This is a genomic window from Fervidobacterium nodosum Rt17-B1 (assembly GCF_000017545.1).
In the GTDB taxonomy this organism is placed as follows: Bacteria; Thermotogota; Thermotogae; order Thermotogales; family Fervidobacteriaceae; genus Fervidobacterium; species Fervidobacterium nodosum.
In genome coordinates, this window is record NC_009718.1 from 1095757 (window position 1) to 1211099 (window position 115343).

Genomic DNA, 115343 nt, shown 5'->3' on the forward strand with positions numbered 1-115343 from the left:
AGTTCTTTATATTCTATTATTTTTTCTTCGTGCTGTGCAATATTATCGAGTATCTCTAATATAAACGATTTTTCAAGTAATTTCATATGAGAATTTTGCTTATGTATAGTAATTATATTCGATACGATGTTTTGAACAATATCTTTTGGCACAAGTTTACCATCTATCTTGTAAAAAACCTTTTTCCCCTTTTTCTCAACACTGAATATATGTTGCCCACTGCTTATTCCATATTCTTCGTTAGGATGATCAATATTTAAAACGATGTCAGCAGAGAAAACATCACTTCTCACGTTTCCATAATCAACAAACGCACCAATTATATCTAATAGCAAACTTTTCCCAGTGCCTGTTTCGCCTGTGATAACATTTAAACCTTCGGAAAAATAAATATCAATATCTTTAAGATAAACATATTCGTTTATATGCAGTAGTTCAATCAATCGTGACACCTCTCAATTTTTGTATTTATAGAATTTCAAAAATTTATTTTTCAAGGTCACTCTTATCGAATCCATACGGCAACAATTCTTGTACTGTTGTTTCAATCCAATCTCCTTTTGTATTTGCAAGTATAACCTTAAAATTCCCAAATTCCGCCATCACTTGTCTGCACGCACCACAAGGGGCTACAGGTTTATCTGTATTGGCTATAACAACGAGTGTATCAAAATCTCTTTCTCCTTCAGATACCGCTTTGAAAATAGCTGTTCTTTCAGCACAGTTTGTTAAGCCGTAAGAAGCATTTTCAACATTCACTCCAGTGAAAACTTTCCCGTTTTTAGTAACAAGCACAGCTCCAACTTTGAAATTCGAATATGGCGCATAAGCTTGCTCACGCACTTCTTTTGCAATTTCTATAAGTTCATTAATTTTCCTCTCTTTGTCTGTTTTCTCCATCATCATTTTTTTCCTCCTTATCGATATCGACATTTATCTTCATAAGTACTTTTTCAATCCTATTTCTTGAAGCCGCGACAACTTTGTAAGTTATATTACTATCTTCATATTGCTCACCAACTTTTGGAATATGATGGAATTTATCTAGAAGGTATCCCGCAAGCGTTTCAAATTCGCCTTCCGGAAACTCTATTCTGAGTTCTCTTTCTATGTCATTTAACGAAAGCGTTGCGTCGACCAAATATGTAAAATCATCTAGCTTTTTAATTCCTGTGCTTTCATGCTCATCGTATTCGTCCATTATCTCGCCAAATATCTCTTCAAGTATATCTTCCATAGTGACAATTCCTGCGGTACCACCATACTCGTCAACCACTATCGCCATGTGGACTTTTTTGCTTTTAAACTCTTTAAGCAACTCAGAAACAGGCATAACCTCTGGGACAAAAAGTGGCGGCCGCATGAGTTCTTTCACTCTCACTTTATTCATAACATCAGAACCACGCTGAGCAATAAAAGAAAGTATATCCTTCGCGTAACATATACCTACAACGTTGTCTATTGTATCTCTATAAACTGGAATTCTTGAATATTCCTCTTCTATGATAACATTAATTACCTCTCCAAGTGTCTGAGTTTCCTCAACTGCAACAACATCTATCCTTGGTATCATTATCTCTTTAACTAATGTTTCATCCATCGCAATCGTTCTTTCTACCATAAGGCCTTCTTCGTGGTCAATAGTGCCTTCTTCCCGTCCCATTTCAAGATAAGAGGCAATATCATCCATTGTTATAAAAGGTGCTTCTGCTACTTTTTGACCACCGAAAAGTTTTACAAAATAATTAGATACGGTGACAAAGAATGAAACGAGTGGAGAAAGAAGTTTTGAAATTGGTACAACTAATTTCATACTTATCTCGAAAAATTTTTCACTATTCTGCCTTGATAAAATTTTTGGAGTAATCTCACCAAAAATAAGAAGGAGAAAAGTCATAACAAATGTCGAAACTATTGTTGAGAGCGATTCATAAACTATGATTTTCGAGAACATAACAGCCGCTATAGAAGAAGCTAATATATTAACTATGTTATTTGAAATCAAAAGCGCAGTTAGCAATTTATTAAACAAATGAATTTCTGTTTTTTCCTCCTCATCTTCCTTTTTCCTTGCAAGTGTTCTTAACTTATGTTTACTTACAGAAGTCAATGCTGTCTCAGAAGCTGAAAAAAATGCCGATAATATTATTAGAAAAGCTATAATCAAGATGCTCCACATATAACTCAATGGATCATCCACAAACAACACACCTCCACAATATGATATTGTTATTTACACTTTTTATTATACCATAATGACTTAAACTAATAACTATTATCTAAAAATTTTGAAAAATAATAGGATTTTGATATAATAAACTAGAAATTTATAATGGTCTAAAACTTTTGAGGATGGTGGTATTTATAAATACAAGAGAAATTTTCAACGAAGAATTATTTCAGCTTTTTATTAGTTTGTCTAAGTCTTCCATTTTTCTAATATTATGCGATAGCAACGGCAATATATTAAATTATTCCGATAATGCTCCAGAATTCATAGTTAAAAATAGGAATATCTTCGATGTTGTTGATGGACTAAAAGAGTTTATAGAAAATATTAAATATGAATCCAGCGTATCGCTGGATAATTTTTTTAGCACAAAAAAATCAAAAGAATTGCCTATCGTAGAAAAACTTAGATTAATACCAATAATCAAAAAAGATAATTATCTCATACTTGGCGAAGTTGTAACTCAAAAGGTACTTATAGATGAATATATTTCAGAAAGATTAAACACATTAAACATGTACCTTGAGTTTGCCCCTGTATTTTTTGTCGTTCTCAACAAAGAGGGAAACATCGATTACATAAATTCTTGGGCTCTTAGGAAAACAGGGTATAACTTTGAAGAAATTATAGGGAAAAATTGGTTTGAAATATTCATACCTGAAGATATTAGAAATAAAGTTTTTGACGTTTTCAAACTTATTTTAGATAAAAAAATTGAACTTGCTCAAACTTATGAAAATGAAATATTGACCAAAGATGGAAAATTTATAACAGTGCTATGGGAAAACAAACTATTAGTAAAAAATAACGAGCCTTTTGGAACGATAAGTGTTGGAGTTGATGTTACAGACAAAAAAATAAAAGATTTTGAGGGGAGTGTATTGTTTGAACTTCTCAATACATTTTCAGAGAGCGATTATCAAAGAGCGCTGAAAAGAATTTCAGCAGTTTTAAGAAAAGATTGCAATTTTTCATTCATAAAAGTGGAAATTATAACGTCAGAGGAGATTCACGAGTCCCTAATATTAGATAATACTGAATATAATAAGGGCGCGCAAGAAAATTTGGAAGGATTAAATATATACGAGAAAAAAACAGAAGATAAAACTATAAGAATATATACAAAATGTGAAAAGCTACCAAAATATGCAACTGAAAATTGTATTAAAAACGTAGTGAATTTCCTCTTTTCATTCGCTGATAAATTTTATTATGTACAAAAACTTGAAGAGGCATCATTTAAAGACCCACTAACAGGATTGTATAACCGCAGGTATTTTATGATAATGCTAAAAAATGAAATAAGAAGGGCAAAAAGATACGGAACAAAATCATCTGTAATGATGATAGATTTGGATGGCTTAAAGCAGATAAACGATACTTTTGGACATGACAAAGGCGATTTGGCAATTAAAACTTTAGCGCAGGCCATGATTTCAAGCACGCGAGTTACAGATGTGTGTGCTCGTTTTGGTGGAGATGAATTTGCAATTCTTTTGCCCCAAACACCTGTAGATAAAGCCCAGGTAATTGTTTACAGATTAAAAGAAACACTGGAAAAGTTTAATTCTGAAAGCACTGAAAAGTTTAAAATTCATTTCAGCGCTGGAATAACTAGCATAATTAAAGCAGACGATGATGAAGGAATAAATACGCTCAAACGTGCAGATGAATTGTTATATAAGGCAAAAAGCCTTGGAAAAAATTTAATTATTATAGATAATTTATATAATGAATGATATTATCGACCTGGGATATAAAGCGAAAATTTCGCCGCGATGTTTTCATATGTCATATCAGTTAACTGAACAACTTTGGTTGGATGAAACCTTAAGCCAACACCGTAAAAAAGTAAATAAACCTTTCCTGTTTTACCAACCGTAATAGTCGATTCAGGTGGAATAATTATATCGTAATTTGTTCTTATCTTCGGTTCCTTAAAGTAGAAGAATCTGTAGTTTGATAATCCTGGTTGTACTTCTTTTGAAAAATATGTATTATCCTTATCTTTTACTGTGACCCAAACTGACTCGTTTCCAACAACGAACATCATAAAATAGCCTGTTGTTGGATCATCGTTTATTGCCGTTAGTATTTTTTCAAAATCATAGCCAAATTCTTTGAGGTGTGTTGATGCCGATATATATTTATCAATAACTGAATTTGGGCCAATGAGTGTCTTGGTTTGTTCAAGTTGTTCATTCATCTCCAAAACTTTGTTATCAACATACTTTTTCAACTGATCGTATTTCTGGAGAATCTCTCTGTACCTAATGAAATTTCCAAGAGATAATACAACTGATACTATAACTATTAATAAAAAAAGTATCCCAAAGAACGAGGAGAAATCACGTGTTTTTTTCTTACGAACCACTGGCATTAATCTACCACCTCATATTGAGAAAGATTTTTATTTTATCAAAATTCTAATAAATTGGACGTGGAATCTTTGATACAAGCCTTGCTTTGATTAATAAACCAATTAGAGCACCAAATATTACAGTTGATGTTCCACCATAGCTTATAAATGGAAGAGGTATCCCCGTAACTGGAAGAATTCCAAGGTTCATACCTATGTTCTCAATAACATGAAAAGTAAAAATAGAAGAAACACCAATTGACACATATTCCCAAAAACTATCCTTATATCTTCCTATTCTTAATAGACCACCAAATATTATTGTACCATAAATTAAAATTAAAACCAAAGAACCTATCATTCCAAATTGCTCGGCGTAAGCTGAAAATATAAAATCGGTGTATTGCATAGGAACTATATGCATATTTGTACCCGTTCCAAGACCATAGCCTGTACCAAATAAACCACCGTTCGCAATTACAACTTTAGACATTATTACGTTGTAGGCACCGTACTGGAAGTGTTCTTCTGGATTGAAAAGTGAAATTATGCGCGCCCTTTGATAATCCTTCAATACAAAAAAGAAACTAATCGGAGCTAGCAAAATACCAATAAGTAAGATCAGAAAAATGTATCTTCTATCAACATCACTTGCTAGTAACATCACAAACCAAACAAATAAAACTAATAATGTCATGCCAAGATCTGGCTCAAGAAATACCAAAAAAGCTGGAAAAACTGCAAATATAGAGTATAAAAACGCTTTGTTGTTTTTTTGCTTTGAAAAAATATTTGATAATAAAAGCACAATAGAAAATTTAAAAAGTTCAGATGGTTGAAGATCGAAAGGTCCTATGTCGATCCACCTCTTAGCCCCGTAAACCGTCTTACCAATTAAAAGCACAAGTATAAGAAGTAAAACTGATAACGCATATAAATATTTTCCATATGTTTTCAATCTAGACTCTTTTTCAAAAATTATGTAGAACATCACCCCTAAAGCAACGATATCCCAAAAAATTTGTCTTTGGAATCTGTAAGATTGTGATGTATCCCTTACAACACTCTTAAGAGTCACTAAACCAATTAAAATTAGTAAAATCACAAGGGATATAAGTAAATAATCAAAGAAAGAGAACTCGTTTTCTTTCATATTTTCCAAACCAACCTTATGCTTCTTTTTTGCTTTCATCGTCTTTTGCTCCCGCTATACCTCCATTTTCAGAATTATCAAAACCGATTTTAAAACTATTTTCTACTCTTTCTTCGAGTCTGCAATATTGACATTTTTCCTCAGTCGTTGGAAATCCACATACTGAACATTCTTTAAGCTCAATTTTTTGTTCTTTATAAACGATATCTCTTAAATTATCAAAATAACCAAACAACAATCTGTGCTTTGCACCTGGCTGTTCACTCTCTATTAAATTTAAATATTTTTTATAATTAGAACTAGTCGCTCCTTTTGCAAATGGACATTTTTGTTCCATAAAAGGTATATTGTTTAAGAACACGTACGCATATGTCTCACGCTCTGTCACGTAAATAAGTGGCTTGGCTTTTCTGACAAATTTCTCGTGAGTCTTTTCGAGTACGGGCCATTGCCTTGCAAAATATTCAACTTGCCAGTTTAGTATATTCCCGAAGAGAAAAGTCGCCTCATCATCCAAATTATGCCCTGTCACAAGTACGCTAAAACCATTCTCAACGGCAAATCTATTCATCCAGTACCTTCTTACAATTCCACATATACTGCACACGGGACGGCGAACTATACTTGCTATTTCAGAAGTGCCGAGTCCGTGAAAATGTTGCGTTGTGTCGTAAATGTTGATGGGAACTCCTATAGATTCCTGCAAACTCTTGACAACTCTCTCAGCAGCGTTCGTATGTCTTCCCATCTTTAAAAATAATCCTTCTACGTTGTAACCAAGTTTCTTTAAAGCGTAAAGTACCGCGCTACTATCTTTACCACTTGAAACAGCGACAAGTACTTTATCTTCTTTTTGAAACATTTTGAAGTCGTTTATAGCCTTTTGCACTCTTTTTTCAAAAAATTCAATAAAATGTTCTTTACAAAATGCTACATTATGAGCCCTCAAATGTATCACAGCTTGATTTGAACATTTTTTACATTTCAAGCTCCCACCTCCGAAATAAATCTCATTTTCTATTTTTTCTTGTGTAATTGTACCAAAAATCCCCGCTTTTGAATAGCGGGGATTTTTATCTAAACGAAAAGTATTAAAATTTTAATTAATAATACTATATTAATATCTCAGTGAAAAGACGGACCTAACACCATTATAGTAGTAGAATATACCAACGTAGTCACCTTTTTTGATGTTTTCTACAACTTTATTCCACGAATTAATATCTTTTATGTCGTAAGAATAACCGTTCACAGAAATTCTCCATATTACTGAGCCAACTTTTATGTACGAATTTTGAGATTCCTTAACAATAACACCTTCGACACCTGCAGGTACTTTGTATTTATTTCTATCATCAGATGTTATATTTGAAACTTTCAAATTTAAAAATTCTTTAGCTGCGGTGCTCCCTGTTTTTTGTGTTGGGAAAGTTCCAAGTGTCACCTCAACTGTGATTTCTTTACCCGCTCTGTTAAGAGTAACTTTTACCTTTGTACCTGGGGTGTAGTTTCTAACAAGCGATGTTAGTTCTTCAGCTAATTCCACATAGCTACCATTTAGCTTTGTTATTACGTCTCCTTCTTTTATTCCTGCTTTTTCTGCTGGTGAACCTTTTTCAACTTGGGCAACGTAAACTCCCTTATTTACTTTTAAACCCAAACTCTTTGCCAAGGATTCTGTGACAGTTTGAACATATACACCAAGGTATGCCTTTTCAACTTTTCCAGTAGCTATTATTTGATTTATAAATCTCTTGGCTGTGTTTATTGGTATCGCAAATCCAATATTCATAGCTTGAGATGGATTAATTATTGCTGTATTTATACCTATTACCTGTCCATATATGTTTAGCAAAGGCCCTCCACTATTTCCTGGGTTAATTGCCGCGTCTGTCTGTATCAAATTTGTGTAATAACCGCTTCCATCTGGTTTTGGTATTTTTCTACCTACGGCCGAAATAACACCAACAGTTACAGCGTGCTGGAATCCTAAAGGATTACCTATAGCTATCGCCCACTCACCAATTTGAAGCTTATCTGAATCGCCAAGCTCGATAACTGGTAAATCTTTTTTTGGTGAAATTTTTATGACTGCAATATCCAACTCTTCATCTCCGCCAATGTATTGAGCGTCGTATGTATCACCGTTAAGAAGGGTAACTGTTATCTTCTTCGCGCCTTCCACAACATGGTAATTTGTAACTATATAACCTTCCTTACTTATTATGAATCCAGAACCGACACTATCCGATTCTTCAAATTGTCTTGGAATGTCACCAAAAAACTGCTTGTAGAATTCTCTTATAAATGGGTCAATATAAACTTCAGTTTGAACGACAACGTCTATCTTGACAACTGCTGGAGCTGCAGCCTTAACTACGTTCACAATAGGACTTTGGTAATCTGCATTTACTATACCAAAAGATAAAACAAATAATGTTGTTAAAATGCCAAAAACTAAAATCTTAACTTTTTTCATAAACTAGCACCTCCTTTAGATATGTTTTCATATGTCTTTAAATATACTTTCAAAGATTCAATTCCGAAGTTATTATATCATACCGTACCTTAAAGAAACCTTAAATACAATAGCTTTTATTTGGTTTTTTAGAGAATTTACCCACATTTTATAATAAAAAGCATGCTTTAATTCTAATCTAAATATCCCTAACTATTGCTCTTTTTTATAAAGTATTTACTTTTATGAAGAAATATGATAAAATGTAAATACAACGTTACAAAACAGGAGGTGTTGTTAATGATTATAAGACTTATCTTGGGCTTAGAAAGCAAATTTATTTTTGATATTGATGAAGAAACGCCCATTCTTGTTATTTTACGAGATCTTTTCTATTCTGGTGATTGGAGAAATTTAAAGAAAGATATCGAAGAGCTTAAAGAGTTATATGAAAGTGTAGAAATTCTTGAAAAGATAGAAGAAAAAATCGTATTGTTGAATGAACTCGTTTACGAACCTATCGTTTGGACAGAAGTTAAGGAATTTCTTGAAAAATATGGTTTGACCCCAGAAAATATGTTACATGCCACAGCCGATGGGCTTTACGAATTAGCAATAGAATATGCAGACAAGAATCAAATCGAAGTTGCAAAAGATATTTTAAAATTCGCAATGAGGCTAGACAAAAATTACGCTCCTGCCTATGAATTTTTCGGTTCATTGTTACTAGAAGAAGGAGACATCGAAGGAGCGATAAAGTATTTAAATAGATCTATCGAACTTGACCCTTGGCTTATTCAATCTTACTCAATGATAGGCGAGGCATATTACAACATTGGTAACTATGAAAAAGCTGTAGAATACTGGGAAAAAGAAATCGCAATTTCGCCATCTAATACATTTACCTATTTCATGATTTCGGATGCTTACACGAAAATAGGAAAACTCGAAAAAGCGATAGAGATTTTGGAAAAGTACAGAGAAGAGTCAGAAAATAGTATTATAGCCCTTTACGAGCTCGCAGAATTATACAGAAAGAAAGGTAATGAAGAGAAGGCAAAAGAGTACGAATCCTTAATTATGGAAATAGACCCACAAAAAGATCCAAATGGCATCGAAATCTGGGCGAAAGTACATTTGAAAAAAGGGAATTACGACAAGGTAATATCGGTAATAGAAAATGCAATAAAAGCTAATCCAGAAGCCAAACATCTGAATTTAGTATTGGCGGTAGCGTACGTAAAAACAAATCAGATAGAAAAAGCAAGACGGGTTGTTGAAGAATTGAAAGACGATAATTTCTGGTACTTGTATGGTAAACGTGAATTCTTCGATGAGCTTTTGACAAATAGTGAAAAGGAATTGTGTGGTATAAAATGAAGTATGTTATCTCATTCATACTAGGTGCTATATTTGGTAGTTTTGCTAATGTTTTAATATATAGACCTATTGCGGGGCTCAAATTAAATGAGCCTCGCTTTTCAGTCTGTCCAAATTGCAAAAATAGAATAAGATGGTATGATAACATACCTATATTAAGTTATATTATTCTTGGCGGGAAATGTAGATATTGTAAAAGTAAGATAAGCATAAGGTATCCAATTATAGAGATTTTATACGCCATAGTGTTTACACTAAATGCTATATTTTTCCCTCTTGATATCTCCATAGTGCTAAACATTATTTTCACTGTTTCCGTTCCGGCCGTATTCATTGATTTTAAAAAAATGCTCTTGCCAGATTACACATGGATAGTGATTTTAATATCATCTTTCTACTCAAATGTTGCTCATTTTAAAGAAAATATTTTGCTAGACACTTTCGGTGCTCTAATTACTTTAGTAATTCTTTTGCTTCTTAAAATAAGATACAAAGACGGCATAGGTGAAGGTGACATATTTCTCTTTCCAGTAGTTGCTTTTTCAACAGGATTTATTTTCATGCCTCTGCTCCTTCTAATTTCTTCTGTTTCAGGTATAATTTTTTCTTTTCTAAAGAAAAACAAACTCATTCCTTTCGGTCCATTTATACTTATAAGTGGTTATATTTTAACAATATTTAGATATTCAATATTCTTATAGCTTTTTCCATTCAATACAATACAGGTTGTAAATTTAAGTTATTGTGTGTTATAATTTTATGAGATTAAAAAATATGAAAGAGGGAAAAGTAAAGATGCGACATATGGCTTTGCTTGCTTTTCTAAGCATTATAGTTTTTCTTTTTTTACTAACACAGTATTTTCCATTAAAATATTATGACATAATTGTTCAAAATTGTAAGTCTTTAGATCCTTTACTTGTTATAAGTGTGATAAAAACTGAAAGTAGTTTTAGGGAAAATGCCGAATCAAGTTTAGGGGCTTATGGTTTGATGCAACTAATGCCTGAAACAGCGGAATGGCTAAATAAAAAGTTTAAAACAAATTATGATTATAAAATTCCAGAAGATAATATCGCTCTTGGCTGTTTGTATCTTAATTATCTTATGGAAAAAGACGGTGATATTTACAAAGCTCTCGTTCATTACAACACAGGACCGTACGCATCAGATGAAATTAAAAACGACGCTGGTGAAAGATATATAAAAAAAGTTATGAGAAACTATAAGCTTTATAAATTCTTATACAGGAGATGACCTGTATGGTTGTTGTAACTTCCCAAGAAATGCGTGAATTAGAGAAATGTGCTATAGAAAAGTTTGAGATGACAGAAGAAATTCTCATGGAAAGAGCTGGTATTTCAACTGTCCAAGCAATTTGGAACGAGTATGGTAGTCTATCAGAAAAAAACTTCGTTGTGATATGTGGCCCAGGTAACAATGGTGGCGATGGTTATGTAATAGCTCGTGATATACTGAATTATACAGAGGCAGTAAGGGTTATAACCTTAGGTGAACCCAAAACAGAAGTTTCAAAAATTAATAGAAATAGATTTCTCAAACACGGTGGCATAATTTATAAATACGAAGAACTCGGATTAGAAAAAACTATTGAGATGATTTCAAGCGCAGACATCGTTATTGATGCAATATTTGGAACAGGATTAAAAAGGGAAATAACGGATGAAAGTATAGCTAACTTGATTGAAGCGATAAACATTTATTCAAATTGCGTAGTATCTGTTGACATACCTTCAGGAATAGACACTGATACAGGAGAAATTTTAGGTTCGGCCGTTCAAGCAACTATGACTGTCACTTTTGGATTTCCAAAGCCCGGTCATCTTCTCTTCCCGGGGAGAGACCTAATAGGTAAGCTTAAAATTGCGAAAATAGGTATACCTTCCCAGACTTTTTTATCTGAATCATTCAAAAGATTTCTAATAACAGGTGAAAATTTAAAGAAACCTCTTCGACCAAGGTGGGCTCATAAAAAAAGCTTTGGTGAAGTGATAATAATAGGTGGTTCAAAACAGTATATCGGTGCTCCCGTGTTATCTGCGTTAGCGGCTCAGAAGACTGGCGCTGGGATGGTTAAAATTATAGGTCCTTCTGAAGTATGTGATATTGCCCTTAGCTATGATCCTTCTTTAATTTGCTACAGAATGGATTCGGTAAGTAAAGATTTCGTAAGCTCCGTTGTTAAGAACTGCTCGGAAAATTCTGTTATCGTTGTGGGTCCTGGATGGGGTCAAGATAATTTTGATGAAAAAATCAATATATTATCTTTTATTATAACTGAAATTCAAAATCCAGTTATTATTGATGCGGATGCGTTAAACATCCTATCATCAAATGTTGATATATTAAAACAAAAAGAAATCACAAAAAGTATTTTACTAACTCCTCATCCCGGTGAGTTTTCCAGAATAACTAAACTTAGTACAAAGGAAGTTAAGGGAAATTACACGCTCGCAGAGAGATTTTCTGAGGAATATCAAGTAATTACTGTACTAAAAGATGCAACAACAATTGTAACTGACGGCAACACAACATTCTTCAACATATCAGGTAACACATCTCTCGCCAAAGCCGGGAGTGGAGATATTCTTTCTGGAATTATTGGATCTTTAATATCTCAACATCTTGATCCACTTGAAGCGGTAAAGACAAGTGTGTACATTTTTGGGATAGCTGGTGAGATGATACAAGCGGAAGGCTTTAATAGTAGTTACGATGTCATTTCTAAATTACCAGAAGCATTTTCAAAAATTTAGAAAGCAAAGAAGAGGTTTTTGGGAGGGGTTTTAAGTGGCTATCGAAACGAATGATTTTAATAAGCCAACTGATGAATCTAGAGCTGTTGAGAAATTTATAAGGTTATTAATCGCAAATAATGAATTATCACTAGCCCGAAATATATTAGAAGCATTGGGTGAAAAATATATTTATTTACTATTCGAATTGGAAGTCCAGGCGGGAAATTACAAAAGGGCTGTCGAAATATATAACTATCTTCCGAAAGATAAGCAACAAAATTATTTACATATTATACAACGTATCGAAAACGATGCCGAAAATGTTGCTGAGTCTATAGAAAAAATAATCAAAGAGTATGATCAGGAAAACTACGCAGTTTTTATCGCGGAAGTACAAAAATTGAAACGAACTTATCCTCAAGTTGTTGAAGCAGTTGCTTTCGAATTACTTGCTGCAATAAGAAAAAATGACAAGAAAAGAATTAAATTACTTTCAGAATTACTTTATCAAATAGACAAATCTCACCCATTACTATCTCGAGTTAAGTCTGGAAAAAACTTAACACCTATTATTGGATCTGCTTTCTTGATTGTTCTTTTTGTAATAGTACTCGCGAATTTATTAGTATCTGTCTTTTCGTTGACTAAATCTGGAAGCTTAGAACTATCCTCGTTGGATAATAAAATAACAAACATTTCAAAGTCAATTGAAAGTTTTTCTAATAAATCCAACCAAGAAATGAGGAATATATCTCAAACAATTGAAATTATAAAAACAAGCATCGAATATCTTGATAACAAAATCTCACAAATTCAACCTCAAACTTCTGAATCAAACAATGTAAGTTTAAAATCGATTAATGAACAATTCCAATTTATCTCTGAAAAAATCAATTCGCTTGAAAAAAGCATAAATAGTATAAAAATTTATTCAACCAATCAAACAAGCAACCAAAAAAATCAAGGTACTCAAACAAAAGAATATGTATACGATGAACAATTTATCTTGGAAGTATCAAAGTCGCTAGTTGGAATCAAAAACGAAATGACTAAAATATACGAAAAAATACAAAATCAAACAAGCTCAAAAGATTATAGCCAAGACTTCCAAATACTTAGAGAAAATATAAAGAATCTTTCAAGCAAAATCGATTCAATGAACCAAGTTGTACAAAATATGCAAAACACGCAAGAAAAAGCAGATTTATCATCTAAAATAGATGAGTTGAAGGCTGCTATCAACGAAATAAGAACAAATCAGCCTGAAGTTAAAAATATACAGGAGCAACTCAATATATTGATAGACAGAATAAACAAACTTCAAGTAAACTCCTCGCAAAATGTACAATCAGCCTCACCTTCGATGAACATTGAGGATAAAATTAGTTCAATCGAATCACAGTTGCTGAAAATCATAGAATCATTAAATAACATAAAGGATTCTAAAACTACTGAGAGTGTAAAAATTGAAGATGTAACCCAAATAAAAAATTCAGTCGCTTCACTAGGAGACACTGTATCAAAAATTGAAAAAGAGATATCGGAAATAAAAGAACAAATGAATAGAATCGAAAAAAGTCTTAGTGATTCCTCTAACGTTTCAAAACCAACGAATCAAAGTACGCAAGTTCAAGTACAAAACAACAGTGTAAATATACAGGATATATTAAAAGAAACTAAAGACTTAAGAGAGATATTCCTAATTGGTTTGAGATATTACAACAATTCGCAATATGAAATCTCAAATGAAATAATGGCATATCTTAGAGATCAACTTGAGGGAATCGATATTTACTTTAAAGAAGATGTTTTCTATTATGAGATTATGAGCAAATTAAAACTTGGAGATAAAAGCGCCGCATCAAAAATATATCAAAATTACAAAAAAGAGTATCCGTCGGGACAGTATATAAAAGAATTAGAACAATTTTTCTAATTTTGACAATTCAAATCTAAAAGACTTGAGATTTTTTGTGAGGTGTTAATTTTGATAGAGCTTTTTAACAAAGAGGTAAAACCCGCTTTTTCTGAATATTTCCCATTAAATTGGCAAGAGATATTTGGTAATAAAAATGGAATTATCGTTGAAATAGGCTTCGGTGGTGGCGAATATTTGCAAAGTTACGCCTCACATTATCCAGAAAAAAACTTTGTAGGTTTTGAAGTTTCCATAACCTCAATGAAAAAAGCAAATAACAGACTTAAAGAGTTTCCAAATGTTAGATTAATCATAGCCGATGCAAGATTTGGAATGCGTGAGTTTTTTGGTCCAAAATCTGTCGAGAAGGTCATTATGAATTTCCCAATTCCTTGGGATAAAAAGTCCCATGAAAGAAGAAGAGTCATAATTCCTGAGTTTTTTGATACGCTTGCCAACATTCTCGATGATGGAGGAATATTCGAATTAGCAACAGATGTTGAGTGGTACGCTAAACAAACAATTGAAATTGCTACCGAAAAAGGATATTTCGAGTTAGAAAGTTTTGTGGAAAATTCTGACAGAGAAATTAAAACGCGCTACGAACAAAAATGGATAAAATACGGAAGGAATATTTATTTGCTAAGACTGAAAAAAATAAAGCACATAGAAGTTGAAAGATTGATTGGAGGTATTCATGAAATGCCCCACGAAAAAGTTAGAATAAATGAAGAAAAATTTAAGGAATTACATGGAAAAATTTTTAAGGAAAATGCATCTGTCGTGGTTGTTAAAGGTATTTACAAATCGACATCAAACGATGCCTATTTGATAAAAGTAATATCATCGGATAAAGATTTTCAACAACATTATTACTTAGTCGCTTACCCAGAAGAAGATAGAAATTCAAACTGGATAATAAAGTTAGATAGCTCATCAAATCCTTATCGAACACCAGCTGTAAAATTCTCTGTCAAGGCAATAGCCGAATTTTTGGAAGGAAATTAAACAATAAATTAAACGTTTTAACAAACAGAGGTGACTCCATGCGATATTTTATTTTAGGTGCTGGAAGCTGGGGTTGTACAATCGCACAATTACTTAAAGAAAATGGTCATGACGTTCTTTTATGGGCACATACCAACGAGCTTGCCCAAAAGTTAAATACATCGAAAACTATGCCACACATAGACGCTAATTTAGATGTATATGTAACCAGTGATATCTCCATTGGCAAAGAGTTCGATGTCATTGTAATAGCAACACCGACGCAGTTTATAAGAAATGTACTAAAGATGATTGATTATAAACCAAGTATTGTACTGAATCTTTCTAAAGGAATAGAGATAGCAACCGGAAAAAGAATATCTGAAATTGTGCATGAAATTTTAGGTTGTGAATATGCTATTTTATCGGGTCCATCACATGCTGAAGAAGTTGCGAAAAAGCTTCCAACAGCTGTTGTTGTTGCTGGAAGTAACGCAGAAGTTTTCCAAAAAGAATTTTCAAATGAATATTTTAGAGTCTACACCCACGATGATGTAACTGGCATTGAACTCGCCGGTGCTTTAAAGAACGTTATAGCCATCGCTGCCGGTATAGTAGATGGACTTGGAGGATGGGATAACGCAAAAGCTGCGCTTATTACACGCGGTTTGTACGAAATGATAAAATTTGGTATGCATTTTGATGCGAATCCATTAACGTTCATGGGACTTGCTGGATTAGGCGACTTGGTTGTTACATGTAATAGCAAACATAGTCGAAATAGACGCTATGGTGAAATGCTAACAAAAGAGTTTGACCCTATAAATTTACTACAAGCAAGTAAGGAAGTTGTTGAAGGAGCGTACACTTGCAAAGCAATAATCGAAAATTACGGTCACAAATTCGACCTTCCTATAATGAAGGAAGTCTATGAGGTAATTTACAATAAAAAGTCACCACTTGAATCTATAAAATCTTTGATGAATCGTACATTAAAAGTGGAGATGGAGGAAGTAAAAAAATGGCTGGAGAAAAATTTGAAAGATTAGTCGAAATAATGGCTACACTTAGAGGAGAAAATGGCTGCGATTGGGATAAAGCTCAGACACATGAATCTTTAAAGCCATACCTTATCGAAGAAGCTTACGAAGTATTAAACGCAATAGATTTGAAAGATGATGAAGAGTTAAAAGAAGAATTAGGTGATGTACTGTTACAGGTTGTTTTTCACTCACAAATCGCGAAAGAACGTGGGGTTTTTAACATAGATGATGTTATAGACACCTTGAACGATAAGTTAGTAAGAAGACATCCGCACGTTTTTGGTGATGCTCAAGGTTATTCATATGCACGTTGGGAAGAAATAAAGGCAAAAGAAAAAGGTGAAAAGAAAAGAACAAGTATTGGAGATGTGAATCACGCGCTACCTGGATTATCACTTGCAAGAAGAGTCCAAGAAAACGCTGCTGGTGTTGGTTTTGACTGGACAAAAATTGAAGACGTATGGAACAAGGTTCATGAAGAAATCGATGAACTTAAAAACGCAAAATCACCAGAAGAAGTTGAAGAAGAAGTCGGCGATTTGTTATTTGCCATAGTTAACTTATCAAGATTCTTAAATGTTGACCCCGAAACAGCCATTCGAAAGGCCACAGAGAAATTCATTAGCAGATTTGAAAAGATGGAAAAGTTAATCGAAATGGATAATAAAAAAGTAGAAGAATTAAACCTCGAAGAACTTGACGAATATTGGAATAAAGTAAAAGAAAATAGATAAAAAATCATCTAACCAGAGGTGGAATAGGTGATAGTATACGGTAGGAATGTACTAAAAGAAATATTGACAAGCAACCACCCAGTAAAGTTAATTTACTTTTCGGATTCACACGATAAGGAACTAGATAAGTTAATTGAACAAGTAAAAGAAAGAAAATTACCGTACACCATAGCACCAAAAAATGTCTTAAAAAAACTCTGTGGTGAGGAAAAAAATCAAGGGGTTGTTATAGATATTGGCGATTTCCAATATGCTGACGAAAGCTACTTACCAGAAAACCCATTTATAGTTTTATTAGACCAAGTTCAAGATCCGCAAAATCTTGGAGCCATTGTTCGAACAGCTGTAGCCGCAGGTGTCAATATGGTTGTACTGACGAAAGATAATAGCGCACATGTTACGCCGGGTTCAATTAAAGCATCGGCTGGTACTATTTTTAGAATACCGATAGTTATAACCGTTAATCTCGCAAGATACATTGAGAAATTGAAAGATAAAGGTGTATGGATATACGGTGCCGACATGCGTGGTAAACCACTTTGGGAAGTAAAACTTGAAAGACCTTTAGGCATTGTGTTTGGTAACGAGGGAAGTGGAATTAGACAACTTGTGAAAGAGTCCTGTGATGAACTTGTTTCAATACCGATGAAGACCCCTATAGATTCACTGAATGTCTCTGTAAGTGCTGGTATATTAATATACGAAGTACTTAGAAGAGAGATGGGTGGATGATAATTTTATCAGCAGAACCTTCATTTATCGATGAATACGAACCGGAAATTTTTATAACAACAACAATAAAAGGACACCATTTTGCTGTTCCTTACACTCTTTATTTCGACGGTTTGAAGCTCCATATATACCATTTCAAGGAATTGAAATACACAATCGATAAAAAGATAGATATAAAATATGATAAATATATATTCAGAATATTGATTGGTAATGAGATAGGCATCGCAGAAAATTACGTAAAATTACCGCCTGACATTTTCATCTGCTTTGACAAAACATCATATCCTTCAAAATATTTTTACAGAAAAGCCCAAATGTGGATTGGCGCACAAATTTCAAAAACAAATGTTTTTGGTCAAGTGATTTACACCAATGCGGTAAATAGAGTCTTGTTTTCCCCGAAAGCAGAAATTAACGAAGGAATAATTTTTGAAGGGACAACGCACGTTGTAATAGATGACTCATACTTCACTAAGCAAGAAAGCAAAAACAAACATACTATATGGCATGTGAAAAAATCGAAAGGAGAAAACAACAACGATAATGAAAAAGAAAAATGAATATATTCAAAACATACTTTCTAACAATAGTAAAATGGGTGATACGACTTTTGTTGCGTTCTGTACATCAGGATTAGAAGGTGCTTTAGCTAATGAACTAAGAAAAAACAATTACAAAATAACATATTCCTCCTCCGGGAGGATATTTTTTACCGCCGATTTGAAAGATACCCCTTCCATAAATACTAAACTCAAAGCTGCAGATAGAATCGCTATACTCATTTCTCAATTTTTCGCTGAAACATTCGATGAACTTTACGATAATATTCTGAAAAGTGGTGTAAAAGATTACGTTGAACCAAACGCGAAAATCACTATAGAGAAAATAAAGGTCACTAATTCAAAACTTAGTGCAACCGGGGCTATAGCGTCGGTTGTGAAAAAAGCTATCTTAGATAACATAAAGGGAAGTAACGAAACAGGTCCAGAATATCCATTTATAATTATCCTAAAGGATGATACGGTTTATCTATTACTCGATACGACTGGAAATATCGGTCTTCACAAAAGAGGGTACAGAATAAAAGCGAGTAAAGCTCCAATAAGAGAAACGATAGCGACTGGAGTAATAATCTTATCGCATTGGAATAGTGAAATTCCATTATTTGACCCATTCTGTGGCAGTGGGACGATACCAATCGAAGCCGCAATATTAGAAGTCCCAAATATTTCAAGAAAGTACGTTTCAGAAAATTGGAAAATATTAAAGAAAGAATGGGAAATAATAAAAAAGAATAATGGAAAAAACATTAAGACTGAAAATAAAAAAATATACGCATCAGACGTAGATTGTCAAGTGATAAATATCGCAAAAGAAAACTACAATAGAGCAAAAAAATTATTTAACATCAACACAAATATAGATTTCAAATGTACCGACTTCAGAAAACTTCCTGTCTTTAATGAACCTGCTTATGTGATTTCAAACCTACCATACGGTCAAAGAATAGAGGTGGATATTCTTAAAGAAATAAAAATATTAAGAGAAAAATTTCCAAAAGGAAAATTTTATTTAATCCATCCATCTGAAGATTTTGAAAAATACTTTGGCAAAGCAACAAAAAAATTTAAATTCCAAAATAGTGGAATATGGACATATCTGTATATGTACTATTGAAACTTTTAATCATAGAGAGGTGAAATATGCTTCTCATAGAAGAATTCCTAGACAATTGTTATCAAATAGCAAAAAAAATTGAGGAAACTAGTTTAAACGAACTTATCGAATATATCGAAGATAACTTCGATAAAATAGATGATCCCTTACTGTTGGATAACGAAATAAAACAAAAATTAAGCGAATTTACGGAATATATTCTCTCTTCAAAAAAATTACCTATCGAAAGAGCCCTAAAAAGGCTACAACAAGTCAGTGGAATGGTAGAAAGATTCAAGTACAATTACCTAACTTCAACTTTAGAATGTTCAGACGTTCCAAAGCCACTTGATACACCAATTAAATACGCAAAAGGTGTTGGACCTTCAAGAGAAAAATTGTTGAAAAAATTAGGTATTGAAACTATAGGAGATCTAATAAACTACTTCCCAAGAGATTACGAAGATAGGAGAAAAATAATTCCTATTGTGTTTATAAGGGAAAATGAGAAAGTAACTACCAAGGGGATAATTAAAAGTGTTGAAAAAATTAAAAAAGGGGATTTAGTCATTATCAGTGCACTACTACAGGATGGAATAAGTCAGGTTGTTTTGAAGTGGTTCAACCAAGAATTCAAAGAACTTGAATTAAAGCAACTCATTAATAAAGAGGTTTATGTCTCAGGCACACCAAAGCGAGGATTTTTCGGAGCGATTGAAATACAAAATCCTGAAATAAGTCTTAGCAACTCTCCTGAACGCGAAATAATACCGATATATCCACTTACAGAAAACTTAACGCAAAAAACTCTGAGGAAAATTATAGAAGACAACATATCGGCAGTGTGTAATTATCAAGACGTTATTCCAAATGAAATAGTAGAAATCAGAAAACTATTAGACATCAAAAGAGCGTACATTGGAATGCACTTTCCAAGAAGTTCGTTCCATCAGAAATTGAGTCGAAAAAGACTTGCTTATGAAGAATTGTTGTTATTCCAGTTGGCACTCTTCATTTCAAGAAAAAATGTTGAAAAGATCGGTGGTATTGCTAAACAACTTTCCGGTCAATTAGCCGAAAAATTTGTAAATTCACTGCCATTCAAACTCACAAACGCACAAATCAGAGCCCATAACGAAATTCGACAAGATTTGATGAGTCCAAATCCTATGAACAGACTTTTGCAAGGTGATGTTGGTAGTGGTAAAACATTAGTCGCGGAACTTGCGATAATAGATAATTACGAGGCAGGTTTCCAAAGTGCATTAATGGTTCCAACATCAATACTTGCGATTCAACACTATCAAAAAATATTTAACCACTTAACGAATTTGGGAATACGTGTAGCGTTGCTAATTGGCTCCACGAGTCAAAAGGAAAAAGACAAGATTAAATTCGCGCTCAAAAATGGTGACCTTGATGTAATCATAGGTACGCATGCGCTAATTCAAGAAGATGTACACTTTGCCAACCTTGGACTTGTAATTATCGATGAACAGCACAGATTTGGCGTTAAACAAAGAGAAGAATTGATATCAAAAGGTAAGGTTGTTGACACGCTAATAATGACGGCAACTCCTATCCCCCGCACACTTTCACTGACTTTATACGGTGACCTTGACGTGTCCATTATCGACGAAATGCCACCTGGAAGAAAAGAAATAAAAACATTTACGTTAAAACATACACGCGCGAAAGAAGTATACAAATTTGTCAAAGACCAAATCATCGAAAACGGCGATCAAGCTTACATAGTATATCCACTAATCGAACAATCCGACCAAATAAACGCAAAGGCAGCTGAAGATATGTATGAAAAACTAAGCAAAGAAGCTTTTGCGGATATACCTATGGGGCTTTTGCATGGAAGGATGTCAGATTTTGAAAAAAACGAAGTTATGAGTAAATTTGTTAAGGGTGAAATAAAGATATTGGTCTCAACATCCGTTATAGAAGTCGGGGTTGATGTGCCTAATGCAACAATAATGGTTATAGAAAATGCCGAAAGATTTGGACTCGCGCAATTACATCAACTTCGTGGACGAGTTGGAAGAGGAAGCAAACAGAGCTATTGTTTCTTAATTGTAAGCGAAGCAGGTGAAGAAGCATGGGATAGATTACAGTTTTTTGCCAGTACAACAGATGGATTCAAAGTTGCGGAATACGACATGAGGCTTAGAGGACCTGGTGAATTCTTTGGAACACGTCAACATGGAATGATGGACTTTAAAGTAGCTGATCTGATTTCTGATTCAGAGTTAATAATGCTAGCAAGAGAAGACGCGAAATGGATAATTGAAAATCGAGCTGAAAGCAGTATAATAAAAAAGGTATTTGAATTATACGGTGATAGAATCAAACTTTTAGATGTTGGATAAAGTTTTTCATTATGTTATAATAAGAAAAGAACTTCATTAAATTTATCAAGGAGGTATCGGGGTATGAAAAAGTACGCAAAAACTCACGAATGGTTCGATACAGAAACAGGTTTGGTAGGAATTTCTAATCATGCTCAAGAACAACTTGGCGATATCGTCTTTGTTGACCTCCCACAGGTGGGGAAAGAAGTTAAAAAAGGGGAAGTAATACTTTCATTGGAAAGCGTTAAAGCAGCAGGCGATGTGTACGCACCAGTTAGTGGAAAAATCGTTGAGGTAAACGAAAAAGTCAGCGCAACACCGGAGCTTGTTAACCAAGATCCAGAAGGTGAAGGTTGGCTTGTAAAAATCGAACCAACTAACCCATCAGAAATTGAAGAACTTCTTACAGAAGAAGAGTACAAAAAAATATTAGAGGGGGAATAATTTAAAGATGACGAATATAAACGCTTACTCCGTATTAATGTTCATAGCAAATATTGTACTTGCTGTTCCTTTGATATTAGCCGTTATCCAACAGTCTAAAGCTTCTATGAACATAGCAAACGTGGTATCAGTAGTTTACATACTTATTTCAGTTGGATTTTTCTCTGGTGATTTTAAATCTTTCTTCTCAAAATTAGGGCTCTCAATATCACCTGTTGCCTACGTAATAATAGCCATTTTAACCTTTATAATAGCTAGAGATTTTAGCGAGTTGAGAGTTAGAAATGGCATGAGAAAAGCTTTTGTATTAGGAATTATCATGGTGTTAATTAACGTAATTGACTTTTTCACAGTTAAAAGTGCTGCGCTTATTCCTCTTTTATCACTAACCTGGGCATTTGTAATTTGCATTATAGTTGGTTTAATGAAGTGGAACATCGAATAAACTTTACAAATTAGAGATTAATAGCTAAAAATATCCGGATTGGTTTAAAAACAAGAGGTATCTTAAATAAGATGCCTCTTGTTTTTTATTTTTAAAATTTATGGTATAATTTTCAGGAAAAACAGAGATTAAATTTAATCAATGGAGGTGTATAAGATGCGCAAAACAAAAATCGTTGCTACCATAGGTCCCGCCTGTGAACAAGAGGATAATATTGTTAAGCTCATTGAGTGTGGGGTTAACGTATTTCGCTTAAATTCTTCGCATGAAACCATAGAAATCCACAGAGAAAGGATACATAGACTCAAAAAAATTAGAGAGAAAGGATACAATTTTGCTATACTTTTAGACTTGGCTGGTCCGAAAATTAGAACAGGAAAATTTGATAAAGAATACGTAACACTTGAAAATGGTAGCAATGTTGAAATCGTCTGTGGTGAGGAATTCGTCGGAAATGAGCAAAAATTTTGGATAAACTACGACAAACTATACGAAGAAATAAAACCTTCTGAAAAAATCCTTATAAACGATGGTGCAATTGCGCTTACGGTGGAGGAAGTTATAAAAGATAAAAAAAGGCTCTTTGTCAAGTAGTGGGGTGGGTATTCTGAATGCCCACCTTTTTAGCTTTTTCAAGCATACATTAAATGTTATTAATGTATATTATAGGCAATCAAATCTAAAAAAACTAATACCACTTTTGCCCACTCATATAGTGGGTTTTTAAATATTCAACTTTTTCAACTTATCTACCACAACTGTACAAAATCCTCTTCCTGAATCTTTCAAAATTCCTGTATCCAAATCCATTCCTCTTTAATACTTTTATCTTGTTGTTAAAACCCTCTGTCGTACTATTCGTATATGGAACATCAAATGCATTTACTATCTCAGAAAACCAGCTCCTAAAAACCTTTACACATCTCATAAATTCAGAAAGTCCACTTTGCTCTGCTCTCTCTATCCACTTTTTTAATACGAGTCTTGCTTCTTCAGAATTACTGCTCTTTAACACTCTCTTAAATTCTTCTTTGAGTTGATGGGCTTTCCTCAAATCTTGACTATACCAAAACATTACTTCTAATTCTTCTCTTTGCTCAGGCTCAAGTTCTTCATAATTCTTCAATAACAACTTCCTACTCCTCTTAAAATATCTCCTCAAATTACTTCCTAATTCCTTTTGTACCCTTTTCCTCACATTTTCTAAAGCCCAATAAACGTATCGGGTAAAATGAAATTTGTCTATCACTATTTTAGCGTTTTTAAAATATGTTTTTGCTACCTCTACAAATGGTCTCCACATATCACAGATAAAATATTTTACTTTATCTCTACCTTTCAGCCTCTTAAAATACTCAATTAAAATATTTTGCTTTCTATCTTTCAAAATCTCGATTATTTGCCCTTTTACAGGATCTACAAATATACATTGATATTTTGCTCCACCTGCATTGCCTTTAAACTCGTCTACACATATTGCTTCAGAAGAAAACTCATCTACAGTTTGACCTGGATTTACTTTATCAAACAATCTCATAACTGTTGTCACTGAAACATTTGTGTATTTTGCTACCTCCTTCATACTTGTTAAACTTCCAAGTTGACTTATAATATATGCTGCAAGTCTATTTGTCATCCTTTGAGATTTGCCTAAAAAACTTATGTGTTCAAAAAACTTCTTCCCACATGCTTTGCAGACATATCTTCTCTTTCTTATAATCAAATATGTTTTCTTGCCCATTATAGGTACGTCTTTTACCTTCTGTGTGTGATAATCATGTACCTTACTTGTAATATTACCACATTTAGGACATTTGTGGGGCTTTTGTACCTGACTTATGTGAAGTTCTATTTCACTTTCATTCTCATTCATTTGGTGAAGAATAATATCTTTCGATTTTAAAAGTTCAGTGATATAATTAGATTTGAGCACTTATTCTGGATGCCTCCTTTCTTTTTGAGTGTTTTTTTTGTCATAAAACAGTTTTTATTATAGCAGGCATTCAGAATAAGTGCTATATTTTTTCCTTTTTACCCACCCCAATATTTATTATAGAGCCTAAAAAAACAATTATCTGCAAAGTAGACCGTGGTGGGACAATTACACACAAGCGTGGAGTGAATTTACCAGGCGTAGATGTTTCTATACCATCGATAACAGATAAAGATAAAGAATTCATTAGACTTGGTAACGAAGAAGCAATTGACTACTTCGCTCTCTCATTTGTCAGAAAAGCGAAAGATGTTAAAATGGCAAAGGAACTTACAGATATCCCTATCATAGCAAAAATTGAAACAGCTCAAGCATTAGACAATTTAGAGGAAATTGTCAGTGTCGCAGATGCTGTTATGGTTGCGCGGGGCGACTTGGGAGTAGAAATTCCAGTTTCTCAAGTACCGATTGCGCAAAAAAGGATAATTGAGATAGCAAGCCTCTACAAGAAACCGGTCATAACCGCAACCCAGATGCTTGAAAGCATGATAAACAAACCAACCCCAACAAGAGCGGAAGTAACGGACATTTCAAATGCTATATTAGATGGTACCGATGCTATAATGCTTTCTGGAGAAACATCAATTGGAAAATACCCATGCGAAGCGGTAAGAGTTATGGACGAAGTTGCTAAGAATACTGAACAATATATGGAAGAATACGAAACATATAAATTCGACTGGTTAAAAGAATACTCTTCAAGTTTTGACTTAACAAGCGCAATTTCATATGCTGCCACAAATCTTGCAAAAAATGTAGAGGCAAAACTTATAATAATAGCTACAAATACAGGGACAACAGCTATAAGCATTTCAAAGTACAAACCATCCATTCCTGTTATGGCAGCTACGAACAATTCAAAAACATTCCATAGACTATGCCTTACTTGGGGTGTAATACCTGTCATGTTAGAAGAAAAACTAACAACAGATGAGATGATTGAAAGTGTCGTAAACAAAGCCAAATCGCTTGGATTAGCAAAGAAAGATGACAAAGTTATAATAGTAGCTGGTATACCGTGGGGTAAACCAGGAACAACAAATACAGTCCAAGTACAAACAATACTCTAAAACTCTATTTTAAAAATTTAATATGAAATATACAATTACCCTCTTGAATTTAACAAGATAATTGGTATAATATACGAGTGATGTTTTATCATCACACTATTTTTTCTTTAAGCATAAAATAAAATATTAGAAACGGAAAATAAATAAAGGGAGGAATCAAAGATGGCAAAATGTGAAATATGCGGAAAAGAACCAAGAGCTGGTAAAAACGTTAGCCACTCAAACAGACATACAAACAGATGGTTTAAGCCAAATGTTCAAAAAGTAAGGGTTCTTCTCGACGATGGAACAGTTAAAAGAATGAATGTCTGTACCAGCTGTTTAAAAGCAGGAAAAGTTAGAAGATACGTAAGCAAATCACAATCCGTAGCATTGGAGGCATAAAAAGCGGGGTTTTCCCCGCTTTTTTTGAAGTATGATATATAAAGTGAGAAAAACTTACAAATATTTCACTTTCGTTGTGTTATTAATTAGTTCACCTTTTGTGTTTTATCTTTTTTCCTTGCAACTTTCAACAATAGCAAATACTATAGTTACGATAAGTTACCTATGCCTTCTGCTGTTAACAGCAGAAGCTTTTTTCTTAAATATAAAAATTAATGGCGAATTCCTTGAATCTATGTTTTTTAAAGTAAAGCTGAGTGATATAATAGATATAGAAAATGGCATTTTTTCCACAAAGATTAGGACTATGTGGAAAATGTATTATTTACCACCTATGGAAAAGATAAATTTAAATCACAAGTCTCCTAAAATTAGAACTTTAAAAAGTGATAATCATTTTTAAGACGGAAGAATTACTCAAAATTGGAAAGATTGGATAGGGGTGTTCTCATGGAAAGCAGGAGGACTTATGCAGTTATAAATGTTAGAAATTATTTAGACAATCTAAGATTTTTTCAAACACACTGCGCGCCCGCAAAGGTGATGCCCGTCGTTAAAGCTAACGCGTACGGTCATGGGGCAGTTCAACTTGCAAAAGCTGCGCAAAAAATTGGCATTGATTACTTTGCCGTCGCATTTTTAGAAGAAGCTATCGAGTTAAGAAAACACGGTATATCTAAAGATATACTCGTTTTCAATTACATTGAACCTGATTTACTTCACATCGCCATGGAAAACAATATAACAATTACACTATATTCTTGGGAACAATTGTGGAAGTACACTAAATACGTATGGCGCCCAAAAGCACATATTAAAATAGATACCGGAATGAGAAGGTTAGGTGTTTATCCGGAAGAAGCCAAAGACTTCATTGAATCCGCGCGTAACGTCGGATTCGAAGTTGAGGGAGCCTATACACACTTTGCAGTAGCAGATAGCTTAGATGATGAGGATGTAAAATTTACACAGCAACAGGTAGAAAAATTCGCAAATTTGAATCTTGATGTTAAGATAAAGCATCTTTGCAACAGTGGAGCGTCTGTTTCAAAAATCGTTAACTGCTTTGATTATGTAAGAGTTGGAATTGCCAGTTATGGTCTTCAACCAAGTGATAGTGTTTACAGTGAGCAATTAAAACCTGTTCTCTCATGGAAAACGACAGTCTCACATGTGAAGACAATTCAACCTGGCGATTCCGTAAGTTACGGTAGGACTTTCAAAGCGTTCACTGAGATGAGAATAGCAACAATTCCAGTAGGTTACGCCGATGGATATTGGCGTCATTTATCAAATAAAGGATATGTACTTATCCATGGTGAAAAATGTCCCATTATTGGTAGGGTTTGCATGGACCAATTTATGGTTGACGTTACACATTTAGAAGACGTAAAAATTGGTGATGAGGTTATATTAATTGGTAAACAAGGCGATAACATCATCACCGCTGAAGAGATTGCAAAACTTGTTGGAACAATAAATTACGAGGTTACATGCCGAATATCAGAGCGTGTACCACGAAAATATGAGGGGTTGGAATTGTGAATATACCAAAAGAGATTCTTGAAAAATTGAAAGCTCCGTACATCGAGGAGTTAGAAAATTTTGTTGAAAGGGAAATAGATGGGATATTCAAAGTACGTAGTAAAAAATTGCAAGAAACAAAGGATGGAAAAAAATTCCTGCTTTTAACATTAGAAGATAGAACTGGAAGCATCAGGGCGGTAGATTGGTATAACGCAGAAAAAAATGACCAAATAATCCAAAATGGAACGATAGTTGGAGTAACTGGTCGCGTAGTATATTTTGAAGAAAGGTTGCAAATAAATATATCAAACTCTGATAATGCCTTGAGAAAACTAAATGAATCAGAATACGACATTGAGCGATTTGTTTCAAAAGCAAGTAATCCTGAGGAAATGTACAAACAACTCGTTGAACTTATAGACTCTGTAAAAGATAAAGACTATAAAAGAGTACTTGAAATATTCTTCGTTGAGGATAAAAGCTTTGCGGAAGCATTTAAGACAACACCTGCTGGAATGAGAATACACCATGCATACATCGGTGGTTTACTTGAACATTCATTAAACGTTGCAAAGATAATAGATAAAGTTTGCGTAATTTACGATAAATTAGACAGGGATTTACTCATTGCTGGTGCACTTTTGCACGATATTGGAAAAGTCAAAGAGTACACCATCAATCAAAAAGGTATCGAAATCACAACAGAGGGTGAGTTAATCGGTCATATCATAATGGGGGTAGAATATTTAGATAGAAAAGTTAAAGGTATTCCTTATGATAAGCTGATAAAACTGAAGCACCTTATCGCTTCACACCACGGTGAATTTGAATGGGGCTCTCCTGTGGTACCCAAAACGCCGGAGGCATTAGTATTACACTTCATTGAAAATATGGATTCGAAGTTAAATAGAGTCTTTCAGATAATGGACAAAGAAAACGACGGAAAAGAATGGAGCGAATACGATACTAATTTGAGCAGAAGATTCCTGCTCAAATGATTTGAAACTATATAAACTATATAAACTATATAAATTTAAACATGAGGGTGATAATTCATGGCAAAATCCGAGACAAAGAAAACAACAAAGTCTTCATCTTCTAATGAAAAAGCTGATAAAACTAAAAAGAAACAATCTCAATCTTCATCTCAAATTATCGATAATTCAAACGTTTCAAAAGTTATTATAGTTGAATCCCCTGCAAAGGCAAAAACAATAGAAAACATTCTCGGAAAGGAATACAAGGTTATATCATCTAAAGGCCACATCCGTGACCTTCCGCAAAGGGATTTCGGAGTAGACTTAAAATCCTTAGATGTTGTTTTTGAAATAATTCCGGGAAAAGAAGGAGTCGTTGAGCAGATTAAAAATACAGTTAAAGGTAAAGAAGTGCTTCTCGCTTCCGACCCTGATAGGGAAGGAGAAGCTATCGCGTGGCATCTTGCAACTATTTTAAACATAAATGGAAAAAATAGAATAACATTTTCCGAAATCACGCCAAAGGCAATTCAAGAAGCGGTTAAATCACCACGTGAGATAGATATGAAGAAAGTAAATGCCCAACTCGCAAGAAGAGTGCTTGACAGAATCGTTGGTTACAAAATCAGTCCGCTTCTTTGGAAGATAATAAAAGATGCCAAAAGCGCTGGACGCGTTCAATCGGCTGCTCTAAAAATTCTCTGTGAACGTGAAAGGGAAAGAATAAAATTTGTACCTCAAAAATACTACAAAGTTTGGATTGAAATCGCAGGACTTAAAGCCAATCTCACAAAAATTGGCAACAAAAAATTAAAACCAACCGATATCACAAAAGAGATAGCCGATGATGTTTTAAAAAACGTTAAGAGCGTCAATTTAATAGACATAGACGTAAAAGAAGTAAAGAAAAATCCACCCTTACCTTTTATAACGAGTACACTGCAACAAGATGCTTCAAGCAAACTTGGATTTCCAGTTGCGAAAACGATGAAAATCGCTCAAGAACTTTACGAAGGTATAGACACGCCGGAAGGTCACATAGCGTTTATAACCTACATGCGTACAGATTCAACAAGAATTTCCGACGAGGCAAAAGAAGCTGCAAAAGAACTAATATCAAAAAAGTTTGGCGAAGACTATCTCGGAGATGAGATAAGAAAAACTTCAAAAGAAAAAAGTAAAGCCAAAGTTCAAGACGCACATGAATGTATAAGACCTGTTAACGTAAATCTTCTTCCTGAAGAAGCGCAAAAACTTTTAGATAAAGACCATTACAGATTGTACGAATTGATTTGGAAAAGGTTTATCGCATCTCAAATGAGCAGTGCCATTTATAAGCAATACAGTTACGATTTTAAATCAGGAGATTACATATTTGAAGCTTCTATACGCGAGAGAATATTCGATGGTTTTGAATCTGTATACAGCACAGATAACGAAATAAGTGAGGAACACAAAGAGTTAAAAATCGGCGAGAGTTACGATGTTTTACCAAAAACAGCGGAAGCGGAAACAACACCACCTGATAGATACAGCGAGGCATCTCTTGTAAAAATTTTAGAAAGTGAAGGTATAGGACGACCAAGCACTTATGCAACGATAATCCAAACATTATTAAATAGAAAGTACATTATAAGGAATAGAAAAACACTTATTCCTACTGTACTTGGATTTGTAGTAAATGACTATCTTGAAAAGAAATTTCCCGATATAGTTGACAAAGGTTTCACGGCTGAGATGGAAAAACAACTTGATGAAATTGAAAATGGTACAGCACAATGGAAAGATGTAATAAAGAATTTTATGAAAGAATTCGGTAGAGACTTGGAAAACGCAGGGAAAGAATTCTTCACAATAAACTTTGAAACTAATAAAATCTGTGAAACGTGTAAAGAACCATACCATCTAAGAGTTGGAAAATATGGCTTGTATCTTAATTGTCAAAAATGCAATACAAATAAGTCTGTAAAAATCGATGAACTTGGTGTCCTACTTGAAGGTAAAATGTACTTCATCGAAGAAAAAGATGAAAAAACAGAAGATGAAAGCGACACAACTCAAGACGAAGCTAATGAAAAAAAATCGGGATACTCTAGCAAAAAGAATTACTACAGATACAAAACTTCTTCGCGAAAATCGGCTAAAAATCAATCTAAACAAACTAATAAAAGCAAAAAAAGTAAGTGATGCATAACTCGGTGGAGGCATTGTAATGTTATGGGCGATAGGCGATATACATGGTTGTCTCAATGCGTTGGAAACATTGATTAACGAAATATCACCAACGCCAAATGATAAACTTGTCTTCTTAGGCGATTATATAGACAGAGGCCCTGATTCGAAAGGTGTTGTAGATTTTCTTATAGAATTATCAAAAAGAACAGATTGTATTTTTTTAAGAGGTAACCATGAACAAATGCTCTTGGATGTTATTGATAATGGTGATGATACGTATCTTTGGGTTATAAACGGTGCCACAGCAACTTGGAGAAGTTACGGCAACCTTCAAAATTTATTGTACAACGACGAACATCTTGAATTCTTTAGAAATACACAATACTATTTTATAGAAGATAAATACTTATTTGTTCATGGTGGTGTAAGACCAAACATTCCTATTGAAAAACAAGACAAAAGAGACTTAATTTGGATTAGAGAAGAGTTTATAAGTAAAAAGCACAATACAGGTTACATAGTCATTTTTGGACATACACCTTTTGAAGATGTTTTTATAGGAGAAGATAAAATAGGTATAGACACGGGGTGTGTCTACGGTGGCAAACTCACAGCATACAATCTAACGTTATCTAAGAAAGTGGAGGTGGAATGCTTAAATGGATAGCATAATTAAACCTATTTTTGCAGGCTTTTTGATGGGATTAGCAAATGTCATACCGGGAGTTAGCGGTGGCACAATAGCTGTAATCACAGGTGTCTTTGAAAGATTGATAGATATAATAAATAAAATAACTAAAATATCATTAAAAAAGAAAGATTTCATATTTATACTTATCTTAGGAATAGGGCAAATTATCGGTCTTTTAAGCGGAAGTAAGGTATTATCTTGGGCATTTAACAACTATTCATTTTACACATACAGCTTCTTCTTTGGCTTAATCCTTTTTTCACTTTTTAATTTGAAGAAAGACATAATGAAATTTAAAATACTTGAATTCGCCATAGGTGCGGCAATTGTAATAATCCCATATATATTATCTCACTCAAATGGTTCAATTAGTGTAACAAAGCCCACTAATATTAACTATTTTTACCTATTCGTCTCTGGTGCCCTTGCAGGTGCCTCGATGATTTTACCGGGTTTAAGTGGCTCTTTAGTATTGATGCTCCTTGGATTTTACGAAAGAGCTATAGATACGGTCTCGAAGATAACAAATATAAAATCTGGGAATTTCAATTCAAGTGATTTGCTATTTCTAGTTATCCTTGGATTTGGCGTACTTTTTGGTATAGGAATAATCGCAAAAGCCCTCAAAGTCTGGTTTGAAAAAGCAAGAGAATCAATTTTGAACTTCATTCTTGGACTCGTTGCAGGCTCTCTTTACCCAATAACTCCTTCGTTCCACGGTAGAGGTAGCACATTATGGATGCTTACATGGATAGCAATAGGTAGTTTATCTGTATTATTAATAGAAAAAGTTAACAAAAACCAATAAAAGTAAAACAAAGGGGGATTTTCAATGTCTTACCGTGAAGAAGCGAAATCTATACTCGAACAGGCAAAAAATGAAATTACAAATGCTGAAAATAGTAAAGTATTAAACGACTTAAGAGTTAAATACTTAGGTAAATCCGGTATCGTTACAAGTTTAATGAAACAACTCAAAGACCTTCCAAATGAAGAAAAGCCTATTTTCGGTAAAGTTGTCAATGAGTTGAAAGAAAGCATAGAAAAACTCTTAGATGAACAAAAGGAAAAGATAACCGAATATGAAAAAGAAGAAGCTTACAAAAAGCTTTGGGTAGATCCAACAATGCCAGGTGCGATTAGGTCAGTTGGACATCTACACATACTCACAAAAGTAAGGAATGAGCTTGAAGATATATTCATTTCAATGGGCTTTTCTGTTGTTGAAGGTCCAGAGGTAGAAACCCCTTGGTTCAATTTCGACGCGCTTAACACCCCAGAGTGGCACCCTGCAAGAGATGAGCACGATTCATTCTATATAGATAATGAACATCTCTTAAGAACCCACACATCACCGGTTCAAATTAGAACAATGTTATCAAGAAAACCCCCGCTCGCAATAGTCTCACCAGGTAGGGTGTACAGAAGAGACTATGATGCAACGCACCTTCCAATGTTCACACAAATGGAAGGACTTTACGTTGACCACGATGTCACAGTAAAACATTTAAAATACTTCTTAGAAGAATTCGCAAGAAGACTACTTGGTGAAAACACAAAAATACGTTTGAGACCAAGCTTTTTCCCATTCACAGAACCGAGCTTTGAAGTTGACATATATTTCAACAACCGATGGTTCGAAGTCCTCGGTTCCGGAATGGTCCATCCAAACGTATTTAAAAATGTTGGTTACGATCCAGAAGAATGGAGAGGACTTGCATTCGGTTTCGGTATCGAAAGAATCGCAATGGTCAAATACGGAATTAAAGACATAAGAGATCTTGTCAGGAACGATGTGAGGTTCCTTGAAAATTGGTAAAATTCGCTAAAATGGAGGAACACAATGGAACAGAAAATAATTTCAGGACTCTTACTCGTTGATAAAGATAAAGGGCCAACATCACATGATATAGTTAACAAAGTCAGAAATATTTTCAATGTAAAACAAGTAGGACACGCTGGAACGTTAGACCCATTCGCAACGGGCTTATTGCTTGTAGGAATTGGTAAAGCAACTAGACTTCTTGAATACCTACAAGGCGAAACAAAAGTATACAAAGTAAAAATGCAATTAGGAATTATCACAGACACATTCGATATAACCGGTACAGTAATGGAAGAAAATAACATTAACAACTCGGAAAGGGAAATCATAGAAGCGATTAATTCATTTATCGGCACTTACAAGCAGGTTCCACCTGCCTATTCTGCGAAAAAATACCAGGGTAAAAAGTTGTACGAACTTGCAAGAGAAGGCAAGATAATAAATCTTCCACCAAGAGAAGTAACGATATATGAAATATCTGATATAAAAATCGAATTACCATACGTTGAATTCACAACAAAAGTCTCCGCGGGAACATACATAAGAAGCCTTTGTATGGATATAGGCTACAAACTAGGCTGCGGAGCAACCACAGTTGAATTGAGAAGAACAAAAGTAGGAAAATTTGATGTTGGAAATGCGGTAAGAATAGATGAAAACATTGAAAAGGTAAAAGGACATGTAATCCCTATGGAAGAAATCTTAGACTTACCAAAAATTGTCATCTTAGATAAAACAAAAGTATACAACGGAATTCACCCAAAAGTGGAAGATTTAATATCATACGATAATTTCAAAAAAGATGACTTAGTTCAAATATTTGCCGATGGAAAATTAATAGCCATCGCAATGGCTGAACGTAACTCAAGCTTTATAGAAACACTAAAAAAACAATCGAGAAACGAGCGCATATTAACTTTGGAAAAAGTATTTAGACTTGATTAGGAAACCAATTAATGTAAGTAGACGGGAGGCATGGCTATGAAAGTTGGCATCGTCGGATTATCACAAGTTGGAAAGACAACAATATTCTCACTTTTAACTGGTATAGAAGTTGACCTTTTCTCTCAAGAACACCAAAGAGGAACGGCAAAGGTACACGATAAAAGAGTAGATATATTAACTAAAATGTACGAACCAAAAAAAGTTACTTACGCAACATTAGAATTTTTCGATACACCAGCTTTAAAGATAAATGACAAAAAAGAACGAACAGCGGTATTTAACTTACTACAAAATGTTGAGGCAATGCTTATTGTAGTTAGAGCTTTTAAAAACGATTCCGTACCGTACCCTGAAGTAGAAAAACCTATAGACCAACTCAAAGCAACATTAGATGAATTTTTATTCAGAGACCTTGATGTTGTGATGGGACGTATAGAAAGACTGGAAAACGCCAAAAGAAAGTTGGAACCAAAAGAAGAAATTGAATTGAAACTGCTTAAAAGAATACAAGAAGCTCTTGAAAATGAACAGCTACTTTCACAAATTGAAATCAGCGAAGAAGAGAAAAAAATGTTAGGTGGGTTTTCTTTAGCAACACTTAAACCTATCGCCATAGTCGTAAACTTAGATGAGGAGCAATTCACAGATAAAAACTATGAAACAAAAGATGAAATCGTGAAATTATGCGAGAAAAATGGATTTGCGTACGTAGAACTCTGCGGAAAACTTGAGATGGAATTAAACGCTTTAAGCGAAGAGGAAAAAATGGAATTACTAAAAGACTTAGGTGTTGAAGAAACCGGTATCCAAAGACTTTCAAATGCACTTTACAGACAATTTGGTCTAATCTCATTCTTTACAGTAGGAAAAGACGAAGTCCGGGCATGGACATTGAGAAAAGGTTCAACAGCTGTCGATGCGGCCGGAGTAATTCATACAGACCTTGCAAGAGGGTTCATAAAAGCAGAAATTATAAAATACGAAGATTTAATAAAACTAGGCTCTGAAAAGGCTGTAAAAGATGCTGGATTAATGAAACTGGTTGGAAAAGAGCACATCATAGAAGATGGTGATATAATTACTATTAGGTTTAACATTTAAAATTTAATGAGAGGAGGGCTAACATGTCAGACCCTATTGTCAAAATAAACGACAATGTATACGTTGTTAGAGACAGGGTAGTTGCAATTGTTCCTATAAGTTCAACTATCTCAAGAAGAATTAGAGCGAGCAACCAGCTTGGAGGAAAAATGCTTAACGTTTCGTATGGTAAAGAATGTCGAACTGTTATATTTCTAAACAGTGGTCACAGTTTACTTTTAGCTGAAAGTGCAAAAGAAGTTAGGAAAAAAGTATGGGGTGATTAAATAATTAGATGGAATTCCAAAGAATATTATTTAGAACAAACAAACATAATCGTTACAGTATAACCGCGTTAGTTGGCGCGATATTATCGCGGATTGATATAGATGTAATTGAATCAAAAAGCATAAGCGATATACTACAGTACCCTGTTGAGGGTACTGTAGTTGCTTATTCATTTATGAGTTTTGACATAGATATCGTTAAGGTTGAAGTGCAAGAATTGAAAAAACACGGATATATAATCATAGCAGGTGGACCGCACGCAACAGCGTTGCCTCAAGAAACGCTAAAAATTGGTTTCGATTATGTCTTTACCGGTGATGGTGAGGAAAATATCGTAAGATTTCTCTTAGGCGAGAGACCAGAAAATCGAATTTTTGATGGAATATCGAAGCGTATTAACCTTGATGAGTATCCTGCCATTTGCGAAAAGAAAAAACTATTTATGCCATTAGAAATATCAAGAGGATGCCCATTTAACTGTGGCTATTGTCAAACTCCGCGCTTGGCAGGAAAAATTGTAAGACACAGAAGTATAGAACAGATTGTAGAATACGAGAAAATTTCTGTCAAATATGGCAAAACAATCGCGAGATTCATCACTCCGAACGCGTTTGGATACGGGAGTAAGAACGGTGTTACACCTAATCTTGAAGCAATAGACGAGTTACTCTATAAAGTAAAAGCCACCGGTGTGACTGAGATATATTTTGGTACATTCCCATCAGATGTAAGACCAGAGAGTGTTACTGACGAAGTCTTAAAAATAATAAAAAAGTACGTAAACCACGATTACATAGTAATAGGTGCACAGAGTGGGAGCAACAGGATACTTGAGAAAATCCAACGTGGTCATACTGTAGAAAAAGTAGAAGAGGCGTTAGAAATATTGGCTCAGAATGGCTTTTACGCAAAAGTTGATTTCATATTCGGCTTCCCATTCGAAACAAAAGAAGATGTCGAAGAAACATTTAAATTCATAGAAAAAATAGTAAAAAAATACAACGCAAAAATCCACGCCCATACATTTATGCCTCTTCCGGGCACACCCCTTTGGAATGTTGGACCGGGAATACTAAAAAACTATCATTACAAATTCTTAGGTACACTTGCATCGCAAGGAATATTAGATGGGTATTGGACCAAACAAGAAGAACTTGCAAGAAAAGTTGTTTCACAAAAAATTGAATAATCCAGTAATAAAACAAAAAGGCTGGTTTTGAAACCAGCCTTTTAATTATAATTTTTTTACTCTCTTGGGAAAATAATAAACTTTAAAGCTGTTCTTGTTTCATTTTCAACGTTGACGTCCGTGAAAGCTGGGACACAAACCAAGTCATAACCACTTGGTGCAAGGTAACCTCTTGCAATTGCAACAGCCTTAATTGCTTGGTTAACAGCTCCTGCACCGATCGCTTGAATTTCAGCTTTTCCTTTTTCTCTAATAACACCTGCTAAAGCGCCTGCAACCTTGTTTGGGTTAGATTTTGAAGAAACCTTTAGTACTTCCATGGTAATACCTCCTTTTTTCTGACGTCTGAAAATCACAATCTTTGTAGTCTAATCAGAGTGTTTGAACGGCAAAAATTAAAAAATTATCTAAATTTCTTACCTTACTGGCGCGCCCGGCAGGACTTGAACCCGCAACCATCGGATCCGAAGTCCGACGCTCTATCCAGTTGAGCTACGAGCGCGCACAAACATAGATACCATCTATAAAAAAACTGGGGTGGCTAGAGGGATTTGAACCCTCGACCACCTGATCCACAGTCAGGCGCTCTGCCAGCTGAGCTATAGCCACCACAAATAATCTTACTATTAATTTTTTGAATCTTCTGGCGCGGCCGGCGGGACTCGAACCCACAACCCTCGGATTAGAAGTCCGATGCTCTATCCTGTTGAGCTACGGCCGCTGCCTGAAATCTAAAAATTAAAAAAATTGGAGCGGGCGACGGGACTCGAACCCGCAACCCTCGGCTTGGAAGGCCGATGCTCTACCAATTGAGCTACACCCGCAACTGGTCGGGGCGACTGGGCTTGAACCAGCGACCTCCGGTTCCCAAGACCGGCGCGCTCGCCAACTGCGCTACGCCCCGATTACCAAGACCGTGAGTTATTATAACATGTGCTTATTAGCATGTCAAGTATCAGAGTGTGAAACATTAAAGTTAAAATTGTATTTATTCCATTTTTAGTTATTTCGATTATTCTCCGCCTTCTTTTGGAATGACACATATAAATGATGCTTCTGTATTTCCATTATTTTGAAATTGATGTTCTTCGTTTGGTTCAACAAAAACATATGAACCTTTTGTGACTCTTTGCTTACCGTCTTTTCTTATAACATCTATTTCCCCTTCAACTATAAATACTTCATGTTCCCATGGATGTGTATGATAAGGTGTTGCTGCACCGGGTTTTAACGTAAACAATCTCATAACAAAATTTGGTGCACCATCCCTTGGACCTATCAAAACACGTTTTAATATCTGGCCACCATTAATTTCTTGTGGTTGCATTTCGTTGATGTTTCCTATCTTCATTCCTGTGCGCCCCCTTTCTCTTTTCTATAACAACGTACCTGTAAGGTTCTAAACCTTCAGAATATGTGTGTATATCAGAATACTTCTTGGCTATCTCATGGACAATCTTTCTCTCAAAAGCAAACATTGGGTCAAGTTTGACCTTTCCAATCTTCCTTACTTTCTCAATTGCATGTTCAACTATCTGCTTAAGTTGCTCTCTTCTTTTTTCTCTGTAGTTACCAGCGTCGATAATTACCGTAACCTTTGTATCTGTTATTCTATTTAAGAATATATTCGCCAAATGTTGAAGAGCACCCAAACCTTTACCGTGCTTACCGATAATTTTTCCAATCTCTTCGCTGTGACATGAAGCAAGAAATGTTTTTCCCCTACTTGTGACTTCAATAAAATAATCAATACCGAAGTATTTAAATATATTCTCCAAAAAGTCTTTTAATTTTCTCTCGTAATACTTATTTGTAATAGTTATTTCCGCAACAGCGTCACGTGCAAACAAACCAAATATACCGTGTGTTCCCTTATCAATAACGTTTACCTCGTACTCACCTTCCAAAACATCATAGTCAATCTTAAACTGCTCAAGAATATCATCCACTGTCTTTCCAATGTAGTTTAATCTCTTCAAGTCTATCACCTCACACTTTCTCCATTCACACTTTCTCCATCCAGTTCAACTAACCACATCATATTTTACAAGAAAATAAATTTATTATTTTTTCTTCGGCCTTATTCCCCAAAGTTCGTGTTGTGTTAAACCTTGTATTTTGTATCGCTTGTAAATGTAGAATGTTATAACAAGTTGAATGATAGAGTTCATCGTCCAGTACAAGAATATACCACTTGGCAAGTTAATAAAGAAGAATGGGAATATGGCACCCATTATTATCTGCTGCCATGCCGTTCTTGAATCTTGGCTTGTTATAAGCGCGAGGTAATAGGATGTTAGAATAGTGATAATAAGGAACAACCAGTTTGCTCCCCAACCACCTGCTGAGAGGTCCTTCCAAATCAAAAATCCACCCGAAACAGAGAAAAGTTCTTGATAACTTTGGATAACACCGTAAAGGAGCATAAAAATTGGTAATTGTATGAGCAACATCAAACAACCACTCGATGGATTTATCTTATTCTCTTTGTAAAGCTTCATGAGCTCTTCTTGCTGTTTCTGAGGATCCTTATATTTTTTCTTTATAGCTTCAACAGCTGGTTGGAGTTTCCTCATTTGAATCATCTGTTTTGTCTGCGCATGGTAGAATGGATACAATATTAACCTTACAATTATCGTAAAGACTATAATCGTCAATCCAAAATTTCTTGTAAATGTGTTTATCCAATTGAAAAACTCGGTAAGTCCATCGGCAATGAAACTGTACCATGTACCAACACCAGGAATTGTTTTGATAAGTTCTATAAGCCTTCCACTATCTTCTCCAAAAACATGCTTTAAAACTGTCTTCTTGTAAGGTCCCATATAAACAAAGAACTCTAAGCTATTCCCTACAACCTTTGTACCATCTAACTTACCGGAAAATTTTACAATCGAAGCGTAATCTTTATCAGGTCTAAAAGAAACAAAGAAGTTCATAGCGGATCTAACCGTATCATTTGACCATATCAATGGAAGCGCAATTTTTACTGAATCTGGTGATTCAATCTTTACCTTATAAGAATACGTTATAAGTTTATCATCAAATATATAGGTTTTTTTCAGCCGATTTGGATAATCAAAAGTTATCTGTAATGATTTATAACTATCTTTCTCTGCCTTTTCACCATAATTTATAGTATATGTAGGTGTGCCTTCTGAAATCTCAATATTATTCTCATTATAAATATCAAAACCATCGTTATCGTTAACATAAAACAAAAACGCTCTACCAAGAAGGTGAGAAACTTTAGAAAGATTACCATCTTTTCCTATTTCAATTTGTAAATACTTACTTGTAACAACAATAGAGTCAACACGTTCTTCCACAAAAATACTAGAAAATCCAACGCCCCCGATTAATATCCCCAACAGTACAAATAACAAAAAAACGACGGTTGATTTTTTCAATTTTACCGCCTCCTTAGACTATTATTTGATTTTTTAAAAAGGTAAAATTCAGTAGGAACTGGATCATGTCCACCTTTTGAAATGGGGTTACAACGAAGAACACGCCAGAAACCCAGGAGCAAACCCTTAAGAATACCAAAACGTTCCACTGCCTGATAAGTGTAAGTGGAACATGTTGGTTCAAATCTGCATGTTGGTGGTTTAAGTGGTGAAATATACTTTTGGTAAAATCTAATCAACTTAAGTATTACTTTCCGCATCAATTATCCTCTCAAAAACGTTCAATAGTGAACTGCAAATACTCCGGTAATCTGCTTTATCAAACTTTTCCGACAAATTCTTCCTTGCAATAATGAGAAAGTCAAAACCTTTGGAAATATTATACTTATTTGTCCTGAAACATTCTCTTACCCATCTTCGCAATTTATTTCTCCGGTTCGCTTTCCCAAACTTCTTCTTTACAGAAATAGCTATCCTACTGTAATCAAGTCCATTTTTTCTGTAAATAATAACAAAATACTCATTCTGTACGGACTTACCTTCTTTAAATAAAAGGGTTATATCTCTCCTGAGTTTCAGGCGTTCTTTTTTCCTGAAAGTATATCTTCTTACTTCTTTAGGTTCTATCAAACTGTGAGTCTCCATCTACCTGTTCTTCTTCTGTTTCTAAGAACTTTTCTTCCGCCTGGTGTAGACTTTCTCGCCAAAAATCCGTGTGTTCTTTTTCTCTTTCTTTGTGAAGGTTGGTATGTTCTCTTCATAACTCTTTCCTCCTTTTCTTTTCCAAAATCTGATGTAGTATTATTTCTTTGGATTTTAAAAATCGGACTATAAGAAATTATATCAAAAAATTCAATAACTGCAATATACAAGTTGAAATAATTATGTTATATATTAAAAAAACAACTGGTGGCCAGGGACGGAATCGAACCGTCGACACGTGGATTTTCAGTCCACTGCTCTACCAACTGAGCTACCTGGCCACCTGTAATATGCTTTATATGTTTTTATCCTTTAATCGCTTCAATTTATTTTCTTTCATTTGGTGGGTGCGGCAGGACTTGAACCTACGACCTTCTGCTCGTAAGGCAGACGCTCTCCCTCTGAGCTACGCACCCACTCTGCTTTCATAACTTTCTTTTTAGAAAAATCTGGCGCCCCCAACGGGATTCGAACCCGTGCCGCTGGCTTGAAAGGCCAGTGTCCTAGACCGCTAGACGATGGGGGCGTTACTATTTTCTTCATGTTCCCATGAAGTGAGTAACCGTTACCTATGATACCAAAGAAAAATTTTTTGTCAAGTAGTTTATATAAATTATGTATGAAAAAAGATAGTTAACTTTGAGTTACAGCTAATCGCAAAAGCTCTTAAATTATTGAATTAATCGATATTTCGGATCATATGCCTATATATCCCGGGTTCGGAGTTCTCAATTTCTATCGCATCTACAGTTTTCTTGTAGTAATCAACTGGTCCAGCATCTCCGATAACTGCATAGGCGTATCCAACATTGAACATGTCATATAAACAAGCAAGTAGTAATGCTGTACCGATACCTTTTCCTCGATAATCTGGGTCAACCCCTGTGGGGCCAAAAAATCCACGCATGGTTGCATCATAGCAAGCAAAACCAATAATTTTGTTTTCTTTATTTGTATCGATAGCTATAAACGATGATATGGGTTTGTTGGAAAACGTCATATCCGTTTCGCTTGCCCAATGATTTCCAAACTTTTTCCTTACCCACTCTACCACGAAATACTTTTCTGGTCCTATGGGGCGTTTGATTTCTATTCCTTGAGCTTTTAGTTTTTCTATTATGGGCGCCAATTTTGGTAATTCGTACAACTTTACGAGTAAATCCGGCATAACATCACCTCGCTTGGTTTAAAAATAAATATCAAATCATATCAGCGATAATTCTTACGAATAAAATTACCAGTACTGCCAACATTATCGGTTTTATAACCTTCGAACCTTTCTTAAGCGCAAGACCAGAACCAAGCCAATTACCAACTATACCAAATAAAGCAGCCGGAAGTCCAAGTGAATAAATCACTTTACCGCCAAAAATAAATGTTACAAGAGCCCCTATATTTGAAGCCAGATTTACAATCTTTGCCGTTCCAGAAGCAGATACATGGTCTATTGACAATATTGAAACGTACAAAATTATAAGAAAAGTACCCGTCCCAGGTCCAAAAAAACCATCGTATGTTCCAATTGATAAGCCTATTAGAAAAGACATTATATAAGTTCTAACACTTTTGAAATTGATTTGTTTTTCAACTGATTGTTCATTTTTTCGCCCAAAAAATACAAATAAAGCCGCCAAAGGTATTAAAATAGTCAATATTATTTTCAACCTATCTGGAGATAAAAGTAACGCGAGTTTTGCACCAATATACGAACCAATCAGAGAACCGACAACGGATGGTAACCCTACAGAGTAAATTATCGCCCTACCTTTTGCATACCTTAGTGTACTAAATATTGTACCAATAGTAGAAGAAAGTTTGTTGGTGCCTAAAGCATAATGACTTGGAACACCAATGAAAAGATAAGCTGGCAGGGAGATTAAACCTCCACCACCAGCTATTGAATCTACAAATCCAGCCAAAAAAATCAGTGGAAAAAGTATAAATTTATCAATTAAAGTAAATTGCAAAATAATTCACCTTCTTTTGTATAACATCAAGAAATCAAACTACAATATTAAAAACAGCTTTTAGAATCCACCCAATCAAATATGCAACAGTAGCAGATAGGCCGCCTATCATAAGCATCTCAAATCCACCGATAAACCACTTAACACCTGTAACTATCTGCCTAAGGGCACCAACCGCGAATAACGTTATACCTGTAATTATACACGATATCAAAAATTGATTGTTTGCAAGAAAATTCCATTGTGAAGCAAATACATAGGCTATAAGTGGCATAAATCCGGCAATTATGAATGCGAAAAATGTAACTAAAGCACTTTTTAGAGGCGAAGAATCATCTTCAAACAACCCAAGTTCTTCGTGTAACATCGTTTCTACCCATAAATCTTTGTCGCTTGTAATCGCATCGACAAGTTTATCTAATTTTTCGCCAGAAAGCCCTTTTCTTTTGTATATTTCTCTTATTTCATGCTTTTCGGCCTCAGGCATATGTTCAACTTCCCATCTTTCCCTTTCCCTTTCAGCTGCTAAGTAATCTTTCTCCGATTTTTCTGACAAGTAATCTCCAATTGCCATAGAAATACCATCAGCAAATAAATTAGCCAAACCAACGATAAGAGCGACCTTTGGACTTAAATTCGCACCGGCAACACCAGAGATAGCTGCAAAGGTTGTTACAATACCATCACTTGCACCATAAACTGCTTGACCTATGTACTTACCCTGCTCTGTTTTATGCCAAGGTTCTTTGCCTATTTCATCAGGTGAATGTAATTTTTTATGTGTTTCCAAATCACCTTTAAAAAAGGCTTCTCTTGCCTTTTCAACACGTGTTTTACGTCTTGAAAAAAACCCAAACAATGTTCTTCCCCCTTTCACAGATAAATTTCAATAACCGGATAAATTAATCAGGCCAATTAAATTATAACATATTATATTCGTGAATTAAGCTGTTCTTACGATAATATGTTTAACGTTACCACATTTTTTTGAGATATTCGGCAAAATTCAAAAGATTATATAATTCTTTACTCGTTATTGAGTTCATAAATCAAAAAATAACAATAAAATAATTTCGTTTTTTCTACGCTAATGTGGTTAAATTGTGATAACGTTACCACATATGTGGTAACAAAAACTTTTTCAAGGGTGGAACATGAATATGAAGAGAACGGTTTTTCTGCTTGTCGCTGCCCTTATGGCGATTTTGGTTTTTGGTGCGCCGTACAATACAACCATCAAAGTTCTTGCTTGGGATGACGCACTGACACAAGCACTTAAAGAGGGATTGCCTGAGTTCGAGAAAGCCACAGGTATAAAGGTTGTACTTGAATTAATTCCATCCGGAAATTTGCTCCAAAAAATTGGTGTGAGTGTAGCGCCAGATAAGACAGACTATGACTTAGTAACTGTTGATGAGCCTTTTATAGAAAGAGAAAGTGTGGCAAAACGCTAATAAGTCGTCTAGTCTCTTGCCCATATTTGTGTTATCTTTGTAGTATCACACCATTCCCACACAATATTTGTAATTGTGTGGTTTTTTTATTATAATTGAATAAGTAAGCGAAAAATATAAATTAAAACCAAAAACATAGACTAATGATTTTAAAAATCATTTTGTTTTAAATTGATTTAAGATTTATAATAATACTTGTGTAAAACCGTGTAAAATCTATAAGGCACATACATGAAAAGGAGGGCTAATAAATGGAAAACATCGATGGAAAAATCAAAGAATTAGTAGATAAGCACTTTGATAGTATTTTAAAGGCACTTGATAGGGTTATCGCTATTAGGTCTGTAATGGGAGAGCCGAAGGAAGGAATGCCATTTGGCGAAGGACCGGCAAAAGCTTTGGAAGAGACATTAGAGATTGCGAAAGAACTTGGTTTTGAACCGGTAAATGTAGACAACTACGCAGGACACGTTGAATATGGTTCGAAAGATGGAAAATACTACGCCGTGCTTGGTCATTTAGATGTTGTACCTGAAGGAGATTTAGAAAGATGGGAAACAGATCCATACAAATTATCAATTAGAGATGGGAAGATGTACGCAAGGGGAGTTTCAGACGACAAAGGGCCAAGTATAGGTGCACTATTTGCTTTGAAGATAGCTTCTGAATTGGTTGATAAACCAAAAAATAGAGTAAGAATAATATTCGGGACAAACGAAGAAAATGGTTCCAAATGTTTGAAATACTACTTTACGAAAGAACCTTATCCTGATGCCGCAGTAACTCCTGATGGTGATTTCCCGCTTGTTTTTGCAGAAAAAGGTATAGTGACTTATAAAATAAGCAAAAACATGTCTCAGAATTACAGCACAAAAATCGTTGAACTTAAAGCTGGAACAGCGGCAAATGTTGTACCAGAAGAATGCATTGCCGTTATCGAAAGTGACAAAGTTAAGGAAATAGCATATGTTGTGGAAAATTACAAAAGCGCCTGCAGATATGAATATTCAATTGATGGAAATAAAATAACCATAAAATCGCTTGGGAAATCTGCGCACGGTGCACACCCAGAAGCTGGATTAAACGCTGCAGGTGGTATGTTGGAATTACTGTCGAGGCTGGATTTAGGTCCTGAGACAGAGACAATAAGGATGCTTTACGAAAAGCTTGGAAAAGATTATTACGGAATAGGACTTGGTATCTCAGGTCAGGATGACGTAAGTAGAAAACTAACGTGCAACCTCGGAGTACTGAAATTAGAAAATGGAAAAATCGAAGCAATAATAAATATAAGGCATCCAATATTCTTTAACGTAGACATGATAACACTCCAAATCAAAGAAGCAATGAAAGGATTTGAAGTTGAACAGATGAGTTACAGCAAACCGCTTTACGTATCAAAAGACAGCGACTTAGTTAAAACACTTATGGAAATATACTATTCAGAAACCAAAGACGAAACACAACCACTTGCTATAGGCGGTGGCACATACGCAAGAAGTGTACCTTACGGAGTAGCCTATGGTGCTGTTTTCCCAGGCGAAGAAACACACATGCATGAACCAAATGAAAATTGGTCATTAGAATCTTTCAAAAAATTCATTAGAATATACACCAAATTAATATACAGATGGCTCACAGAATAAGATAAAACATCGACATATCGAAAAACAAACAGGGGATTATGGATTTATCCCCTGTTTTTCTTCTAAAAATTGTGCTATTTTAGTGTTTATTTATGTAAAAAACTTCAATTTGAATTTGGCGGAAGTGTTGACTTTGGTTGGCCCGGATATTAGTATTTCTTTTATTTCTTTTCTTCAAGCTCTATCTTCCTTAAAATTTCCATTTGCTTCTTGAATTCCCTAATGCCCATATTCATAAGTATAAACCTTGCGATGAAGAATTGAAGAGGTAACCACGTTACGTGCCCGCTTGGAATTATGTACCTTTTTGGTTTACCAAGCGCATACCATAGTAACTTCCTGCTTCTCAGCGGTAAGGCTTTATCAAAAAGAGCTTCAACAAATATAATTTTTTTAGTATCAACAAACTGAGCATACGCAATTGGATCTAATTTTAAATATGGATGTATATCGCTATTTTGCATTTCTTGAACGCTTTTAAAACTCTTTAAACTTTTCAATTGTTCTTCGAAGATTTCCTTCATTTTCTTTTGGTCTTCAATGAAGTGTTTTATCTTTCCCGTTTCTTTCAATTTTTCAACACTTCTTCTAAAAAACGCAAGCGTAGGTGAATGCCACATTAAAGTCGACATCTCACCACCAACGGTCATAAGTATCGTCTTTTTGAATTCATCTCTGATAGCGTTAATCATAACAGAAATCATTCCGCCCAAACAAAAACCAAATAGATAAGCGTTATCAATCCATAGACGTTGACTTTTGACATGGTCGATTATCGTTAAAACATCAACGACAGATTGTTCCCAGAATTTAGTCGCCCTTTCCACATCTGAATCGAAGAAATCTTTTCCACTTACTGAACCGTGTGCAACTCGCGTAAAATTGCCAGGTAGTATAGGTACAACCACCCTAACTCCAGCATTTGCCAAATGCGTTGCCATCCAAAGCAAGAATGGTATATTCGAAGTTCCAAGTCCATGGAGTATAAATAATATCCCAACAGGTTCGTCCTTTGGATCAAATAAGTAATATTCAACTATTTCAGTACCTTTTATCGGTTCTGGGTAAAGTGTCTTAAATCTTACGTATGAACCTCTGAATTTTTTAGCTTTTAATATATATCCTTGGGTAAATTCTTCTACTTTACCCGCATATTCAAAACTTACCATACATCTCCCTCCAAAAACATAGCAGTTTTTTCAATCATATCTAACGTCTTTTCATCTCTCAAAACAAATTCGAATCCATGACTACCATATGGATGGAGCAAAAGTTTGGAAGGTATCTTTTTTTCTCTTAGCTTTTTAAACATTTTAACTGAGGAAACATAAGGTACAACAGTATCTCTTAATCCATGGACTAAGAGTGTTTTTGGAAAATTATCAGGAATATTATTTACAGGCGAATATTTTTCATATACCTCTTTCGATTTTCTCGGTAATCGCTTCAACGTTGTCGCAGAAGCAAACCTTGCGAATAAAGAAGGTGATTCCCAAATATCTAACAAATCACATGGCGCATAGTAAGATACTACCCTTTCTATTTTTTCCGGAATGCGTGACGCTGTGAGAAGCGCGAGATGACCTCCAGCCGAAAGTCCCATAAGAGCTATCTTATGCTGATTTTCAAACTTTTTCATGACAAAATCAACCGCTTCTATAAGTTCATCTATAAGTTTTTCAATACCAGCCTTATAACCGCGCGTATAATCTATTGTAGCCACAATAAATCCCTTGCTAACAAGATACCTGTACCATGAAAGATTATTGGGCTGTCTGCGATATCCACTAATCCACCCACCACCGTGGGCAAAGACTACTATACCTTTAAACTTTGTCAAATTGAGTCTCTCAAGGTCTGGATAAAATATATCAAGCGAGTTTTTTTCTGTATACCTTACAGATTCTGCATACTTCCAAGTAGGCGTTTTTGGATCATTAGGTAACCTGCCGAAAATAGATTTTCTAAGGATTGGAATATTCACCAAAAAGATTATGAAAACAAAAATAGAAAAATTCCAAAAAGCCAAAAATATAGAAAATATGTAAAATAACATCTTAAAGAATAAAATCAACTTGCTTTTTACACTCCACAATATGTTCTTTTTATTCATCTAATACCCTCCAAAAATCTATTTCTATCTATTTCTCATCCAATTATATCATTTAAAATGTGGTAAAATATATTGAAATTCATAACAATGCTTAAGGAGGCTTAAGACAATGTACGGAATCGTAAAGTATCCTGTCTCCGATATGCGTTCCGAACCGAAATTCAGAAGTGAACGAATTCATCAATTGGTGTTTGGTGAAGTAGTTTTAATAAAAGATGAAAACGACAATATCAAACAAAACGACTATATCTACGCCTGCGACATTAGACTAAATTACTGCGGATACGTAAACAAACATACATTATTCATATTGGATGAAAAAGAATACAAAGATTTCTCAAAATTAAACGAGGTAAAAATCTCCGTGCCATTTTGTAAAAGCTATGGAGCCATAGAGTACCTCTTGCCATTCGGTAGCAGATTGTACACTAACAGTTCTTCAGAATATACTGAATTTTACTTACCAAACGGTAATGTTTATAAACTCGTCGATACACCATTCTATAAATCAACTGAGCCTATGGAAATCGCCATACAATTCTTAGGAGTACCGTATCTTTGGGGAGGCACATCATCGTATGGTTTTGATTGCTCAGGTTTTGTAAATAGAGTATACGATGTAATTGACATAATTCTTCCAAGGGACGCTAATCAACAAGAGAAAAGTTTACAATCAGTTGAAACTCCCAAACCGGGAGACTTATTATTTATGGAAGGTCATGTTATGATGTACATCGGAAATAACAAAATAATCCACGCAAACGGTCATGATATGTGCGTAAATATAACCGATTTGGATAGAGAAAATTACGGGAGTTATCTGAAAAGCAAAATCCGTAAAATCGGGAGAATAACTGGATAATTAAATAAAACAATTAACGTATCATAGAATATATGGTAAAATCATAAGTGTTATAAAATAAAATGGTAATTGGAGGGATAAAGATGGGCAAATACGAACTTGATATAGAAAAATACAGAAAAGCCGTTGAAAAAGTTATCTTAAGATTTGCTGAAAGAGGTTGGGAAGAAATAAAAATAGAAGAGATATGGTTTGAAACGTCTTTACCTACAGATGTCATAATCCAAGCCTTCAACGCCGGGGTGTCAATCCCTGAAGAAGTTAAACTAGTAACTTACAAGGGGAACGTAATATGGAAAAAAGAAGGATAAATAAAAATCTTATCCTATCTATAGCACTCATCATACTCTTATCTCTGAACGTTTTTTCTTTAGAAGTAAAAACTTCGGCTATATACAACTACGGCGATAGCATATTTTCGCTTTATAATTCTAACACTCCTAAAACGTACTTTGAGTTCATCTCAAATTTAACTTATTTATCTGAAAATATCCACTTCAACGCAGATGTATCATTTTTAAACAACAAAGCCTACAATGACCCATTTTCCGAAAGTTACTACGGTGGATTTTATTTTTACATAAACGATGGCTCGATATCGCTTAACCTCGGAAACTCGAAAATATCTTTTGGAAAAACACACCTTGGTGATATGGTCAAATCACCTTATTCACTTTTCGTTTCGTCTGTGAATTATCCAAGAAACACTCTTGAATACAGATACGAAGATGATAAATTTATTTACGTTACAAGATGGATAGAATTAAACAACCTGATTAATTTGATTAATTCATCGAACTTACAAGAAAAATACCGAAGCGCAAATTACAAAGTTTACGCTGTGAAATTTCCAAACATTAGATTTGGATACGAAGAAGTAAATGTATACATTGGAAAGAACTTCGATTTTGAGTATTTTGCTAATCCAATTCCAGGATTTTTTATCCAGTATGTCAACAGCGCAGGTAGACCGTACCCTGAAGGTTTGGGTGAATCAAATTTTATAATGGGATTTTTTGGGGATTATTCAGATAAGGAAAAATATCTTTACACACAAATTCTTATCGACGATATAAACATGAACAGATTTTTACACCCAGATTCATACCAAAATCCGGATAAAATCGCATGGTCGTTTGGTGGAAGTTTTTCAACCAACGTAGGTAAAATAGAAATACACCACGCTGGAGCGACGAAATACACATTCCAACCATCTTCGGAAAGTGGAAATCAAATGTACTGTGGATACACCTATTTCCCTTATTTCACTTACAACGGAACAAATACGATATTTCCGTTAGAAATGCTTTACGCAGGTTACAAATACGGTGAAAACAACCTTGCTTTTTTGATTAATTACTCTCCAAACTTTGTCAGTAATTTGAAAACTTCTTTAGAATACGTAATTTTAGGCGAACGCTCCCCAGTCAACCCTTGGAATGATTTGACAACATTCAAGGAAGGAACACACTTACTCGACGATCCGGTTCTTGAGCACAGACTTGTTGGAAACGCAAATTACTCATTCAAAATATTAGATGGGCTGAACATATGGCTAAATACATCTTTGGGATACATCTGGAACAAATCAGAACTTACCGAAGTTACCACAGACAACGTTAAAAAACCACTTATGAGACCTGTATCTGGTAATAACATACCATTTTTCTCCTTGGTTGTTGGATTAAACTTTGAATTTAATTTCTAACACAATTATTTTAGGAGTTGTAAATAATGCTCAAAGAAGGTTTCAATGCGGTTCTTCCATCGTTCTTACTAATGTTCGTTGGATTTTTGTACGGGAAAATCTTTAAAGATTCAGAAATTGGGATATTCAACAAAATCGCAACTTGGCTGATGGCACCATTAATCACATTCACTTTCATGAACGACTACATCCCTAAAATCGATGTTTTACTTAGGTACACGGCTGGATTCGCTTTAATGTTCGTAATATCGTATTTAATATCAAAAGCCCACAAAGAACATAAAGAGATATTCTTCACAGGTAATGTTTACGTTAACTCAGGTTATTTGGGTTACCCTGTACTATTAGCCCTATGGGGCGAAAAAGCCTTAGCTTTAGGTGTAGTTTATTCTTTTGTAAACGTGTTATTTGGAAGTACATTCTTACCAAGCATGATAAGTGGAAAATTAGAGCTTAAGAATGCATTGAAACTCCCATTTATTTATGCGATATTCTTAGGATGGGGCTTAGGTTTTGCAGGTATTTCATACAAACAACTTCCACAAGGAATATTAACGGGTTTCAACTGGCTTAGAGATATGGCTATACCATTTTTACTTTTGCAAGTAGGGCTATCTATTTCGCGCATAGAATTTGATTGGCATGACATGAAAGACTACGTTTTGCTAAGTTTTGAAAGATTGATATTCATACCATTAGTAATGACATTATTCGCGTTGCTATTAAACCCATTTGAAGCGAAAGTATTTGTCCTTGAAAGCGCTATGCCTATAGGAGTGAACAGCGTCGTTGTTATAAACACATTCAAACACAAAGATACACCAAAAGCTGGAGTAACAGTCGCTTTGACAACACTATTTTCTCTATTAACATTACCAATATGGGCTTTTGTATTAGAAAAAATATTTTAAAATTATAAAAGAACTGAGAGGAGGACTGACGAGATGTACTTACAAGATGTTATAAAAGTATTAGACGAATTCTGGGCGAATTACGGTTGTTTTATCGAACAACCATACGACATGGAAATGGGCGCGGGCACATTCCATACATCAACATTCTTTGGTGTGCTAAGAAATAGGCCTTGGAACGTTGCATTTGTCCAACCAAGCAGAAGACCAACAGATGGCAGATACGCAGAAAATCCAAATAGAATGCAAAGGTTTTATCAATACCAAGTAATATTAAAACCACATCCAAAAAATTCTCAAGAAGTTTACCTTGAATCACTCAAGGCACTTGGTATTAATCCGAAAGAACATGATATAAGATTTGTTGAAGATAACTGGGAATCTCCAACTCTTGGTGCTTGGGGTATCGGGTGGGAAGTTTGGCTTGATGGAATGGAAATCACACAATTCACCTACTTCCAACAAGTTGGCGGAATAGCTCTTAAGGAAATACCACTTGAAATAACATACGGTGTTGAAAGAATCGCTATGTACTTACAAGGTGTCGATAATGTTTACGATGTCATGTGGAATAAAGATGTAAAGTACGGAGAACTCTTCAAAGAAAATGAAAGACAGTTCTCGATATACAATTTTGAAGAAGCAGATGTAGAAACTCTCTTCAAGCTTTACGAAATATACAGAAAAGAATTCGATAGGTTAGCGGAAAAAGGATTGATATTCCCCGCATACGAACAACTTTTGAAATGTTCGCACACATTCAATTTACTTGACGCAAGAAACGCCATCAGCGTCGCCCAACGGCAAACTTACATTAGAGACATACGCACAATGGCGAGTAAATGTGCGAAAGTATTCGTTGAAATGCAAGAGACACAGGAAAAGGAAGGTGAACAAAAATGAGCAAACCAAATGAATTTCTCTTTGAACTTGGCATAGAAGAACTTCCAACCACGGAAATAAATGGATTAATTCAGCAACTCTCCGATAAAATTCAAAATACACTGAGCGTTGAAGGTATAAATTACGAAAAATTCCAAATCTTTGTAGCACCACGTAGGTTTGGATTTGTAATCGAAGGTTTACCAGATAACACCCCAGAGAAAGTTATCGAAAAAAAGGGACCAGCTGCGAATATCGCATTTGACGAAAACAACCAACCAACAAAAGCACTGCTTGGTTTCTTAAAGTCGAACAATTCAACACTTGAAGAAGTCAAAATAATAGATAACTATGTGTACATTACTAAAACGCAAAAAGGTCTTCCAATAGAAGAATTTTTGAAAACCACAGTCCCATCTATAATAACTTCAATCAAATTCAGAAAACCGATGAAGTGGGCAGATGGGAAATACGAATTTGTAAGAATACCACACCATGTACTCGCACTATTAAATGGAAAAATAGTTGAAATGGAAATTTTCGAGATAAAATCATCTAATAAAACAGTTGGGCATAGATTTGTTATGGATGAATACTTCGAAGTCAATTCGGTACAAGACTACTTTGACAAATTGAGCAAATACTATGTGATACCAAAACTCGAAGACAGAATAAAATTCATAAAGTCACAACTCGAGGAATTTGAAAAGAATGGTTACACAATTGATAAAGATGAAGAATTAATCCAAGAAGTCGCGATACTCACAGAATATCCAAAATTAATTTCAGGAACATTCTTAGAAAAATACCTGACATTGCCAGAGGAACTGATAAAAACAACAATAAAGCACCACCAAAGGTCATTTACAGTACACAGTGGCAATAAAATAACAAACACATTTGTTGCTTTTATCGATATGCCAATGGATGAACTTGGAAACGCTAAAAAAGGTTACGAAAGAGTTATCAACGCAAGGCTCGAAGATGCAAAATACTATTATGAAAAAGATATTCATTTTAAGCTTGAATCATTTAACGAGAAATTGAAAGAAATTGTATTCCAGAAAGAACTTGGAACGCTATACGACAAAATATCAAGAATTGAACAACTTTCGAAAAAAATAATAGAAATTTTGGAATTAGAGAAAATAAGTGATAATATATTAAGGACAGCAAAGCTTTGTAAAGCGGATATTGGAACGCATGTTGTCTATGAATTCCCAGAACTTCAAGGAATTATGGGAAGAATTTATGCGTTAAAAGATGGAGAAGCAGAAAACATTGCATATGGAATTGAAGAGCATTATAGCTCAAATCCATCGACCGTTGAGGGAGCAGTAGTAGGAATTGCCGATAGAATAGATACCATAGTAGGTAATTTCATCATTGGGAACATACCAAGCGGTTCGAAAGACCCTTACGGATTGAGAAGCAAGACAGACGACATTTTTGCAATCATTGAAAAGTTTTCTTGGGATTTGGATTTAAAGGTATTACTTGAAAAAGCAGCAGAGCTATTAGGTAAAGAATTACCAACAACATTAATAGAATTTTTTGAAAATAGATTTGAATTGTACAACTCAAATGTAAGATATGACATAGCCAGAGCAGTAAAACACCTTTGGAAAAAACCACTAAGAGGTATACTATCAGCAAAGGCTATTTACAAACTCGTTGGAAAAGAAGAATTTGAACATCTTTTAGTTGGTTTTGAAAGGGTACACAACATATCCAAAAAACACATATCGGAACATTTTGACTCTGCAAAATTTGTAGAAGAGTCAGAGAAAAAATTATTCCAAAAATACATAGAAGTTAAACCCTTTGTTTTAGATGCGATAAAACATTTAGATTTTGAAAGCGCGCTTGAGAAATTAATCGAACTCAGACCGTATATCGATGAATACTTTGACAAAGTATTTGTAATGTGCGAAGATGAAGATCTAAGAATGAATAGACTAGGGTTTTTAAAAAATATCGATATGCTATTTATGGAAATTGGGGATTTAACACTTATAGAGCATTCACAAAACTAAATTTTTAAAAGGAGGGTTAAGTATTATGAAGAAAACCGTTGCGTCAGTTATTCTATTTTTAACTTACTTATCGTTTGCATTTACCATTGGTACATTATCTGTAGAAAACCCGGGTGGAGTAGTTAATCAACCATATTTTGTAAGAGCTATCACCTTCCCAAGTGCTGAAGAAGGAAAATACACAATTGGACTCGAAGGACATTTAGGACTTGGACCTATCAATTTTTCCATAGGAACATTTACAAAATATCCTGACCTTGAATTTAATGAAACTGTACATGTAGGCTTAGGAATAGCTTTTGGTGGATTTTTTATTTCAGCAAAGGCAACTACAACTGTCGATTCATTAACTGATATGTCAGCATATTCTGAACCAAAAATAGCTTTTGGGCTTGGCGGATTTAGAAAAACTAGTATATTATTCCCTTCATGGTCAAGATTTGAGCTTTCATACATTCCAAATGATCTTATTATTAAAGAAAATGGAAACTTCAAACTTAATGAATCGTTTGATTGGACTAACGCACAAGTTAATTTAATTATACAATCACAAGATACTGGATACTTTTTATTCGGATTTTACAGTGGCACAATCTCAGAACTTATGAATGGAAACTTCAAATACTCTTTTGAACTTGCACTACCAGCTGATTTTGCATATATCTATGTTTCGCAAGGATTTGATGGAAATTGGAAAGTAGGTCTTGGAGCAATATTAAGCTTTATAAACGCTTTAGGAACATATGACCTTAGAACATCTCAGATCACATGGAACATCTCTGCACAATTCTAATTTTTTGATCTATCAAAACTAACATAAAAAATTCGAAAAACTATAATCACTTTAACTAAAGGAGGGGGGATAGTATGAAAAAATTTTTTACCATGGTAATTGCTGTTTTATTAGTTGTTCTCACAGTTACATCATTTGCTCAAACACTAACTCAAATCAAACAACGTGGCAAATTAATTGTAGGGACAGAACCAACATTTCCACCATTTGAATTTGTTGACGAAAAAAATCAAGTTGTGGGTTTTGACATCGACATAGCTATGGAACTTGCAAAAAGATTAGGAGTAAAACTGGAAATTGTCAGTTTACCATTCGATAGTTTGATTCCAGCACTCCAACAAGGAAAAATTGACTTAGCAATTGCCGGAATGACGATAACGAAAGAAAGAGCGAAAGTTGTGGATTTTTCAAAACCATACTTTGAAGCAAACCAAGCGATAGTTGTTAGGAAAGATTCAAAATTTGAACCAAAGAAACTAGAAGACCTTGTTGGCCAAAAAGTAGCGGTCCAACTTGGTACAACAGGCGATTTAGTTGTAAGTGATATCACCGGCATAAATGTTGTAAGATTCCAAAAATTCACAGACGCGTTCCTTGAACTTCAAAATGGAAGGGTTGACGCGGTTGTTCTTGATGAAGCACCAGCAAAAGCCTATGTAAAGAAATTTTCTAAATTCTCCATAAGCTCAATTGTGGATACAGGCGAAACGTATGGAATAGCAGTTAAAAAAGGAAATAAAGAATTACTAAACTTCGTTAACCAGACATTGGATATAATGAAGGGTTCTGGACAGTACAACAAATTATTACAAAAGTGGTTTGAATAATCACAGGTTATAGCCCCCATATTTTGTGGGGGCTATTTCGTTTTTTATCTTTTAATTTTTTATCTTTTTTGGGGAGGGAAGGCTTGTGGAGGAACTAAACGATTTACTCAAGAATTTTCCATATCTACTCTTAGGAGCATGGGAAACACTCAAGTTAACAGCATTTTCGGTCGGTATAGGTCTTATATTGGGAACATTTATCGGTATGGGGCGACTCTCAAAAATAAAATTAATCAATTACCCATGTACTGCATACGTTGAATTTTTGAGAGGCACACCTCTACTTGTCCAAATATCCATAGTATATTTCGGCTTACCGCAACTTGGTATACAATTAGCCCCGTATCCTGCAGCAATAACGGCTTTAGGATTAAACAGCGGAGCGTACATTGCGGAAATCGTTAGGGCAGGAATACAATCTATCCCCAAAGGTCAATACGAAGCAGCTCGTTCACTTGGATTAACCCACTGGCAAGCCATGAGATACGTCATCCTCCCTCAAGCTTTTAGGAACATACTCCCAGCTCTTGGAAATGAATTCATAACACTCACAAAAGACAGCTCGCTTGCTTCTGTAATTGGCGTTTCTGAATTAATGAGAAGTGGACAATTCGTTATATCAAGAACATTCCAAACATTCTCCATATACTTCGGTATAGCCTTCATATACTTCATCATGACATTTGTCATATCAAGACTTGTCAGATACATCGAAAGGAGGATGGCAACAGCATGAACAACACAACGATTAACACATCAAACGGGAAAGAAATAATTATTAAGATAGAAAACTTAGTAAAACGCTTTGGCAAACTCGAAGTTCTAAAAGGCGTAAATATGGAAGTTAAGAAAAAAGAAACAATAGTCATCATCGGGCCAAGTGGTGGTGGGAAGAGCACATTATTAAGGTGCATAAACAAATTAGAACACTATCAAGGTGGAAAAATATATCTAGATGGCAAAGACATTGATGAATACGACATAAACCAACTCAGAACAAGAATTGGGATGGTTTTCCAGCAATTTAACCTATTCCCGCACATGAGTGTATTACAAAACCTTATACTTGCACCTGTGAAAGTCAAAAAAATTCCAGAAAGTAAAGCTATCGAGAAAGCAAAGGTACTCTTAAACAGAGTTGGACTAATTGACAAAATAGACGCTTACCCAGAACAACTTTCCGGTGGTCAAAAACAAAGAGTGGCAATTGCAAGGGCACTTATGATGGACCCAGAAATCATGTTATTCGACGAACCAACATCCGCATTAGACCCCGAACTTGTCGGTGAAGTATTAGATGTCATGAAAGATCTTGCTAACAGCGGTATGACAATGTTAGTTGTAACACATGAAATGGGCTTTGCAAGGGAAGTGGCGGATAGAATAGTATTCATAAGCAATGGTGTGATAGAAGAAGAAGGCACACCTGAAGAAATACTCAAAAACCCCAAAAAACCAAGGACAAAGGAATTCTTAAGAAGAATTTTGTAGACAGACAATACTATTCCTAAATCTATAAATAATCGATTAATTTTTACAAAACATCCGCTCCTCATTTTTCCAAAGATTATAAATGCCTACAAAAGCGCATATGACAAAAAACTTGGAATCTTTTCAAAATGGGAAAGTGCACCTGTTATCACATCATCCACCACAAATTGGTCTAATTACGTAGGCAGAATAGTATGGTTAGATATGAACGTCGAAAATGTGTATAAATATTCTGGAATATGGCATATAACATCTACTTTTGCAACCGTGAAGATAAGGGATGAAGAATACAGATACATATTTAATAACTATAATTTATATGATCTGAACAACAAAAAAGTAAAATTTTACGGTGAACTCTGGAACGACGAAGGCAAACCTACGATAATGCTCAGGGCACCTTTTGAGATAGTTATCGAAAATTAATTACTCTCAAATTCTCAAAATATGAAGGGGAGGACATAGGTTATGAAAAAACTCTTAGTAATTTCTCTTTTTGTACTTTTGGTAGTAAGTGCATTTTCTGAAGTTATCCCGATTGCTCAAATTTACAAACTAAAGGAAGGCGAGACGGTTGAAGCAACGGGTGTTGTTTTAGTAGAACCAAACGCATTGATGAACAAGACAACATGGATTCAAGATTCAACCGCGGGAATTATGGTTTACGGAAATCTTCCAACACTTAAATTAGGCGATGTTATAAAAATAACTGGTAAAACGAAATTGTACTACGGTATATTGGAGATACTTCCAGATAAAATTGAAGTCATAGGAAAATCTGAAGTAAAACCCGTTAACTTAAATGAACTCTTCAACAAGTTAGCCGAACAAAACGGTGGAAAAGTCTCACAACAAAAAATAGGTGAAGCATTTAACTCTGTTATGTCCATGTTAGTTACCCTTGAAGGAACGATATCGGGCATACAAGGATACCAATTCACAGTCAAAACAGAATACTTTGAGATTCTCATTTACCTACGTAAAGAAGCTAATGTATCGACAAAAGACTTGAAAGTCGGCGATAAAGTTTCAGTTACAGGTATCATGTACTTGTACAAAGACACATTCGAAATACTTCCAAGAAACCAGCAAGATGTGGTTAAGAAATGAAATAATACAAAAGAAAAAACAACCCCAGGCTTTCAAAGTCTGGGGTTGCTTTTTTTAACTTTGAAGCCTATTTGACAATATTCAAATATATTACTTTCTGCACCTTATCGTTATTTTTATCTTGTGCTACAACTATCAACGGTATTTCACCTTGCAAATCTTTGAGTGAAATTGTGTCTTCCAAATTGGTACTGTACTCATTTGATAAATCAGCGGGTAAGTTAAGAATAACTCCCGGAGTTCCGTTGACTTTCACGTAAATCTTTTTGATATCAAATTCTTTCGGCTTCGCGTTAACAACTACATATATAGTATCAGTTGCAACGGAAGATGGATCAACTGATTTAGATTTAGTACTATCTGTGTAAAGTCTGACATCGATATCTATAGGTATTTCGTAAGTGGGTGTTGCCACACTTTCTTCTAAATATGGAAAAATTTGTATAGAATCATTTGCCTTGAATTTGATATCTTGAAAAACTACCGTTCCGTAATTTTCCTTCTTTACAATCACATTCAACTGCTCGCCATCTTTTATCAAATTCGTACCAATTTTAGCGATGCCTGAGCTATCTGTCTTTCCCTCTCCCCTTATTCTTCCCCAATTACTTTTTACAACGACAGTAACGCCTTCAACAGGTGACAAAAAAAGTCCTTTGAGAACGTACGCCTCAAGCATTCCTGCTGTGGTATAGTACTCCAGCATAGCACAACTTGAAAGTATGAATAAAAACAATGTTGAAGTAAAAATAACCACCCTCCAAAAACTTCTCTTCATAATATCCCATCCCTCCAAATGTTTTAAATAGTCTTCAAGAAAATTATAATATAAAGTTTATATACAATCAATCGAAAATCAATTTAAAAAATTCAAAAATTCCAACATTCAAAAAGTAAAAAGCCCTCGGAATTACCCCGAGGGCTTTGATTTTTGAATATTTTTGAATATTTAAGTATTATTTCTGAGTCACATTATTTCTTCCCAAATACTGTCCACCATGCATAGAATGGTTCCGTTTCAGTACCAAAATTCATTCCACCGTAGTCATCAACTACAGTAAATGTCTTTCCTGCTCTAATAACTCCAGACACTGGTATTTCATCTCCGTTGAGAGTTACTGTACCTTGAATTGTTATATCTTGTGAAGGTGGTAAAAGCTTAATTACTCCAATGGTAACTTGTCCTGAAAGCACAGAAAGATCTATTGGATTGTTTGAATACGGTAAAGTTCCATATACAGATGATGCCATTGGATCAGTTATGATTATCATCGCATCATTTGGCAATTTCGTTCCAAGCTCAATCTTAAACTCTGAGCTTAACACGGCCGTAATTGTAGCATCTTCGGAAATAAGACCAAGTGGTTCTGGATCAACTACAACTCCTTTTCTTTCTTCTTCCATTCTCAAAGCTACTTGCCAAGCGCCTATTAAACTTCCATCAGCAGTTGGTGCAAGCGACCTTTCCCAGTGGTCTGGTCCTGCGACGATTAATTTCACATCTGGGTCACTAAAATCAATACTGTCAATATGATAGAATCTTGCGTAACCATCTAAACCCGTTTTTGCGTAATAGCAAGCACCATCTGGTCTAACAATTTTAACCATAACTGTTGGAACACCAAATTCACCATATGCATCTGTTACTAAAATGTTTAATTCATTAATTCCTCCATCTGTTGGAAGAATTCCATTCAACGCATCATCAAGTTGGGCAAGTCCATAACCTGAACTGTGGTCAAAACCTGCGTCATCTATATCCATTGCAGTTTGCTCAAGCAATTTTCTTATCTGCCATACTTTTGCATTCGGGAATTTTTGTAGTAATACAGCAACAGCTCCTGTTACATGCGGTGCTGCCATGGACGTGCCTTGGTAGTAATCATATGTTCCTCCATTACTTACTCTAACATTACTATTATGTCCTTCATAACCAATGCTATTGATTCCTGGAACTGTGGAGAGTATAGTAACACCAGGCGCTGCAACGGTGATTGCATCGCTTCTGTTTGAGAACCAAACTGTCCTGTAATTACCACCATAGTATTCCGCTGCCGCAACTTGGATAACGCCAGGATAACCTGATGGGTAATGATGGTGTTGATCTGTATGGTCATTTCCAGCCGAAACAACCATTACAACGTTGTTCTTAAGTGCATAATCAAATGCTGCTTTCATTGTATGGCTATAACCCCAGCCACCCCAAGAATGGTTCATAACCTTCGCACCATGCTCAACCGCCCAAATAATACCTGCTGCAACGTAATCATCACCAACGTATCCATTTCCACCAACAAGAGCAGGATCATCAAATATAACTATTGGCATGATTTTTGCATTTGGCGCAACACCGACGATACCTTTTCCATCTTTCTTCGCTGCGATTGTTCCTGCAACATGTGTTCCGTGCGCTCCACCATATGATGAATCCGTTCCTGCTGGTAATACTTTACCAATAAATGGTCTATATCCTTCAATAACTTGTCCTTCAAGATCTGGATGTGTTCCATCAACACCCGTATCCACAACAGCAACGATAATATCTGTACCACTTGCTTCATTCCAAAGTGATGACGTTATTCCCATCGCTTCAAGTCCCCATAGTTCATTCGATAGTTCTTCACCATAATCACGTGCAAGAGGTGAAACTTTTCCTTTATTTCCAAGTATGTTCTGATCAGGTGTTAATTTCGTAGGTGCTATTAATTCTCTTTTGTAGCTTGGTTCAACGTATTTAATTCCTTTAATATTTGCTTCTTTTATTTTTTCATAAGCTTCGGCAACTGTCCCGTTGAATTTAACTGAAACCATCTTAATTTGTGGCAAATCAACGATTATTTTACCGTTGAGCAATTTTGCTACTTCTAATGCCGCATTTCTATCCGTGTATCCGACAAGAACCTTACCTTCAGTATATTCCCCTTCTTTGAGTTCACCATAAATTATCTTAAATCCATCTGGCTTTGTTGTTTCAACATTTCTTGGATCAAAACCTGGTTCAAACGGTTTCAATGATTTATTAGAATCTGGCTTATTTAAAGCACAGGAGAATACCAAAAGGAAAACAAGAGCAATGCTAACGAAAAGTAATGATTTTTTCATCATTTATCCCCCCTTCCTCAATTTTCACCAGTTACAAATCTGTGATACATGTCTGTTTCTATCTTACCTGTTCCCAAATAGTTATTGTTGTCAGTATGAATTGCGTAAGCTACTGTCCTATCAGAACTGTCTATTACCCTTGCGTAAAGTAATTCATTACCCCATTCGTACGTTTTGTTAGCTTGTAATTTATCGTATGGATACCAAGTACCGGCTACGAAGTCAACCCATCTATACGTTTCAGATTCAGAGGTAAAATCTGAGAATTTAAAGCTAACAGTATTGCCTTGAGTAGCTGGAGTTATTCCAAAGATTGAGGGACTTCCATCAAGAGCTCTTGAGATAGAGTAGTAACAAAAATCGTTAACTACAAGGTCGTATAACCATATATCGTATATATAGGTAACATTACCTTCTGGTGTTGAAGTTGGACCAACAAATTGCCAGCTAAATTCTGGATCTCTTGGCACATTTGTCGAGCCATTGACAGGACTGATGTATTGAACATCAAACATTGGAAGCGGTATTACACTACCAACTACGCTGTAAGGAGTTTCATAACCATCATAAACCGATGAAACAGCATACCAAACTTTTTTATTTGGTTCAAGTTTTGCTGAATAGTCTGTGTATGTATATACATTATTTGGAAGTGTCGCTACAGGTTCAAAGATTGTTCCATCGAATGATCTGTAAATTTTGTAAGCCTTCGGTTGAGTTGTTCCCGATGCACTATACCATGGTCTCCAGTATACTCTCACATAGAGATTTTGGTCTTTATCTGCAACTGTTGGACTCGGAGTTTTACCACCATAGTATTCTATCTTTCCACGACGTGTGTAAGCTAATATATTGTATCCAGTAGGAACTGCGTTAGTATATTTTTCAACAATATAAGGTGTTATTGCAACCGATGGGGTTCTTGAAACATAGAGATAAATTATCTTCTCATATCTATTATCGTTTTGATCGTAAAGATCAACGTAAACTGGTACCATTCCTTCAAATTCTTTGACAGAGCTTAAAGCGCTAATTGCCGGTGAGTACCCAATCACTCTTGGATTAGTAAGTGTTCCTGCACCTGGTACTCCACCAACTTTCACGTACCACAGATTAAACGTATATTCGGTGGAAGTAGCAGTACCTAAAACCTTTATTCCATCAGTACTTACAACATTATCAACTAATTCTCTTCCCATTTCATCCAATATCACATATTCAAGTTCAAATGGTTTATCAGAGCTTGTTGGACCTAATTTTGCAACGCGCATTTGCGTCTCAAATTCTATAGTTTCGCCATCTTTAAGTCTCAATCCTTCTATATAGGTCTTCGCATACCCATTCTTGGAAATGATTATATCAAAATCAGTTGTTGTATTTAAAGTTATGTTATTAAACACTACTTTACCACTTGAATCTGTTGTTTGTTCACTTACCAAGCTACCATTTTTCATTAATTTCACGGTTGCTCCACTTGTCGCTGGACCACTCTTGTAATCAGTTATGTAAATCGTAAGATTACCTGTTCCTGGAATAGTAGCACTAACTTTAAATGTTTTTGTTACTTCGCCACCTTTTCCATCAGAGAATTTGAGTGTAACGCTTGTTTCATTCATCAAAGTTTCTGGGAACCAAACATATTTTGTTCCAACAATCGCACCAGGACCGCTAACTTTCGTTATTTGTACGGCATCTCCATCCGGATCAGAAACATAGTCTTTAAGGTTGATTGAAACTTCTTTACCAACTTTTGTTGAGAGATTCTGAAGTGGTAATACTACAGGTGGTCTGTTTGGAATAACAGCTGGTTGAACAGAAATCTCTAAAGTCGCATATGAAAAAGCTCCTTTGGAATCTCTTGCTTTGAGTAAGAAGCTGTAAGAACCCTCAGTAATAGCTGAAGTATTCCACTTAAAAACTTTTCCTTCAATAGTTGCTCCACGTGTATTGCCCTCAATAGTTACTTCTACTTCATCTCCATCAGGGTCATTTACTTTGTCGCTTAAATCAAATATAAATAATTCTCCTTTATTTACGTTTCCTGTGTAACTCGAGGCACTCCAAACTGGCGCATTGTTTGGAACTATTGAGACATTTATAACTAACGTAGCTGTGTTTTTACCACCTTTTCCATCAGATGCTTCAAGAACGAATGTGTAAGTTTTTGCTTCAGATGGTGTAAATTTGAAAACACCGTTCTCAATAGTTGCTCCGGTTCCTCTGACTATGGTAATACTCACAGGATCACCATCTGGGTCTGAAACTTTGTCAGAAAGGTCAAACTCGAGTAGCACACCAACAGTACCCGAAATCTCGTAAGGAGCATCTTTCCAAACCGGTGCTTTATTAAGTGGAGTACATGAAAACACAAAAGCCAAAACTAACAGTACAATCAAACTAAGCAAAAAATACTTTTTCACAACATATCCCCCCTCGCTCGTATAGAGGAGGGTGTAAAAGATGAAGATTAGCGAGATGGGTAACCTCAAGCCATTTGGACCACTATACGAAAATGCTCAAAAGCAGTTCTTAAAGGCAGCAGACCTTATGAACCTAGATCCAAACATTGGAAATTTCTTACTCTGGCCACAAAGGATTTTAGAAGTTCACTTTCCAGTAGTAATGGATGATGGAAGAGTTGAAATATTTGAAGGTTACAGAGTACAACACAATACAGCAAGAGGACCAGCGAAAGGTGGAATAAGATACCACCCAGATACAAATCTTGACGAAGTTGCATCACTTGCATTCTGGATGACATGGAAATGTGCAGTTATGAACCTTCCATACGGTGGCGGTAAGGGTGGAGTTAGAGTAGACGTTACAAAACTTTCCGAAAAAGAACTTGAAAGGCTAAGCAGAAGATTCTTCTCCGAAATTCAGATGATGGTTGGACCACAAAAAGATATTCCAGCTCCAGACGTAAACACGAACGCGAAGATAATGGCATGGTACATGGATACATACAGTATGAATGTTGGCTACACGGCTCTTGGTGTTGTTACTGGTAAACCACTTGACCTTGGTGGCTCAGACGGAAGACCGGAAGCAACAGGTAGAGGAGTTTCCATTGTAGCAAACGAGGCATGTAAAGCTCTTGGAAAAGATATATCAAAAGCAACAGTAGCAATTCAAGGTTTTGGTAACGTTGGTTCATACAGTGCAAAGATACTCAGTGAAGAATTTGGCGCCAAGATAGTCGCAGTTAGCGATGTAAGTGGTGGAATTTACAACGAAAATGGACTTGACATAAATGATGTGATAGCTTACAGAGATGCCAACAAAGGACTTATAAAAGGATATCCAAAAGCAAAACCAATCACAAACGAAGAACTTCTTGAACTTGATGTTGACATACTCGTTCCAGCCGCTCTTGAAAACGCAATTACAATTCAAAATGCAGACAAAATAAAGGCAAGGATTATTGTTGAAGGTGCAAACGGTCCAACAACACCAGAAGCAGAAGAAATACTAATAAAGAAAGGTGTTCTTATTGTTCCTGACATTCTTGCAAATGCTGGTGGTGTTACAGTTTCTTACTTCGAATGGGTACAAGACCTCCAAACATTCTTCTGGGACATTGACGATGTTAGAAAGAAACTCACAAAGATGATGGTTAACGCATTTGCGGAAGTTTACAAGACAAAGGAAAAATACAATACAGACATGAGAACAGCCGCATATATTGTTGCTATAAGCAGAGTTGCAAATGCTGTCAAAGAAAGAGGATACTACCCAATGTAATAATTAACCGAATTAATAGTAATATGAAATCCCCAGCTTTCGCTGGGGATTTTCGTTTTATATATTTATGACTTTAAATACTTGTTAAACCAATCAGTTATTTCCTGTAATCTTCTCAATCTATGCTTAGGTTTACCACTCCTAGAAAGTTCGTGATTTTCTCCTTTGAATATAACCAATTTAGCATCGACTCCAAAGTATTTTAACGCGGTGAACATCTGAATACCTTCAACGAGCCAACATCTGTAATCCTCATCTGAATGGATAAAGAGTGTTGGTGTTTTAACTTTATTGGCGTATTTCATTGGGGAATGCCACCAAAGTTTTTCAAAATTATCCCATGGATTTGCTAAATGTTGATCTTCTACAAAATAGTAACCTATATCTGTTGTTCCAAATTTTGAAATCCAATTTGCGATACTTCTTTGTGATACTGCTGCTTTGAATATATCTGTGTGACCAATTATCCAATTTGTCATATACCCACCGTACGAACCACCGGTTACTCCTAGTTTATCTTTATCGATAAATGGATATCTTTTTAGCGCTTCATCAACGAATTTCATTAAATCCTCGTAGTCAACAGTACCATATTTTCCTCTTATATCAGCAAATTCGTTTCCTCGTCCGTCACTTCCCCTTGGATTTGTAAACATCACGACGTATCCTTCATTTGCCCAAACTTGCATCTCGTGGAAAAATACCTCACCGTATACTGTTTTTGGACCACCGTGGATATCGAGTATTGCTGGATACTTTTTTGAGTTATCGAAATCAACGGGCTTTATTATCCAACCTTCTATTTCAACTCCATCATCAGAGAAAAATGTAAATCTTTCTGGCTTGGAAATTTTCCTTTCTTTTAAAACCCACTCATTAAATTCGGTAATTTGTTTTTCATTGCATCCTGGTTCCAATTTATAAACTTCCTGGAGTTTATAATCCCTTAACCCAACAAAATATATTTTTCCGTTCTTTACGTCAAATCCATCAATTGACCCGCCTTTATTTGTCAATTTTTCTATTTTTCCATCTTTCCCTATTTTATTCAAATAAGAACTATTCCATTCTGTTGTGACAAAGTAAAGATATTCTCCATCAACTACGGCATTTTTGTTTGAGCCGTACCTACAATCAGAACCAACGCTATTCCAAACGCTTAAATCAAATTCTGGAGTAAGCAATTTTACATTTTTTGTAGAGAGTTCTAAAAGGTAAAATTTCGGATTTTCATTTATACCGTATTTTTTCATGTTACTACCAGCGAATATTATTGAATCATCCAAAAAGTACGCATAAACATACTCAAATGGTTCTTCATGGGTTAATTTTTCAAGAGAATTATTTTCTATATCATACAAAAACAAATCACTTCTTATTTCCATTTTGTTTTCGTATCTATTTGAGACAAATAAAATTTTCTTTCTGTCTTGACTTACATCAAAATGATGAACATTGGTGAGCTCATCAGTGATAGGCATGAATTTATTTTCTCTTAAATTAAACAAATACAACCTTGCTCTTTTTTTGTTGGTAAAACCTTCTCCATTCGACCAAAATGGTATTTCGTCTATCACCTCGTAGTCTTTTTCTTCTTTTAATTTCTTTAAAATTTCCTGCTTATCTTTCTCTTCAATATTTGAGAAATCAGGTATGTACTTACTGTAAGTCGATAGTAAAACGAACATTTCGTCACTTAACTTTTCAATTTTTCTAATGAGAAACGGTACCTCAAAATATTTCTCAGCTTCTCCACCGTTCACGTTAATTTTGTAAAATATTGTGAACATTTCGCCATTTTCCATTCTCTTTTTGTCTTTTTCTTCCCTAATTTCTGAAAATAAGATACTCTCATCGTTTAGCCATATAAAACTTTTTTCCTTTCCGAACGATGTTAATTGGAACATTTTTTCTGTTTCGGTATCCAAAATCCATATGTTTGATGTGTAATTGTTTTCCTCCTCATTCATTGTGTGGACGACAAAGCCGACTAATTTTCCGTTGGGTGAGAACGAGATGTTAGAAACAAATTTGAACTTTAATAAATCTGATATAGTAAGTTTTTCCATGAAGACACCTCCAATCTAAGATAAAATACAATAATGGTTAATTATTTCTATTATACTAAATTTTATTTGAAGAAAGAAAATCAATTTTTCATACTGTAATTTTTAATTCAGAGGTGATATAATTGTTAGTGATTCAAACTATTTTTTATTTATAATTAAGTATAATTTTGTATATAATTGCTTGATTGGAGGGATTAATTTGTTCAAGGAATTTCTCAAAAAGCGCTGGCATTTTTATATTTTTGGAATTATTTCACTGATTATAATCGATTTACTGCAACTTTTTGTTCCAAAATTTGTTGCGAAAGCGGTAAATGCTCTTCAAACGATTAAAGATATAAATGAAGTTAAGACTTTTGTGCTTTCGATATTAGCTTTAGCGTTTGGAATGCTTATCGGTAGATTCTGGTGGCGTTACTTTATTATGGGAAGTTCAAGGTATTTCGATTATTATGCCAAAAAGAACCTTTTTGACAAAATTCTTGGACTTGATATGTTCTTCTTTGACAAACATAGATCGGGAGATATAATGGCTTACTTTACAAACGATATAGCAACGGTTGAAAGAATGCTTGGAATTGGCGTTGTTCAACTTACCGACGCTGTTTTTATGAGTTCCATGACAGTTTTTTTCATGGCAACTTCAACCAATTGGAAACTTACACTGATTGCACTCTCGCCACTTCCTGGGATTATATTAATCTCTGCGTTGTTTGGAAAATTAATTTTTAAACGTTCGAGGCGAGTACAAGACGTTTATTCGGAACTAAGTGGTTATACGGAAGAGACAATGGATGGTGTAAGGATTATAAAAAGCTTTTCTATAATCCCAAAAATCGAGGAACTCTTTGAAGAACGCGCGAGAAAACATTTTGATGCAACAATTTCACTCATCCGAGTATGGGGCGTCATGTGGCCATTGGTGCACTTTGTTGGAACGTTGGCGTTTTTCTTGGCGCTCACCGTTGGCGGTCCTATGGTTGTAAAAGGGACCGTTACATTAGGAGACTACTTGGCCTTTAACAGTTACATAGGTATGCTCATATGGCCATTGACAGCTTACGGCATGGTTATGAATGTTATCCAGCAAGGGCGAGCTTCTTTGCAAAGGTTGAGAGAACTTCAAAGTGTTCAACCTTTTGTTGTAGAACCAGAAAATCCCGTAAAATTGGAACATATAGAGGTTATAGAAACAAAAAAATTATCATTTAAATATCCAGAAACGGATAGGTTTGTGCTTAAAAATGTGGATTTTTCCGTTAAAAAAGGACAGTTTGTAGGCATAGTTGGGACAGTTGGAAGTGGAAAGTCAACACTTGTTAAGATAATTAGCAAATTGTATCCTGTTGAAAATGGACAAGTTTTTATTAACGGAATAGATATAAACCATCTCCATTCAAGGGATATAAGAAAATTAATATCGTATGTACCACAAGAAACGTTCTTATTCTCAAATTCTGTTAAGGAGAACGTTGCTTTTGCTATGGAAGAATACGATTTTGATAAAGTAAAAGAGATGGTAAAACTCTCTGCCGTTGAAGAAGATGTCGAAAAATTTCCGAAAAAATATGATACAATAGTGGGACAGAGAGGTGTAATGCTTTCCGGTGGTCAAAAGCAAAGGTTAACAATAGCAAGAGCGCTTATGAGAGACGCTGACGTTTATATATTTGACGATTGTTTATCTGCTGTTGACCCAGAAACTGAGCAAGAAATAATCGAAACACTTCGAACAAAGATGAAAGGTTCTACGATGATAATAATAACTCACAGATTAAAAATTCTGCAAAGTGCTGATATAATATATGTGTTAGACCAAGGGCAAGTAGTTGAGAAAGGTACGCATTATGAACTGCTTAGAAACGAAGGATTGTATGCAAGGATGTATAAGAAACAGCTTGTATTGGGCGAATAATTAGTAACTAAGTTAAAAGCGAAGGTGAATGAATGGAAGAAGGTTTACTTTTAGCTTTTCTTATTGTCGTTTCTTCAGCGGTGGTTTTACTAACTGTTCTTTTCGTAATTCAACATAAAAAAGTGAGGAAAATTCAAAGGGAAAATGAAGATTTAAATAATCTTCTAGGTGTTTTTGACGCAATAAGTAATATTTATCAATATGGTATCGTTACTTGGATTAACGATGAGCTTGCGTACATAAACTCAAAAATTATAGAACATGCGAATTTATTGGGATTGGATTTAAAAAGTAGAGAGCAAATTCAGCGGATGCTTGATAATCCTGAAAATTATCTTACAATATACGATATTTTGAAAGATATACGTGAACATCAAGACATTGATTCAGATTATACCAGAACGTGGAACAAGGAAATAGGGAAAAAGTATGTTGAAATAACTTATTTAGTTAGAATTCAAGGTGATAAAAAAATCAGAGCTATAATTACAAAAGATAGCTCCTTCGAATACCAAAACATCGAAAGGCAGATTTTAAGTGAACTAATAAATATAATTTCAAGCGAACTTTCCAAAAGTGATGTTAGTATAAAAAATTTAGGTGAAAGCATTAGAAAATTATTACTTTCACATGGCCTTATCGATACATTTGGAATAGCCTTTTTGGAACCTAACGGTTACATTTATTACCCATACTTCAAGTACGTTGACGATGATGATAAAAGTGGCATGCGTTTTGGGCCCGAGGTAAAAAATTTGACAAGGTATGTTATAGATAAGAATATTAAGCTTCATATTCGAAATAGTGAAAAGGAACAATTATTACCTGAAGGATATTCTTTGTATAAGATTCGCGGTGAGTTGTTTACTATATACGCAGTTCCAATTGCTTACAGGTCCATTGTTCGTGGAGCAGTGCTTTTTGAAAAGCAGGGTGAAGATCAATTCTCGGATATTACACTTAATCTTTTCGACAAGGTTGTTAACATGATAACTTTGGCGTTTTCGTTTTTAGATGTGCTTAGGGAAGTTGATGAAGAAAGAAGAAAGCTCTTTGAACTTTCGATAAAGGATTACCTTACTGGTGCGTACAGCAGAAGATTTCTTGAACAATACCTTGAGAAAGAATTATTTAAGAGCAAAAGAATGAAAACTCCGTTATCAGTCGTGTTCATAGATATTAACGACTTTAAAAAAATCAACGATATTTACGGACATGTGTATGGTGATAATGCGCTGAAGATGTTTGTTAAGATTGTGAATGAAACTATTAGGTCGATGGATTTGATAGCAAGGTACGGCGGAGATGAATTTGTGATTGTTTTGCCAGAAACAGTGTTAGAAAATGCTCAAAAAGTTATCGAAAGAATAATTGACAGATTAAAGGAAGAAAATATAACCATTTCTTATGGAATTATCGATGCTTCTGAGTATGGCAGTATAGATGACATATATAAAACGGTTGATGAAAAAATGTACGAGATGAAGAAGAGGAAAAATCTCTAACTTAAATATCAATAATTTTAGGGGGAAATATTGTGAATATAAATTTTGTGAATTTTGGTCGGTTTAAAAAGTATTCATCAACAATAGCGATAGTTTTTATTGTCGCTATTTTCTTTTTATTATACTCCTGCACGAATAAGTTGACCAATTCAAACAATATTTCAAATATTTCCGATAATACATCTACCCAATCTGCGCAAAAAGATTATTTTAGTGACAGGCTAATAGTTGGATACGAAGATGAAAACAAAATCCCCGATATACTGAATTTGTTAGATGGAGAAATTATTCTGCACATCCCTGAACTAAATGCTGTTTCTGTCAAAATTAAGCAAAATGCTGAGTATGTTATAAATAAATTATCTAAGATGGGTGACATTTCAAAATGCGGTATAAGATACGTTGAGTTATCTTACAAAAGGTACTTAGAGCCAGCTTATAAAAGTAAAGAACCAGAAGTATCTTTGTCTAAAGAATTAATCGGGGTATCACATTTTGCGTATGCAAATTACACAGGTGAATCACTTGATTTTTATTTATGGAGTCATAGAGTTGTTAATATAAAAGATGCGTGGAATGAAAACCTTTTTGGTGATGACATAGTCGTTGCGGTTTTAGACACAGGAGTGGATGGAACAAATCCGGACTTACAGGGTCAGATTATCGAAGGTTACAGACCCTTATATGATTCCATTATCCCACCTAATTCCGATTCTTCTTATGGAGGTTCTCACGGTACCCACGTAGCTGGAATAATTGCAGCAAAGCTTGATGGCAAAGGTGTTGTTGGAGTTGCTCCAAGAGCGAAGATAATGCCGATAGTTATATTTGATAACGGTGGATGGTATATTGGTGATGAATATACGGCAAAAGGTATTATCTGGGCAGTTAACCATGGAGCTAAAGTTTTGAGTAACTCTTGGGGTGGGCCAGGTTATTCTCAAATTCTAAAAGATGCATTTGATTACGCGCTTGAAAAAGGAGTTACTGTAGTAGTTGCGGCTGGTAATTCAACATCTTCCCAGACGTTTCTGTACCCTGCAAATTATCCGGGTATCATACAAGTTGCCGCAGCAGAATTCAACGGTGGCAATGTTAAGACCGCTTATTTTTCAAACGGTAGTCCTATGATTACAGTTGCCGCACCGGGTAGAGATATCCTCTCGACAATGCCACAGGTTGGATCAAATGGATATGACAGCGATTCATTCATTTGTGACGAAAATGGTGGATACTATGGTTTCATGTCAGGTACATCCATGGCGACACCGTATGTTTCTGGATTTGTTGCTTTGCTACTTCAAAAATATCCAAGTGCAAAACCTTGGCAAATAAGAAAAATTATCGAAAGTTCGGCATTGGATATTGATGAACCTGGGATTGATGAAAGATCAGGTTATGGATTTGTACAAGCAGAAGCGGTTAATAGAGAACTCCCAACAACCGGAGGCACAGGTTTTGTTGTACATGTCACTGATTATTTCGGAAGTTGGGATATTCAATCTGCATTTGTTTCATTAGTTGGTACTTCCACCGATAATAGACTAGTTAGATATTTTGCTAAGACAAACAAAGACGGTTTGGCAAAGTTTGTAAGTATTGATAGTGGTGTATATGATATATTCTTTGGAGGACCAGATAGTTTTGAATCATCGGCTGGTTTAATTACACAATGTTTGAGAAAAGCGGAAGAAAGGCAGTATAATTTCAAAAACTTTAGCTTGAACGATTCAAGCACACTTGATGTAAGATTTTCTTCAAGCGCAAGTATAGTGTTGGGGAATAAGCCAGCAGATATGCAAATTGTCTTTCAAAATATATTGAAACCTTCAACTGATATCACTGCGTATACTTACATTGATTTTTCAAGCATTAATTCATATGATTTTTCCAAAATGAGTGGGAAGTATTATATAAAAGCCGAGATTAGTCAACCTGCGATGAATGATATAACCCTTAACGGGACAATTACCATCAACGGATTTAAAATACCAATTTTTGGTACAATAACAAAAGGTTCAACAAATACAGTTCTTCGCGATAAAGTAGGAAATTACTGGACGGTGTTTGGCAATGAGTAAAATGAATAGAAATTATAGAAAGTTCTTCCTCATAATAATTCTTATAATTACTATTTTCCTTTCCAGTTGCGTTAATTTCAAAAATTCCGAGAATTATATAAAGTTAGTAATTTCAGAGTACAGTTCAGGCCCTGCCGTGGAAGGAGCCAATGTGAAAATTTATTGTGGAAATACGTTGTTAGAGGAAGTGACAACTAATAAAGAAGGGATAGTTACATTTAGCAAAACTATCCAAATAGGAAAACCGTACACCATAGTTATCTCAAAACCGTTTCATGCCAAGACTGTTATAGACATAGAGAGATTACAAAGTTCATTGACAATAAACACAACTCTAAGGAAGGCAAATTTTGTTGAAAACATGGAAAATAAAATGAACATCGTTTATTCAATTTACGACTCGGAACAGAAAAAAATAAAATACACACCTAGTCAAGAAGGTATCTATACTATATTTTCTACATCTTCTATTTTCATCGAAGCACAAGCGACCTCATCAGATATTTCTATCTCACACATGTACGCAAAAATTGGTACTCCGCCGGGGGCGGAGTTTTTGACTTCTCCAAGATTGTACAGCGAATCTAGTCGTCTATCGGGTAATATAGAAACAACAGGTTTTTACGGAAAAACTTATCTTTTTATCGATTGCTATGACGTAAATGACAACAGATATGAGAAAATAATACCGATTTATTTCTCAGATTCAGTTAATTTAAAACTCAAACCTTACATAGTGGAGCCACAAAAGCCTGCAATTTACGCTTACACAATTAGAAGTGAAACAAAATATTACAATTTTTCACAAAATTTAGAAAAATTGGGAAGTTTAGATGTTGGTTTAAATACCTACATAAAAGTAAATTGGAAAAAATGGGAAGAGAGCACACAAAATTTAATTACAGATAAACCTTACGGATACGCGATTTACCGTTCTTACGACGGGAAAAATTTCGAAAAAATAGCCGTTGTTTCTGATAGAGAAAACTCATACATAGACACTTCGCCAACAAATAGATTTGGAAAAAGAGTGTGGTATGCCGTTGCTAGTGTTTATAAATTTTTGGAAGGGGCAAGAAATATAGTTGGAAGTGTTGTTTTACTCCCATCTTTTAAAATAACTAATGTCAAACCGTATGATGGTGAAACAAACGTTTCTGTGACACCAGAATTTTCTTGGAAATTTGAGGGACTTGAAGATTTTGAAGGAATAAAGTACAAATATGAAATATGGCTTTACGATTGGACTGTAAATAAAAAACATTACTACTATCCAGTTGATAGTAGTAACAATCGAATAATATTTGAAACAAAAAATCCAGAAATTAAAGTGAAATTTGAAGATTACATATGGCAAGATTTGGACGAAGGCAAATTACAATCCAACAAACCCTATGAATGGGCACCCGAACTACTGGCAGCTGTTTTAGAAGACGATAAAAATAACTCTATTGCGGTATCTATCGTTTGTGATTACAATGGAATCATCTCTCCAGTTTTGATACCACCTGAAAAGTATTACCTTTTTATAACAGGAAACTAATTATCTTCATTGATTTTGATATTTTGTGCTATTTAACAACCCCAAGTACAAAGAGCCTTATAGTTTCAGATTTTGTCGGTGTTCCGTAAGGTTGATATGCGCCTGTTATTATTCTTGGATCGTATGAATAAGTTTTGTAATAACCTGTCAAAGTTTGGCCAGTAAATTGATCAAACGTTCCAACAGGACCACGCACATTTTGCATTATACTACCAAACACAAAGAGTTGACCTGTCGGATTACCTGAATTGTATCCTTCCACCTTAAATGACCCGTCGAAAGAAAATATGCTTGAGAACAATTTCATATTATTGAGTTTATTTGTTATTACAACATCGTTAATTGCGACTATGTTCAAAGAAGAAGTTTCATTTGATGTAACAAAACCTTTTATCTGTTTGAGCTTATCTATATCTACTATATTACCTTCACTTGTGCTGAAAAATTTTTGGTATGTTTTGTAAGGTATTATCCTGTCGTTTATGTAAACGCTCTTTTCCGAAAACAAAGTGTAATTTCCATTATACGTGGAAAGACTGCTTGGACCGTCTATAGTCATATTACCAGTCGAATATATAATTCCGTTAAAGTTGAAGATAAATTCCTCTGCTGGTCCTCCTCCTTGTTTCCTCATTCTTGCCAAAGGTGGGCCCGATGGTTCCCACGTGATTATATAATCGACGTTTCCCTGAGAGATTTTAATGTCATAGTTTGAATTTCCTTGACCATGATTGAAACTGACAGTTATATCACCCGTGAACTTGAGCCCACTTAGTTTATTTGGGTTATTTTTCACATTGTTATATGTATCAACAAGTGAATTAATTGAACTTTGGTATTGAGATTTTATAGTGTTAAAGTCTAGAGATCTAATATCTTCTTGAGTTAAAATTTTATATGGTGGATTTCCCAGCAAATTCGCATAGTTAGAATAATTATTTGGTTGAACCACATTGCCGTTTCTATCCTTAATTCCAAGAATTTCGATTGTACTTAGGAATGTAGGATTACCTCTAGCGTTATTTATATTTATATAATCGTGAGTTCTCAATGGCCCATCTATTATTTCACCTGATTTAAAATATATCGTCTGCCCGTTTTCTAGCTTTTCTTTGTTAGTAAAATAAACATATTGATTTAAAAGCTTTGAACCAACTATTCCGTAAGCGTAAGTTGGTGTTTCGTTTTTTACAACACGGGAAACTAAAAATAAATTCAGTTTATTAATGTTGAATGCATATATTTCAATAGAATCCAAACCACGCTCTGATTTATAATTCGATATTTCATTGATTATAGATGGGTCAATTGAATAATTTTCATTACTAGTTATAGAAAGCACTTTGTAAACATTATTAGCTTTAACATTTTGGGTTACAAATTGTTTCCAATCACTATTTAATCTATTCAAAAATTGTGAATTAAACCAGCTTGGAGTGTTCGTCGAAAAGACAACATTGAAGCCAAGTACGCCAGCGTTCCTACTTCTCATCATACCTATGCCAATGTTTAATGTATTTAAAGCGTCAATTTCCAATTGCGATTCCAAACGCATTCTCACTTCATTATTCCTATAATTTGCAAGTACTTCGTATATTATAAGGAGTAATATACTAGCGACAGTAAGAAATATAAGTACAATTGCAGTTGCGAAACCATGCTTTTTTAGATTAGACATATTTGTCCCCCCAATTTATTATCCTGCTTCAGTAAGTGCCGAAAGAAGAAAAATAGGATAAGATCCTGATAAATATTGATTTGGATCTTCTAGAATTTGTTTTAGTGGTGTTTGAAATTGTTTTTTTAAAGCTTCCTGTAACTTTGCATTTTTCGGTTGAACCATCATTATTATAAATTTTTTTGAATTAATTATTCCTTTCGCAAACCTAGCACTTCCGATTGTATTTGGAATATTCATTATTATTTTGCCATTTGAATCATTGTAATCACTGAAGATTAATTTACCATTTTCAATTTTAAGTTTTTTCTTCTCAATTACTGCACTTAAGCTTGATTGCTGTGGAACGAAGAAAGGTAGTATTAAATAATTATTGGTTGCTTCTAATTCTTCCGTTTTCCAAACGCTCTGAGACAAAAACATATCAATTGTGTTTGTCAAATTTTGAACATCCGCGTAGAATTCCGCGTACTCTTTTTGTTGATTTAAAACGTTTAATGTCGCGTTAAATATTAGCCCTAACATTCCAAAGATTATTACAAACACTATTAAACTAGCTATCAAACCTGTTAAAGTAAGGTCCATTCATCTCTCCCCTTAATAGTCTAATTTAATTTGTGGATTTATATTTGTAAACCGTGAAATCGCTTATCTTACCTGGCGCGTATTCTATCGTGAATGTAAATTTATCAAAATAATTGCCCGGAATGGAAGTTCTGCTGAATTTGTTTAACCGTGGATAATTACCTGGTGATGGATTACCGTAAAAAGCAGTATTTATTTCGCCTACCGCGTTACTAAAATCTGTTTGGATATAAACCCACCTTGCTATAAAATTCTGTAGTTCGGTAACCTTTTGAAAATTATTTAGCATGGCAACCGAATTTATAACAGATGATAACCCATATGTTATCACCATAAATACTATAGAAATCAGCAAAATAGCCACTACACTCTCAGTTAATGTAAACCCTTTTTTGTACACTTTAAACACTTAATTTATTCCCCCCTTTTTGCATTCTCTAAATATTAGACAACTCTTTCCGATAATTTGTTTAGAAGGAAAAAATACAAAATTTATATAGGGGTGTATCAGTGTGGAAAAATTGCTTATTTTCAATGATAACACGGCAAAAGCTAATAAGATACAAAACACTGAATATCTAAAGAAAAATTTCTTAAATATAATAAAAGAACTAATAAAGACACTAAACGAAGTTGAGTTTATAAATAAGTTAGCTTCTATTATTTATCTCAACACATCTGTAGTAGGTGTTAGGGCAATGACAGACTCGTACATAAAGATAATCGGAAAATCGTGCAAAATTTCAAGTTCATTTCAATCTGATAGTTTGAAACTAACGATTTATCACACAGATTTTTCAACGCAAGAGCGCGATTTTATTAGCAACATCTTTGAAATTGCTCAAACGCATTTACAGAATATATTGTACCATAACAGATCAATTTATATGCTACTACGTGACCAACTAACTGGGGCATATACAAGACAAGCTGGTATGGAGATACTTTCGAACATCTTTGAAAGTGTTAAGCGTAATGATAGAAAAGGTTTTTTAGTATTCATTGATATTGATAATCTCAAAGAGCACAACGATAAATACGGTCATACGAAAGGTGACCAAATTTTAAAAGATTTCTCAAAAACATGCCTAAACATGATAAGAAAGAGCGATGTTCTTGTAAGGTATGGTGGTGATGAATTTTTACTCTACATAGATTCGAATGAACCTGAGAAGGTCATCGAACGGGTAAAATTAACTTCCATAGTTGAATTTTCGTATGGAATTGTTAGTTTGCGAAATTACAACTCTCTTGAAGAAGCGATTCAAAGTGCCGATTTGAAGATGTACGAAAGTAAAAAGATGAATAAAGCCGATAAAAAGATAATCTATCAAAATTTAAGCTCGTGATAAAAATTAATGAGACCTAAAGAAATTTCCCTTCTCCAAGTGTGTCGTGGTATAATAATATCAAATTGGGAATATTGTCGGGAGTGATTCACTTGGGGAAGGGGAATTTTTTGTTTTCTCTCACAAATTTGTTCACGATTCAGCGTTGGAATAACCGACCGGCGATAATAAGGTTTTCCGAAGCTGATAATTCCTTTAATACATTATTTTTATCTTTCCTTTTTAAAATCTCCGAAGGTCAATCGATTCAATCAATTGAAGATAGCCTAAAATGGAGGTTCACACGTGAACTTCCAAAGATTGTACTTTCGGATGTTTCGCTGCAACTCAAAGAGCGCATCGAAAGGTTTTCGCCACAAGTATGGAAAGAAGTAACTGAGAAATCTATCCAAGACTTACGAAAATTGTCGGATGAAGAAACCGTTGATTTTTTAGTATCATCTATTAAAGAGAATCCGTTAGATAAGATTGCTGATTTGTACGTGAGCTATCTTGAAGCATATGAAAATGGAAAGCTTTTTGATTACTCTCAACCTCTGAAAGAATTGGAAGAAAAGATAGAAAAAATAGAAAACTATTTTGGAAAAGAGAAAAGCGATAAGTTATGGGATACCGCTAAATACTCTTGGCCTGCCATTTTAAATCTCACTTCTATGGTACGATGGAATAGAACACACCGCAATGTTCGAACAACTGTTTCAGGGCACTCTTTCCTTGTTGTTACAATCGCTTACTTGATTGCAAAATTATATAAATTCGAAAATATCGAAGAAGTTATTTTGAAATCAGTCCTGCACGACCTACCGGAAGCATTCACAGGTGATGTCATAACTCCGACAAAGAAAAAAGTTCCGGGGTTAGAAGAGCTAGTCAACGTCGTTGAACGTGAAATGATTAAAGAATGGATAAACGGAAATGAGAATGTAAAACCTCTCGAAAATTACGTAGAATATTGTATTGAACCATTTAGCGGGGATTCTGGAAGAATTGTAAGAACCGCTGATTACTTTGCCGCACTCCTTGAATGTGCTGTCGAAGTACATTCAGGAAATAGATTGGATGTATTCCGAGATAGCTTTTTTACGTTTAAAAAGCTCATCAAAGAAATTTCACCGATAGATGTTTCTGAGTGGATTGATGAAATAGAAGCGCTAATACTCTGACTTTTATGATAAGCAAGGAGGAATCTTATGGTAGATTTCAAGATGACAAAAGATGGCTTAGTGCTCTACATTAAAGATTACACTGACATATTCGATGTTCTTCAAAAGATAGAGGATAAAGTAAAGAGCATGGGTAATTTTTTTGCAAAAGGTGATAAGATAATGCTTCTGATTGAAGAACATGAGAAACACATCGCCGATGTGCCTAAGATAGTCGCGAGAGTCCAAGAGCTTGGACTCACAATCTCGCATGTTCTTATGGGCTCGGAAGGTGCGAATGAAGTTGTGGTAAAGAAGAAAGTTGATATGGTAAATCAAGGAGATACACGTTCTGGTACAAAAATAGTTAAGAAAAACCTCAGGAGTGGGCAGAGCATTATCCACTCTGGTGATGTGATATTGCTTGGCAATTTACATGCGGGAGCAGAGATTGTCGCTGGAGGCAGTGTAGTTATCTTCGGAAGATGTCAGGGCATTGTGAGAGCGGGAATAAATGAAGGAAGGGAATCAGTTATTGCAACACTGTCTTTCGAGGCCCCATTCGTTCAAATTTCAGATTTAAAAGGGACATTCACAGAAAAATACGAATTTCCATGCATTATTTACGTTAAAAGTAGTAGAATAGAAATAAACAAATACGACAACAAATTGGGAGGGATAAACGTTGAGTAAAGAGAAAAAAGAAAAATTAACTACAAAAGACTTACTTTTAAAATTTTCAGCTATTCCAGGACCTTCTGGATACGAAGATGAAGTCCTTGAAGAAATAAAAACAATTATGAGTGATTATTCCGACGAGTGTTTCCGAACACCTATGGGCAGCCTTGTGTGTGTTAAAAAAGGCGCGGGACCGAAGATTGGTTTTTTTGCTCATGCTGACCAGATAGCGTTTGTCGTTACGAAAATATACGAAGATGGATTTTTGAGACTTTCAGGCGTTGGTGGATGGGATCCAAAAACAGTTGTAAGCCAAAAAGTATGGATTCACACAAAGAAAGGAAAATTAAGAGGTATAGTTGGCTTTATGCCTCCGCACCTCCAAACAACGGAAGAGTCGAAAAAAGTACCAGATTATGACCATTTATTCGTCGACGTTACTATGAACCCAAATTGGAAGGATATATCGATAGGTGATCTGGTAACTTTAGATATAGAAGGATTTGAGAAAAACGGGACGATATTCGCGCCAGCACTTGATAACAGAGCAAGTTGTGTGGCCATAATCAAGGCGGCTGAGTTACTCTCAAAAATTAATACACAAGCCCAGGTTTATTATATATTCTCAACCCAAGAAGAGATAGGGGGACCAGGTGCGAAAAGCGGTGCGTACATTTCAGAGATAGAATACGGCATAGTCATAGATGTTACACATGGTGATGAGGATATACCTGGTTATCCTAAGATAAAGATGGGCGAAGGACCAGCCGTTGCTGTTGGACCTGTTACAAATAAAAAATTTGTGGAGCATATAAACAAAGTAGCTGGAAAATACAACATAAAGCTCCAAATAGAACCCATACCGGGAAGGTCTGGAACAGACACCGACGAAGTCCAACTTACGAGAATAGGTGTTAAAACAGCTTTGATATCTATACCTCTAAAATACATGCACAACCCATACGAAAAAATTACAGTTAAAGACGTCGAAGACACAGCCAAATTACTTGCATTCACGGCAGCTGAAATCACGGAGGTGGAAAAGCAATGATGAAGTATTTAAAAGAACTCACAGAATTAAAGGGAGTTTCTGGATTTGAAGATGATGTAAGGGAATATATAAAAGAGAAAATAAAAGATAAAGTGGATGAATTGTTTGTAGATAGAATGGGAAATCTAATAGCGCTAAAGAAAGGCAATGGGAAAGGTAAGAAAATATTGCTTGATGCACATATGGACGAGGTTGGATTTATGGTAACTAACATCAACGAAGATGGTACATTATCATTCGCGCCAGTTGGTGGCGTTGACCCAAGGGTTATAATTGGTAAAAAAGTTCAAGTTGGTAAAGAATCAATAGGCGTGATAGGTTACAAAGCCGTCCACATTCAAAGAGAAGGAATGATGAACACACCCAAATACTCAGAACTTAAAATAGACATAGGAGCGAAATCAAAACAAGAAGCGGAAAAACAAGTCAAAATAGGTGATATGGTGGCGTTTACAACAAATTACGAAGAATCTGGAGACTTCGTAATTGCGAAAGCTCTTGATGACAGATGTGGTTGTAGTGTGCTTATGGATTTAATAGATGAATTATCAAATAAAAATTCGTTGCCAAACGACGTTTACTTTGCTTTCACTGTCCAGGAAGAGACAGGCTTAAGAGGCCCTGCAATAATAGCGGAACAATTAAAAGTTGACATGGCGATAGCCGTCGAAACAACAACAAGTGGTGACGACCCAGAACTTGAAAAGCAACTTTGGTCCACTCACCTTGGTAACGGTCCTGCGATAACATTTATGCACAGTGGATACGTTGTTCATCAAGAAATATTTGAAAAACTCGTCCAGATAGCCAAGGAAAACAATATACCATTCCAATACAAAATGCGCACAGTTGGAGGCACAAACGCAAGAAGATACGCTATAACTGGAATACCTGCGGGAGTTGTATCAGTTCCTGCAAGATACATTCACAGTCCAGTCTCGTCGATAAATAAAAACGATTACAAGCATACGTTAAATTTGTTAGAAATGTTTCTTGAAAAAGAATAAATTTTGGTTTTTTAAGTTACTTTTTTGTGAAAAACATTTATTGACAGGTTATAAAGTTTTTTATATAATAAATTAATTGGAAAATAGAGAGTTTTGCGATAGTAGTTGACATTTGGGGATGTTATTTACAATTAAAGTAAACAAACAATATCATCTCAAGATAGTGTTAACTTGTAGTGATGAAAGAGTGTAATTGTGAAAGAATGCGATTGATATTGCCATTGTGCGTTTTCCAAAGATTCTTCACTACACAAAATCCTTGAATATATTTCGCTAAGTTCTTCGTATTCTTCAGCCCTCGCTTGAGTCGGAAAAAGTCTTTCAACAATGAAAACTTAGATTCACATTGATTGTTTTTACCGAGCGGTACCACTACGTGATTGATATTTCTGAACAACAGCTTTACTGCACTTTCATATGCACCAAGTCCATCAGTAATAAGTTCAATGTTTCTAGGTTTTGAATTACCAAAGAACTTCTCGAGCAATACTTTGACTTGTCCCATATCACGATACTTTGAGACATGCCAACAAAGAATTAAGTTAGTTTCGTGATCAACTAATAGCCAAACATAGTACTTTTGTTCTTTGAACACAAGAACAGTTTCATCAGCATGAACTGAGAAAACATTTTCGATGGTAAATGTTGGAAAAAGTACAGAGAATAAAGTACACAATTTAATAACCCATTTGTATATGGTGACATGAGATACTTTGATATTAAGAGAATGAGCAAGAGAGCGATAAGACATATTGTGTTTCATATACAAAACAAAAGCCTTTAAGACGAAAAAGATAGGGAAGCGGAAATATTTAAATTTCTCAGGAATAAGGGTGACTGGTTCGGGGAGGTTAAAAGGTACTCTATCTTTGGTACGACAAGCTCTACAACGGAAGACAACGAAAGAGCGACGGACTTTGTAAATTTGCATAGATTTACCACAAGAAGTGCATTTGGGATAAGGGAAAGGGAAGTTTTTGCGTTTTTGAGAATGGGAGAGTTTGAAAGAATGATGGCAGAGTTTGCAAAGGAATTGTTGGTTACCGTATTTGTCATGACCGTTTTTGTATAAGCTGGTGGAACCGCATTTTGGACAAGAGAGCGTTGAGTTGTTCATATCGGGATACCTCCTTTGTCGAGAGTTGGTTGGGGGGTGTCCCCTCTTTATAAGGATAATGCGGTTTTTGGAAAGTTTCAATACTTTTAGTTAACATTATCAATCATTGTAACGCCGGTTTTTTTGATTTTCGGCTATCTTTCACCGGCGAGTTTAATTAAGAGATGTTTCTAAATTTATTATCTTCCATATACTTAAAAGTATCAACCAGAATTTTTGTGAAGAGTATCACATTTTTATGGAAAATTATTGAAAATCTCTCTTTTTCTTTGAGATATTCAAAGATATTCAAGTATGCAATTTTTTAGAATAGTCCTGTAATTTCTCCATTTTCGTCAATATCTATGTTTACTGCAGCTGGTGCTTTTGGCAAACCTGGCATAAGCATTATTTCGCCTGCTAAAGCTACAACAAATCCTGCACCTGCGCTTATCTGGAAGTCTCTCACCGTAAATTCGTATCCAGATGGAGCATTTATCTTTTTGGGATCATCTGAAATGCTATTTTGTGTCTTGGCTATAATTACCGGATAATTTCCAAATCCATTCTTTTTTAACATCGAAAGTTTTGATTTTGCTGTATCCGTGTAGATAACTTTTCCTGCCCTGTAAATTTCTTTTGCTATTAGTTCTATCTTTTGTTCAACGGGCAAATCACTTGGTACTAAAGGTTTATAATTACTCGGCACATTTTCAATAGTTTCAACTACTGCTTTTGCAAGTTCTATTGCGCCTTCAGAACCTTTCGCATAGGCTTCGTTAAGCACGCATTTAGCTGGACTGTTTTTCAAAACAGCTTCTATTTCTTTTTCTGTATCGGTCGAAAATCTGTTCAGCGCAACGACGACGGGCACACCATATTTTTTCATGTTTTCAATATGTACTTTCAAATTTTCCAAACCCTTAATTACAGCATCTACGTTTTCTTCGTTAAGGTTATCTTTCGAAACTCCGCCATGGTATTTCATCGCGCGTATCGATGCAACTATAACAACAGCGTCTACAAATAATCCGCCAGTTGGGGCAACAAAGTCTAAGAATTTTTGAGCGCCAAGGTCAGCTGCAAATCCAGCTTCCGTAACGACATAATCTGAAAGTTTAAGAGCTAACTTGGTTGCAATTAGCGTATTTGTGCCATGTGCGATATTTGCGAATGGACCACCATGTACAAATGCAGGGGTATTTTCAATTGTTTGAACAAGATTTGGGTTAATTGCGTCTTTCAAAAGTGCCGCTGCCGCGCCTTCGGCTTGTATGTCTTTCACTCTAACTAATCCATTCTTTCCTTGAGCAATTACAATTTCGCCGATTCTTCTTTTCAAATCAGTTAAGTCCTTTGCTAAACACAAAACTGCCATAATTTCAGAAGCAGCTGTGATTAAAAAACCATCTTCCCTTGGATAACCATTTGCACTACCACCAAGTGCAATTACAATTTCTCTCAAAGCTCTATCGTTCATATCCATAGCACGTTTCCAATAAATCTTCCTCAAATCTATTCCTAATTCGTTTCCATGGTTAATATGCGCATCAATCATCGCGGCGATTAAGTTGTGTGCGGTCGTTACTGCATGTATATCACCGGTAAAATGTAAGTTAATATCTTCCATAGGGAGCACTTGGGAATATCCACCACCCGCCGCACCACCTTTGACACCAAAAACAGGACCAAGCGATGGCTCTCTGAGGGTAACTATCGATTTTTTTCCAATTCTGTTCAGTGCCATGGAAAGACCTATACTGGTTGTTGTCTTACCTTCACCAGCCGGTGTTGGAGTTATGGCCGTAACAAGTATAAGCTTTCCATTAGGCTTGGCATTGAGCGTGTTCAAATACCTATGGTCAACTTTAGCTATATACCTGCCGTAAGGTTTGAGCATATCTTCGGGAATATCTAAAAATTTTGCGATATCTCTTATATCTTTCAACCTCGCTTGTTTCGCAATCTCAATATCACTTAACATCTTTCATCACCTCCAACTTTTATCTCATTGAATACCTTATCAATAGTTTATCACTGCAATCTCAATTTATCAAAAAGAGAATTTCAAGAAATCAGACTAATTTTGTACAATTTTCAATGTAATTTACAAAATGTTAATCCTATTCAAAATTGTTGAAAATTATGGTAAAATATAGAAAATTAGGTTATAAAACTATAGAAATCAATTTGGGAGGAAACAACCAATGGCTATAGTAACTATAGAAGATATATTGAAAGATATAAAAAATGTTGCAGAAGAATACGGTAAAGATTTTGTAGTAGCGTTTTCCGGTGGTATGGATAGCACCGCAAGTGCTCTTTTGTGCGCTGAAGCTATTGGAAAAGAAAATATTGAATTAGTGCACGTCGTATATGGACCTTACACTTATTCTAATAGTCTCGAAATAGTTTCAGAATTCGCTGAAAAGTTTGGTTTCAAAATAACTTTTCTATACAATCGAGGTCAAGAGCAGATATGGAAATATGGCCCGTCTTGTAACATGTGTACAAAACAGATAAAGATGGGAACAGTCTTGAGCTATGCAAATGGCAGAATCGTCGTAACAGGCTCAAATTCATCGGATACATGGGGACAAACTGGATTACGTGTATTTAATTCAATGTATGCACCATTAGGTGATATAGGTAAAGATGAAATTAGAAAAATATTAGATAAATACGGTGTGAAAATCAGACGAATAGGTGAACACGCCCTTAGAGAAGGATGTAAATTAAAGCATCTTTTAAAACCAATGACAAATCCGGCTTACCATGGAAAAGCAACAGCTATTGCAAATGAGATGGTTCTCGATTACTTCCCAAATGGCAATGAAATCGCCAATATAAAAATCGTTGGGCCACTATCAAAAAATATAGCGGTGATAAATGTTAAACCGTTTAGGGAAGAAGTGTACAAATTGGCTGAAGACCTTCGAAAGATAGATGTTATCGACGATGTAATTGTTGCAGACAAACCATTGATTTTAAAAATAGTTGCAAATCCATCAATCTACAGGGTGGAAGAATCAAAGTTTTGGGTTGTAGAAGGTAAACTCAAGCCAGAATTTGCCGTACCGATTAAGGTAGAATGGTACGAGTCAAAAAACAATAAATTAAGAACATTCCATGTTGTGGAGGTATGTGAATGGACGAATTACGAGACAGAGAAAGACGAGTACTTGAAGAACTCCAACGTCGACTCGGATACACTTTTAAAAATCAAATGCTCTTGTTCAATGCCCTCTGCCATTCAAGTTACGCATACGAACTCAATCAAATAGGTAGAGATGTCCAAGACAATGAAAGATTAGAATTCTTAGGTGATGCCGTTGTAGAACTCGTAGTATGTGATATACTCTATCGAAATTATCCAGACTCAAGTGAAGGCGATATGGCAAAGGTGAAAGGTGCCGTTGCTAGCGAAGAGGTACTTACTGAATTAGCAAACGAAATTGAGCTTGGTAAGTACATCTTCCTTGGCAAAGGCGAAGAAAAGACAGGTGGAAGGAAAAGAAGTAGTATATTAGCAGACGCATTTGAAGCGCTGTGTGCTGCTATCTATCTCGATGGAAATCTTGAGTCAGTGGTAAAAGTTTTTGGCGAAAAACTGAAGAGAGAGATTGAAATATTCTACACAGGCCAAAGGATATTCGATTACAAAACCGCTCTTCAAGAAATTACGCAAGAGAGGTTCAAAGAACTGCCAGAGTACAAAACGGTTAAGAACGATGAAAACGGGAAGTTTTTAGTCGAATTATACATACAGGGAAAAAAGATATCGATGGGAATAGGTAATTCAAAGAAAGACGCGGAAAAAGATGCCGCAAAAAAAGCTTACGAAATTCTAACAAGAGACGAAAATTAAACAAAGAACAAATAGTGAAAATATTGAGGAGTGGATATTATCGATATAGAAGCGCTATTGAGAACGTACGAAGATTATCTTGTACATGTGAGAAGAAGTTCTGAAAATACAGTAAAGGCATATATAAAAGATATAAGGAGGTTTTTTGAATATATACAAAAACCTCCAAAGGATATTGTTAGAAGCGATGTTGAAAAGTTTGTCAAAGCACTTTCGAAAGGTGAAATTACCGGTGGAGAAGTTACTGAAACAACTATATCAAGATACATTTCCTCGCTTAAGACTATATTCGATTATCTCCAACTCATAGGAGTAGTAAATGAAAACCCAACCGAGCGTGTCAGACATCCAAGGCTTAGAAAGAAAATTCCAAGTTTTCTCACTATGAAAGAAGTCAAAGCGATGATAAATACTTTTGACGAAGAGAAAGAATTGAAGTACAAAACGATCATATCTGTTCTTTATTTTTGTGGGTTAAGGGTAAGTGAATTGTGTAATTTGAGAGTAGAAGATGTGTCTTTCTATCCACCATATATAAAGGTTGTTATGGGTAAGGGAAACAAAGATAGGCTCGTTCCAATCAGCGATAGCATAATTCCTTTACTTGAAAAGTACGTGGAAAGGTATAAACCGAAAGTTTACTTTATCGAAAGTCGTGGAAAATCGATACATCCAGCAACTGTTTTTAGGATAGTAAAGCGTGCCGCACAAAGGGCTGGCATAAATAAGAAGATTCACCCACATACGCTAAGACACTCTTTTGCAACCCATCTTATAATGAACAACGTAAACGTAAAAATTGTACAAGAACTCTTGGGCCACGCAAATTTAAGCACGACAAGTATTTATCTACACGTAGCAGATAAAGAGAAATTCGATGCGGTTAAAAAGTTGGTTATTTGAAAACTAAAAACATCAGAGGTGTTTGAATGTCAGAAAGTGAAAGTGAAAAGAAAGAGCTCACTATGGTTAAAGATAATAACAACGATGAAATGACCAAGAATTTCATAAATGAAATCGAAAAGTTACTTGAGAAAAAAATTACAAACGAAGACGAACAAAAAATAGCTCAAGCAATCGAACTTGCTAAGATAGCTTACGAGGGATTGTACAGAAAATCCGGCGAGCCGTTTATTTCGCATCCTTTGGAAGTGGCAAAAATTGTTGCTTCGTTGAAGCTTGATATTGAAAGTATTATAGCCGCCATCTTACACGATGCTATAGAAGATAGTAATGGGAAAGTAACTTATGAGATGATAGAGAAACAATTTGGGCACGATATAGCACTCATCGTTGATGGTGTAACAAAGGTAAGTAGAATAAACGCGCCCGTTGGAAATATAGAACAGAGAAAAAAATTGGAAACGATTCAAAAGATGCTTTTTGCAATGGCAGAAGACATACGTGTCATATTTGTAAAATTAGCCGATAGGTTACACAATATGAGAACTATAGATTTCGTTGAGGATGTTGAAAAGAAAAAGTACAAAGCACTTGAAACTTTGGAAGTATACGCACCTATCGCACATAAGCTTGGAATTAACGTTATAAAATCTGAACTTGAGGACCTTAGTTTTAAAGTTCTTCATTACGATGAGTACCAAAAAATCAAGCAGATGATCGCACAAAAGAAGGTTGAAAGGGAAGAACGCCTAAAAATATACATCCAACAATTGGAAACAGCTCTTCAAGAACATAATATCAAAGCGAAAGTCGAAGGTCGATACAAGCATTACTACAGTATATGGAAAAAGATGATTCAAAAAGGCAAAGATTTTAACGAATTGTACGATTTAATGGGTTTAAGAGCGATAGTAAATGATGTAACAAGCTGTTATACTACGATAGGCATTGTACACAACCTATGGGTACCATTGCCAGGAAGGTTCAAAGATTACATCGCCGCGCCAAAATCAAATGGATACAGGTCCATCCACACAACTGTTATTACGCAATTTGGCGAACCACTTGAAGTGCAAATTAGAGATTATCAAATGCACGAAGAAGCTGAGTATGGTTTGATAGCTCACTGGGCATATAAAGAAGGGGAACCAACTGTAGATATAAAACAAAAGTGGATTTTAAGGTTAGCCGAATGGAGGAAAGAACTTTCGCAAGGCTATGCGAGTCTTGATGATTTGAAAAAAGAACTACAAATGTCTGAAGTTTTTGTTCTGACACCAAAGGGTGAGATAATTCACCTTCCATACGGCGCGACACCAATCGATTTTGCTTACGCGGTACATACAGAAATTGGGCATCACTTTGCTGGTGCAAAGGTCAATGGAAAAATTGTACCAATAGATTATCAATTGAATAACGGTGACGTTGTAGAAATCATAGTAAATAAATCTTCACCTGGACCTAGCCTTGATTGGCTAAGATACGCCAAAAGTCCAAGAACAAAGGCAAAGATAAAGAGATTTTTTAAAGAGAAAGAAAAAGAACAACTGATAGAAAGAGGTAAAGACGTACTTAGGCGAATCGCAAAGAAATTAAATATTTCAATTGAAGAATTATTGGAAAAACCAGAGATAAAAAAGTACCAAACAGCTCACCAAATAGATGAAGAAGAATTTATCATCAGACTCGGTGATAAAACGTTAACACAAGATGATTTGCTTTCAATTCTTGGAATCAAAGAACAACAAAAGAAGAAAACTCAAACTAAGAAAAAGAAATCTACCGGTTCTTTAGTTATCGTCGATGGGCTTGAGGGTCTCGAAATTTTGTTTGCTAAATGCTGCAATCCTATCCCTGGTGACAAAATAGTTGGTGTTGCAAGTAAAAGAGGATTGGTTATACATAGGTCTAATTGTGCTAACGTAGTAAACTTGGGAAATGACAGAAAGTTTTTGGCAGTTTGGAGAGCGGATATCAACGCTCAATTCAATGTTCTTGTTAAAATAGAATTAGATAGAAAAGAACGTGTACCTGATCTTTTGTCCAAAGCCATGAAAAAGAAAGTTGAAATAAGGAACTTTAAATTCGAAATAATTTCCGACGATTACGTTATTATATCTCTAAACGTCAACGTCCAATCCCTTGAAGAGCTCGAAGAAATAATGAAATTTTTCAAGTCATTCCCTGGAATTAGAAAGGTGGTGCGTTCTTAAAAAATGCGCGCAGTTGTTCAAAGAGTTACAAAAGCAAGTGTCTCAGTCGATGGTAAAATTGTTGGACAAATAGAGAAAGGAATTGTTGTTTTACTTGGAGTTGGTAAAGATGATAACATCGATGATACAAAATACTTAGCTGAGAAAATTGTAAATTTGAGAATATTTGACGATAATGATGGGAAAATGAATCTTTCGCTATTAGATGTTCAAGGTTCGGCTTTGATTATCTCACAATTCACGTTGTACGGCGATTGCAGAAGAGGTAGAAGACCATCATACTCTGATAGCGCAAACCCAGAATTAGCAAAAGAGCTATACGAAAAATTCATAGAACTTGTGAGAGGATATGGTGTGCATGTTGAAACGGGAATATTCGCTGCGTACATGCAAGTTGAGATACACAACGACGGACCTGTAACTTTACTTTTGGATTCAAAGAAGGTGTTTTAATTTGAAATGCCATCTTTTACATGTCTGTTGCGCCCCAGATTTGGTTATCGCTTACCTTTCTGGCGCACGTGGTGATGTATTTTTCTACAATCCAAACATACATCCAAAAGCAGAATACGAGAAAAGATACAATGAAGTACTAAAGCTTGCAAATATGTGGAATTTAAATGTGATTGATGTGCCATACGACCCAGAAAATTTCTTTAAATTAACCAAAGGTTTTGAAAATGAACCAGAGAAAGGTAAAAGGTGCGAAATATGCATAAGAATGAGGCTTGAGATAACAGCAAAATTTGCAAAAGAGAACGGCTATCGTTCTTTCTCTACAACACTTACATCTTCACCACGAAAATCTGTTGAAATGATAAATAAGATAGGGCTTGAAGTTATGAAAAATTTTGGGGTAGAATTCCTTCCAAATGTGTACCGTAAAAGCCCACTTTATAACGATGCTCAGAGGCTAATCAAGCAACTTGGAATATACAGACAAAATTACTGCGGTTGCGTTTATTCAATGAGTTCAAAACAACCACAATTAATAACGATGAGGTGAAAACAAATGAAAATTTACCTATCAAAGGAAGAACTTGAACTCGAAAAACAAATGTACGCAGATATAGCTATTAATTCAAAAGTTAGGATTGAATACACATACAAAGATGAGAAATACTTGCTCATACCTTATCAAATTGGTGACTTAATTGTTTTACTAGAAGTAAATGATGAAAAAGAGATTGTTGCTCAACTTTTGGATAAATTTGTACGTCAGTGGGTTCTTGAAAATTACATTTATCCCGAAGAAATAAAAATCTTGGCGAAACATTTTAAGACAGAATTGAAAAAATTTAAAATACTTGTGGTAAAATATAACAGTCCTGAAGAGAAAGAGTTCTCAAGATATTCTCTTTCAAATGTAACATTTGGCGTTGTAAGTCACGATAATTTAGATATCCATCTGCTCTCTGCAAATACTGAAATCAAAACCAAGTATGGTTACAGCATATCAGATATTGTAGAAACACCAGAAGAAGGTCTAAGACAAGCGCTACTCATTAACAAATGGTTCGGTGGAGGAAATTATACTGAATTACCAAATATTGCACTAGAAAAACAATTAGAAGAAAAATCTGATTTAGAAAAGTGGTTAGAACTGCTTAGTTATGTACTATTCAAAGACATCGATGAAAAATACTTTGGGCCAATAATCAACAAACTAAATGAATTTAAGCAGGAAACATACTTTAATCCTTCGAAGAATATAGAGAAAATAACGTTGGGTATTTTGGTTAGTAAAATTCGTAAATAAGTTTTCTTTACATTTACGGAGGAGGTCGATTACTTGAATCAAACAATTGTTTTTTCGTTTCCTGGGTTGGTTGAAAATATAAAAATAACACGTGCTATTTTACATACATTTCTAACATTTAGAGGTGTCTTTGATAAAGACATATTTGATACAGAGTTGGCTATAAACGAAGCTATAGCCAATATTATCCAACATACTTATAAAGGAGAACCAAAGTACATAACAATGACAGTAAATTGGCTAGAACCAGATACATTAGAAATTTTCTTGAGGGACTTTGGGCCAAAAGTTGATCCTTCCCAAATTAAGTCACGTGACCTTGACGACATAAGACCAGGTGGATTGGGAGTATATATAATTAAACGTATATTTGATGTCATGGAATTCAAGGACGTCTCTGAAGGCAATCTCCTCTATTTGAGGAAAAAATACCTACTCCCACCGAAAAAAGAAGATTAGTAAGGATTAATTTAGAATAAATAACGGAGGAAGATTAGTGTGTTGTGGCTTAAAGAATTGTTTAAAAACACATGTTTTCTATCTGCGCTATTTGGATTCCTTTCAGCACAATTTTTGAAAGTTATCATATATAAAGACATAAGAGTTTTCGGACGATACGGGGGTATGCCAAGCGCACATGTGGCTACAACTTCCGCGTTAGCATGGTCAGTTGGATATACAACAGGCTTTTCTTCTTCACAAACCGCTATTGCCGCTATTTTTCTTTCAATAGTTACAGCTGATGCCGTTGGCTTAAGAAGAAACGTTGACCCAAACAAAGGTCATACCCTTATGGAAGTTATATACGGTTTCTTCTTGGGATGGGTCGTTGCTTTGATAACTGTAAAAGTTATGCGCTGATAGAAATTATTTTTATATTCCGGGGGTGACTTTTTGCTTAATAATGCCAAAAAGCTTAGCAAATTAATCTTAGTTCTGTCTTTTATTTTAATACTAAGCTCTATAGCGCTTTGTGAAACACCTAAATGGTTTTTGGAAGTGGTTACTAAAAGAAGAGCAAACGTGAAGGAAAAAACAACAGAAGAATTCATTAACGATTTATGGAATACTATTTCAGATATAAGTGAAAAATACAACATTGATCCTGTATTTATAAGCACTGTAATAGCCATAGAAAGTAACTTTACAAATGCTAAAGGTCCCGGTGGGGTACTTGGGATGATGCAGATTTTGCCGTCAACTGCACAAGGTATAGCTAGATTACTTAAACTGGAAGTTCCAAAAGATGGTTGGAATGCTTTGCTCACTGATTATAAATTGAATATAACTTACGGAACAGCATATTTGTCTTACCTTTATAAAAAAACAGGCTCGCTCTCAAAAGCCCTTGAAGAATATAACAATGGTAAAAATAAGCAAAAATATGCTGCCACAATAATGCAACAGTACGAATATTATAAAAGTTTACACGAAAAAGAGCTTAAAGAAAAAGCTCAAATAAACATAAATACATTCATCGAAACTTCGGAAAGTTCATCAACACAACAAGCAACTCAAGAAACACAAGAAACAACTCAAGAAACTCAAACAACAAATTCAACTATAACTGAAAACTCAACCGATACATCAGCAACAAAAAGTGAAAATTGAAGGGACTGAAAGCAATGTCAAACACGAAAAAAATTGTAATTTCCTTGGAGAATATATCATTCTCTTACGGTGAAAATTTTGAGTTAAAGGATATTAGCCTATACGTAGAAGAGGGAACGTTCTTCGGTATAATAGGTCCAAACGGCTCGGGTAAAACAACACTTTTATCACTAATAATGAAATTTCTAAAACCCGCTTCGGGAAAAATTATGATAAACGGAAATGATATTAAGCATATGTCACACAAAAAGATAGCACAAAACATTGCGTACATAGCCCAAGATTTCAACCCATCTTACGATTATACAGTTGAAGAAATAGTGGAAATGGGAGGCATAGCTCACTCAAAAAATTTCTTTGATACAGAAGTTGATGAATCGAAACTTATAAATGCTCTTAACACTGTTAATTTAGTAGAGTACAGAAAAAGACCATTTTCAACACTCAGTGGTGGTCAACAAAGACGCGTCCTTATTGCAAGAGCGATTTACCAAAATACACCAATAATAATCGCAGATGAGTTGATAAATCATCTTGACATAGGTCAGTCTGTAAAAGTGATGGATTACTTAAAATCGTTAACAAAAATGGGAAAGACTGTATTAGGAACTTTCCACGATATAACCATCGCTGCGAAATACTGTGACATAATAGCACTTATGAAAGATGGCGAAATAACCAAAGTAGGTACACCAAAAGAAATCATAAATAAAGATATTCTCGAAAAAATATACGATATAAACTTAAAGATTATACACTCTCCAGATGTAGAATACCCAATTATAGTTATTTGACATCTTGCAACCTTATTATTATAAATGTAACTTAATTTACTTACTATTAACGTTGACATTGTGTACTTTTTTGTGTTAGGATAGCTTTGTAAGAGAAAAAAAGTCAAATACCTTTAATTTCGCCCAGTGAGGCGAGAAAGGAGGAAAAGTATGGAAAAAACAGATATTATTGGCATTTCTCAGGAAAATCCCGCTAAAATCACCGAGTTTACATCAAACTTGCCTACCTCAAAGAAACTTATTCTATCACTTCAGCATTTCGTAGCCATGTTCGGAGCAACAGTATTAGTACCTCTTCTCACTGGATTAGATCCTCTCGTTGCACTCTTCACGGCAGGTCTTGGAACGTTACTTTTCCATTTTATCACCGGCGGAATTGTCCCAGTCTTCTTAGGTTCAAGCTTTGCTTTCATTGCCCCAATTATAATGGTTAAAGAAAAATACGGAGATATCAGATACTCGCTTGGTGGAATAGTAATAGCTGGAACAGTTTATCTAATCTTCTCCTTGATTGTCAAGCTGGTTGGTACGAATGTGATTAAGAAACTATTCCCTCCTGTGGTTACCGGTCCGATGATAATGGTGATAGGTTTAGGTCTCTCCCCTGTTGCGGTAAACATGGCATCGTCAAATTGGCCCATAGCGTTGGTAGTTATAATCACAGTTATAGCCTCTGCAACAATCTTCAAAGGATTTTTCTCACTCATTCCAGTCTTAACAGGTGTCTTCGTCGGTTACATCACATCGATACTCGCGGGAATAATTGATTACTCTCCTATCGTAAATTCAGCGTGGATTTCAGTTCCAAAGTTCATACTTCCAAAATTCGACTGGGCTGCGATAAGTTTAATTGCACCGGTGGCGTTTGTCACAGTTATGGAGCATATAGGTGATATAACAACAAACGGTGCAGTTGTTGGAAAGAATTTCTTCGAAAAGCCCGGTGTTCACAGAACGCTGCTTGGTGACGGATTGGCAACAATGGTGGCAGCTATGATAGGTGGTCCTGCAAATACAACGTACAGTGAAAACACAGGAGTACTTGCGATAACTAAAGTATATGATCCGTCTATTCTCAGAGGAGCAGCAATACTGGCTATGTTGGTAGCCTTCTTCTCAAAATTCGGGTCAGTGTTGCAAACTATTCCAACCGCCGTTATCGGTGGAGTTAGTTTAATCCTCTTTGGTATGATAGCCTCTATCGGTGTTAGAACACTTGTGGAAGCCAAAGTCGATTTCTCAAAATCAAGGAACTTAATAATAGCTGCACTTATCTTAACACTCGGTATAGGTGGAGCGAGTATAAAGATAGGTGGTATAGAACTAAAAGGCATGGCACTTGCCGCAATCTTTGGTATTATAGCGAATTTAGTGATACCAGAAAGCTTGGAAAAATAACAAAGTGAAACGCATAAAGCCGTGGGGGTTTTTGATGAATAGCTCAAAGCATCTTTATCCGTTTAAAACCTTAGGTTTTATCGGTGGCGGACAATTGGGGAAGATGATGGCAATCGAAGCTAAACGTATGGGTTTTCGAGTAATAGCTTTAGACCCGAATCCCAATTGTCCCATCTCAAATCTTTGCGATGAATTGATAGTAGGAAGTCTGTACGATGAAGATTCACTCATGAAGTTAGTTGAGAAATCGGATGTTGTGACATACGAAATAGAACATACAAATACCAATTTCCTGAAAGAATTGTACGATAAAGGTTACAATATCCAACCATCACCATATATCCTTGAGATAATCAACGATAAGCTTATCCAGAAGAAATACCTCATATCAAACGGTTTTCCAACTTCTAAGATATATGAATTAGATTTATCGAAATATTCTCAAGCATCAGAAAGAAAACATATCATTGAAGATTACAATATTACTTATCCATTTGTTCAAAAAGCCAGAAGAGGGGGGTACGACGGTAGGGGGGTTTTTGTTTTAAAAACGCAACAAGATTTAGATAAAATTATCCCCTCAGAGTCGTACATCGAAGAGTATGTTGATATAAAGAAAGAAATTTCCGTTCTTCTTGCAAGGGATAGAAATGGTAACATAAAGGTTTATGAACCGGTTGAAATGATATTTGCTGAGTTCGGGAATATTCTTGATATGTTGATTAGCCCTGCCAGAATAGGCGAAGAGATAAAAGAAAGAGCAAAGGATATTGCTATTAAATTGGTTGAAAAGCTCAATGGTATAGGAGTCTTTGCTATAGAAATGTTTGTAACATCTCAAGATGAAGTTTTAATTAACGAAATTGCTCCTCGTGTTCACAATTCCGGTCATCACACTATCGAATCTTGCTTTACAAGCCAATTTGAACAGCATATAAGAGCTATCTGCGACTTCCCACTTGGTAGTACTCATCAACACACACCAGCAGTCATGATTAATCTTCTTGGTGAAGACGGATACAACGGCAGACCTGTTGTTGAGAATCTCGAAGATGTATTCTCAACAGAGGGTGCATATTTTCATTTTTACGGAAAGACAAACACAGCACCACGAAGAAAGATGGGACATATAACTATTCTGGATGAAGATATTGAAAGAGCGATACAAAAAGCAATTTATTTAAAATCGAAAGTGAAGATTATAGCGAAATAAACTAAGTAAATCAAAAACCAGCTGGGGGCATTGAAAATGGAGAAAATGGAAAAAGTATCTCATCCTTTGGTGGGAATAATAATGGGTAGTGATTCTGATTTGAAAGTGATGAAAGACGCTGCAAGGGTTTTGGATGATTTTGGCATCCCGTACGAACTTACAATAGTCTCTGCACATAGAACTCCTGAGAGAATGTACAATTACGCAAAAAATGCTGAAGAAAGAGGCATAGAAGTGATTATCGCAGGAGCTGGTGGTGCTGCACACCTTCCCGGAATGGTCGCCTCCATCTCAACGCTTCCTGTTATAGGTGTTCCAGTGAAAGGATCGTCTCTTGATGGGCTCGATTCACTTTTGTCGATAGTCCAAATGCCAAAAGGTGTACCCGTGGCAACAGTTGCGATAAACAACGCGCAGAATGCTGGATTACTCGCTGTGCAGATACTTTCTGTAAAATACAAAGAATTAAGAGATAAACTGAGAGAATACAAAGAAAAATTGCAAACAGAAGTCGAAAGTAAGGCTAAGAAGCTTGAAGAGATAGGCTATGAGAAATACGGTGAGAATTTATAATACATTCCAGAGGTGAGAGAATATGAATATCGTTTCCGAAGGGAAAACAAAGAAAGTTGAAGACCTCGGTACAGAAGTGATGTTGCATTTTAAAGATGATATAACCGCAGGAGATGGAGCAAAACACGATGTGCTTCAGAATAAAGGTGCAATCTGTTCTGAAATCACCGCAAGATTGATGAAATATTTGAACGAAAAAGGCATTTACACAATGTATCTTGAATATTTGCCACCAAACAAGATAAGAGCAAGAAAATTGAAGATGATACCTCTTGAAGTAATCGTCAGATTCAAAAAAGCCGGTTCTTTTGTGAGAAGATACGGTGGAAACGAAGGAGAAGATTTACCATCACCACTTGTTGAATTCACTTACAAAAGTGATACGTTGCACGACCCACTTATGTGTGTTGAACACCTCGAAGTACTGGGCATTACAACAAAAGAGATTGCGCAAAGTATAATTCAACAAGCAAAGGAAGCGGGAAATTATTTAAAAGAATTTTTTGAAAGTCATTCAATCGAACTCTGGGATATGAAATTCGAATTCGGTCTGGACTTAGATGGAAAGGTCTGCTTGGGTGATGAAATCTCGCCAGATACAATGAGACTAAGAAAATCGGGCGAAATATTCGACAAAGATATATACAGAAGAGATTTAGGTAATCCATTAGAAAAATACGAGGTGGTGTTGAAATTATGCCAATCTATCGATTTATGATCGACATCCAGTACAAAAGCCACGTTAGAGACCCACGTGGAGAGACTATAAAAAGAGTCTTAAACGAAGAATACGCAATCCCCGTAACAAATCTTCGTCTTGGTAAATCTATACACCTTGAAGTGGAGGCTGAAACGAAAGAAGATGCACTAAAGCAAGTTGAAAAAGCTTGCGAAAAGTTACTTGTTAACACCGTAACAGAGACTTTTGAGGTGAAAGAAATATGAGCATTCCCATACCAAAAGCACAAGTTGTAGTTTACCCGGGAAGTAACTGTGATAGGGATGCTCTGTGGGCGCTAAAATATGTTGGATTCGATGCCGATTTTGTTGATATACACGGAAATATCGACGCAGACCTTGTGATCTTACCTGGAGGATTTTCTTACGGAGACTATTTAAGAGTCGGTGCAGTTGCTGCCAGAGAACCAATTGCCTATAAACTTAGAGAGTTTGTGAGCCGTGGGGGGCTTGTTATAGGTATCTGTAACGGTTTTCAGATACTCGTTGAGATGGGGTTGTTACCAGGGGCTTTGCTCCAAAATTCCTGTGGGCATTTCTTGTGTAATATCGTCGAACTTGAAGTTGTCGATAACACAACACCGTTCACAAGCTATTTCCAACAAGGTGAGGTAATTAAATTACCAATAGCACACGGATTTGGAAGGTACGTTAAAGTCGATGGCGCACAGACTGTCTTTAGATACACAAAAGATGTCAACGGTTCAGATGAATTAATCGCTGGGATAACAAATAGTTCAAAAAATATCTTGGGATTGATGCCACATCCAGAGCGGGCCATCGAAAAAATTCTCGGTTCAGATGATGGCTTAAGAGTATTTCTGAGTGTGTTCAATTACATAAAAGACCAGAAAAAAGAAGGTGTTGTGATATGAAATACCTTCATATCTTAGAATCGAAACTTGGCAGAAAAGCAACACGTGCTGAGATAGAAGCGTTCACAGTGATGTGGAGTGAACACTGTGGGTACTCTCACACAAAAGGATACATAAGACAACTTCCAAAGGTTGGTGTTGGTGGTAACGCAGGTATTGTACCACTCGATGATTACCATTTCTTAGCATTTAAAGTCGAAAGTCACAACCATCCGAGTGCAATTGAGCCATTCAACGGTGCTGCTACAGGTGTTGGAGGTATCATCAGAGACGTTCTTGCGATGGGAGCACGTCCTACTGCAATCCTTGATTCACTTCATATGGATAGAATTATCGAAGGCATAGTTGAAGGTATAGCCGATTATGGTAATTCCATAGGCGTTCCAACCGTTGGTGGAGAATTGAGAATATCTAATTACTATAAGCACAACCCACTTGTGAATGTAATGGCGGTTGGTGTTGGCAAAAATGAACATTTAATCCCATCGAAAGCATCTCATCCCGGACAAGTTATCGTAATATTCGGTGGTGCAACGGGACGTGATGGCATACACGGTGCATCGTTTGCATCGGAAGATTTAACTGGCGAGAAGGCAACGAAACTCTCTATACAAGTTGGTGATCCATTCGCTGAAAAGAATTTAATAGAAGCTTTCCTTGAAATGGTTGAAAAAGGTTTAGTCGAGGGCGCACAAGACCTCGGTGCTGGTGGCGTGTTATCAGCAACGAGTGAACTTGTCGCGCGTGGTGGACTTGGTGCTATTGTACATCTTGATAGGGTACCACTCAGAGAACCAGATATGCATCCGGTTGAGATACTGATAAGCGAAAGTCAAGAGAGAATGGCGGTTGTAACATCTCCCGAAAAGGCTCAAGAAATATTGAAAATTGTTAAAAAGCATCTGTTGTATGGAAACATCGTTGCCGAGGTTACAGACAGCGGAAGGTACGTTGCTGTTTATGGTGATGAAGTTGTGCTTGATGTCCCGGCAAGATTTCTTGAAGAATCACCAGAAGAAGCGATATACGAATACACACCAACGGAAATGCCAAAATTCAAGTGGATAAAATTCAGCGATGTCGATGCGAGCCAAGTTTTTGAAAGATACGATTACATGGTAGGTACAGATACTATCTTACCACCCGGTTTTGGACCAGCCGTTATGAGAGTCAAAAACTCAGTTGGTTACTCTTTATCCATCCACAGCCGAGCTGACATCGGTTTACAAAGTCCGTATTGGGGTGCTTATTTGACAGTGCTTGAAAGTGTTAGAAAAACTCTAAGTGTTGGTGCAAAACCGATCGCCATAACAGACGGTATAAATTATGCTGATCCAGACGTGGAACCAATGGGACTTGCCGCGCAGATGAGAGGGCTAAAAGATGCTTGTGAATTTTCAAATATCCCAGTTGCTTCTGGAAATGCATCACTCTACAACACATACAAAGGTAAAGGAATTCCACCAACACTTGTCATAGGAATGGTGGGAAAAACTGACAGTCATCTTGTGAATAGACCGAAAAAGGGACCTGTATACGCAGTTGGATTTAAGGACTTCAAACTTGAAAGAGAAAAGAAATTATGGAGTGAGATAGAGAAAATAGTCAATCAAAAATGTTTCGTTGTCAGTATGCACGATTACTCCAGAAGGTCAACCTTGGAAAATGCACTGAAAAACATCGGATACAATCCGAAATTAAACAGTCTAAGACATGAACCGGTTCACCAGTTGATCCTTGTCTTTGGAGAGCCAAAAACGGATTTACCGAAGGAAAGAACTGGATTCATATATTGACAATGTAAAGCCAAAAAATAAAAAATCCCGACCTAACAGTCGGGATTTTTTTAATATCGTTGTAAGTTTTTACATTTTTTGGTGTATAATCAAAATTAGAACTTGTCCCAAAATGTCCACAACCTTGAAAGGGGGAGTAGAGCATGAAAAGCTTAAAGAAGTTCTTAACGGTATTTTTGATTTTAGTAGGACTTGTGGTAATGTTCGCAGAAGGTGAACATGTGCATGACGAAGAATGTGGATGCGAAATTGCAGATGCACGTGACTTAGCTGTTGACACTTCGCTTCAGTTACCTGCTAATCTGTTGGATTCGGAGTTTTACGAGAAACTGATGGAATTAGAAGAAAACTTAAACCTTCTGTACGAGATAACGGAGGGCAAAGTTACTTACGAGGAATTTGATGAACTTGTTAATACAGTTATGAGTCTTGCCGATCAAATACTTTCATTTGAGGAACGAACAAATTCGTACATTGATTTATCAATCGAGGTATTAAGAGAAGAATTTCTAACAAATTTGTCTGATTCATTTGGTGAACTTATGAAGCTCATAGAGGATCTGAAGATAACTGTGGATATCCACGATGGTGACATATTGAAACTATACGAAACACTTGGATCATTGTCGGAAGAAATTAGTTTGTTATCCGAAAGAACTGCAGACTATGATGATTTAAAGGCTCAATTGGAAGAACTTTCGTTGAAGTTGGACTTACATGATCAAGACATAGTAAATATATACGACGTACTTGCCTACAAAGCTGATCTTTCACTTGTAGAACAGCTTGAAAATAAATTGAATGAACTTACAATTAGCTTGAAATCTGAAATAAACAATGGACTTGATGCAAGGATTGGACTTCTTGAGGAATACACCAACATGATATATGAAGTTGCAAATACGAAAGTTTCTGCTGAAGAGGTTGAGGAAATGATTTCTCCATTAAAAGATGAGGTCAACGATATTTCGAAAAAACTTACCGAAGTTGTTGAGAAGACTAGGAATCAAGACGTAGATATAATAAAACTTTACGACGCAATAGCAAAATTAGCAGAAGAGTTAAGACGCATTGGAGGTAGGCTTTCAACACTTGAAAGCTTGGTTAATGAATTAAGAAACAAATAACTCACGATGCTCTCATATTGTAAGTATTTAATTCATCCCACAAGCTTTTAATATATTCACTATTTTCAACAAAAATTCTTAATAGTACGGGGTCGAAATGTTCGGGACGGGTTCTATCGTCCCCTTTTGTTATTACTTCGAGAGTTTCTTCGTGACTCAACGCCCTCTTGTATGGTCTTTGTGAACGTAACGCATCGTAAACATCCACAAGCGCAACAATTCGTGCTTCGATAGGGATTTCCTCACCTTTCAAACCAAACGGATAACCAGAACCATCGTATTTCTCATGATGATACAAAGCTATCTTCCTTGCCACATCGAAATAATCTTTATCACCGAGTATCTTCGCACCGTAAAGTGTATGATTTTTCATCAGCGCAAATTCCTCATCGGAAAGTCTTGCAGGTTTATTTAACAATTCCTTCGGTACGAGTATCTTCCCTATATCGTGCAAGGGTGCGAAGGTTTTTATTTTATAAACTAATTCAGTTGGCAAACCTAATTTTTCTGCAAGAAAACCAGATAGCTCTCCAACACGTTCTATATGATTACCAGTCTCCTCATCGTAACTTTCAGCTATAACTGCAAGTTGCCGTGCAAAAGAAAGATACGCATCCTCAAGCTTTTCGGAAAGTTCCTCAAGAGCTCGGTAAGACTCCTCTAAATCTTCATTCGATGCTCTTAGTTCTTCCATTGTTGCTGATAGTTCATCTCTTAAGAATTCGTATTCCGATATAAGATTATTTACCTCATCGATTTTCGAATTAGGTAACGTATCTTCAACAAACTCCCTCTTTTCGGAAGATTTCTTCATGCTCTCTACAAGAGCGTTAAATGGTTCTGATAATTCATGTGAAAACTTTTTTGAGATAATTGAAACTACAGCAAATATGAGGAGCGTTAGAACAGTCATTAAAACAAAACCACTAAAAACTGGATAAATAACTTTGCCAAGATTGAACTGAACAAATACCACAGTTGGTGCTATAGCAGTCTTTTCATTTTCAAATAATATCAAATCAATATAGTAAACATTCAATCCACTTCGCACAACTTGTGGTTTTTTCTCTTCCGTTGATTTATGTACGAGCTCTCTTAGAACATCTTTATCTATTGATGTACCATTGTTTTCAATTAAAGAGAACACTTCGTTCAAATTCATTGTATACAATTTCAAATTGTGAATATCAAGAGTACTGACAAAGCCCTTTATATTCTGAAACATCTGAAAGTCATTCGAAATTTGCTCTTTAAAATGAATAGCGTAAAAATCATTTTTTACCTTTATATATATTTCCTGAGCAAAACCACTTTTTGTTAACCGCTTTTCGATGAAGTAATCAACGTCATCTATCAATTTATCTTTGACCCAGTCTGGAACATCGGCTTTTGTTATACCCTCTAACTCACATTGATTTAAACCTTGAATGAAATACTCTTTTCTAAAATCTTCAATTAGACTGCGTGCATTTTTCGTATCGTGAGAAATTCTGTGAACCAAATCGTCCAAAGCTTTTATTAGGGGCTCGTCTAATTTCAGGATGAATTCTGCTGCTGCATTTCTAATTTCCCTAACGGAATAGTCGAAATTCTTTCTGACCTGATTACTGTAATATTTGAACATATATAAAGAAATAGTTAGATAAACTACGGCTAATGCAATGACCGTTATTAAAACAACAAGTATAAATTTTTCCATGAGAAGCTTTCTTAACGTCATGCTCTCACTCTCTTTCGTGTATATTTCATGTGTCGTTGCCAAATCATTTTTTATTATATCATTAGTTCCTTAGAAGAATCTTAAATTTTATACCTTGCAACTATATCTTTTAGCATCTGAGCGTTTGCGGTTATCGTTTGAACATTTGCAGTAATTTCTTCAACGTTACTTGTGACCTCCTCGATATTCTCATGAACTATTTTAACATTGTCATTTATTTCCTCAACGTTCTTAGCATTTTCCGCCATCGCCTGCGCTATCTCGTCTGCTGCTGCCGTTTGCTCCTCAACAGCCGCTGCAATATCTTGCATCATGTGGTTGATTTTTTCGATTGCTCCAATGATTTCGTCTATCATCGTATCAGCCTTATCCACAAGCTTGTTACCTTCCTCAACACGGGAGACAATTTCACCAGAAACTTTATTAGCGTTCTCAGCGATTCCTTTAATCTCTTCAACAACCCTTCTTACATTGTCAGACGCTCTTTTACTTTCTTCCGCCAATTTCCTAATCTCATCGGCAACAACAGCAAAACCTCTTCCAGCTTCTCCAGCTCTTGCTGCTTCGATAGCTGCATTCAAAGCAAGTAAATTGGTTTGTTCGGCTATGGCATTGATAGTTTCAACAAAACCAGATATTTCTTCTGCACCTCTGTTGAAGCTCTCAACAACATTCTCAACATCTTTGGCTGAGCTGGAGATACCTTTCGTTGTCAGTATAACTTGTTTTAAAACACTACCAGCATCTTTTGCAAGTTTAACACTATCTTCAGCGAACATAACTGCCTGTTGAGTATTGTGAGCTATATTCTTCGTCGCACTACTGATTTCCTCAACTCCGGCTGTCGTTTCTTCAATAGCTGCCGATATACTCTCCACCCTCGAAGTAATTTCGTTCATCTGATTAACAATATTGATCATGTACTTTGCGATTGAATCATTTTCTAAGCTTAATTCGTTTATATTATCCGCCACACTTATAGCCTCATCACGAACTTGTCTCAAATTATCTCTCAAATAATCTATGGAAGCTTTAAATTCATTCAAAAGCGTACCAATCTCATCTTTACTATTCACCTGTTTAATTTCAATTGTTAAGTTGTTGTTTCTTAAAGATCTGGATGCACCTATAACAGGCTGTAAGTATCTCAATAAATAGTTCACTACAAAAAGTATAGTGGGAAAACTTGCTATTAAAACGGTGATTGGAACAACATACGCTATGAAGACTATCCTCGATTTAAAGAGTGATAACTTCCCTTCAAAATTTTTCTTCTCAGATTCGAATTTTAGAAAAGTCTCTTGCGAAACATTCGACGTTTCAGTATTAATATATTTCACAATAGACTCATAGTTATCCAGAATTTGCTTGAAATCGTTCAAAGAAGAATTAAACAGAATACCACCATAGATAGCCGCTAAGAACAAAACCACCACAGGCAATATACTTACCAGAAGAAGTTTGACACGCAAGCTCATACACTCTCACTCCTTCCGATAAATTTTTACCCCCCTACATATTATATCTATTATCACTTTTATGTCAAGAGCGATAATAAAAGAACGATAAAAAATCGGGGAAAACCCCCGACTGGATATTTTTTACTGGTCTGGGCGGTGGGACTTGAACCCACGACCACCAGATCCCGATTCTGGCGTTCTAGCCAACTGAACTACGCCCAGAAAAGTGTGATTTTAAAATTGCATATATTATTTTACCACAATCATTTCACTTTTCAAGTTATACAATTTAAAGCTTAATAAATGTATTTTTTGATATAATATTTTTAGACGATTTATTATAGGAGGCGACTACATGGATAAATTCAAAGTCTTAATAGTAGACGACTCAAAAACAATACACTATGAAATCGAAAATACAATAAAAAATATAACTGTTGAAAATATCCCCATTGAAATTTACCATTCTTACAGCTATTCAGATTCCACAAAGATTTACAATCCTGGAAAATACGCACTTGTTCTAACAGATTTGGTTATGGAAGAAGATAATTCTGGAATAAAAGTGATAAATTATATCCGAAATGAATTATCTGATGAGATAACACGCGTAGCATTGATGACAGCCAACCCTGAAAAAGTTCCACAAGACATTTTGATAAAAGATTATCAAATAAACGCTTACATTGAGAAAAAAACAATGAACGATTTTAGCTTAAAACTGACCGTTCTTTCGCTTTTAAGAGCATATAAAGATATGATTGCGTTTGAAAAGGCTATAAAATCAATAGATCACGTTATTCAAAACTCCAATCGAATGGATTTGGAGGAACTTTTGATAGAAACATTTTTCCAACTCCGCTCGTTTTTGAGTTTGAAAATGCCAAATATCGAAATTCAAGGGAAAATATATGTCGATAAACAACAAATTTTCCCCCCAAAGTCTGTTAAACATATAAGAACTTCACTTTCCCTAAAATACACCTTCGAGGAAGAAATTTCGGGAAAGAATGTGAAGTTAATTCTTGAGAGTTCAAAACAGCTTAACGATATAGATAAAGACTACATACGCGCGCTTTTATCTAATTTAAAGCAATCTTACTTTTATTCCACTTTATCAAGTGTTGAAAATGAACTTGTTTATAGATTAGCTAATCTAATAGAAACAAGATCTGAGGAAACAGGAAAGCACGTGGAGAGAGTTTCAGAAATATCGTACATTCTTGCATGCGAGTATGGTTTTGCGGAAAAAGAAGCTCAATTAATTAAGAATGCATCGGGATTGCACGATGTAGGAAAAGTAGGTATACCCGACCATATTTTGAATAAACCAGCAAAATTAACAGATGAAGAGTTTTCAATAATGAAAGAGCACACGCTTATCGGATTTGAACTATTGAGAAATTCCCATTTAAAAGTCTTTGAGTTAGGTGCTGTTATTTCTTTACAGCATCACGAACGATGGGACGGAAATGGATATCCTTATGGATTAACAAAAGAAGAAATTACTCCAGAAGCTCGTATAGTCCAAGTTGCAGATGTCTTTGAGGCACTAACACACGATAGATGTTACCGCCCAGCTTGGCCTGTTGAAAAGGCGATTGAATATATGCGTGATATGAAAGGTAAGCAATTTGACCCAAATCTAATAGAAATTTTTGATAGAAAATTACCAGATATCTTAGATTTGTTTGAAACATTAAAATAGTAAAAGCATTATTAAAGATTTTTATTTTTTCTAATGAAATCATCGAGCTTTTGTATGGCCTCTTTGAAATCTTGAGGAATTTTAGCTATGAATTTAACTTTTTCGCCTGTTCTCGGATGATAAAACGATAAGCTCAGTGCGTGAAGCATCTGTCTTTTGATACCGAATATTTCATCTTCTTTTGCCCTTCCGTAAACTTCATCTCCCATAAGCGGATGACCTATGTATTTCATATGGACTCTTATTTGATGAGTCCTACCTGTTTTTGGATATGCAAAGACTAATGCGGCGATATCACCAAATTCTCTTACAACTTTGTAATGAGTCAATGCGGGTTTGCCGTATTCTGAATTTGTTACTGTCATTTTTACTCTAAGAACAGGATTTCTCGCTATATTTATTTCTATATCGCCTTCTTTTCTCTTTGGTACACCTTTTACAAGGCAAATGTACAATTTTTCTGTTAACCTATCTTTGAATTGTTTTGTGAGTGACTGATGCGCAAGGTCGTTCTTAGCGATAACCATAACACCACTTGTATCTTTATCGAGCCTGTGGACTATCCCTGGTCTTAGAACTCCGCCTATCCCCTGTAAGTCTTTACAGTGGTACAGTACACCATTTACAATTGTTCCAGATGTGTGAGATGGAATTGGATGCGTTATTATACCTGGCTGTTTATTTATGACAAGAATATCTCTATCCTCATATATTATATCAAGTGGTATATCTTCAGGTAGGATTTCCGGTATCTCGGGGGCCTCTGGAGCATTCAAGGTAATTATATCCCCAGACTTCACCTTGTAACTCGGCTTCTTTGAAGTCCCATTGACCAATACTTCCCCGTTCTTTATCGCTCTTTGTATGAAGGTCCTCGATATCCATTCTGGTGTTTTCTCCATAACGAATTTGTCCAATCTCCATCCGTTTTCCCTTGATGTAACTTGTATATCCACTAAATTTTTCCCTCCTATTATCTGTGGTGTGTTTACTGTTTTTTTCCTTTATTTCTTGCTTTATAAATATTAAAATTAGTCCTAAGCTTCCGAAAAAAATAAACATATCTGCAACGTTAAAAACGGTTGGCCAGTATTTCATCGTTAGAAAATCTATCACATAGCCAAACCTTATCCTGTCAATCAAATTTCCGAGCGCTCCACCAACGATAAAAGCTAAGTATTTTTCTGTGCTTTGGCTGATTTTTACGTATCTAGGTATTAAAGAAATTGCGACGATTATCGCGAGCGATAGATATATTACTATTTCCTTTACACCTGCAAATAGTCCAAATGCAATGCCACGATTTGTCGCAAATGTTAGATAAAAGAAATTAAATATCGGTATATATTTTACTTGAAGAAATAAACTTGCTAAGTGTTTTGTAATTTGGTCAAGCGTAACAGCAAGGACAACCCAAAACACAAAATCAGTCCCTTCACTTATATTAAAAAGATAAGAAGATAATAAATCGGCAGACTCTCTGCCGATTTTAAATTGTTTTTTCAAATCTTTCTATAAATAAACGGAGAAGCTACTTCGAGATTGAGTGCTTTGTAATTGAATATTCTCTCGGTATTTCCAACAAAGAGTATTCCGCCATGTTTTAAACTTTCAGAAAATTTACGATATAACATATCTTTCGCTTCCATCTCAAAGTATATAACAACGTTTCGACATGTTATAAGGTCAAAGTCTTTTTCGAATGGATCTTGAAGAAGATTATGCTTTCTAAATTGAACGCGCGCCTTTACGTTTGGTTTGACTATGTACCTTCCATCTTTAACTATGAAGTATTTTTGAATGTATTCCGGAGGAGTGCTAACCATTGAGCGCTCGTCGTACTCACCAATTTGTGCTTTTGTCAAAACTCCCATATCTATATCAGTGGCTAATACTTTCACACTCGAGGGCGCTTTTAATTCTTCTAGAAGTATGGCTATGGTATAAGGTTCTTCACCAGAAGAACAACCAGCGCTCCAGGCTTTAAACCTCGAACCGCTCTTTGCCAAAAGTTCAGGTAAAAATTTATCCCTTAGTTCGAACCACTTCTCAGGATTTCTGAAGAATTCTGTAACATTTATCGTTAACTTATCAAGGAATTCATCTTTTTTCTTGTTATCTTTCAGTATCATATCAAGATACTCTTTATACGATTTGCAATTGTACTTCCTAATAAGCATTTCTATTCTTCTTTTGACTCTTTCCGGCTTGTATCCAGAAAGATCTAAATTCATTATATCTTTTATTCTTTTAACAAACCACTCGAATTCTTCCCATGGCAATTCATGAACTTCACCAGATTGGAAACTCGACAGCCAAGCGAACTTTTTCTCCTTGTTGTCGTCCAACGACATATATCTCACCTACCTTCCATACAATACTCCCATTTATCCCAGGTGAATTTATATTATTAACAATATTAAATTCAAAGTTATCTCCTTTTAAGGAAAAGCCAAATTCAGAATTAATCTTTCCATCAGCTAAGTACAACAAATAGTAAATTAGTAGACTTTCTTTCACATAATTTATTCCCATTCCGGATTTATTTCCAAAAAATGCGTAAATACCCTTACCTGCTCCAAATATATAATTATTATCAATCTTCTCAACAAATAATGTGTATCCAAGTATGTTTAACGAAACATTTAGATTTTTCGAATCTCCTATAATCGAAAAATTATCGTCGATGTAAAAAAGTTTGTCGCCATAATAACCAGCTTTGAGCCAAGTCGAATACCAAACTTTTTGTGCGGGGTTTATGAATGTCGTGAAAGGTATTTGATTGATAAAATCATATGTAACTTTGTACGGATAATCTTCAAAATGAAATTTGTCTATGATATCTGAAAACTTGGCGTCTATTTGTGGAAAACCCATTTTGATTTTTACATCAACGGGCAGGTAAAACCTTACATCAAACTTCCAAAAGTTAAAATTGTATCTTAGTGTAAAGCCATAAACATTATCAAATGGAGAGACGTTAAAAAATAACGTCTCTCCAAACATAAAACTAGTATTCAATAAAGATAAAATTACTATTAAAAATAAAGATGCATATTTAACTTTTTTCATCTACTTGCACCTTATTAAAAAGTAGAAATTTGGTATCAACCTTCAAGTTTTGCCATTATTGCTTCAAGTTCTGCATCGTCTATGTCAAAGTTTCCAAATACTTCTTGTACATCATCGTTATCTTCAAGTGCATCGATGAGCTTAAGTACTTTTTCCGCGTCTGAACCTGTCACTTTAACTGTGTTCTTTGGCTTGTATGTTATCTTTGATTCTCCTTCAAATCCATTCTTTGCGAGTGCTTCTTTTACTGCTGTTAACGATTCTGGAGCTACGTAGACAATTACTGGATCTCCTTCTTCTATATCTTCCGCGCCAGCATCGATTGCCAATAATGTAAATTCATCCATATCGGAAATCTTCGAAGCAGAAATTTCGATAGCACCTTTTCTTTCAAATATCCAAGCAACTGAACCACTTTCCGCAAGTGAGCCACCATTTTTGCTGAGTATGTGTCTTAACTCTTGGGCTGTTCTGTTTTTGTTATCTGTCAACGCAAGTATGTAAAGTGCAACTCCACCTGGTGCGTAAGCTTCGTATATAATCTCCTCATATTTTTCGCCTTCCAATTCTCCTGTACCTTTTTTAATTGACCTTTCAACTGTATCTTTTGGCATATTAGCTTCTCTTGCTTTTTCAAGAACTGCCCTTAACCTTGGGTTTGTGTCTGGGTTTCCGCCACCTTCTCTTGCCGCAACAATAATTTCCCTAATCAATTTTGTGAATATCTTTGACCTTTTAGCGTCTTGTGCGGCTTTCCTATGCTTAATATTTGCCCACTTATTGTGACCTGACATAATCTCTCCTCCTTTAAAATACCTCTCCAATTGATTCTAATTATTAAAATATTTTATCTCTCGCCTGGTTTAATCACCTTATCAATTATACCATATTCCATAGCCTCTTGTGCACTCATAAAGAAATCTCTGTCAGTATCTTTTTCTATTCTTTCTATATCTTGCCCAGTATGTTTACTGAGAATCTCGTTTATTATCCTTTTTATTCTTAGTAATTCTTTCGTTAGTATTTCAACATCTTTGGCACTGCCTTCCGCTCCACCTAATGGTTGGTGAATCATTATCCTACTGTTGGGAAGTGCAAACCTTTTACCTTTTGCACCAGCTGCAAGTAATACAGCTCCCATTGACGCAGCCTGACCAACGCATATCGTCGCAACATCACATTTTACGTATTGCATTGTATCGTATATAGCCAATCCAGCCGTTACAAGACCACCGGGTGAATTTATGTAAAGCTGGATATCTTTATCTGGATTTTCTGCTTCAAGGAAAAGAAGCTGTGCAACAACAAGGTTAGCAACATGGTCATCTATTGCACTGCCAAGGAAGATAATCCTATCTTTGAGGAGTCTTGAGTAAATATCGTAAGCTCTTTCATAGCGACCTGTGCTTTCGATAACTATTGGGACGTATTGATCGAGTATTTTTTTAAGTTCTCTATCCATTTCCATGCTTTATCACCACTTTTCATCTTTTTCAAACTTCAAATTCAAAAATTATTCTGACTTTTCTTCTTCATTTTTCTCATCTTTGTTGAAAGAAACTTCTTCAACCTGGACTTTGTCTATAAGTAAGTTTGCGACTTTTGATTCGACTATATCCATTATAACTTCGTTTCTGAGATCTATTCTTGATTTAATCAAAGCTTCTGCTCTATCTGGGCTTACTCCCCATTCAACTGAAACTATTTCCGCATATGCTTTTATATCCTCATCGTTAACTTTTACATCGTTTTCCTCGGCTAATTTTTTAACTACAAGGTCTTTCTTGATAAGGTTGATGTAATAGTTTTTAAACTCCTCAACGAGTTTTTCTTCACTACCGTAGCTTTTGATATAATCGTCGTATTTTCCTTCTTCTTTTAAATTATCTATTATATTTTCAACAGCTCTTTGAATTGTTTTTTCACTAATATCAATTTCTGTTGCTGATGGTATTTGGTCAATTATCTGCATTCTATAAGAATCGCCTAATTCTCTATCGTATATTTCCTTACCCTCGTTTCTGAACTTTTCCTTTAAACCTTCCAATGTTTCAACATTTTCTATAGCAAGGCTTTTGACAAATTCATCGTTCAAAACGGGGAGTATTCTATTATATATTTCTTCGACTTCTAGTATATATTTATAGGTAATTTTCTCATTTTCGCTTTTTTCAAATGTCTTCTCAAATTCAACAGTATCACCTTTTTTCTTACCATAAAGCTGTTTGACAGCATCTCTTTCATCGTCTTTTAAAAGTAAGTATTCTCTTTCTTCATGGTCTCTAATTGCTTTTTCGTTCAGTAAAACAGTTTCCTTAACCTTGACAACATCACCCTCTTGTGCTTCTCCCTCTTTTGGTTCAAGAACAGCATGTTCATCTAACATATATTTTACTCTCATTTCGACATAACTTTCAAGCACTTCATCCTCTTTTGCTTTTCTAACTTTAATTTTAGACGGGTCGAACGTTACTTCTGGTTCGAGGTGAAGCTCAACAACAACTTTTCCACCATTAGCATCAAATCTTGCATCAACGATAACTGGAGGAATAACAACACTTATATTTTCTTTGTCGAGTTCATCTTCGACTTCTATTATCGCTTCATCTGCTACATAAATATTATAGAATGCATCTTTAAGTCTAAGTTTGTATATCTCCTTTGGAACTCTTCCTACTCTGAATCCTTCTATTTGATATCCTTTGCTGTTAAGTGAATTTACGGCTTTATCTTCTAATCTTTTAACATCGTTGGCATCAAAAATATATTCTTTTACAATGACATTTTTATCTTTTTCTAATTCATTAATTTGCATTACTACACCTCCTAATTTTTCACTTTAAAAAGGGGCAATTTCGCCCCTTTTTATAGGTTAATTACAGAAAATTACTCTACTATTTGCAATACTGAAACTTCTGCACCGTCGCCCCTTCTTTGACCAACTTTTATTACTCTTGTGTATCCACCGTTTCTGCCTGTGTATTTTGGTGCAATCTCGTCGACAAGTTTGTTAACAAGTTTTCTATCTCCAAGTTCTGCAAAAAGTTGTCTTCTTAACGCTATACTTTCTTCTTTATTCTCATCTTTTATTTTGTAAGCTTTTACTGCTTTTGTTATAAGTTTTTCAATATATTCTTTTCCTACCTTTGCCTTTACCGTTGTTGTCATTATTGTGCCGTGTTCTATGATTTCTTTTGCAAGGTTTCTCATGAGTGACCTTCTGTGTGAACCGTATCTATTTAGTTTATTTCTCTTCATCCTGTGTCTCATTTCATTTGTCCCCCTTTCTTAGTGACAGACCAAATTTGTCACGGAGTTTTTCTCTTACTTCCTCGAGAGATTTGAGGCCAAAATTCTTTATTTTCATCAACTCTTCTTCTGTTCTTGATAACAGATCACCTATTGTCTCTATCTTGTCTCTCTTCAAACAATTAAGTGATCTTGCAGATAGTTCTAGTTCTTCAACTTTTTTGCTCATTACATCTTCTGGCGAACCTATTTCTTCTGTTACTACTGCAGTTTCTTGTATTATTGGTATTGGTAATTCCTCAACATCACTAAGACTTTGTTCGATAAACATAAAGTGGTCAAGAATTATTTTTAGTGAATGCTTCAAAGCTTCAGATGGTTTTATGCTCTTCTTTGTCCAAATTTCAAGAATGAGTTTTTCATAGTCCGTTCTTTTATCAACACGAACATTTTCAACAAGCCAATTGACTTTTATAACTGGGCTGTAGACTCCATCTAAAACAATCCAACCTATTTCTGGTCTTTCATTTCTATCTGCTGCCGGGACAAAGCCTTTTCCAAATGTTGCATAGAGTTCTATTTCTAAATCAGCGTCTTCGTTCAGCGTTGCAAGGTAATGACCTGGATTGACCACAACTACTCCCGCTGGGCATTCAATATCCCCTGCCGTAAGTACTCCAGGTCCTTTTTTATTTATCGTTAATTTCACAGGCGATTCAACGTAGGTATCAACGCGTAATTGCACTTTCTTAAGATTCAAGAGTATATCCATTATGTCTTCTTTTGCGCCTTCGATTGTATCAAACTCATGGTATTTTTCTGGTTTTACGAATCTTACATCAGTTATTGCAAAACTTGGAATAGAAGAGAGGAGAACTCTTCTAAGTGTATTCCCAACTGTTACGGCGTAACCTTTTTCAAGCGGTGAGAGGGAATACCTTGCATAATAATGGTCCTCGTGTTCTACCTGCTCTTCTAATTTGAATTTCCTTCCTGTAATTTGAATCATTAAGATCACCTCGAGTAGAATTCGACAATAGCCTGTACGTTAACTGGGAGATCAATAATTTCTTCTAATTTTGGATTTCTTACGTATACTCCTTTAAATTGATCGTAATCAACTTCAAGCCAATTTGAAATTGCTCTACCTTTATTTAGCTCTATTGCTTGTTTGATTGGTTCTATTGTTCTGCTTCCTTCTTTTATAGAAATAACATCACCTGGTCTGACTTGGTATGATGGGATGTCAACTTTCTTCCCGTTTACAAGTACATGTCCGTGAGAGACAAGTTGTCTTGCTGCTCTTCTGTTAATTGCGAATCCAAGTCTGTAAACAACATTATCAAGTCTTCTCTCAACTTGTGCTACCAGGTTTTCACGGGTATCGCCAGATTGTTTGACAGCTCTTTCGTAGTATATTCTAAATTGTTTCTCAAGTACTCCGTAAATTCTCTTCATTGTTTGTTTAGCTCTGAGTTGGAGAGCATATTGTGTTAGTTTTTTCTTTTCTCTACCGTGTTGTCCAGGTGCGAATGGTCTCTTGTCAAATGGACATTTCTCGCTGAAGCATCTTTCACCCTTAAGGTACAATTTCATTCCTTCTCTTCTACACAATTTGCACAAAGGCCCTGTGTTTCGTGCCATTATTTTCCCTCCTTTGGTTTCAAAAATCAGATGTAACTTTTCTTAGCCCTCTCTTACAAAGTTTACTAAGTTTATCTATATCGATTCAATTATTTCACGTATTATACTCTTCTTCTTTTTGGAGGTCTACAACCGTTAAATGGGATTGGTGTAGCATCTCTTATATTGTCAATTTCTAGTCCAGCTGCTTGAAGAGTTCTTATAGCTGTTTCTCTTCCAGCACCAGGTCCTTTGACAATAACGTCAACTCTTTTAATTCCCATTTTGACAGCATCTTTCGCTACTTTATCGGCTGCAAGTTGTGCTGCGTACGGTGTACCTTTCCTTGTACCTTCAAAACCTGTCGTTCCACCGCTTGCC

At 35.3% G+C, this 115343-nt stretch carries 114 protein-coding genes, 9 tRNA genes and 1 pseudogene (2 of these 124 only partly in view); 73 read left to right on the forward strand and 51 right to left on the reverse strand.

The annotated features are described in order from the left end of the window. The 3 genes in view from FNOD_RS05210 to FNOD_RS05220 are tightly spaced (at most 43 nt apart) and all read right to left on the reverse strand, a layout consistent with a single transcriptional unit that may run on beyond the window. Positions 1-443: the beginning of an AAA family ATPase gene (locus tag FNOD_RS05210; protein WP_011994165.1), read on the reverse strand. The gene continues 1066 nt to the left of window position 1, outside the view; only the first 443 of its 1509 coding nucleotides appear in the window; it begins with the start codon at positions 441-443; the stop codon falls past the left edge of the window. 43 nt (positions 444-486) lie between these two features. Further along, the gene (locus FNOD_RS05215) at positions 487-900 is read right to left on the reverse strand and encodes a cytidine deaminase (protein ID WP_011994166.1); all 414 of its coding nucleotides are present in this window, start codon (positions 898-900) and stop codon (positions 487-489) included. Next, positions 869-2200 (reverse strand): hemolysin family protein, encoded by a 1332-nt coding sequence (locus tag FNOD_RS05220; protein ID WP_011994167.1) that lies wholly within the window; start codon positions 2198-2200, stop codon positions 869-871. Before FNOD_RS05220 ends, FNOD_RS05215 begins: the two co-directional genes overlap by 32 nt. Positions 2201-2352: 152 nt before the next feature. On the opposite strand from FNOD_RS05220, the gene FNOD_RS05225 reads away from it, so the two are divergent. After that, positions 2353-3969: a sensor domain-containing diguanylate cyclase gene (locus FNOD_RS05225; protein WP_011994168.1), complete on the forward strand. Its 1617-nt coding sequence runs from the start codon at positions 2353-2355 to the stop codon at positions 3967-3969. Positions 3970-3971: 2 nt separating this feature from the next. On the opposite strand, the gene FNOD_RS05230 is transcribed toward FNOD_RS05225, so the two are convergent. From FNOD_RS05230 to FNOD_RS05245, 4 genes are all read right to left on the reverse strand, one after another. Further along, complete coding sequence (locus FNOD_RS05230; RefSeq protein WP_011994169.1) at positions 3972-4610, reverse strand: hypothetical protein; 639 nt, start codon at positions 4608-4610, stop codon at positions 3972-3974. A 46-nt stretch (positions 4611-4656) separates the two neighbouring features. Beyond that, a complete protein-coding gene (locus FNOD_RS05235) occupies positions 4657-5781 on the reverse strand; it encodes an FtsW/RodA/SpoVE family cell cycle protein (protein WP_011994170.1) in 1125 nt (374 codons plus the stop codon). Further along, on the reverse strand, positions 5759-6730 hold the full coding sequence (locus FNOD_RS05240) for a TIGR00269 family protein (protein WP_011994171.1): 972 nt from the start codon (positions 6728-6730) through the stop codon (positions 5759-5761). The genes FNOD_RS05235 and FNOD_RS05240 overlap by 23 nt, the downstream gene beginning before the upstream one ends. Before the next feature lie 129 nt (positions 6731-6859). Further along, positions 6860-8221 carry a Do family serine endopeptidase gene (locus FNOD_RS05245; protein WP_011994172.1) on the reverse strand — a complete coding sequence of 454 codons (1362 nt, stop codon included), beginning with the start codon at positions 8219-8221 and terminating at the stop codon, positions 6860-6862. A 279-nt stretch (positions 8222-8500) separates the two neighbouring features. Here FNOD_RS05245 and FNOD_RS05250 point away from each other — a divergent pair, with 279 nt between their 5' ends. The 15 genes from FNOD_RS05250 to FNOD_RS05320 all read left to right on the forward strand — a co-directional run bounded on the left by FNOD_RS05250 (position 8501) and on the right by FNOD_RS05320 (position 23255). Then, positions 8501-9580 (forward strand): tetratricopeptide repeat protein, encoded by a 1080-nt coding sequence (locus FNOD_RS05250; RefSeq protein ID WP_011994173.1) that lies wholly within the window; start codon positions 8501-8503, stop codon positions 9578-9580. Then, positions 9577-10281 (forward strand): prepilin peptidase, encoded by a 705-nt coding sequence (locus tag FNOD_RS05255; RefSeq protein ID WP_041256912.1) that lies wholly within the window; start codon positions 9577-9579, stop codon positions 10279-10281. The genes FNOD_RS05250 and FNOD_RS05255 overlap by 4 nt, the downstream gene beginning before the upstream one ends. A 73-nt stretch (positions 10282-10354) precedes the next feature. Then, positions 10355-10837 (forward strand): lytic transglycosylase domain-containing protein, encoded by a 483-nt coding sequence (locus FNOD_RS05260; RefSeq protein WP_238374569.1) that lies wholly within the window; start codon positions 10355-10357, stop codon positions 10835-10837. Between the two features lie 5 nt (positions 10838-10842). After that, on the forward strand, positions 10843-12357 hold the full coding sequence (locus FNOD_RS05265) for a bifunctional ADP-dependent NAD(P)H-hydrate dehydratase/NAD(P)H-hydrate epimerase (protein ID WP_011994176.1): 1515 nt from the start codon (positions 10843-10845) through the stop codon (positions 12355-12357). Between the two features lie 34 nt (positions 12358-12391). Beyond that, entirely contained in the window at positions 12392-14275 is a 1884-nt protein-coding gene (locus FNOD_RS05270) for a hypothetical protein (protein ID WP_011994177.1), read from the forward strand. Positions 14276-14317: 42 nt separating this feature from the next. Further along, positions 14318-15265 carry a tRNA (guanosine(46)-N7)-methyltransferase TrmB gene (gene trmB / locus FNOD_RS05275; protein WP_420794715.1) on the forward strand — a complete coding sequence of 316 codons (948 nt, stop codon included), beginning with the start codon at positions 14318-14320 and terminating at the stop codon, positions 15263-15265. A 38-nt stretch (positions 15266-15303) separates the two neighbouring features. After that, a complete protein-coding gene (locus FNOD_RS05280; protein WP_011994179.1) occupies positions 15304-16293 on the forward strand; it encodes an NAD(P)H-dependent glycerol-3-phosphate dehydrogenase in 990 nt (329 codons plus the stop codon). After that, entirely contained in the window at positions 16266-17021 is a 756-nt protein-coding gene (mazG, locus tag FNOD_RS05285; RefSeq protein WP_011994180.1) for a nucleoside triphosphate pyrophosphohydrolase, read from the forward strand. The genes FNOD_RS05280 and mazG overlap by 28 nt, the downstream gene beginning before the upstream one ends. A gap of 27 nt (positions 17022-17048) precedes the next feature. Continuing rightward, positions 17049-17753: a 23S rRNA (guanosine(2251)-2'-O)-methyltransferase RlmB gene (gene rlmB / locus FNOD_RS05290; RefSeq protein ID WP_011994181.1), complete on the forward strand. Its 705-nt coding sequence runs from the start codon at positions 17049-17051 to the stop codon at positions 17751-17753. After that, positions 17750-18316: a hypothetical protein gene (locus FNOD_RS05295; RefSeq protein ID WP_011994182.1), complete on the forward strand. Its 567-nt coding sequence runs from the start codon at positions 17750-17752 to the stop codon at positions 18314-18316. Before rlmB ends, FNOD_RS05295 begins: the two co-directional genes overlap by 4 nt. Further along, entirely contained in the window at positions 18300-19433 is a 1134-nt protein-coding gene (locus tag FNOD_RS05300) for a THUMP domain-containing class I SAM-dependent RNA methyltransferase (protein ID WP_011994183.1), read from the forward strand. The genes FNOD_RS05295 and FNOD_RS05300 overlap by 17 nt, the downstream gene beginning before the upstream one ends. Positions 19434-19459: 26 nt before the next feature. Continuing rightward, entirely contained in the window at positions 19460-21790 is a 2331-nt protein-coding gene (gene recG, locus FNOD_RS05305) for an ATP-dependent DNA helicase RecG (RefSeq protein ID WP_011994184.1), read from the forward strand. A gap of 63 nt (positions 21791-21853) precedes the next feature. Further along, a complete protein-coding gene (gene gcvH, locus FNOD_RS05310; protein ID WP_011994185.1) occupies positions 21854-22216 on the forward strand; it encodes a glycine cleavage system protein GcvH in 363 nt (120 codons plus the stop codon). Positions 22217-22223: 7 nt separating this feature from the next. Further along, positions 22224-22661, forward strand: coding sequence for a hypothetical protein (locus tag FNOD_RS05315; protein WP_011994186.1), 438 nt, complete (start codon positions 22224-22226; stop codon positions 22659-22661). Between the two features lie 156 nt (positions 22662-22817). Then, complete coding sequence (locus tag FNOD_RS05320) at positions 22818-23255, forward strand: pyruvate kinase (RefSeq protein ID WP_041256915.1); 438 nt, start codon at positions 22818-22820, stop codon at positions 23253-23255. A gap of 151 nt (positions 23256-23406) precedes the next feature. On the opposite strand, the gene FNOD_RS05325 is transcribed toward FNOD_RS05320, so the two are convergent. Continuing rightward, positions 23407-24594, reverse strand: coding sequence for an ISL3 family transposase (locus tag FNOD_RS05325; protein ID WP_011993536.1), 1188 nt, complete (start codon positions 24592-24594; stop codon positions 23407-23409). Between the two features lie 167 nt (positions 24595-24761). Here FNOD_RS05325 and pyk point away from each other — a divergent pair, with 167 nt between their 5' ends. From pyk to FNOD_RS05390, 13 genes are all read left to right on the forward strand, one after another. Beyond that, positions 24762-25724, forward strand: a complete 963-nt coding sequence (pyk, locus tag FNOD_RS05330; RefSeq protein ID WP_238374626.1) for a pyruvate kinase — start codon at positions 24762-24764, stop codon at positions 25722-25724. 162 nt (positions 25725-25886) lie between these two features. Beyond that, on the forward strand, positions 25887-26108 hold the full coding sequence (gene rpmB, locus FNOD_RS05335; protein WP_011994187.1) for a 50S ribosomal protein L28: 222 nt from the start codon (positions 25887-25889) through the stop codon (positions 26106-26108). A gap of 31 nt (positions 26109-26139) precedes the next feature. Continuing rightward, entirely contained in the window at positions 26140-26511 is a 372-nt protein-coding gene (locus FNOD_RS05340; RefSeq protein ID WP_041256917.1) for a hypothetical protein, read from the forward strand. Positions 26512-26558: 47 nt separating this feature from the next. Then, positions 26559-27653: an alanine racemase gene (gene alr, locus FNOD_RS05345; RefSeq protein ID WP_011994188.1), complete on the forward strand. Its 1095-nt coding sequence runs from the start codon at positions 26559-26561 to the stop codon at positions 27651-27653. Further along, positions 27650-28633, forward strand: coding sequence for a 3'-5' exoribonuclease YhaM family protein (locus tag FNOD_RS05350; RefSeq protein WP_011994189.1), 984 nt, complete (start codon positions 27650-27652; stop codon positions 28631-28633). Before alr ends, FNOD_RS05350 begins: the two co-directional genes overlap by 4 nt. Before the next feature lie 57 nt (positions 28634-28690). Beyond that, positions 28691-30799, forward strand: coding sequence for a type I DNA topoisomerase (gene topA, locus FNOD_RS05355; RefSeq protein WP_011994190.1), 2109 nt, complete (start codon positions 28691-28693; stop codon positions 30797-30799). 25 nt (positions 30800-30824) lie between these two features. Further along, the gene (locus FNOD_RS05360; RefSeq protein ID WP_011994191.1) at positions 30825-31454 is read left to right on the forward strand and encodes a metallophosphoesterase family protein; all 630 of its coding nucleotides are present in this window, start codon (positions 30825-30827) and stop codon (positions 31452-31454) included. Beyond that, positions 31447-32286 (forward strand): DUF368 domain-containing protein, encoded by an 840-nt coding sequence (locus FNOD_RS05365; RefSeq protein ID WP_011994192.1) that lies wholly within the window; start codon positions 31447-31449, stop codon positions 32284-32286. The genes FNOD_RS05360 and FNOD_RS05365 overlap by 8 nt, the downstream gene beginning before the upstream one ends. Before the next feature lie 24 nt (positions 32287-32310). After that, positions 32311-33297 carry a phenylalanine--tRNA ligase subunit alpha gene (gene pheS / locus FNOD_RS05370; protein WP_011994193.1) on the forward strand — a complete coding sequence of 329 codons (987 nt, stop codon included), beginning with the start codon at positions 32311-32313 and terminating at the stop codon, positions 33295-33297. Positions 33298-33321: 24 nt separating this feature from the next. Then, entirely contained in the window at positions 33322-34248 is a 927-nt protein-coding gene (gene truB, locus FNOD_RS05375) for a tRNA pseudouridine(55) synthase TruB (protein WP_011994194.1), read from the forward strand. A gap of 36 nt (positions 34249-34284) precedes the next feature. Then, complete coding sequence (locus FNOD_RS05380; protein ID WP_011994195.1) at positions 34285-35349, forward strand: DUF933 domain-containing protein; 1065 nt, start codon at positions 34285-34287, stop codon at positions 35347-35349. Positions 35350-35372: 23 nt separating this feature from the next. Then, on the forward strand, positions 35373-35615 hold the full coding sequence (locus FNOD_RS05385) for a DUF370 domain-containing protein (RefSeq protein WP_011994196.1): 243 nt from the start codon (positions 35373-35375) through the stop codon (positions 35613-35615). An 8-nt stretch (positions 35616-35623) separates the two neighbouring features. After that, positions 35624-36805 (forward strand): TIGR04013 family B12-binding domain/radical SAM domain-containing protein, encoded by a 1182-nt coding sequence (locus FNOD_RS05390; protein ID WP_011994197.1) that lies wholly within the window; start codon positions 35624-35626, stop codon positions 36803-36805. A 56-nt stretch (positions 36806-36861) separates the two neighbouring features. Here FNOD_RS05390 and FNOD_RS05395 read toward each other — a convergent pair whose 3' ends face one another. From FNOD_RS05395 to FNOD_RS05480, 18 genes are all read right to left on the reverse strand, one after another. After that, a complete protein-coding gene (locus FNOD_RS05395) occupies positions 36862-37125 on the reverse strand; it encodes a stage V sporulation protein S (protein ID WP_011994198.1) in 264 nt (87 codons plus the stop codon). A gap of 105 nt (positions 37126-37230) precedes the next feature. After that, positions 37231-37307: transfer RNA gene (locus tag FNOD_RS05400), tRNA-Arg, on the reverse strand. Positions 37308-37338: 31 nt separating this feature from the next. Further along, a tRNA-His gene (locus tag FNOD_RS05405) sits at positions 37339-37414 on the reverse strand. A gap of 35 nt (positions 37415-37449) precedes the next feature. Then, positions 37450-37526 (reverse strand) — tRNA-Arg (locus FNOD_RS05410). Positions 37527-37553: 27 nt separating this feature from the next. Further along, positions 37554-37629 (reverse strand) — tRNA-Gly (locus FNOD_RS05415). Between the two features lie 3 nt (positions 37630-37632). Further along, positions 37633-37709: transfer RNA gene (locus FNOD_RS05420), tRNA-Pro, on the reverse strand. Between the two features lie 108 nt (positions 37710-37817). Next, the gene (locus FNOD_RS05425) at positions 37818-38156 is read right to left on the reverse strand and encodes a cupin domain-containing protein (RefSeq protein ID WP_041256920.1); all 339 of its coding nucleotides are present in this window, start codon (positions 38154-38156) and stop codon (positions 37818-37820) included. Beyond that, the gene (gene jag, locus FNOD_RS05430; protein ID WP_011994200.1) at positions 38113-38793 is read right to left on the reverse strand and encodes an RNA-binding cell elongation regulator Jag/EloR; all 681 of its coding nucleotides are present in this window, start codon (positions 38791-38793) and stop codon (positions 38113-38115) included. Before jag ends, FNOD_RS05425 begins: the two co-directional genes overlap by 44 nt. Before the next feature lie 75 nt (positions 38794-38868). Then, positions 38869-40215 carry a membrane protein insertase YidC gene (gene yidC, locus FNOD_RS05435; protein WP_011994201.1) on the reverse strand — a complete coding sequence of 449 codons (1347 nt, stop codon included), beginning with the start codon at positions 40213-40215 and terminating at the stop codon, positions 38869-38871. Between the two features lie 2 nt (positions 40216-40217). After that, a complete protein-coding gene (gene yidD, locus FNOD_RS05440; protein ID WP_011994202.1) occupies positions 40218-40475 on the reverse strand; it encodes a membrane protein insertion efficiency factor YidD in 258 nt (85 codons plus the stop codon). After that, complete coding sequence (gene rnpA / locus FNOD_RS05445) at positions 40456-40845, reverse strand: ribonuclease P protein component (RefSeq protein WP_011994203.1); 390 nt, start codon at positions 40843-40845, stop codon at positions 40456-40458. The genes yidD and rnpA overlap by 20 nt, the downstream gene beginning before the upstream one ends. Further along, on the reverse strand, positions 40842-40976 hold the full coding sequence (gene rpmH / locus FNOD_RS05450) for a 50S ribosomal protein L34 (RefSeq protein ID WP_011994204.1): 135 nt from the start codon (positions 40974-40976) through the stop codon (positions 40842-40844). The genes rnpA and rpmH overlap by 4 nt, the downstream gene beginning before the upstream one ends. 146 nt (positions 40977-41122) lie before the next feature. After that, positions 41123-41198, reverse strand: a tRNA-Phe gene (locus tag FNOD_RS05455). Positions 41199-41258: 60 nt separating this feature from the next. Further along, positions 41259-41333 (reverse strand) — tRNA-Val (locus FNOD_RS05460). Positions 41334-41367: 34 nt separating this feature from the next. Further along, positions 41368-41443: transfer RNA gene (locus FNOD_RS05465), tRNA-Glu, on the reverse strand. A 153-nt stretch (positions 41444-41596) separates the two neighbouring features. Further along, positions 41597-42085: a GNAT family N-acetyltransferase gene (locus FNOD_RS05470; protein ID WP_011994205.1), complete on the reverse strand. Its 489-nt coding sequence runs from the start codon at positions 42083-42085 to the stop codon at positions 41597-41599. Between the two features lie 31 nt (positions 42086-42116). Then, positions 42117-42884, reverse strand: a complete 768-nt coding sequence (locus tag FNOD_RS05475) for a sulfite exporter TauE/SafE family protein (protein WP_011994206.1) — start codon at positions 42882-42884, stop codon at positions 42117-42119. Positions 42885-42918: 34 nt separating this feature from the next. Further along, positions 42919-43743 (reverse strand): VIT1/CCC1 transporter family protein, encoded by an 825-nt coding sequence (locus FNOD_RS05480; RefSeq protein WP_011994207.1) that lies wholly within the window; start codon positions 43741-43743, stop codon positions 42919-42921. Positions 43744-44044: 301 nt separating this feature from the next. On the opposite strand from FNOD_RS05480, the gene FNOD_RS05485 reads away from it, so the two are divergent. Both FNOD_RS05485 and pepV read left to right on the forward strand, forming a co-directional pair. After that, complete coding sequence (locus FNOD_RS05485) at positions 44045-44338, forward strand: extracellular solute-binding protein (RefSeq protein ID WP_041256924.1); 294 nt, start codon at positions 44045-44047, stop codon at positions 44336-44338. A gap of 251 nt (positions 44339-44589) precedes the next feature. Beyond that, positions 44590-45984, forward strand: a complete 1395-nt coding sequence (gene pepV, locus FNOD_RS05490; RefSeq protein ID WP_011994209.1) for a dipeptidase PepV — start codon at positions 44590-44592, stop codon at positions 45982-45984. 161 nt (positions 45985-46145) lie between these two features. Here the strand turns inward: pepV and FNOD_RS05495 are convergent, their stop codons facing one another. After that, positions 46146-47153, reverse strand: coding sequence for an alpha/beta hydrolase (locus FNOD_RS05495; protein WP_011994210.1), 1008 nt, complete (start codon positions 47151-47153; stop codon positions 46146-46148). Further along, positions 47147-48097, reverse strand: a complete 951-nt coding sequence (locus FNOD_RS05500) for an alpha/beta hydrolase family protein (protein ID WP_011994211.1) — start codon at positions 48095-48097, stop codon at positions 47147-47149. The genes FNOD_RS05495 and FNOD_RS05500 overlap by 7 nt, the downstream gene beginning before the upstream one ends. A gap of 109 nt (positions 48098-48206) precedes the next feature. On the opposite strand from FNOD_RS05500, the gene FNOD_RS05505 reads away from it, so the two are divergent. The 12 genes from FNOD_RS05505 to FNOD_RS05560 all read left to right on the forward strand — a co-directional run bounded on the left by FNOD_RS05505 (position 48207) and on the right by FNOD_RS05560 (position 58717). After that, entirely contained in the window at positions 48207-48959 is a 753-nt protein-coding gene (locus FNOD_RS05505) for a C40 family peptidase (protein ID WP_011994212.1), read from the forward strand. Positions 48960-49042: 83 nt separating this feature from the next. Then, positions 49043-49270: a hypothetical protein gene (locus FNOD_RS05510; RefSeq protein ID WP_011994213.1), complete on the forward strand. Its 228-nt coding sequence runs from the start codon at positions 49043-49045 to the stop codon at positions 49268-49270. Further along, positions 49252-50667: a hypothetical protein gene (locus tag FNOD_RS05515; protein ID WP_011994214.1), complete on the forward strand. Its 1416-nt coding sequence runs from the start codon at positions 49252-49254 to the stop codon at positions 50665-50667. Before FNOD_RS05510 ends, FNOD_RS05515 begins: the two co-directional genes overlap by 19 nt. Before the next feature lie 26 nt (positions 50668-50693). Further along, positions 50694-51578, forward strand: a complete 885-nt coding sequence (locus FNOD_RS05520) for an AEC family transporter (protein ID WP_011994215.1) — start codon at positions 50694-50696, stop codon at positions 51576-51578. A gap of 33 nt (positions 51579-51611) precedes the next feature. Continuing rightward, entirely contained in the window at positions 51612-52481 is an 870-nt protein-coding gene (locus FNOD_RS05525; RefSeq protein ID WP_011994216.1) for a glycine--tRNA ligase subunit alpha, read from the forward strand. Then, positions 52478-54496: a glycine--tRNA ligase subunit beta gene (gene glyS, locus FNOD_RS05530; RefSeq protein WP_011994217.1), complete on the forward strand. Its 2019-nt coding sequence runs from the start codon at positions 52478-52480 to the stop codon at positions 54494-54496. The genes FNOD_RS05525 and glyS overlap by 4 nt, the downstream gene beginning before the upstream one ends. Positions 54497-54521: 25 nt before the next feature. Then, the gene (locus tag FNOD_RS05535; protein WP_011994218.1) at positions 54522-55289 is read left to right on the forward strand and encodes a hypothetical protein; all 768 of its coding nucleotides are present in this window, start codon (positions 54522-54524) and stop codon (positions 55287-55289) included. A 74-nt stretch (positions 55290-55363) separates the two neighbouring features. After that, entirely contained in the window at positions 55364-56116 is a 753-nt protein-coding gene (locus FNOD_RS05540; protein WP_011994219.1) for a basic amino acid ABC transporter substrate-binding protein, read from the forward strand. A gap of 85 nt (positions 56117-56201) precedes the next feature. Next, the gene (locus FNOD_RS05545; protein WP_011994220.1) at positions 56202-56852 is read left to right on the forward strand and encodes an amino acid ABC transporter permease; all 651 of its coding nucleotides are present in this window, start codon (positions 56202-56204) and stop codon (positions 56850-56852) included. Further along, positions 56849-57607, forward strand: coding sequence for an amino acid ABC transporter ATP-binding protein (locus tag FNOD_RS05550; RefSeq protein WP_011994221.1), 759 nt, complete (start codon positions 56849-56851; stop codon positions 57605-57607). Before FNOD_RS05545 ends, FNOD_RS05550 begins: the two co-directional genes overlap by 4 nt. A 204-nt stretch (positions 57608-57811) precedes the next feature. Next, a complete protein-coding gene (locus tag FNOD_RS09380; protein WP_049751016.1) occupies positions 57812-58033 on the forward strand; it encodes a hypothetical protein in 222 nt (73 codons plus the stop codon). A gap of 42 nt (positions 58034-58075) precedes the next feature. Continuing rightward, entirely contained in the window at positions 58076-58717 is a 642-nt protein-coding gene (locus tag FNOD_RS05560; protein ID WP_011994222.1) for a single stranded DNA-binding domain-containing protein, read from the forward strand. A gap of 67 nt (positions 58718-58784) precedes the next feature. On the opposite strand, the gene FNOD_RS05565 is transcribed toward FNOD_RS05560, so the two are convergent. From FNOD_RS05565 to FNOD_RS05575, 3 genes are all read right to left on the reverse strand, one after another. Next, positions 58785-59495 (reverse strand): hypothetical protein, encoded by a 711-nt coding sequence (locus FNOD_RS05565; RefSeq protein WP_011994223.1) that lies wholly within the window; start codon positions 59493-59495, stop codon positions 58785-58787. A gap of 194 nt (positions 59496-59689) precedes the next feature. Next, positions 59690-61819: a S8 family serine peptidase gene (locus FNOD_RS05570; RefSeq protein ID WP_148202051.1), complete on the reverse strand. Its 2130-nt coding sequence runs from the start codon at positions 61817-61819 to the stop codon at positions 59690-59692. Between the two features lie 17 nt (positions 61820-61836). Next, positions 61837-64239 (reverse strand): Ig-like domain-containing protein, encoded by a 2403-nt coding sequence (locus tag FNOD_RS05575; RefSeq protein ID WP_011994225.1) that lies wholly within the window; start codon positions 64237-64239, stop codon positions 61837-61839. Positions 64240-64279: 40 nt separating this feature from the next. Here FNOD_RS05575 and FNOD_RS05580 point away from each other — a divergent pair, with 40 nt between their 5' ends. Further along, entirely contained in the window at positions 64280-65563 is a 1284-nt protein-coding gene (locus FNOD_RS05580) for a Glu/Leu/Phe/Val family dehydrogenase (protein WP_011994226.1), read from the forward strand. A gap of 65 nt (positions 65564-65628) precedes the next feature. On the opposite strand, the gene FNOD_RS05585 is transcribed toward FNOD_RS05580, so the two are convergent. Next, a complete protein-coding gene (locus FNOD_RS05585) occupies positions 65629-67632 on the reverse strand; it encodes a S9 family peptidase (RefSeq protein ID WP_011994227.1) in 2004 nt (667 codons plus the stop codon). Between the two features lie 199 nt (positions 67633-67831). On the opposite strand from FNOD_RS05585, the gene FNOD_RS05590 reads away from it, so the two are divergent. The 4 genes from FNOD_RS05590 to FNOD_RS05605 are packed head-to-tail and all read left to right on the forward strand — an operon-like array spanning position 67832 to position 74676. Beyond that, positions 67832-69547, forward strand: a complete 1716-nt coding sequence (locus FNOD_RS05590; protein WP_011994228.1) for an ABC transporter ATP-binding protein — start codon at positions 67832-67834, stop codon at positions 69545-69547. A 32-nt stretch (positions 69548-69579) separates the two neighbouring features. Next, positions 69580-71052, forward strand: coding sequence for a sensor domain-containing diguanylate cyclase (locus tag FNOD_RS05595; RefSeq protein ID WP_011994229.1), 1473 nt, complete (start codon positions 69580-69582; stop codon positions 71050-71052). Positions 71053-71084: 32 nt separating this feature from the next. Next, a complete protein-coding gene (locus tag FNOD_RS05600) occupies positions 71085-73133 on the forward strand; it encodes a S8 family peptidase (RefSeq protein WP_011994230.1) in 2049 nt (682 codons plus the stop codon). After that, positions 73126-74676, forward strand: a complete 1551-nt coding sequence (locus FNOD_RS05605; protein ID WP_011994231.1) for a carboxypeptidase-like regulatory domain-containing protein — start codon at positions 73126-73128, stop codon at positions 74674-74676. The genes FNOD_RS05600 and FNOD_RS05605 overlap by 8 nt, the downstream gene beginning before the upstream one ends. Before the next feature lie 28 nt (positions 74677-74704). On the opposite strand, the gene FNOD_RS05610 is transcribed toward FNOD_RS05605, so the two are convergent. From FNOD_RS05610 to FNOD_RS05620, 3 genes are read right to left on the reverse strand one after another with little or no spacing between them, the layout of a single operon-like run. Further along, complete coding sequence (locus tag FNOD_RS05610; protein WP_011994232.1) at positions 74705-76354, reverse strand: hypothetical protein; 1650 nt, start codon at positions 76352-76354, stop codon at positions 74705-74707. 18 nt (positions 76355-76372) lie between these two features. Continuing rightward, positions 76373-76939, reverse strand: a complete 567-nt coding sequence (locus tag FNOD_RS05615; protein ID WP_011994233.1) for a hypothetical protein — start codon at positions 76937-76939, stop codon at positions 76373-76375. Between the two features lie 25 nt (positions 76940-76964). Beyond that, positions 76965-77348, reverse strand: a complete 384-nt coding sequence (locus FNOD_RS05620; protein WP_011994234.1) for a PulJ/GspJ family protein — start codon at positions 77346-77348, stop codon at positions 76965-76967. A gap of 103 nt (positions 77349-77451) precedes the next feature. On the opposite strand from FNOD_RS05620, the gene FNOD_RS05625 reads away from it, so the two are divergent. From FNOD_RS05625 to FNOD_RS05645, 5 genes are all read left to right on the forward strand, one after another. After that, on the forward strand, positions 77452-78288 hold the full coding sequence (locus tag FNOD_RS05625) for a GGDEF domain-containing protein (RefSeq protein WP_011994235.1): 837 nt from the start codon (positions 77452-77454) through the stop codon (positions 78286-78288). Between the two features lie 110 nt (positions 78289-78398). Further along, complete coding sequence (locus FNOD_RS05630) at positions 78399-79451, forward strand: HD domain-containing protein (protein WP_238374570.1); 1053 nt, start codon at positions 78399-78401, stop codon at positions 79449-79451. Between the two features lie 27 nt (positions 79452-79478). Further along, positions 79479-80123, forward strand: a complete 645-nt coding sequence (gene minC / locus FNOD_RS05635; RefSeq protein WP_011994237.1) for a septum site-determining protein MinC — start codon at positions 79479-79481, stop codon at positions 80121-80123. After that, positions 80116-81159 (forward strand): M42 family metallopeptidase, encoded by a 1044-nt coding sequence (locus FNOD_RS05640; protein WP_011994238.1) that lies wholly within the window; start codon positions 80116-80118, stop codon positions 81157-81159. Before minC ends, FNOD_RS05640 begins: the two co-directional genes overlap by 8 nt. Continuing rightward, a complete protein-coding gene (locus FNOD_RS05645) occupies positions 81156-82166 on the forward strand; it encodes a M42 family metallopeptidase (protein ID WP_011994239.1) in 1011 nt (336 codons plus the stop codon). The genes FNOD_RS05640 and FNOD_RS05645 overlap by 4 nt, the downstream gene beginning before the upstream one ends. Positions 82167-82332: 166 nt before the next feature. Here FNOD_RS05645 and FNOD_RS09695 read toward each other — a convergent pair whose 3' ends face one another. Both FNOD_RS09695 and FNOD_RS05655 read right to left on the reverse strand, forming a co-directional pair. Then, positions 82333-83283, reverse strand: coding sequence for a DDE-type integrase/transposase/recombinase (locus FNOD_RS09695; protein WP_011993230.1), 951 nt, complete (start codon positions 83281-83283; stop codon positions 82333-82335). A gap of 304 nt (positions 83284-83587) precedes the next feature. Continuing rightward, a complete protein-coding gene (locus FNOD_RS05655; RefSeq protein ID WP_011994240.1) occupies positions 83588-85246 on the reverse strand; it encodes a formate--tetrahydrofolate ligase in 1659 nt (552 codons plus the stop codon). Positions 85247-85469: 223 nt separating this feature from the next. Here FNOD_RS05655 and FNOD_RS05660 point away from each other — a divergent pair, with 223 nt between their 5' ends. From FNOD_RS05660 to FNOD_RS05750, 19 genes are all read left to right on the forward strand, one after another. Continuing rightward, positions 85470-86546 carry an adenine nucleotide alpha hydrolase family protein gene (locus tag FNOD_RS05660; RefSeq protein WP_011994241.1) on the forward strand — a complete coding sequence of 359 codons (1077 nt, stop codon included), beginning with the start codon at positions 85470-85472 and terminating at the stop codon, positions 86544-86546. After that, positions 86489-87130 carry a ribonuclease III gene (gene rnc, locus FNOD_RS09445; RefSeq protein WP_238374627.1) on the forward strand — a complete coding sequence of 214 codons (642 nt, stop codon included), beginning with the start codon at positions 86489-86491 and terminating at the stop codon, positions 87128-87130. The genes FNOD_RS05660 and rnc overlap by 58 nt, the downstream gene beginning before the upstream one ends. Positions 87131-87160: 30 nt before the next feature. Next, positions 87161-88033: a site-specific tyrosine recombinase/integron integrase gene (xerA, locus tag FNOD_RS05670; RefSeq protein WP_011994243.1), complete on the forward strand. Its 873-nt coding sequence runs from the start codon at positions 87161-87163 to the stop codon at positions 88031-88033. 62 nt (positions 88034-88095) lie between these two features. Continuing rightward, entirely contained in the window at positions 88096-90246 is a 2151-nt protein-coding gene (locus FNOD_RS05675) for a RelA/SpoT family protein (protein WP_041257171.1), read from the forward strand. A gap of 3 nt (positions 90247-90249) precedes the next feature. Further along, complete coding sequence (gene dtd / locus FNOD_RS05680) at positions 90250-90699, forward strand: D-aminoacyl-tRNA deacylase (RefSeq protein ID WP_011994245.1); 450 nt, start codon at positions 90250-90252, stop codon at positions 90697-90699. A gap of 1 nt (position 90700) precedes the next feature. Next, entirely contained in the window at positions 90701-91252 is a 552-nt protein-coding gene (locus tag FNOD_RS05685; RefSeq protein ID WP_011994246.1) for an epoxyqueuosine reductase QueH, read from the forward strand. A gap of 6 nt (positions 91253-91258) precedes the next feature. Next, a complete protein-coding gene (locus tag FNOD_RS05690; RefSeq protein WP_011994247.1) occupies positions 91259-92005 on the forward strand; it encodes a DUF4940 domain-containing protein in 747 nt (248 codons plus the stop codon). Positions 92006-92038: 33 nt separating this feature from the next. Then, entirely contained in the window at positions 92039-92464 is a 426-nt protein-coding gene (locus tag FNOD_RS05695; protein WP_011994248.1) for an ATP-binding protein, read from the forward strand. A 39-nt stretch (positions 92465-92503) separates the two neighbouring features. After that, positions 92504-92866 carry a divergent PAP2 family protein gene (locus FNOD_RS05700; protein WP_011994249.1) on the forward strand — a complete coding sequence of 121 codons (363 nt, stop codon included), beginning with the start codon at positions 92504-92506 and terminating at the stop codon, positions 92864-92866. Positions 92867-92899: 33 nt separating this feature from the next. After that, positions 92900-93616: a transglycosylase SLT domain-containing protein gene (locus tag FNOD_RS05705; RefSeq protein WP_011994250.1), complete on the forward strand. Its 717-nt coding sequence runs from the start codon at positions 92900-92902 to the stop codon at positions 93614-93616. A gap of 14 nt (positions 93617-93630) precedes the next feature. Beyond that, entirely contained in the window at positions 93631-94410 is a 780-nt protein-coding gene (locus FNOD_RS05710; RefSeq protein WP_011994251.1) for an ABC transporter ATP-binding protein, read from the forward strand. A gap of 150 nt (positions 94411-94560) precedes the next feature. Next, a complete protein-coding gene (locus FNOD_RS05715) occupies positions 94561-95808 on the forward strand; it encodes a uracil-xanthine permease family protein (protein ID WP_011994252.1) in 1248 nt (415 codons plus the stop codon). A gap of 34 nt (positions 95809-95842) precedes the next feature. Further along, positions 95843-97021 (forward strand): 5-(carboxyamino)imidazole ribonucleotide synthase, encoded by a 1179-nt coding sequence (locus FNOD_RS05720; RefSeq protein WP_011994253.1) that lies wholly within the window; start codon positions 95843-95845, stop codon positions 97019-97021. A 36-nt stretch (positions 97022-97057) separates the two neighbouring features. After that, positions 97058-97594, forward strand: coding sequence for a 5-(carboxyamino)imidazole ribonucleotide mutase (gene purE / locus FNOD_RS05725; RefSeq protein ID WP_011994254.1), 537 nt, complete (start codon positions 97058-97060; stop codon positions 97592-97594). Positions 97595-97616: 22 nt separating this feature from the next. Next, positions 97617-98312 carry a phosphoribosylaminoimidazolesuccinocarboxamide synthase gene (locus FNOD_RS05730; RefSeq protein WP_011994255.1) on the forward strand — a complete coding sequence of 232 codons (696 nt, stop codon included), beginning with the start codon at positions 97617-97619 and terminating at the stop codon, positions 98310-98312. Next, positions 98291-98539 (forward strand): phosphoribosylformylglycinamidine synthase subunit PurS, encoded by a 249-nt coding sequence (gene purS / locus FNOD_RS05735; RefSeq protein WP_011994256.1) that lies wholly within the window; start codon positions 98291-98293, stop codon positions 98537-98539. Before FNOD_RS05730 ends, purS begins: the two co-directional genes overlap by 22 nt. Further along, positions 98536-99207, forward strand: coding sequence for a phosphoribosylformylglycinamidine synthase subunit PurQ (gene purQ / locus FNOD_RS05740; RefSeq protein ID WP_011994257.1), 672 nt, complete (start codon positions 98536-98538; stop codon positions 99205-99207). Before purS ends, purQ begins: the two co-directional genes overlap by 4 nt. Continuing rightward, positions 99204-101003 (forward strand): phosphoribosylformylglycinamidine synthase subunit PurL, encoded by a 1800-nt coding sequence (purL, locus tag FNOD_RS05745; RefSeq protein ID WP_011994258.1) that lies wholly within the window; start codon positions 99204-99206, stop codon positions 101001-101003. Before purQ ends, purL begins: the two co-directional genes overlap by 4 nt. Before the next feature lie 143 nt (positions 101004-101146). After that, positions 101147-102130, forward strand: a complete 984-nt coding sequence (locus FNOD_RS05750; RefSeq protein WP_011994259.1) for a hypothetical protein — start codon at positions 101147-101149, stop codon at positions 102128-102130. 1 nt (position 102131) lies between these two features. Here the strand turns inward: FNOD_RS05750 and FNOD_RS09840 are convergent, their stop codons facing one another. The 3 genes from FNOD_RS09840 to FNOD_RS05765 form a co-directional block, all read right to left on the reverse strand. After that, positions 102132-103850 carry an HD-GYP domain-containing protein gene (locus FNOD_RS09840; RefSeq protein WP_011994260.1) on the reverse strand — a complete coding sequence of 573 codons (1719 nt, stop codon included), beginning with the start codon at positions 103848-103850 and terminating at the stop codon, positions 102132-102134. A gap of 80 nt (positions 103851-103930) precedes the next feature. Next, positions 103931-105328: a methyl-accepting chemotaxis protein gene (locus tag FNOD_RS05760; RefSeq protein ID WP_011994261.1), complete on the reverse strand. Its 1398-nt coding sequence runs from the start codon at positions 105326-105328 to the stop codon at positions 103931-103933. Between the two features lie 127 nt (positions 105329-105455). Then, positions 105456-105532, reverse strand: a tRNA-Pro gene (locus tag FNOD_RS05765). A gap of 133 nt (positions 105533-105665) precedes the next feature. Here FNOD_RS05765 and FNOD_RS05770 point away from each other — a divergent pair. Next, entirely contained in the window at positions 105666-107018 is a 1353-nt protein-coding gene (locus FNOD_RS05770) for a response regulator (protein ID WP_011994262.1), read from the forward strand. A gap of 11 nt (positions 107019-107029) precedes the next feature. On the opposite strand, the gene FNOD_RS05775 is transcribed toward FNOD_RS05770, so the two are convergent. The 11 genes and pseudogenes from FNOD_RS05775 to rpsK all read right to left on the reverse strand — a co-directional run. Then, complete coding sequence (locus FNOD_RS05775) at positions 107030-107920, reverse strand: RluA family pseudouridine synthase (protein WP_049751112.1); 891 nt, start codon at positions 107918-107920, stop codon at positions 107030-107032. A gap of 103 nt (positions 107921-108023) precedes the next feature. Beyond that, positions 108024-108440: pseudogene (gene lspA, locus FNOD_RS09845) on the reverse strand (signal peptidase II); the annotation flags it as partial. 80 nt (positions 108441-108520) lie between these two features. Next, on the reverse strand, positions 108521-109372 hold the full coding sequence (locus FNOD_RS05785; protein ID WP_049751017.1) for a CheR family methyltransferase: 852 nt from the start codon (positions 109370-109372) through the stop codon (positions 108521-108523). Next, positions 109311-110090, reverse strand: a complete 780-nt coding sequence (locus tag FNOD_RS05790) for a hypothetical protein (protein ID WP_011994265.1) — start codon at positions 110088-110090, stop codon at positions 109311-109313. The genes FNOD_RS05785 and FNOD_RS05790 overlap by 62 nt, the downstream gene beginning before the upstream one ends. Positions 110091-110125: 35 nt before the next feature. Beyond that, positions 110126-110884: a YebC/PmpR family DNA-binding transcriptional regulator gene (locus tag FNOD_RS05795; protein ID WP_011994266.1), complete on the reverse strand. Its 759-nt coding sequence runs from the start codon at positions 110882-110884 to the stop codon at positions 110126-110128. A gap of 53 nt (positions 110885-110937) precedes the next feature. Then, entirely contained in the window at positions 110938-111552 is a 615-nt protein-coding gene (clpP, locus tag FNOD_RS05800; protein ID WP_041257177.1) for an ATP-dependent Clp endopeptidase proteolytic subunit ClpP, read from the reverse strand. Between the two features lie 51 nt (positions 111553-111603). Next, entirely contained in the window at positions 111604-112905 is a 1302-nt protein-coding gene (locus FNOD_RS05805) for a trigger factor (RefSeq protein ID WP_011994268.1), read from the reverse strand. A 71-nt stretch (positions 112906-112976) separates the two neighbouring features. After that, positions 112977-113360, reverse strand: coding sequence for a 50S ribosomal protein L17 (gene rplQ, locus FNOD_RS05810; RefSeq protein WP_011994269.1), 384 nt, complete (start codon positions 113358-113360; stop codon positions 112977-112979). Between the two features lies 1 nt (position 113361). Beyond that, positions 113362-114348: a DNA-directed RNA polymerase subunit alpha gene (locus FNOD_RS05815; protein WP_011994270.1), complete on the reverse strand. Its 987-nt coding sequence runs from the start codon at positions 114346-114348 to the stop codon at positions 113362-113364. Positions 114349-114353: 5 nt separating this feature from the next. After that, positions 114354-114983 carry a 30S ribosomal protein S4 gene (gene rpsD, locus FNOD_RS05820; protein ID WP_011994271.1) on the reverse strand — a complete coding sequence of 210 codons (630 nt, stop codon included), beginning with the start codon at positions 114981-114983 and terminating at the stop codon, positions 114354-114356. A gap of 101 nt (positions 114984-115084) precedes the next feature. Beyond that, positions 115085-115343, reverse strand: partial view of a 30S ribosomal protein S11 gene (rpsK, locus tag FNOD_RS05825; RefSeq protein WP_011994272.1) — the 3' portion only. Its footprint extends 134 nt past the window's final position; 259 of the gene's 393 nt are visible here — the last part of the coding sequence; the start codon falls outside the window, past its right edge; it ends in the stop codon at positions 115085-115087.

Coding starts and splice junctions, on each gene's coding strand:
- FNOD_RS05730 (WP_011994255.1), top strand. CDS start 97,617: ATGAATATCGTTTCCGAAGGGAAAACAAAGAAAGTTGAAGACCTCGGT.
- FNOD_RS05365 (WP_011994192.1), top strand. CDS start 31,447: ATGGATAGCATAATTAAACCTATTTTTGCAGGCTTTTTGATGGGATTA.
- FNOD_RS05340 (WP_041256917.1), top strand. CDS start 26,140: ATGATATATAAAGTGAGAAAAACTTACAAATATTTCACTTTCGTTGTG.
- dtd (WP_011994245.1), top strand. CDS start 90,250: ATGCGCGCAGTTGTTCAAAGAGTTACAAAAGCAAGTGTCTCAGTCGAT.
- FNOD_RS05715 (WP_011994252.1), top strand. CDS start 94,561: ATGGAAAAAACAGATATTATTGGCATTTCTCAGGAAAATCCCGCTAAA.
- FNOD_RS05790 (WP_011994265.1), bottom strand. CDS start 110,090: ATGAAAAAAGTTAAATATGCATCTTTATTTTTAATAGTAATTTTATCT.
- FNOD_RS05585 (WP_011994227.1), bottom strand. CDS start 67,632: ATGGAAAAACTTACTATATCAGATTTATTAAAGTTCAAATTTGTTTCT.
- FNOD_RS05805 (WP_011994268.1), bottom strand. CDS start 112,905: ATGCAAATTAATGAATTAGAAAAAGATAAAAATGTCATTGTAAAAGAA.
- FNOD_RS05295 (WP_011994182.1), top strand. CDS start 17,750: ATGATAATTTTATCAGCAGAACCTTCATTTATCGATGAATACGAACCG.
- FNOD_RS05520 (WP_011994215.1), top strand. CDS start 50,694: ATGCTCAAAGAAGGTTTCAATGCGGTTCTTCCATCGTTCTTACTAATG.
- pepV (WP_011994209.1), top strand. CDS start 44,590: ATGGAAAACATCGATGGAAAAATCAAAGAATTAGTAGATAAGCACTTT.
- yidD (WP_011994202.1), bottom strand. CDS start 40,475: ATGCGGAAAGTAATACTTAAGTTGATTAGATTTTACCAAAAGTATATT.
- FNOD_RS05215 (WP_011994166.1), bottom strand. CDS start 900: ATGGAGAAAACAGACAAAGAGAGGAAAATTAATGAACTTATAGAAATT.
- FNOD_RS05615 (WP_011994233.1), bottom strand. CDS start 76,939: ATGGACCTTACTTTAACAGGTTTGATAGCTAGTTTAATAGTGTTTGTA.
- minC (WP_011994237.1), top strand. CDS start 79,479: ATGGTAGATTTCAAGATGACAAAAGATGGCTTAGTGCTCTACATTAAA.
- FNOD_RS05550 (WP_011994221.1), top strand. CDS start 56,849: ATGAACAACACAACGATTAACACATCAAACGGGAAAGAAATAATTATT.
- FNOD_RS05525 (WP_011994216.1), top strand. CDS start 51,612: ATGTACTTACAAGATGTTATAAAAGTATTAGACGAATTCTGGGCGAAT.
- FNOD_RS05250 (WP_011994173.1), top strand. CDS start 8,501: ATGATTATAAGACTTATCTTGGGCTTAGAAAGCAAATTTATTTTTGAT.
- rpmB (WP_011994187.1), top strand. CDS start 25,887: ATGGCAAAATGTGAAATATGCGGAAAAGAACCAAGAGCTGGTAAAAAC.
- FNOD_RS05795 (WP_011994266.1), bottom strand. CDS start 110,884: ATGTCAGGTCACAATAAGTGGGCAAATATTAAGCATAGGAAAGCCGCA.
- FNOD_RS05495 (WP_011994210.1), bottom strand. CDS start 47,153: ATGGTAAGTTTTGAATATGCGGGTAAAGTAGAAGAATTTACCCAAGGA.
- pheS (WP_011994193.1), top strand. CDS start 32,311: ATGTCTTACCGTGAAGAAGCGAAATCTATACTCGAACAGGCAAAAAAT.
- FNOD_RS05255 (WP_041256912.1), top strand. CDS start 9,577: ATGAAGTATGTTATCTCATTCATACTAGGTGCTATATTTGGTAGTTTT.
- FNOD_RS05510 (WP_011994213.1), top strand. CDS start 49,043: ATGGGCAAATACGAACTTGATATAGAAAAATACAGAAAAGCCGTTGAA.
- FNOD_RS05605 (WP_011994231.1), top strand. CDS start 73,126: ATGAGTAAAATGAATAGAAATTATAGAAAGTTCTTCCTCATAATAATT.
- FNOD_RS05225 (WP_011994168.1), top strand. CDS start 2,353: ATGGTGGTATTTATAAATACAAGAGAAATTTTCAACGAAGAATTATTT.
- purS (WP_011994256.1), top strand. CDS start 98,291: ATGCCAATCTATCGATTTATGATCGACATCCAGTACAAAAGCCACGTT.
- FNOD_RS05230 (WP_011994169.1), bottom strand. CDS start 4,610: ATGCCAGTGGTTCGTAAGAAAAAAACACGTGATTTCTCCTCGTTCTTT.
- FNOD_RS05315 (WP_011994186.1), top strand. CDS start 22,224: ATGACGAATATAAACGCTTACTCCGTATTAATGTTCATAGCAAATATT.
- FNOD_RS05385 (WP_011994196.1), top strand. CDS start 35,373: ATGTCAGACCCTATTGTCAAAATAAACGACAATGTATACGTTGTTAGA.
- FNOD_RS05535 (WP_011994218.1), top strand. CDS start 54,522: ATGAAGAAAACCGTTGCGTCAGTTATTCTATTTTTAACTTACTTATCG.
- purE (WP_011994254.1), top strand. CDS start 97,058: ATGGAGAAAATGGAAAAAGTATCTCATCCTTTGGTGGGAATAATAATG.
- FNOD_RS05500 (WP_011994211.1), bottom strand. CDS start 48,097: ATGAATAAAAAGAACATATTGTGGAGTGTAAAAAGCAAGTTGATTTTA.
- rpmH (WP_011994204.1), bottom strand. CDS start 40,976: ATGAAGAGAACATACCAACCTTCACAAAGAAAGAGAAAAAGAACACAC.
- FNOD_RS05395 (WP_011994198.1), bottom strand. CDS start 37,125: ATGGAAGTACTAAAGGTTTCTTCAAAATCTAACCCAAACAAGGTTGCA.
- FNOD_RS09840 (WP_011994260.1), bottom strand. CDS start 103,850: ATGACGTTAAGAAAGCTTCTCATGGAAAAATTTATACTTGTTGTTTTA.
- FNOD_RS05505 (WP_011994212.1), top strand. CDS start 48,207: ATGTACGGAATCGTAAAGTATCCTGTCTCCGATATGCGTTCCGAACCG.
- FNOD_RS05690 (WP_011994247.1), top strand. CDS start 91,259: ATGAAAATTTACCTATCAAAGGAAGAACTTGAACTCGAAAAACAAATG.
- FNOD_RS05720 (WP_011994253.1), top strand. CDS start 95,843: ATGAATAGCTCAAAGCATCTTTATCCGTTTAAAACCTTAGGTTTTATC.
- FNOD_RS05815 (WP_011994270.1), bottom strand. CDS start 114,348: ATGATTCAAATTACAGGAAGGAAATTCAAATTAGAAGAGCAGGTAGAA.
- FNOD_RS05320 (WP_041256915.1), top strand. CDS start 22,818: ATGCGCAAAACAAAAATCGTTGCTACCATAGGTCCCGCCTGTGAACAA.
- FNOD_RS05660 (WP_011994241.1), top strand. CDS start 85,470: ATGGCTATAGTAACTATAGAAGATATATTGAAAGATATAAAAAATGTT.
- FNOD_RS09695 (WP_011993230.1), bottom strand. CDS start 83,283: ATGAACAACTCAACGCTCTCTTGTCCAAAATGCGGTTCCACCAGCTTA.
- FNOD_RS05580 (WP_011994226.1), top strand. CDS start 64,280: ATGAAGATTAGCGAGATGGGTAACCTCAAGCCATTTGGACCACTATAC.
- FNOD_RS05750 (WP_011994259.1), top strand. CDS start 101,147: ATGAAAAGCTTAAAGAAGTTCTTAACGGTATTTTTGATTTTAGTAGGA.
- topA (WP_011994190.1), top strand. CDS start 28,691: ATGGCAAAATCCGAGACAAAGAAAACAACAAAGTCTTCATCTTCTAAT.
- FNOD_RS05760 (WP_011994261.1), bottom strand. CDS start 105,328: ATGAGCTTGCGTGTCAAACTTCTTCTGGTAAGTATATTGCCTGTGGTG.
- FNOD_RS05360 (WP_011994191.1), top strand. CDS start 30,825: ATGTTATGGGCGATAGGCGATATACATGGTTGTCTCAATGCGTTGGAA.
- FNOD_RS05515 (WP_011994214.1), top strand. CDS start 49,252: ATGGAAAAAAGAAGGATAAATAAAAATCTTATCCTATCTATAGCACTC.
- FNOD_RS05485 (WP_041256924.1), top strand. CDS start 44,045: ATGAAGAGAACGGTTTTTCTGCTTGTCGCTGCCCTTATGGCGATTTTG.
- FNOD_RS05425 (WP_041256920.1), bottom strand. CDS start 38,156: ATGAAGATAGGAAACATCAACGAAATGCAACCACAAGAAATTAATGGT.
- FNOD_RS05300 (WP_011994183.1), top strand. CDS start 18,300: ATGAAAAAGAAAAATGAATATATTCAAAACATACTTTCTAACAATAGT.
- FNOD_RS05540 (WP_011994219.1), top strand. CDS start 55,364: ATGAAAAAATTTTTTACCATGGTAATTGCTGTTTTATTAGTTGTTCTC.
- alr (WP_011994188.1), top strand. CDS start 26,559: ATGGAAAGCAGGAGGACTTATGCAGTTATAAATGTTAGAAATTATTTA.
- FNOD_RS05785 (WP_049751017.1), bottom strand. CDS start 109,372: ATGTCGTTGGACGACAACAAGGAGAAAAAGTTCGCTTGGCTGTCGAGT.
- FNOD_RS05710 (WP_011994251.1), top strand. CDS start 93,631: ATGTCAAACACGAAAAAAATTGTAATTTCCTTGGAGAATATATCATTC.
- FNOD_RS05560 (WP_011994222.1), top strand. CDS start 58,076: ATGAAAAAACTCTTAGTAATTTCTCTTTTTGTACTTTTGGTAGTAAGT.
- FNOD_RS05235 (WP_011994170.1), bottom strand. CDS start 5,781: ATGAAAGCAAAAAAGAAGCATAAGGTTGGTTTGGAAAATATGAAAGAA.
- glyS (WP_011994217.1), top strand. CDS start 52,478: ATGAGCAAACCAAATGAATTTCTCTTTGAACTTGGCATAGAAGAACTT.
- FNOD_RS05570 (WP_148202051.1), bottom strand. CDS start 61,819: ATGAAAAAATCATTACTTTTCGTTAGCATTGCTCTTGTTTTCCTTTTG.
- FNOD_RS05610 (WP_011994232.1), bottom strand. CDS start 76,354: ATGTCTAATCTAAAAAAGCATGGTTTCGCAACTGCAATTGTACTTATA.
- FNOD_RS05265 (WP_011994176.1), top strand. CDS start 10,843: ATGGTTGTTGTAACTTCCCAAGAAATGCGTGAATTAGAGAAATGTGCT.
- rplQ (WP_011994269.1), bottom strand. CDS start 113,360: ATGAGACACAGGATGAAGAGAAATAAACTAAATAGATACGGTTCACAC.
- FNOD_RS05390 (WP_011994197.1), top strand. CDS start 35,624: ATGGAATTCCAAAGAATATTATTTAGAACAAACAAACATAATCGTTAC.
- gcvH (WP_011994185.1), top strand. CDS start 21,854: ATGAAAAAGTACGCAAAAACTCACGAATGGTTCGATACAGAAACAGGT.
- FNOD_RS05565 (WP_011994223.1), bottom strand. CDS start 59,495: ATGAAGAGAAGTTTTTGGAGGGTGGTTATTTTTACTTCAACATTGTTT.
- FNOD_RS05380 (WP_011994195.1), top strand. CDS start 34,285: ATGAAAGTTGGCATCGTCGGATTATCACAAGTTGGAAAGACAACAATA.
- rpsD (WP_011994271.1), bottom strand. CDS start 114,983: ATGGCACGAAACACAGGGCCTTTGTGCAAATTGTGTAGAAGAGAAGGA.
- clpP (WP_041257177.1), bottom strand. CDS start 111,552: ATGGATAGAGAACTTAAAAAAATACTCGATCAATACGTCCCAATAGTT.
- FNOD_RS05675 (WP_041257171.1), top strand. CDS start 88,096: ATGGTTAAAGATAATAACAACGATGAAATGACCAAGAATTTCATAAAT.
- FNOD_RS05595 (WP_011994229.1), top strand. CDS start 69,580: ATGGAAGAAGGTTTACTTTTAGCTTTTCTTATTGTCGTTTCTTCAGCG.
- FNOD_RS05770 (WP_011994262.1), top strand. CDS start 105,666: ATGGATAAATTCAAAGTCTTAATAGTAGACGACTCAAAAACAATACAC.
- FNOD_RS05470 (WP_011994205.1), bottom strand. CDS start 42,085: ATGCCGGATTTACTCGTAAAGTTGTACGAATTACCAAAATTGGCGCCC.
- purQ (WP_011994257.1), top strand. CDS start 98,536: ATGAGCATTCCCATACCAAAAGCACAAGTTGTAGTTTACCCGGGAAGT.
- FNOD_RS05645 (WP_011994239.1), top strand. CDS start 81,156: ATGATGAAGTATTTAAAAGAACTCACAGAATTAAAGGGAGTTTCTGGA.
- FNOD_RS05280 (WP_011994179.1), top strand. CDS start 15,304: ATGCGATATTTTATTTTAGGTGCTGGAAGCTGGGGTTGTACAATCGCA.
- recG (WP_011994184.1), top strand. CDS start 19,460: ATGCTTCTCATAGAAGAATTCCTAGACAATTGTTATCAAATAGCAAAA.
- rnc (WP_238374627.1), top strand. CDS start 86,489: ATGCTCTTGTTCAATGCCCTCTGCCATTCAAGTTACGCATACGAACTC.
- FNOD_RS05775 (WP_049751112.1), bottom strand. CDS start 107,920: ATGGAGAAAACACCAGAATGGATATCGAGGACCTTCATACAAAGAGCG.
- FNOD_RS05245 (WP_011994172.1), bottom strand. CDS start 8,221: ATGAAAAAAGTTAAGATTTTAGTTTTTGGCATTTTAACAACATTATTT.
- truB (WP_011994194.1), top strand. CDS start 33,322: ATGGAACAGAAAATAATTTCAGGACTCTTACTCGTTGATAAAGATAAA.
- mazG (WP_011994180.1), top strand. CDS start 16,266: ATGGCTGGAGAAAAATTTGAAAGATTAGTCGAAATAATGGCTACACTT.
- FNOD_RS09380 (WP_049751016.1), top strand. CDS start 57,812: ATGAACGTCGAAAATGTGTATAAATATTCTGGAATATGGCATATAACA.
- FNOD_RS05260 (WP_238374569.1), top strand. CDS start 10,355: ATGAAAGAGGGAAAAGTAAAGATGCGACATATGGCTTTGCTTGCTTTT.
- purL (WP_011994258.1), top strand. CDS start 99,204: ATGAAATACCTTCATATCTTAGAATCGAAACTTGGCAGAAAAGCAACA.
- FNOD_RS05655 (WP_011994240.1), bottom strand. CDS start 85,246: ATGTTAAGTGATATTGAGATTGCGAAACAAGCGAGGTTGAAAGATATA.